The sequence below is a fragment of the Bifidobacterium merycicum DSM 6492 genome, assembly GCF_900129045.1.
GTDB lineage: Bacteria > Actinomycetota > Actinomycetes > Actinomycetales > Bifidobacteriaceae > Bifidobacterium > Bifidobacterium merycicum.
In genome coordinates, this window is sequence record NZ_FQTX01000003.1 from 115,344 (window position 1) to 230,686 (window position 115,343).

Annotated in this window: 108 protein-coding genes, 4 tRNA genes and 4 pseudogenes (2 of these 116 cut by a window edge); 26 read left to right on the top strand and 90 right to left on the bottom strand. The window is 60.7% G+C overall.

All coding sequences use genetic code 11. The features are described 5' to 3' along the window. Positions 1-215 carry the 3' portion of an oleate hydratase gene (locus tag BUB29_RS05670; protein ID WP_033522328.1) on the top strand. Its footprint begins 1,663 nt before the window's first position, so only the last 215 of its 1,878 coding nucleotides appear in the window; its start codon lies beyond the left edge, outside the window; it ends in the stop codon at positions 213-215. Positions 216-617: 402 nt separating this feature from the next. Here the strand turns inward: BUB29_RS05670 and BUB29_RS05675 are convergent, their stop codons facing one another. The 4 genes from BUB29_RS05675 to BUB29_RS10335 form a co-directional block, all read right to left on the bottom strand. Next, complete coding sequence (locus BUB29_RS05675; protein WP_033522737.1) at positions 618-1,172, bottom strand: TetR-like C-terminal domain-containing protein; 555 nt, start codon at positions 1,170-1,172, stop codon at positions 618-620. A 153-nt stretch (positions 1,173-1,325) separates the two neighbouring features. Further along, positions 1,326-2,066: a phosphoglyceromutase gene (locus BUB29_RS05680; RefSeq protein WP_033522736.1), complete on the bottom strand. Its 741-nt coding sequence runs from the start codon at positions 2,064-2,066 to the stop codon at positions 1,326-1,328. Positions 2,067-2,173: 107 nt separating this feature from the next. Further along, positions 2,174-3,265, bottom strand: coding sequence for a 1,4-dihydroxy-2-naphthoate octaprenyltransferase (gene menA / locus BUB29_RS05685; protein WP_407640915.1), 1,092 nt, complete (start codon positions 3,263-3,265; stop codon positions 2,174-2,176). Positions 3,266-3,286: 21 nt separating this feature from the next. Then, complete coding sequence (locus BUB29_RS10335; RefSeq protein ID WP_081888397.1) at positions 3,287-3,553, bottom strand: LuxR C-terminal-related transcriptional regulator; 267 nt, start codon at positions 3,551-3,553, stop codon at positions 3,287-3,289. Between BUB29_RS10335 and BUB29_RS05695 the strand changes: the two genes are divergently transcribed. Next, a complete protein-coding gene (locus BUB29_RS05695; protein WP_033522734.1) occupies positions 3,504-3,911 on the top strand; it encodes an RDD family protein in 408 nt (135 codons plus the stop codon). The genes BUB29_RS10335 and BUB29_RS05695 overlap by 50 nt on opposite strands. A gap of 159 nt (positions 3,912-4,070) precedes the next feature. Here BUB29_RS05695 and lysS read toward each other — a convergent pair whose 3' ends face one another. Then, positions 4,071-5,744, bottom strand: coding sequence for a lysine--tRNA ligase (gene lysS / locus BUB29_RS05700; protein ID WP_033522733.1), 1,674 nt, complete (start codon positions 5,742-5,744; stop codon positions 4,071-4,073). A gap of 191 nt (positions 5,745-5,935) precedes the next feature. Here lysS and BUB29_RS05705 point away from each other — a divergent pair. From BUB29_RS05705 to BUB29_RS05725, 5 genes are all read left to right on the top strand, one after another. After that, positions 5,936-6,009 (top strand) — tRNA-Pro (locus BUB29_RS05705). A gap of 203 nt (positions 6,010-6,212) precedes the next feature. Beyond that, the gene (locus tag BUB29_RS05710; RefSeq protein WP_033522732.1) at positions 6,213-7,400 is read left to right on the top strand and encodes an MFS transporter; all 1,188 of its coding nucleotides are present in this window, start codon (positions 6,213-6,215) and stop codon (positions 7,398-7,400) included. 236 nt (positions 7,401-7,636) lie between these two features. Beyond that, entirely contained in the window at positions 7,637-9,691 is a 2,055-nt protein-coding gene (locus BUB29_RS05715; RefSeq protein WP_033522731.1) for a DUF4037 domain-containing protein, read from the top strand. Between the two features lie 8 nt (positions 9,692-9,699). Further along, positions 9,700-10,374 (top strand): DUF4125 family protein, encoded by a 675-nt coding sequence (locus BUB29_RS05720; protein ID WP_081888396.1) that lies wholly within the window; start codon positions 9,700-9,702, stop codon positions 10,372-10,374. Positions 10,375-10,518: 144 nt separating this feature from the next. Continuing rightward, on the top strand, positions 10,519-12,201 hold the full coding sequence (locus tag BUB29_RS05725; RefSeq protein WP_033522730.1) for an alpha/beta hydrolase family protein: 1,683 nt from the start codon (positions 10,519-10,521) through the stop codon (positions 12,199-12,201). Here the strand turns inward: BUB29_RS05725 and BUB29_RS05730 are convergent. Both BUB29_RS05730 and BUB29_RS05735 read right to left on the bottom strand, forming a co-directional pair. After that, positions 12,172-12,639 (bottom strand): hypothetical protein, encoded by a 468-nt coding sequence (locus tag BUB29_RS05730; RefSeq protein WP_051914956.1) that lies wholly within the window; start codon positions 12,637-12,639, stop codon positions 12,172-12,174. The two genes, BUB29_RS05725 and BUB29_RS05730, sit on opposite strands and share 30 nt — an antisense overlap. After that, entirely contained in the window at positions 12,636-14,486 is a 1,851-nt protein-coding gene (locus tag BUB29_RS05735) for a PspC domain-containing protein (RefSeq protein ID WP_081888385.1), read from the bottom strand. The genes BUB29_RS05730 and BUB29_RS05735 overlap by 4 nt, the downstream gene beginning before the upstream one ends. Positions 14,487-14,599: 113 nt before the next feature. On the opposite strand from BUB29_RS05735, the gene BUB29_RS05740 reads away from it, so the two are divergent. Together BUB29_RS05740 and BUB29_RS05745 are read left to right on the top strand one after the other, a co-directional pair. After that, the gene (locus tag BUB29_RS05740) at positions 14,600-16,216 is read left to right on the top strand and encodes an ATP-binding protein (RefSeq protein WP_081888384.1); all 1,617 of its coding nucleotides are present in this window, start codon (positions 14,600-14,602) and stop codon (positions 16,214-16,216) included. After that, positions 16,213-16,896, top strand: coding sequence for a LuxR C-terminal-related transcriptional regulator (locus tag BUB29_RS05745; RefSeq protein WP_033522729.1), 684 nt, complete (start codon positions 16,213-16,215; stop codon positions 16,894-16,896). The genes BUB29_RS05740 and BUB29_RS05745 overlap by 4 nt, the downstream gene beginning before the upstream one ends. A gap of 59 nt (positions 16,897-16,955) precedes the next feature. Here the strand turns inward: BUB29_RS05745 and BUB29_RS05750 are convergent, their stop codons facing one another. From BUB29_RS05750 to serS, 10 genes are all read right to left on the bottom strand, one after another. Continuing rightward, positions 16,956-17,759, bottom strand: a complete 804-nt coding sequence (locus BUB29_RS05750) for a GntR family transcriptional regulator (RefSeq protein WP_033522728.1) — start codon at positions 17,757-17,759, stop codon at positions 16,956-16,958. 33 nt (positions 17,760-17,792) lie between these two features. Next, positions 17,793-19,157, bottom strand: a complete 1,365-nt coding sequence (locus BUB29_RS05755) for an aspartate aminotransferase family protein (RefSeq protein WP_033522727.1) — start codon at positions 19,155-19,157, stop codon at positions 17,793-17,795. A gap of 319 nt (positions 19,158-19,476) precedes the next feature. Continuing rightward, complete coding sequence (locus BUB29_RS05760) at positions 19,477-20,970, bottom strand: amino acid permease (protein WP_033522726.1); 1,494 nt, start codon at positions 20,968-20,970, stop codon at positions 19,477-19,479. Positions 20,971-21,108: 138 nt separating this feature from the next. Further along, positions 21,109-22,179 (bottom strand): phosphotransferase enzyme family protein, encoded by a 1,071-nt coding sequence (locus tag BUB29_RS05765; protein WP_033522725.1) that lies wholly within the window; start codon positions 22,177-22,179, stop codon positions 21,109-21,111. 295 nt (positions 22,180-22,474) lie between these two features. Then, positions 22,475-23,050: a cysteine hydrolase family protein gene (locus tag BUB29_RS05770; protein WP_033522724.1), complete on the bottom strand. Its 576-nt coding sequence runs from the start codon at positions 23,048-23,050 to the stop codon at positions 22,475-22,477. Between the two features lie 33 nt (positions 23,051-23,083). After that, a complete protein-coding gene (locus BUB29_RS05775) occupies positions 23,084-24,493 on the bottom strand; it encodes a purine-cytosine permease family protein (RefSeq protein ID WP_327020859.1) in 1,410 nt (469 codons plus the stop codon). Positions 24,494-24,657: 164 nt separating this feature from the next. Continuing rightward, on the bottom strand, positions 24,658-25,677 hold the full coding sequence (locus tag BUB29_RS05780; RefSeq protein ID WP_033522723.1) for a PfkB family carbohydrate kinase: 1,020 nt from the start codon (positions 25,675-25,677) through the stop codon (positions 24,658-24,660). A 37-nt stretch (positions 25,678-25,714) separates the two neighbouring features. Then, complete coding sequence (locus tag BUB29_RS05785; protein WP_081888382.1) at positions 25,715-26,707, bottom strand: ADP-ribosylglycohydrolase family protein; 993 nt, start codon at positions 26,705-26,707, stop codon at positions 25,715-25,717. Positions 26,708-26,888: 181 nt separating this feature from the next. Next, positions 26,889-26,976: transfer RNA gene (locus BUB29_RS05790), tRNA-Ser, on the bottom strand. Positions 26,977-27,093: 117 nt separating this feature from the next. Beyond that, a complete protein-coding gene (gene serS / locus BUB29_RS05795; RefSeq protein WP_033522721.1) occupies positions 27,094-28,380 on the bottom strand; it encodes a serine--tRNA ligase in 1,287 nt (428 codons plus the stop codon). Between the two features lie 112 nt (positions 28,381-28,492). On the opposite strand from serS, the gene BUB29_RS05800 reads away from it, so the two are divergent. Further along, complete coding sequence (locus tag BUB29_RS05800) at positions 28,493-29,602, top strand: diacylglycerol/lipid kinase family protein (protein WP_033522720.1); 1,110 nt, start codon at positions 28,493-28,495, stop codon at positions 29,600-29,602. 156 nt (positions 29,603-29,758) lie between these two features. Here the strand turns inward: BUB29_RS05800 and BUB29_RS05805 are convergent. After that, positions 29,759-30,656 (bottom strand): annotated as a pseudogene (locus tag BUB29_RS05805) (PRD domain-containing protein). Between the two features lie 41 nt (positions 30,657-30,697). Continuing rightward, on the bottom strand, positions 30,698-32,788 hold the full coding sequence (locus tag BUB29_RS05810) for a glucose PTS transporter subunit IIA (protein WP_033522719.1): 2,091 nt from the start codon (positions 32,786-32,788) through the stop codon (positions 30,698-30,700). 329 nt (positions 32,789-33,117) lie between these two features. On the opposite strand from BUB29_RS05810, the gene pgm reads away from it, so the two are divergent. The 3 genes from pgm to rpiA all read left to right on the top strand — a co-directional run bounded on the left by pgm (position 33,118) and on the right by rpiA (position 36,866). Then, the gene (pgm, locus tag BUB29_RS05815; protein WP_033522718.1) at positions 33,118-34,794 is read left to right on the top strand and encodes a phosphoglucomutase (alpha-D-glucose-1,6-bisphosphate-dependent); all 1,677 of its coding nucleotides are present in this window, start codon (positions 33,118-33,120) and stop codon (positions 34,792-34,794) included. 245 nt (positions 34,795-35,039) lie between these two features. Continuing rightward, positions 35,040-36,059, top strand: a complete 1,020-nt coding sequence (locus tag BUB29_RS05820; RefSeq protein ID WP_033522811.1) for a ribonuclease H family protein — start codon at positions 35,040-35,042, stop codon at positions 36,057-36,059. Positions 36,060-36,167: 108 nt separating this feature from the next. Further along, complete coding sequence (gene rpiA, locus BUB29_RS05825; RefSeq protein WP_033522717.1) at positions 36,168-36,866, top strand: ribose-5-phosphate isomerase RpiA; 699 nt, start codon at positions 36,168-36,170, stop codon at positions 36,864-36,866. A gap of 79 nt (positions 36,867-36,945) precedes the next feature. Here the strand turns inward: rpiA and BUB29_RS05830 are convergent, their stop codons facing one another. The 4 genes from BUB29_RS05830 to BUB29_RS05845 form a co-directional block, all read right to left on the bottom strand. Next, positions 36,946-37,500 (bottom strand): hypothetical protein, encoded by a 555-nt coding sequence (locus BUB29_RS05830; protein ID WP_033522716.1) that lies wholly within the window; start codon positions 37,498-37,500, stop codon positions 36,946-36,948. After that, positions 37,497-38,735, bottom strand: a complete 1,239-nt coding sequence (locus tag BUB29_RS05835) for an AAA family ATPase (protein ID WP_033522715.1) — start codon at positions 38,733-38,735, stop codon at positions 37,497-37,499. Before BUB29_RS05835 ends, BUB29_RS05830 begins: the two co-directional genes overlap by 4 nt. Positions 38,736-38,921: 186 nt before the next feature. After that, positions 38,922-39,011: a 30S ribosomal protein bS22 gene (locus BUB29_RS05840; protein ID WP_004268639.1), complete on the bottom strand. Its 90-nt coding sequence runs from the start codon at positions 39,009-39,011 to the stop codon at positions 38,922-38,924. Between the two features lie 82 nt (positions 39,012-39,093). After that, a complete protein-coding gene (locus BUB29_RS05845; protein WP_033522714.1) occupies positions 39,094-39,696 on the bottom strand; it encodes an SH2 domain-containing protein in 603 nt (200 codons plus the stop codon). Between the two features lie 79 nt (positions 39,697-39,775). Here BUB29_RS05845 and radA point away from each other — a divergent pair, with 79 nt between their 5' ends. Continuing rightward, a complete protein-coding gene (gene radA, locus BUB29_RS05850) occupies positions 39,776-41,191 on the top strand; it encodes a DNA repair protein RadA (RefSeq protein ID WP_033522713.1) in 1,416 nt (471 codons plus the stop codon). Positions 41,192-41,248: 57 nt separating this feature from the next. Further along, positions 41,249-41,712: pseudogene (locus BUB29_RS05855) on the top strand (cupin domain-containing protein). Positions 41,713-41,748: 36 nt separating this feature from the next. On the opposite strand, the gene ribF reads toward BUB29_RS05855, so the two are convergent. The 5 genes from ribF to nusA all read right to left on the bottom strand — a co-directional run bounded on the left by ribF (position 41,749) and on the right by nusA (position 48,892). Next, positions 41,749-42,915 carry a bifunctional riboflavin kinase/FMN adenylyltransferase gene (gene ribF, locus BUB29_RS05860; RefSeq protein WP_033522712.1) on the bottom strand — a complete coding sequence of 389 codons (1,167 nt, stop codon included), beginning with the start codon at positions 42,913-42,915 and terminating at the stop codon, positions 41,749-41,751. Positions 42,916-43,018: 103 nt separating this feature from the next. Continuing rightward, positions 43,019-44,152, bottom strand: a complete 1,134-nt coding sequence (gene truB / locus BUB29_RS05865; RefSeq protein WP_033522711.1) for a tRNA pseudouridine(55) synthase TruB — start codon at positions 44,150-44,152, stop codon at positions 43,019-43,021. Then, positions 44,139-44,651, bottom strand: coding sequence for a 30S ribosome-binding factor RbfA (gene rbfA / locus BUB29_RS05870; protein WP_033522710.1), 513 nt, complete (start codon positions 44,649-44,651; stop codon positions 44,139-44,141). The genes truB and rbfA overlap by 14 nt, the downstream gene beginning before the upstream one ends. 236 nt (positions 44,652-44,887) lie before the next feature. Further along, positions 44,888-47,689 (bottom strand): translation initiation factor IF-2, encoded by a 2,802-nt coding sequence (gene infB, locus BUB29_RS05875; RefSeq protein WP_033522709.1) that lies wholly within the window; start codon positions 47,687-47,689, stop codon positions 44,888-44,890. Between the two features lie 159 nt (positions 47,690-47,848). Continuing rightward, entirely contained in the window at positions 47,849-48,892 is a 1,044-nt protein-coding gene (gene nusA, locus BUB29_RS05880) for a transcription termination factor NusA (RefSeq protein WP_033522708.1), read from the bottom strand. A 74-nt stretch (positions 48,893-48,966) separates the two neighbouring features. Here nusA and BUB29_RS05885 point away from each other — a divergent pair, with 74 nt between their 5' ends. After that, entirely contained in the window at positions 48,967-49,797 is an 831-nt protein-coding gene (locus BUB29_RS05885; RefSeq protein ID WP_143155162.1) for a hypothetical protein, read from the top strand. Positions 49,798-49,928: 131 nt separating this feature from the next. Here the strand turns inward: BUB29_RS05885 and BUB29_RS05890 are convergent. The 42 genes and pseudogenes from BUB29_RS05890 to BUB29_RS06095 form a co-directional block, all read right to left on the bottom strand. Then, a tRNA-Ser gene (locus BUB29_RS05890) sits at positions 49,929-50,017 on the bottom strand. 152 nt (positions 50,018-50,169) lie between these two features. Then, a complete protein-coding gene (locus tag BUB29_RS05895; RefSeq protein WP_033522707.1) occupies positions 50,170-50,970 on the bottom strand; it encodes a transglutaminase-like domain-containing protein in 801 nt (266 codons plus the stop codon). A 58-nt stretch (positions 50,971-51,028) separates the two neighbouring features. Then, positions 51,029-53,209: a circularly permuted type 2 ATP-grasp protein gene (locus tag BUB29_RS05900; RefSeq protein ID WP_033522706.1), complete on the bottom strand. Its 2,181-nt coding sequence runs from the start codon at positions 53,207-53,209 to the stop codon at positions 51,029-51,031. A gap of 266 nt (positions 53,210-53,475) precedes the next feature. After that, complete coding sequence (locus BUB29_RS05905) at positions 53,476-55,203, bottom strand: ABC transporter family substrate-binding protein (protein ID WP_033522705.1); 1,728 nt, start codon at positions 55,201-55,203, stop codon at positions 53,476-53,478. A gap of 59 nt (positions 55,204-55,262) precedes the next feature. Further along, positions 55,263-57,359, bottom strand: coding sequence for an ABC transporter ATP-binding protein (locus tag BUB29_RS05910; RefSeq protein ID WP_033522704.1), 2,097 nt, complete (start codon positions 57,357-57,359; stop codon positions 55,263-55,265). Between the two features lie 7 nt (positions 57,360-57,366). After that, positions 57,367-58,341, bottom strand: coding sequence for an ABC transporter permease (locus BUB29_RS05915; protein ID WP_051915284.1), 975 nt, complete (start codon positions 58,339-58,341; stop codon positions 57,367-57,369). A 34-nt stretch (positions 58,342-58,375) separates the two neighbouring features. Beyond that, a complete protein-coding gene (locus BUB29_RS05920) occupies positions 58,376-59,359 on the bottom strand; it encodes an ABC transporter permease (RefSeq protein ID WP_033522703.1) in 984 nt (327 codons plus the stop codon). Positions 59,360-59,606: 247 nt separating this feature from the next. Beyond that, positions 59,607-60,539: a tRNA pseudouridine synthase A gene (locus BUB29_RS05925; protein ID WP_033522702.1), complete on the bottom strand. Its 933-nt coding sequence runs from the start codon at positions 60,537-60,539 to the stop codon at positions 59,607-59,609. A gap of 213 nt (positions 60,540-60,752) precedes the next feature. Then, positions 60,753-61,220 (bottom strand): 50S ribosomal protein L17, encoded by a 468-nt coding sequence (gene rplQ, locus BUB29_RS05930; RefSeq protein WP_033522701.1) that lies wholly within the window; start codon positions 61,218-61,220, stop codon positions 60,753-60,755. An 84-nt stretch (positions 61,221-61,304) separates the two neighbouring features. Beyond that, complete coding sequence (locus BUB29_RS05935) at positions 61,305-62,303, bottom strand: DNA-directed RNA polymerase subunit alpha (RefSeq protein WP_033522699.1); 999 nt, start codon at positions 62,301-62,303, stop codon at positions 61,305-61,307. 78 nt (positions 62,304-62,381) lie between these two features. Then, positions 62,382-62,780 carry a 30S ribosomal protein S11 gene (gene rpsK / locus BUB29_RS05940; RefSeq protein ID WP_003827267.1) on the bottom strand — a complete coding sequence of 133 codons (399 nt, stop codon included), beginning with the start codon at positions 62,778-62,780 and terminating at the stop codon, positions 62,382-62,384. An 82-nt stretch (positions 62,781-62,862) separates the two neighbouring features. Continuing rightward, positions 62,863-63,240 carry a 30S ribosomal protein S13 gene (gene rpsM / locus BUB29_RS05945; protein ID WP_003827268.1) on the bottom strand — a complete coding sequence of 126 codons (378 nt, stop codon included), beginning with the start codon at positions 63,238-63,240 and terminating at the stop codon, positions 62,863-62,865. A 143-nt stretch (positions 63,241-63,383) separates the two neighbouring features. After that, on the bottom strand, positions 63,384-63,497 hold the full coding sequence (rpmJ, locus tag BUB29_RS05950) for a 50S ribosomal protein L36 (RefSeq protein WP_003808136.1): 114 nt from the start codon (positions 63,495-63,497) through the stop codon (positions 63,384-63,386). A 21-nt stretch (positions 63,498-63,518) separates the two neighbouring features. Next, positions 63,519-63,737 carry a translation initiation factor IF-1 gene (infA, locus tag BUB29_RS05955; RefSeq protein ID WP_003827269.1) on the bottom strand — a complete coding sequence of 73 codons (219 nt, stop codon included), beginning with the start codon at positions 63,735-63,737 and terminating at the stop codon, positions 63,519-63,521. Between the two features lie 178 nt (positions 63,738-63,915). Next, positions 63,916-64,482: an adenylate kinase gene (locus tag BUB29_RS05960; RefSeq protein WP_033522698.1), complete on the bottom strand. Its 567-nt coding sequence runs from the start codon at positions 64,480-64,482 to the stop codon at positions 63,916-63,918. A 111-nt stretch (positions 64,483-64,593) separates the two neighbouring features. Then, entirely contained in the window at positions 64,594-65,931 is a 1,338-nt protein-coding gene (secY, locus tag BUB29_RS05965; RefSeq protein WP_033522695.1) for a preprotein translocase subunit SecY, read from the bottom strand. Between the two features lie 171 nt (positions 65,932-66,102). Further along, positions 66,103-66,555 carry a 50S ribosomal protein L15 gene (gene rplO, locus BUB29_RS05970; RefSeq protein ID WP_033522693.1) on the bottom strand — a complete coding sequence of 151 codons (453 nt, stop codon included), beginning with the start codon at positions 66,553-66,555 and terminating at the stop codon, positions 66,103-66,105. A 2-nt stretch (positions 66,556-66,557) separates the two neighbouring features. Continuing rightward, a complete protein-coding gene (rpmD, locus tag BUB29_RS05975; RefSeq protein WP_033522691.1) occupies positions 66,558-66,740 on the bottom strand; it encodes a 50S ribosomal protein L30 in 183 nt (60 codons plus the stop codon). 5 nt (positions 66,741-66,745) lie between these two features. Then, positions 66,746-67,471: a 30S ribosomal protein S5 gene (gene rpsE, locus BUB29_RS05980; RefSeq protein WP_033522690.1), complete on the bottom strand. Its 726-nt coding sequence runs from the start codon at positions 67,469-67,471 to the stop codon at positions 66,746-66,748. Then, positions 67,468-67,839 (bottom strand): 50S ribosomal protein L18, encoded by a 372-nt coding sequence (rplR, locus tag BUB29_RS05985; RefSeq protein ID WP_033522689.1) that lies wholly within the window; start codon positions 67,837-67,839, stop codon positions 67,468-67,470. The genes rpsE and rplR overlap by 4 nt, the downstream gene beginning before the upstream one ends. A 1-nt stretch (position 67,840) precedes the next feature. After that, on the bottom strand, positions 67,841-68,380 hold the full coding sequence (rplF, locus tag BUB29_RS05990) for a 50S ribosomal protein L6 (RefSeq protein WP_033522688.1): 540 nt from the start codon (positions 68,378-68,380) through the stop codon (positions 67,841-67,843). A gap of 17 nt (positions 68,381-68,397) precedes the next feature. Next, a complete protein-coding gene (rpsH, locus tag BUB29_RS05995; RefSeq protein WP_033522686.1) occupies positions 68,398-68,796 on the bottom strand; it encodes a 30S ribosomal protein S8 in 399 nt (132 codons plus the stop codon). 83 nt (positions 68,797-68,879) lie between these two features. Next, entirely contained in the window at positions 68,880-69,065 is a 186-nt protein-coding gene (locus BUB29_RS06000; RefSeq protein ID WP_003808046.1) for a type Z 30S ribosomal protein S14, read from the bottom strand. A gap of 1 nt (position 69,066) precedes the next feature. After that, positions 69,067-69,642 carry a 50S ribosomal protein L5 gene (gene rplE, locus BUB29_RS06005; protein ID WP_033522685.1) on the bottom strand — a complete coding sequence of 192 codons (576 nt, stop codon included), beginning with the start codon at positions 69,640-69,642 and terminating at the stop codon, positions 69,067-69,069. Next, a complete protein-coding gene (gene rplX / locus BUB29_RS06010) occupies positions 69,639-69,974 on the bottom strand; it encodes a 50S ribosomal protein L24 (protein ID WP_033522684.1) in 336 nt (111 codons plus the stop codon). The genes rplE and rplX overlap by 4 nt, the downstream gene beginning before the upstream one ends. A gap of 1 nt (position 69,975) precedes the next feature. Continuing rightward, complete coding sequence (gene rplN / locus BUB29_RS06015) at positions 69,976-70,344, bottom strand: 50S ribosomal protein L14 (protein WP_033522682.1); 369 nt, start codon at positions 70,342-70,344, stop codon at positions 69,976-69,978. 139 nt (positions 70,345-70,483) lie between these two features. Next, positions 70,484-70,744: a 30S ribosomal protein S17 gene (gene rpsQ, locus BUB29_RS06020; protein ID WP_033522681.1), complete on the bottom strand. Its 261-nt coding sequence runs from the start codon at positions 70,742-70,744 to the stop codon at positions 70,484-70,486. A gap of 2 nt (positions 70,745-70,746) precedes the next feature. After that, positions 70,747-70,998 (bottom strand): 50S ribosomal protein L29, encoded by a 252-nt coding sequence (rpmC, locus tag BUB29_RS06025; protein ID WP_033522679.1) that lies wholly within the window; start codon positions 70,996-70,998, stop codon positions 70,747-70,749. Position 70,999: 1 nt separating this feature from the next. Next, positions 71,000-71,419 (bottom strand): 50S ribosomal protein L16, encoded by a 420-nt coding sequence (gene rplP, locus BUB29_RS06030; protein ID WP_003827283.1) that lies wholly within the window; start codon positions 71,417-71,419, stop codon positions 71,000-71,002. A 6-nt stretch (positions 71,420-71,425) separates the two neighbouring features. Continuing rightward, positions 71,426-72,229: a 30S ribosomal protein S3 gene (gene rpsC / locus BUB29_RS06035; protein WP_033522678.1), complete on the bottom strand. Its 804-nt coding sequence runs from the start codon at positions 72,227-72,229 to the stop codon at positions 71,426-71,428. Between the two features lie 2 nt (positions 72,230-72,231). Then, on the bottom strand, positions 72,232-72,591 hold the full coding sequence (rplV, locus tag BUB29_RS06040) for a 50S ribosomal protein L22 (protein ID WP_033522676.1): 360 nt from the start codon (positions 72,589-72,591) through the stop codon (positions 72,232-72,234). A gap of 15 nt (positions 72,592-72,606) precedes the next feature. Further along, positions 72,607-72,885, bottom strand: a complete 279-nt coding sequence (gene rpsS / locus BUB29_RS06045) for a 30S ribosomal protein S19 (protein ID WP_003808025.1) — start codon at positions 72,883-72,885, stop codon at positions 72,607-72,609. Between the two features lie 14 nt (positions 72,886-72,899). Beyond that, positions 72,900-73,730 (bottom strand): 50S ribosomal protein L2, encoded by an 831-nt coding sequence (gene rplB, locus BUB29_RS06050; RefSeq protein WP_003827286.1) that lies wholly within the window; start codon positions 73,728-73,730, stop codon positions 72,900-72,902. Positions 73,731-73,766: 36 nt separating this feature from the next. Beyond that, positions 73,767-74,063, bottom strand: coding sequence for a 50S ribosomal protein L23 (gene rplW / locus BUB29_RS06055; RefSeq protein ID WP_033522674.1), 297 nt, complete (start codon positions 74,061-74,063; stop codon positions 73,767-73,769). A gap of 5 nt (positions 74,064-74,068) precedes the next feature. After that, complete coding sequence (rplD, locus tag BUB29_RS06060) at positions 74,069-74,728, bottom strand: 50S ribosomal protein L4 (RefSeq protein WP_033522673.1); 660 nt, start codon at positions 74,726-74,728, stop codon at positions 74,069-74,071. Positions 74,729-74,734: 6 nt separating this feature from the next. Beyond that, the gene (rplC, locus tag BUB29_RS06065; RefSeq protein ID WP_033522672.1) at positions 74,735-75,385 is read right to left on the bottom strand and encodes a 50S ribosomal protein L3; all 651 of its coding nucleotides are present in this window, start codon (positions 75,383-75,385) and stop codon (positions 74,735-74,737) included. Between the two features lie 16 nt (positions 75,386-75,401). After that, positions 75,402-75,710, bottom strand: coding sequence for a 30S ribosomal protein S10 (rpsJ, locus tag BUB29_RS06070; protein ID WP_003827292.1), 309 nt, complete (start codon positions 75,708-75,710; stop codon positions 75,402-75,404). Positions 75,711-75,984: 274 nt separating this feature from the next. Beyond that, a complete protein-coding gene (locus BUB29_RS06075; protein WP_073117602.1) occupies positions 75,985-76,851 on the bottom strand; it encodes a YwiC-like family protein in 867 nt (288 codons plus the stop codon). A 231-nt stretch (positions 76,852-77,082) separates the two neighbouring features. Further along, entirely contained in the window at positions 77,083-79,809 is a 2,727-nt protein-coding gene (adhE, locus tag BUB29_RS06080; RefSeq protein ID WP_033522670.1) for a bifunctional acetaldehyde-CoA/alcohol dehydrogenase, read from the bottom strand. A 408-nt stretch (positions 79,810-80,217) separates the two neighbouring features. Beyond that, a complete protein-coding gene (locus tag BUB29_RS06085) occupies positions 80,218-81,165 on the bottom strand; it encodes a helix-turn-helix domain-containing protein (protein WP_033522669.1) in 948 nt (315 codons plus the stop codon). Between the two features lie 80 nt (positions 81,166-81,245). Beyond that, positions 81,246-82,286 (bottom strand): NAD(P)-dependent alcohol dehydrogenase, encoded by a 1,041-nt coding sequence (locus BUB29_RS06090; RefSeq protein ID WP_033522667.1) that lies wholly within the window; start codon positions 82,284-82,286, stop codon positions 81,246-81,248. 127 nt (positions 82,287-82,413) lie between these two features. Further along, positions 82,414-83,757: pseudogene (locus BUB29_RS06095) on the bottom strand (MFS transporter). 220 nt (positions 83,758-83,977) lie between these two features. On the opposite strand from BUB29_RS06095, the gene BUB29_RS06100 reads away from it, so the two are divergent. Next, positions 83,978-85,108: an ROK family transcriptional regulator gene (locus BUB29_RS06100; protein WP_033522666.1), complete on the top strand. Its 1,131-nt coding sequence runs from the start codon at positions 83,978-83,980 to the stop codon at positions 85,106-85,108. 99 nt (positions 85,109-85,207) lie between these two features. Here the strand turns inward: BUB29_RS06100 and BUB29_RS06105 are convergent, their stop codons facing one another. From BUB29_RS06105 to BUB29_RS06115, 3 genes are all read right to left on the bottom strand, one after another. Further along, positions 85,208-85,606, bottom strand: coding sequence for a VOC family protein (locus BUB29_RS06105; protein ID WP_033522665.1), 399 nt, complete (start codon positions 85,604-85,606; stop codon positions 85,208-85,210). Between the two features lie 73 nt (positions 85,607-85,679). Beyond that, positions 85,680-86,507 (bottom strand): MFS transporter, encoded by an 828-nt coding sequence (locus BUB29_RS06110; RefSeq protein ID WP_033522663.1) that lies wholly within the window; start codon positions 86,505-86,507, stop codon positions 85,680-85,682. Positions 86,508-86,691: 184 nt separating this feature from the next. Further along, positions 86,692-87,696: a zinc-dependent alcohol dehydrogenase family protein gene (locus BUB29_RS06115; protein ID WP_033522807.1), complete on the bottom strand. Its 1,005-nt coding sequence runs from the start codon at positions 87,694-87,696 to the stop codon at positions 86,692-86,694. Between the two features lie 225 nt (positions 87,697-87,921). Between BUB29_RS06115 and glgX the strand changes: the two genes are divergently transcribed. Then, the gene (gene glgX, locus BUB29_RS06120; protein ID WP_033522662.1) at positions 87,922-90,576 is read left to right on the top strand and encodes a glycogen debranching protein GlgX; all 2,655 of its coding nucleotides are present in this window, start codon (positions 87,922-87,924) and stop codon (positions 90,574-90,576) included. Positions 90,577-90,755: 179 nt separating this feature from the next. Here glgX and rpsI read toward each other — a convergent pair whose 3' ends face one another. From rpsI to BUB29_RS06155, 7 genes are all read right to left on the bottom strand, one after another. Continuing rightward, positions 90,756-91,247: a 30S ribosomal protein S9 gene (gene rpsI / locus BUB29_RS06125; RefSeq protein ID WP_033522661.1), complete on the bottom strand. Its 492-nt coding sequence runs from the start codon at positions 91,245-91,247 to the stop codon at positions 90,756-90,758. A gap of 20 nt (positions 91,248-91,267) precedes the next feature. Then, positions 91,268-91,717 carry a 50S ribosomal protein L13 gene (gene rplM / locus BUB29_RS06130; RefSeq protein WP_033522659.1) on the bottom strand — a complete coding sequence of 150 codons (450 nt, stop codon included), beginning with the start codon at positions 91,715-91,717 and terminating at the stop codon, positions 91,268-91,270. Positions 91,718-92,043: 326 nt separating this feature from the next. Beyond that, positions 92,044-94,215, bottom strand: a complete 2,172-nt coding sequence (gene malQ, locus BUB29_RS06135; protein ID WP_033522658.1) for a 4-alpha-glucanotransferase — start codon at positions 94,213-94,215, stop codon at positions 92,044-92,046. Positions 94,216-94,253: 38 nt separating this feature from the next. Next, positions 94,254-94,940: a hypothetical protein gene (locus tag BUB29_RS06140; RefSeq protein WP_033522657.1), complete on the bottom strand. Its 687-nt coding sequence runs from the start codon at positions 94,938-94,940 to the stop codon at positions 94,254-94,256. A gap of 32 nt (positions 94,941-94,972) precedes the next feature. After that, complete coding sequence (locus BUB29_RS06145) at positions 94,973-95,614, bottom strand: IMPACT family protein (protein WP_033522655.1); 642 nt, start codon at positions 95,612-95,614, stop codon at positions 94,973-94,975. A gap of 112 nt (positions 95,615-95,726) precedes the next feature. Then, complete coding sequence (locus BUB29_RS06150; RefSeq protein WP_033522654.1) at positions 95,727-96,764, bottom strand: D-2-hydroxyacid dehydrogenase family protein; 1,038 nt, start codon at positions 96,762-96,764, stop codon at positions 95,727-95,729. Positions 96,765-96,790: 26 nt separating this feature from the next. Then, entirely contained in the window at positions 96,791-98,203 is a 1,413-nt protein-coding gene (locus BUB29_RS06155; RefSeq protein WP_051915282.1) for a CapA family protein, read from the bottom strand. Between the two features lie 185 nt (positions 98,204-98,388). On the opposite strand from BUB29_RS06155, the gene BUB29_RS06160 reads away from it, so the two are divergent. The 4 genes from BUB29_RS06160 (at position 98,389) to BUB29_RS06175 (ending at position 103,714) form a co-directional block, all read left to right on the top strand. Beyond that, positions 98,389-98,475, top strand: a tRNA-Ser gene (locus BUB29_RS06160). 132 nt (positions 98,476-98,607) lie between these two features. Further along, on the top strand, positions 98,608-99,879 hold the full coding sequence (gene dinB, locus BUB29_RS06165) for a DNA polymerase IV (RefSeq protein ID WP_033522652.1): 1,272 nt from the start codon (positions 98,608-98,610) through the stop codon (positions 99,877-99,879). A gap of 117 nt (positions 99,880-99,996) precedes the next feature. Next, the gene (gene glf / locus BUB29_RS06170; protein ID WP_033522651.1) at positions 99,997-101,172 is read left to right on the top strand and encodes a UDP-galactopyranose mutase; all 1,176 of its coding nucleotides are present in this window, start codon (positions 99,997-99,999) and stop codon (positions 101,170-101,172) included. A gap of 118 nt (positions 101,173-101,290) precedes the next feature. Continuing rightward, positions 101,291-103,714: a transglycosylase domain-containing protein gene (locus BUB29_RS06175; protein WP_033522649.1), complete on the top strand. Its 2,424-nt coding sequence runs from the start codon at positions 101,291-101,293 to the stop codon at positions 103,712-103,714. A gap of 291 nt (positions 103,715-104,005) precedes the next feature. On the opposite strand, the gene leuA is transcribed toward BUB29_RS06175, so the two are convergent. Further along, positions 104,006-105,913, bottom strand: coding sequence for a 2-isopropylmalate synthase (gene leuA, locus BUB29_RS06180; RefSeq protein WP_033522648.1), 1,908 nt, complete (start codon positions 105,911-105,913; stop codon positions 104,006-104,008). 228 nt (positions 105,914-106,141) lie between these two features. Here leuA and BUB29_RS06185 point away from each other — a divergent pair, with 228 nt between their 5' ends. Both BUB29_RS06185 and BUB29_RS06190 read left to right on the top strand, forming a co-directional pair. Further along, complete coding sequence (locus BUB29_RS06185) at positions 106,142-107,611, top strand: metallophosphoesterase family protein (protein ID WP_051915299.1); 1,470 nt, start codon at positions 106,142-106,144, stop codon at positions 107,609-107,611. A gap of 284 nt (positions 107,612-107,895) precedes the next feature. After that, positions 107,896-109,137: an MFS transporter gene (locus tag BUB29_RS06190; protein WP_033522804.1), complete on the top strand. Its 1,242-nt coding sequence runs from the start codon at positions 107,896-107,898 to the stop codon at positions 109,135-109,137. On the opposite strand, the gene BUB29_RS09540 is transcribed toward BUB29_RS06190, so the two are convergent. The 9 genes and pseudogenes from BUB29_RS09540 to BUB29_RS10350 all read right to left on the bottom strand — a co-directional run bounded on the left by BUB29_RS09540 (position 109,134) and on the right by BUB29_RS10350 (position 113,662). Next, entirely contained in the window at positions 109,134-109,940 is an 807-nt protein-coding gene (locus BUB29_RS09540; protein ID WP_156098218.1) for a hypothetical protein, read from the bottom strand. The genes BUB29_RS06190 and BUB29_RS09540 overlap by 4 nt on opposite strands. Before the next feature lie 108 nt (positions 109,941-110,048). Then, positions 110,049-110,642, bottom strand: a complete 594-nt coding sequence (locus tag BUB29_RS09545) for a PASTA domain-containing protein (RefSeq protein WP_051915278.1) — start codon at positions 110,640-110,642, stop codon at positions 110,049-110,051. A 30-nt stretch (positions 110,643-110,672) separates the two neighbouring features. Next, positions 110,673-110,885, bottom strand: a complete 213-nt coding sequence (locus BUB29_RS10110) for a hypothetical protein (protein ID WP_051915276.1) — start codon at positions 110,883-110,885, stop codon at positions 110,673-110,675. 66 nt (positions 110,886-110,951) lie between these two features. Beyond that, a pseudogene (locus BUB29_RS10340) lies at positions 110,952-111,041 on the bottom strand (zinc-ribbon domain-containing protein); the annotation flags it as partial. A gap of 119 nt (positions 111,042-111,160) precedes the next feature. Then, complete coding sequence (locus BUB29_RS06200) at positions 111,161-111,781, bottom strand: DUF5701 family protein (RefSeq protein WP_033522803.1); 621 nt, start codon at positions 111,779-111,781, stop codon at positions 111,161-111,163. A gap of 98 nt (positions 111,782-111,879) precedes the next feature. Continuing rightward, complete coding sequence (locus BUB29_RS06205; protein ID WP_143155163.1) at positions 111,880-112,353, bottom strand: sensor histidine kinase; 474 nt, start codon at positions 112,351-112,353, stop codon at positions 111,880-111,882. A 5-nt stretch (positions 112,354-112,358) separates the two neighbouring features. Further along, positions 112,359-112,823 carry a hypothetical protein gene (locus BUB29_RS06210; RefSeq protein WP_143155164.1) on the bottom strand — a complete coding sequence of 155 codons (465 nt, stop codon included), beginning with the start codon at positions 112,821-112,823 and terminating at the stop codon, positions 112,359-112,361. Between the two features lie 334 nt (positions 112,824-113,157). Beyond that, positions 113,158-113,451, bottom strand: a complete 294-nt coding sequence (locus tag BUB29_RS10345) for a response regulator transcription factor (protein ID WP_073117603.1) — start codon at positions 113,449-113,451, stop codon at positions 113,158-113,160. 58 nt (positions 113,452-113,509) lie between these two features. Next, positions 113,510-113,662 carry a response regulator gene (locus tag BUB29_RS10350; RefSeq protein ID WP_407640919.1) on the bottom strand — a complete coding sequence of 51 codons (153 nt, stop codon included), beginning with the start codon at positions 113,660-113,662 and terminating at the stop codon, positions 113,510-113,512. A gap of 510 nt (positions 113,663-114,172) precedes the next feature. On the opposite strand from BUB29_RS10350, the gene BUB29_RS09705 reads away from it, so the two are divergent. Both BUB29_RS09705 and asd read left to right on the top strand, forming a co-directional pair. Beyond that, complete coding sequence (locus tag BUB29_RS09705) at positions 114,173-114,442, top strand: hypothetical protein (protein ID WP_143155165.1); 270 nt, start codon at positions 114,173-114,175, stop codon at positions 114,440-114,442. A gap of 662 nt (positions 114,443-115,104) precedes the next feature. Next, positions 115,105-115,343 carry the start of an aspartate-semialdehyde dehydrogenase gene (asd, locus tag BUB29_RS06235; protein WP_033522640.1) on the top strand. It continues 856 nt past the right edge of the window, so only the first 239 of its 1,095 coding nucleotides appear in the window; the start codon lies at positions 115,105-115,107; its stop codon lies off the right edge, out of view.

Consider the following 115,343-nt stretch of genomic DNA (forward strand, 5'->3'; position numbering starts at 1 on the left):
TGTACACCCTGTGCGATGTGGATCGCGGCGTCCCCGAGGTGTGGGGCTCGGTGTACGACGTGCGCAACCTGCTCAACGCGGTGGTGAAGCTGCGTGACGGCAAGCCGTTGGAGGATGACCTGAACGTTGCGGAACGGCTTGCATTGAAGGTGGCCGGTCGCAAGCTGCAGGACACCGACATTCCGAAGCTGCTTCGGGAGACCGGCGTCATCTGACATGCCACGGCGTGTGCCGGGCGGTCGCAAAGGCGGGACCGCCCGGCACACGCCGTTCCTTGAGGGCGATCCCGGCATGACTCGCACGCTATATCGCTTATGTATGGCAGATTCCGGGATTTGCATGTTGCCAAGTGGCTTATATATGGCACTCAAAGGACGATATGCCGAGTATGGCCGTTGGAATTCCAATGCCTATACTTGCAATAACGCCTGATGGGTGCCATATATAAGCCACTTCGCTGTTCCCAAAGGCCGGAATCCGCCATATATAAGCGAAGTAGTGGTCAATAGCGCGCTCGACGGCCGGCACTTCGCCTCATAAAGCCACGTGGACGGAAAACAGGCGGCAACCGGACGGCAACCACCTGTCTTTCCCGCACGTCTCCCCTCTGCCAGCCGCTACAGCGAGAACCGTTCCAACGCGCTACGGAAATCCCCCTGGATCATCGTGCTGATCTTATCGACGATTTTCTCCGGATCGCCCTTCATATCCCCGGCGACCCATTCGAGCATCACGCCCACGAACGCGTAACGGAAGAACCCCGCCACGAAACGCTTGTCCTCTTCCTGCACCTGCAACCCCTTGGCTTCCTCGTCCACCACGGCAAGCAGCAGGTCATAGGTGATGTCGTACAAGTACCGTTCCACGCGCTCACGGCTGACGCAATGGTAGACGTTCATGACGAACGGCTTATTCTCCCGCACCACCCGGAAGATGCTCAGCAGCCCCTTCTGCCACGTGTCAGCGGTGCGGTTGCCCGCCAACGCCTTGCCCGCATCCTCCTGGCAGGACCATTCCACCAGATCGTAGATGTCCTGGAAATGGTAGTAGAACGTCATGCGGCTGATGCCGCAATCCTCACAGATGTCGGTGACGGTGATCTTGTTCAGAGGCTTCTCCAGCAGCAGTTTCTTCAGCGATGCTTCCAATGCGCGCTTGGTGGTCGATGCCATGCGTCCCCTTCCTTCCCAACGGTTTCCTCATCTCGCTGGCTTCCTTGCCTCGCGGCTCTCCGCTTCGCACGCCCTTCCGTGCGACGGTATGCAAAAGCGGGAACCCATACGGATTCCCGCTTATCGAATGCGTCCGCGTTTACGCGGAATGCATCACTTCTGGCCCTGAGCGGCGACGGCGGCGGCACCGGCGGCGGCAGCCTCCGGATCCAGGTACTCGCCACGCGGCTTGATCGGCTTGAAGTTCTCGTCCAGCTCGTACAGCAGCGGCATTGCGGTCGGGATGTTGACCTTGGCAATCTCCTCTTCGGAGAGGTTGTCAAGCATCTTCACGATAGCGCGGAGGCTGTTGCCGTGAGCGGCGATCAGCACGGTCTTGCCGGCCTTGAGCTGCGGCTCGATATCGGACTTGAAGTACGGCTCGACGCGCTTGACCACATCGGCCAGGCATTCGGCTTCCGGAACCGGATCGCCGGTGTAGCGCGGATCGTTGTTCTGCGCGTACTCGTCGTTCGGATCGATCTCGGGCGGCGGGGTCGCGTAGGAGCGACGCCACAGCATGAACTTCTCGTCGCCGTACTCTTCGCGGATCTCGGTCTTGTTCTTGCCCTGCAGAGCGCCGTAGTGACGCTCGTTCAGACGCCAGCTGCGCTGGACGGGGATCCACAGGCGATCGGCCTCATCCAGAGCCACGTTGGCGGTGTTGATGGCGCGACGCAGCATTGAGGTGAAGACGATATCCGGGAGGACGTTCTTCTCCTTGAGCAGGCGGCCGCCGTTCTTGGCTTCCTCGACACCCTGCTCGGTCAGCGGGACGTCGACCCAGCCGGTGAACTGATTGGTTTTGTTCCATGCGCTCTGTCCGTGACGGAGCAGTACTAGTTTGTAGCTCATGCTTGCCAGTCTACCGCCTTGTGCGGCCAACACAACCGATGATGACGATTATTTGGTTACGGCCATGCAACAATTGTCATTCTGTTGCATGGCCGTTGCATCCAGCTTCAAGCGAATGCCGCTGTTACCACGAATACTGCGGCGAGCGCCAGCGAAGCGAGCGTGCAGAGCAGCAACGCTTTGCCGTAGTGCTTTCCTATGATCGCGATGGCAGCTGCAGCGCACGTCACACCGGTAACCGTCAGCATGGCGATTACCGGAATCGTGCATGACGATTGCAGCCGGGCATACGCGACGGCCAGCAGCACAGCAGCTGCCAGCAAAACGATTGTGAAAACGGTGCCGTTGTGCCGGCCCAAAGCGGTCATCCACGTGTGCTTGCCATGGGCGCGGTCGGATTCGATGTCACGCAGGTTGTTGACGCACAGGACCGCGACAGCGATCAAACCGACGTTGGCGCCGCCGAGAACACCGCTTAGGGAGACCATGCCGGTCAGGGCGAACATCGTACCGCAGGTGGCGACGAGACCGAAGAAGACGAAGACGAATATCTCACCCAGATAGTGGTAGCCATAGGGGTGTTTGCCGCCGACATAGCACCACCCGGCCGCCAGGCAGGCGATGCCGACCAGGATGAACCACCAATAGCCGGTCAACGCAATGACGAGCAGACCGCACAGGCAGGCAATCAGCGCGTTGATTCCGGCCGCGGCCAGTACCTTCTTGGGATTCACACCGGATGCGACGAGGCGGGCGGGACCGAGCTGAGGCTGCGATGCTGGCAACGAAGCTGATACCACAAGCGACGCCGATGCCAAATCCGGTTCCGCGGACGGCATCTTCGCAAGCGGTCGCGCCGAATCGACGGCACGCCCCTCATCGGTTCCTCGCACGCCGTCGGAGTAATCGTTCGCAAAGTTCGCGGCGATTTGAAGAAACAACGCCACACAGCCGCACAGCACCGCCACCAGCACGAACCAGCCTGCGGAGCGTTGGCATTCGCCGATCAGCGAGCCGAATCGCATCTTCCCCAGATCGTGCTGCCTGCCAAAGAACGGGCACGAATCGTGCAATACATCGCCGCCCTGCAAATACAGGAACACGGTCTGCCACGACAGCGCGGCACCGATGATTACCGGAGCGATCGCCAGCGGCAGCGTCTTCAGGCGAGCGCCGCGAATCCAAGTCGATAACTGCATGAACGCCATTCTATATGCGGCTCAGTTTTCCTGACGACTCCACTTTTCGGTGAGCCATGTGGCGATCACCTGACTGCGCGTTCTGGCATTGAGTTTCGTCATGGCACGCCTGGCGTAGGTTTTGACCGTGTTCTCGGATATACCATGTCCGCGCAGGCGCGGCCATGTATGCTGATTGGCACTACGACTCTCCAACTGCCCGACATACGGAAAGACCATTGACGAAGGGAGACACGCCATGTTGGCCTCATGGTGGCGCAGAGCCGCGGCATACGTCCTTCGCATCATACTGCCGGCGTCGTTGCTGTCGCAGCTGATGGGAAGCGTCCTGTTCAGCAGATCCTCACCGGATGGAGCAACCGGGTTCTGGCTATTCGCCGTGTCCGCCGTCGCTGCAGGCGCGTTCTCCGCCTGGTCCACGCGCGACGGCCAGTCCTGGGCGCATCGCCTGCTCAGAATCCAAGTGTGCAATCAGGATTCCGGAACCCCCGTAACCGGTTTGGGAATGGGACTGCGCGAGATGACACACATCGTCGATTGGGCACCGCCATGCATTGGCTTCTTCTGGCCGCTATGGGACAGGAACAACCAGACCTTCGCCGACAAACTCGTCGGCACGATAGTAGTGACGATGAATGAGCGATGATGATGGATACAACTAGTTTGAAGCGGCATGCACGGCACGAATATCGGTCAAACGCCGGAGAATATCGTGTGTATGGAACTGTTGTGCCGTGGACACGATATTCTCCAGCGGACTGTCAGCTTTTCCGCCTCACGTCAAACCGCTGAATCGAGCTTCGCCTCAGTTCAGCGGCTTCACCAGCGGGAAGGTGATGGTTTCGCGGATGGTGGCGCCGGTGAGGGCGATGAGCAGTCGGTCGATGCCCATACCCATGCCGCCTGCCGGAGGCATGCCCACGCCGAGGGCCTCGAGGAAGTCCTCATCAATATCGCAGGCTTCCTCATCGCCGGCGAGCGCATCCTTGGCCTGAGCCACGAAGCGTTCACGCTGCACAACCGGGTCGTTGAGCTCGGAGTAGCCGGTGGCCAGCTCGAAGCCGCGCACGTACAGATCCCACTTCTCGACCACGCCCGGCTTGGAACGGTGGCCCTTGACCAGCGGGGAGGTTTCGACCGGGAAATCACGCACGAAGGTCGGCTCATACAGCTTGTCCTCGTAGAAGTGCTCCCACAGGTGTTCGACGAGCTTGCCGTGGTTCTCCACATCGTCGCGTTCCACGCCGAGCTTGTCGGCGATCTCGCCCAAGTGCTCCACGGAAGTGCCCGGATTATCCGGACCGCCGTTCGGCACAATCTCCTCGCCGAGCGCTTCGGAAAGGGAATCGTACATGCTGATGGTCTTCCATTCGCCGCCGAAATCATATTCGGTACCGTCCAGCAGGGTCACCTTGTGGCTGCCGAACACGTCCATGGCGGTGTCCTGCACGAGCTGCTTGACGAGTGCGCCGATGGTGTCGTAGTTGCCGTAGGCCTGATAGGCCTCAACCATGGTGAATTCCGGGGCGTGGGTGGCGTCGACGCCTTCGTTGCGGAAGTCGCGGTTGATTTCGAACACGCGGTCGATGCCGCCGACGAGGCAGCGCTTGAGGAACAGTTCCGGCGCGATGCGCAGGTACAGGTCAAGGTCGAAGGCGTTCATGTGCGTGGTGAACGGGCGGGCAGCGGCACCGCCGTGCACGGTTTGCAGCATCGGGGTTTCGACCTCGAGGAAGTCATGATCGGCGAAGGTCTTGCGCAGGGAGGCGACGGCCTTGGAACGGTTGCGCACCATGTTGCGGATCTTCTCGTCGGCGATCATGCCGATGTACGGCTTGCGGGTACGGGTGTCTTCGTTCAGGTCCTTGTGCAGCGCGGGCAGCGGCTGCAGCGCCTTGGCGGCGATGGCCCATTCGGTGGCGAACACGGACAGTTCGCCGGTCTTGGAGGCGATCACACGACCCTTGATGAACAGGTGGTCACCCAGGTCGACCAGCTGCTTGAACTGCTTGAGGGAGTCGGCGCCGATCTCCTTCTTGGAGATCATGCCCTGGATCTTGGTGCCGTCGCCGGCGGACAGCTGCACGAAGCACAGGCCGCCCGCGTTGCGCAGGAACAGCACGCGGCCGGCGATGCCGACCACATCCTTGGTTTCGTCGCCGGCTTCGAGCTTGCCGTCGTACTTGGCACGCACCTCTTCGATGGTGGCGGTGACGTCCAGGGTCACCGGGTAGGGCTGAATGCCGTCCTTGAGCATCATGGCACGCTTGGCGACACGCATCTGCACCTGCTCGGAGTGGGCCAGCGGGCCGAATTCCTTATTGGACGGGTCGACGGCCTCATCCAGCGTGGCGCCAGCGTTGATGCGTTCGGCGATGGTGCCATCCTGCGCGAGCAGCATCTCGGCGCGTTCGACAGTGGTCATGTGCGGGGCGCGTTCGCCCTCTTCGTTTTCAGTGTTCTCAACTACTTCAGACATGGTTGCCAAGTGTACGCAACACGGGGGAATTTGACACGGGTTGCGCAAAGCGGATTGCGCTCGGCCCATGATGCCTTATGGAAGGCGGATTATCGCGCGTCTCACGCACCGCTTATCGTGTACACCCCGGACACCGACACGCCGATTTGGCAATATCCGTCAAGTGACGTAAACTAGCGGATGTTGCCAAACGGGCTGTAGCGCAGCTTGGTAGCGCGCTTCGTTCGGGACGAAGAGGCCGCGGGTTCAAATCCCGCCAGCCCGACAACTGAAAGGCGGAACTTCGGTTCCGCCTTTTTTCGTATCTCCAGCATCCATTCCCACTCATCCGATGGTCTGCGCTCACGTCCAGCAGTCCGTTTCCGACATCCGGACTTTTACCTTCTTTACCAATCCCCCAAGGTATTTCCGTTTTACAATATCCCGTTGGTTACAACGTTTGACGCCACTTGTTACAGAGAGAACCCCATGAAAAGAAGCATCCTCGCGCTGGCATCCGGCGCGTTCATCCTCGGCGCCGCCGAATTCGTGATGATGGGCATCCTGCCCCAAACCGCCGCCGCCATGCACGTCAGCATCCCCGCCGCAGGCCACTACATCTCCGCCTACGCGATCGGCGTGTGCTTCGGCACGCTGATTCTGGTGTTCGGCCGCAAGGTGCCGCCGAAGAACCTCATCATACTGTTCATGGTGATCGCATTGGCGGGCAATACGCTCAGCGCGATCTCCGTGAACTCCCCCATGCTGTTGGTCGCCCGTTTCATTTCCGGACTGCCGCACGGCGCGTTCTTCGGCACGGCGACGCTGATCGCGAAAACGTTGGCCGATAAGGGCAAGGAAGCGCAATCCGTTTCGATGATGGTCACGGGCCAGACCGTGGCCAATATGCTGGGCGTTCCCGCCGGCACCCTGCTGGCCGAAACGATGTCGTGGCGTTTGGCGTTCGCGATCCTCGCCGCATGGGCGTTGATGACGATGGTGCTCGTCCTTGCTTGGGTGCCGTTCGTCGCGCCGATCAAGGACGCTGGCATCAAGGGCCAGTTCCGCTTCCTCACCCACGCCGGCCCGTGGCTGATTCTTCTGGCCGTGTTCTGCGGCAATACCGGCATTTTCTGCTGGTGGAGCTATATCTCGCCGTGGTTGCAGAAGACCGGCGGATGGCAGTCCGCGATCGTACCGCTGCTGATGGTGCTCGCCGGCTTCGGCATGGTGACCGGCGGCATCGCAGGCGGTCGACTGGCCGACTTGTGGAAGCCCGGCGCGACGGCGGCGCTGTCGCAGGGCATCGCCACGGTCGGCCTGCTGCTGGTGTTCCTTACCCCCGGCAATCACGTCACCACTGCGGTACTCACGTTCACGCTTGGTTTTGCCTTGTTCTTCAACGCCTCGCCGCAGCAGCTGCTGATGGTGCAGGCCGGTGAGGGCGGCGGCGAACTCATCGCCGGCGCGGCCGTGCAGATCGCCTTCAATTTCGGCAATGCTGTCGGTTCGATCATCGGCGGTGCAGCGCTGACGGTCACCGCCATGAACTACCACTACACGGGGCTCGCCGGTGCGCCGATCGCCCTGATCGCCGTGCTGATGCTCGTCACCTACTCGCGCCGATACGAAACCCGTACCGGTGCGCTGGAGCGTATGCGCGAAGTGCGGGTGTGAGCCGACCGGCACTTAGCAGACCCGTCCGCGACATCGTGGACGGGTTTTTCGTTCGGCGCCGATTCGAGTACTTGTTCAGGTGGGTACTCGTTTTAGGTGAGCACTCGTTCAGGTGGGCAATCATTCAGTCGGGCAATCGTCCGAAACGACAAACCGAACGAATCGTCCGATACCACCAAACCGAATCGGCCATACACTGAAAGAAGCATGCGGCGGATGCGCGATAAGGAGGACCCATGGTTGACGAGGAAGCATTGCTGGCGCAGTTCACGGCACGATTCGATCAGGATGCGGAACATGCCGTTACGGCGCAAACAGACGAAACGGCATCCGATGAAACACAGTCCGATGCTGAGGCGACTTTCGACACCGACCGTTTCCTGCAAGGATTGGATGCGATATTCGCCCGCCATACCGCGGCAAGCGAGGCGGCACCCTACCTCGAACAGGCCATGATCGACGCGGAGAACGCCGGCGACGAGGCCGGACTGCTCACCGTTCTCAACGAAACCATGGGATTCTACCGTTCCCAAGGCTGGCATGAAAAGAACCAGTGGATCGTGCAACGTGCCATCGAACTGGCCTTGCGCATGGGCTTGGAAGGAACCGAAATCTGGGCCACGACACTGATCAACTGCGCCACCGCGATGCGCGCCGCGCAACATTACGATCAAGCCGAGGACCTGTATACGCAGGCCCTGCAATGCGCCGAAAACGTCTACCCGCCGAAGGATCGCCGCATCGCCGCACTGCACAACAATCTTTCCATGCTCTACCAGGAGACCGGCAGGCCCGAGGCGGCCGAACGCGAGCTGCGTGAGACGATGCGGGTACTGCGTGAGGCGAGCGACGACCCGTCGACGGATATCGATCTGGCGAGCTCATGCACGAATCTCGCCCTGACGCTGCTGGACGAAGGCAAAACCGACGACGCCCGCGACTATGCGGACAAGGCGCTCGCCATCCATACCGCCGCACGGGCGCAAGGCGTGGATTCGGCGCATTATGCCGCCGCCTTGGCGGGTGCGGCACAGGTGCGTTTCGCGCAACGACAGTACGGTGAGGCCGCCGGATACTACCGTGAGGCACTGAACCTGATTGAGGATCGTTACGGCAAGGATACGGACTATTGGCGTACCACCGAGGAGAATCTGCGCAAGGCCTTGGATGCCGCAAAGACCGCGGGTCAGAGCATCGATGAGCCGACGCACAGGACTGCCGACAATCCGATGCCCAACGGCATGGAACTGGCACGCGACTTCTGGAAGCAGGCCGGCAAACCGATGCTGTTGGAACGCTACCCCAGGTATGCGGGTCGTATCGCCGCCGGACTGGTCGGATACGGTTCGGAATGTTTCGGATTCGATGATGCGTATTCGCGCGATCATGATTTCGGACCGCGCTTCTGCCTGTGGCTCACGGATGAGGATTACGCCGCCATCGGCGAATCGCTGCAACGGGATTACGAGCGCATCGCCGCCGCATGGCGAGCGGAACATACGGCACCGGGCGCACCCCACTCCCCCACCACTCCGCGAGCGCAGGGGGCCACACGCAGGGACGGCGTGTTCCGTATTGGCGATTTCTTCGAAGGCATCACCGGTTACCGCAAGGCTCCCGCGCAGGATGCGCCGCATGAATGGCTTATGCTGTCTGAATCCACGCTGGCCACTGCAACCAACGGCCGTGTGTTCGCCGACGCGCTCGGCGCGTTCTCTTCAACCCGTCAGGGATTCACGTTCATGCCGGAGGATGTTCGTCTTTCCCTGATTTCCCGCCGTCTCGGCATGATCGCGCAGGCGGGTCAATACAATCTGCCCCGCATGTTGAAGCGAGGCGATGGACCTGCCGCCATGGCCAGCATCCATGAGTTCGCACAGGCCACCGTATCGTTGGTGTTCCTGATCAACAACCCGGCTTCCGTGGGCTATGCGCCGTACTACAAGTGGCGGTTCGCGGCGCTACGCAGGTTGAGTGCACGCATGGTGACGCGTCTCGCCGACGTGTGCGGACAGTTGGAGGAGGTGCTGGAACTTGCATCGGCGGCATGTTTCGCCGATGCCGACTCGGTCACTCATGCTGGTTCCACTGGTCCCGCTGATTCCGTTGATTCCGCGCAGGTGTCGCCCGCCGATCGCGTTCATGCGATCATCGAGCATATCTGCGCCGAAATCGTAGGCGAACTGCGGCGCGAGGGCTTGACCGAATCGGATGAAACCTTCCTGGAATGGCAGCGCCCGTACGTCGAGGAGCATATCGTCTCCGACGCACCGTGCCTGCATAGTCTGTGAGCGCGGCCATGCGTACGAGCAACGATACGGCCAGCAGCACGAACAGCGGTACAACCGATGGCACGGCCAGCAGCACGCGCAACGATCTGGTCGAAACCATCGTGCGATTGGAATGGGATACGTTCCAGCGCACGACCAATACGGGCGGACGCGCCGCCTGCCAAGGCAACTGGCCTGTGTTCCATCAGATGCGCGCCAGCCAGTTCCTCACTTGGCCGGAGAATCTGCTTGCCAGTTACCGAGACGATCTCAAGGATGCCGAATATGTCGGCCGTAATCTCGTCACCGAGAAATACGCACGCATGATGCGCTCCACCCATCCCGAGGAGTATGCGGCGACCATCGAACCGTACATTCCGGCGCTTTCCGCCGCCCGTGAAACCGAACAGGAGACGATTATCGCCACGCAGGTGGCGTGGGCACGCGAGTTCCGCGAGCGCTACCCGAAACTGGGAGCGTCCATGCGCGTGCTCACCACCGCGGAGGATACGCCTGATGCCACGTCGTTCGAAACGTATCTTCGTGGCGAATTGGGCACTTATTCGGAGCGTACGCTCGATCTGTATGGGGATTTCGTGGCACGATTGGCTACCGAGCATCGCAATCTCACGGAGGAGACGATCGGGAACACGGTCCGGATCGCGGGATTCGCGGGGCTGGACGAGGCGGAACTCGCGCAATAGTCGCGGGAATCCGACGAAACGCCGAACATGACGGTTCCACTGCCGCCGGAACGTCCTACAGTGGCAACTGTGCGAGCAGAATCGAGAGGAACGAATACGCCGAAGGAACCGGCAACAACGGGGAGCACGGCGAAAAGAATAGGCATGACCGTCGCGCTGACGGCGCTGATCACTGTACTGCTGGTCGCGCTGTTGGGCGTGCTGGGGGTTGTGTGTACGCCACGCTGGCGGGTTGAACCGTTCACGAACCATATCACCGTGAAGTCGTCCAGCACCGCCATCCGCGCCAAGAACATCACCACTCCGCAGGAAGGCCGCTACCGTACCAAGGAGACGCATATCGCCGTCAACCTTGGCGGCGGCAAGTCGGTTAACGCGATTGTACGCGAGCCGGTCGGCGCTCCGGATGGTCATGCCGCTTGCCTGTTCCTGCATGGGTCGGGAACCGGTAAATCATCGGAAGCCTATGGCGATATCGCCTATGCGATGGCTTCGACCGGCATCACCACACTGGTGCCGGACAAGCGTCTCGACAACTATTCCATGTTGAGTCGCGATTACGAATCCAGTGCGAACGATTACGCGCAATCGTTGAAGATCCTGCGTGCATGGCCGGGCGTGGATGCTTCGAAGACGGGAATCTACGCCGAATCCGAAGGCACGTGGATCGCCACGGTGCTGACGGATGAACACCCCGATCTGGCTTTCGCCATTCTCGCATCCTCACCGGTGGTTTCCGGACGGCAGTTGATGGCGATGAGCGCCACCAACTATCTTGAGGCCGTGGGTGCTCCGAAGGCCGTCACCCGCATCATTCCGAAGCTGACGAGCCTGAGCGTGCAGGCTGTCGGCCCGAATTACGCCGATTTCGATGCGGCACGTTATCGCAAGTCGATGACCATGCCTCTGCTCATCGATTACGGAACACGTGATACGGCGATGCCGGTCGAGCAGGGTGCACGGTTGCTGACCCGTGCCGCCAATGCGGCAGGTAACCGCAATGTGACGGTGCGGTATTACTACGCGAACCATCAGATACGCACCGGTTCGGCCCAACCAGCTCCCGGATTGCCGTTGGAATCGCATTACACGCATGATCTGGAGGATTGGGTGAACGCCGTCGCCGCAGGTACGGATGCGTCTGGTTGGGCCACGCCGATGGTGGCCGGGGCGCAGCCCAACCAGACGCTTACGGCACCGACCGACACGTCGCCGGCGTTGGTGACTTCCGTGGGCGTGATCGCCGGGGCGATTGCACTGTGCCTGTTGTGCGCCCTGCTCGCCGCCATCGGCGCTCTCATATTGCTTGCCACGGGTCTGATCCGCGGTCACAGGGCGAAGCATGATTCGCGATCCGACCCGCAATCCGATTCAAGTCAAAGCCGAACCGCAGGCTCCGCCCGCATCCCGCAGCTGATGTTCCCACGTTTCACCGGTTCGCTGCGTATCGCGCTGATCGTCAATACCGTTCTTGCCGCGGGCGTGACATGCGTGTTCCTCGCTTATCTGGTCACCGTCATCGTTGATGCGATCTCGTTGACGAGTAATTCCACAATGTTGGCGAGGAACTGGCATATCGTCACGGCGCTCGCCTGGATGGCCGTCGTGGCCTTCGCCTGGTTGTTGGCCGAGCTGATCGTTGAGGCGTTCCAGCACCGCACCGGTGTGAATGCCGCGGCGCGGAACGCCTCCCATGCAAAGCCCGGAATCCAGGGCTCCTATGGCACTGCGAGCATCGGATTCGGTCATGCCATGCTGACCGTCTGCGTTGTGCTGTCGGCGGCGGTGTCGTTGGCGCTACTGGCGTTCTGGGGATTGTTCGGCTGAGCCGTTGTTCGTGCTGGCATCGGCACCGGTTCCCCCGTCAATGCCGGCATCGTTGGTTTTGCGCGCACGCACGGCACCGACGATTGCCCATACCGCGGCGACGGCGATGAACAATACACCGATTCCCCCGAATACGTATATGAGGAATCGTTGCGCTTCGACGCCGCTCCACCACATCTCCCTCGGCAAGCTCAAACCGCACAGTATGCTCACGAGGCCGATGATGCCCACGAACACGCCGAACACGACGGTCGCTTTGCTTACGCCGGAAGGCCTGATGATCTCACCGCCATAATACGCGTTCCCGTAACCTGCGTTCCCGTACGGTTCGCCTCCGTATGCCGGTTGCGATTGCGGCAACGCCTCGGTCGGCAAGTCCATATCCGGTTCCCGTACCGTTTCGTCAACAGGTATCCGTTGGGTTTCGTCGTCGCTCATTTCGTTCCTTTCCTTACCGCAGCGTTTCCCATCGTGTTGTCGGATGCATATTGCACCGCGACGCTGCCGCCGACGGTCGCGCTGACATTGGCCTGCAATTCCGGAAGCGCCGGCGCCTTGTTGTCATCAACGAAACAGGGCCAGTACTGCCGATTGTTGGTGATCTCGCGATACCCTTTGTCGATATCGGAAGACTTGAACGGCGTCGACCGGCCCGAATCATCACCGGCATCACCGTCCATGCCCGCACCCGTGTCAGCAGTGTCAGTGGGGCAGGTTTTGAACCCGGACGAGGACAACGCCCGCCTGCCAACGACCGAATCGGCTTCGGTTCCCCCGAACAGCGAAACCATGCCCCCGCCATTGTGGAGGGAAATCTGGTTCGGGCCTCCCACGAAGTCACTGATGGTGTAGCTGCCATCGACCGCCGTGTCCCCGAACGACCACCAGCAACCGTCAGGCAACGTGAGCACCACTTGCGCGTTCACGACGACCAGATTCAGTGTTCCTGCGGGGCAGGAACTCGTACCGTATGTACCGTCATTGAGTTTGACCTTATGCGAACCGTTGTTTTTGGCGTACTGGCTCAGGTCGATATGCAGCACGTCGGTGGCGTAACTGTTGCCGTATACGGCCATGCCACGCTCGTACTTCCTCATCTCGTCAGAAGTGGACCCCATGGTGACGGTTCCGTCGACCTTAACACGACTGTACGATTGCTCGATTTGAATCATTCGGTAGTCGAAAACCGAATACCCCACCATGCCAACGGCAATGACGCAGACCATGAACATCGATAGCCATGCCAGCGGATGCAAACCACCGGTCCTGCGACCAAGGCATCCGAGCACGACGATCACCAGACCGGTCACCAGGCAGACCGCACCCAGACAGACCGCGCTCGCACGCAGTATGTATTCAGGCTGCAGACCGTCATGTATCCCGTGTGTCATGACGCACCATGCACACACCGCGCATGCGATCAAGGCCAGACCGAACATCACTAGGACGAGCAGTGGCCCTGCAGACTTGCGGCGTTCCTTCCTGGGCGGGAGCGGCTGTTGAGGCCGTGCAGCAGCCGGAGCGGTGAACGTCGGTGGAACGTTGGTCGTGGAGAAGGCTCCGGGACGAGCCGCGGACTGCCGGTATGCCTGATACTGATGTTGCGATTGATATGGCGACTGGTACTGCGACTGCGGAGGCACGCCATGTGGGACGTTCTCACCAGCAGCACCGAATTGCGCCTGTTGAGCGGGGTTGACCGATATGGGCTGATTCGGCATGAATTGCTCCTGCACAGGTCGCCCTGGCATCGTCTGCCGACTCACTCCCGGCTGCGTCTGCCAGTTATTCGCCACACTCGACTGCCGGTTGATCACAAGCCACAACACCAAGGCGGCCAAGACGAACGTGAACCAACCGGCACCGGGGATACAGAGCGCCATAACGCAGAAAATCAACGCACCAACGCAATTCCAATCCCACACGCCATTGATCAGATCCTCGAAGAGAATCCGGTTACCGTTTTCATCCGGCAACAGAAGCCACGCCAAACCGTAGAACGCGGCACCCGCACCGAAGAACAATGCGGCGACCAGCATCAATGCGCGCACCAGCGCGACATTCCAACCGAGACGTTGCGCCAATCCGTCACACACGCCGCCGACCCAACGGTCACGCCCGCGCACAATCCGACTGGAACGGATCCAGGCAAAGAAGCGGCCGCCGCGCGAAGGACGGGGCTGACCATACGCAGGCTGTTGGTAATACGACTGTTCGGCGGCGTTGACCGATTCCGGTTCCGTCCCACTGCGGCCATTCAGCGAATCATCATGTGTTTCATTCATGCTTCCATTACACCAATCCGCATGCGATCCGCTTATCAGGGAACACCCTGAATCTGCCCTGAACACGGGTTGAACACCCTGAATATGCACTCCCGACGAAGCACAATGGAATCATGAGGTCTTTGGGAAAACCGCGATACACGCAGCAGCAGTACGATCAGGCGAGCGCCGTCTACATGGGTTATCGCTACGATCAGACATTGCGTGAAAACCGACCGCTGCCCACTCATCAAGCCCGACTACCACTGCTCAGGCCCCCATACGGACGCATGGGTGCCGGCATATGCAAAGCCATCAGCATGCATCTCGGGGTCTCCGTCACATGGATCCGATTGCTTTTCCTCATCGCCACAACATGGTTCGGAGCGGGCGTCATCGCCTACGTTTTCCTATGGATGGCCATCCCCGCCGGTGATCCCATCCAGCATGCCTATGCGCTTACCGCCAATCGCCCGCTTAGGCAATCACCACTTGCCAAAGGCAACAAACCCTACGAAACACATGCGGATTCCGCCAATCGAACGGCCTTCATGGAACTCCGGCAGAACAAGACGCAGGCTTATTCGCAGCATCAATCCCCAGGCCTCGCCGGCACCGACTTCACAGATTCCGATAATACGCAGGTTTACAGCGAAAGCCTTGAACAGACCCTCAGCAGAACGCCGAAACCCGTCCTGCTCGCCTTGGGTGGATTGATTGCGCTTTCCCTCTGCCCCGTTCTGCTAATGAGCGGCATCGAATCGTCCCTGATCGTCCCGCTGCTGCTGGGACTGACCGGAATCGGCGTCTCCTGGCTTCGGTTCAATGCCGAGAAAGGCCAGTTGTGGACTATGCTGGGTGGCATCGTCATCATTTTCGCGGCTTACGCGATGTATACGGGTTCGCGTGTACGAGCGCAATCGATGTCCATGACCACTACGCTGCTGTCCGGTTTGGCGCTGATTGTCGGCGTGCTGCTGGCAATCGTGCCGTGGATCATGGCGTTGATCCGCGATCTGGGCATGGAACGCGCGTTGAAGGAACGCGAGGAGGAGCGCGCCGACATGACCGCTCATCTGCATGATGGCGTACTGCAGACGCTGGCCTTGATCCAATTGCATGCCGACGACCATCAGGCCGTGTTCTCATTGGCACGCTCGCAGGAACGCGAACTACGTGAATGGCTGTATCAGGAACGTACCACGTCGGATCGTTCCGTCAACGCCGGTTTGAAGGAGATTGCAGCCATGGTGGAAGATGCCCATGGCAAGCCGATTGAGGTGGTGACCGTCGGAGACGCACGTCCGAGCGCGCAGACCGATGCCTTACTCGAAGCGACGCAACAGGCGCTGATCAATGCGGTGACGCACGGCGGCGAACCGGTTTCCGTCTATTGCGAGGCAACCGACACGCTGATCGAAGTGTTCGTACGCGATCATGGCGACGGATTCGATATGCACACGGTGCCGGTGAACCGTCTCGGCATCCGCGAATCGATCATCGGCCGTATCAAACGCCGCGGCGGTACAGTGGAGATAGTGTCACGTCCGCAGTGGGGTACCGAAGTGCGCATGCACATGCCGATCGCGGCAACACCGCCGCGTACACAACCGGCGGCAGGCGACACAGCGCAACAACAACAGCAACAACAGTCGCAACATCAGGCTGCTGTGCAAGGCTCGCAACGACGGCGTACACCATGGGAGACGTACGGCGGCCGAGCCGGCGACCGCGATAAGGAGCAGCAATGAATGATCAGGAACGGCAGATTCGAATCGCCATCGTCGATGATCATGAGATGTTCCGCGCCGGGGTGATTGCCACGTTGCAACCGTATTTCGACATCATCGGCCAAGCGGCGGATGTCGAGGGATCGGTGGCGATGATCGCCCAGACGCAACCGGATGTGGTATTGCTTGACGTGCACGTTCCCGGCGGTGAAGACGGAGGCGGTGCCGAAATCCTCGTCAAATCACGCATCTACTCCCCCAAAACCGTGTTTCTCGCGCTGTCGGTTTCCGACTCACCGCAGGATGTCGGCTCAGTGATCCGCGCCGGTGCGCAAGGATATGTGACGAAGACGATTTCCGGTGATGATCTGATTTCCTCCATCAAGCAGGTGCACGAAGGGTACGCCGTATTCTCGCCGAAACTGGCTGGATTCGTGCTGTCCGCCTTCCAGAACGGCTCGGCGACGGGCATGGGCACACAAGGCGGCACAATCCATGACGATGAGTTGGACCGCCTGTCGAACCGCGAGCAGGAGGTCATGCGGCTCATCGCACGTGGCTACACGTACAAGGAAGTGGCCGCGGAACTGTTCATCTCCATCAAAACCGTGGAGACGCACGTCAGCTCCGTACTGCGCAAACTACAACTGTCGAATCGCACCGAACTCACCCGCTGGGCCGTGAACCGCCGCATCGTGTGACGCCGGAGGAAACGGCCTCTTGCAAACCCCTCAAACCCCGCAAACGGGAATCGTCCAACCTATTTCACGGTATTCGCCGAGTCTGCGTCTTTCCCCATATTCTGCGTTGCAGATAGGCGAACATAGCCGGAATGGTGCATGGTGAACCGCATCCGATCGGCTATATACACATCGGTGGCCCGCTCGAACGGGCGACCATCCGACGCATAGGCAATCCGGTGAATGCGCATCAGCGGGGTTTCCGCATCAATCTGCAGCAATTCATTCTCACGTTCATCGCCGATCACCGATTCCAATGTTTCGTCCACATCGCACGGGTACACGCCATAGTCACGCTCAAACATGGTGTAGAACGGCATCGTCAGATCCCGCGTCAAAAACTGCGGGAACACATACGCCGGCAACCGCGATCGTTCCAATGAAAGCGGCTGGTCTTCGATGTACCGCAGCCGCATGATGTCGTAGATCATCGGATGTTCGCCTGGCAACCGCAATAATCGCACGTCGGAAACGGAAGCCGGGGCAATCACCGCCCGCAATACCTTCGACGAAACGCGCATGCCTTGCCTACGCGCGATCGTCGGCAACGATTCCACGGTATTGATATTGCGCTCCAGACGCCCGTCCGATACGATGACACCGCCGGCCCGCCCGATTTTCCTGATAATCTCATGATTGGATTCCAGCACGGTCAACGCGTTGCGCAAATCGGAACGGCTGATGCCGAAACTTTCGGCAAGAGCCCGTTCCGATCCAAGCTTTTCTCCGGGGAGGAGCTCCCGTTCGCGTATGCGAGCACGGATACGCTGGACCAGTTCGCTCGTAGCGCTTCGCTCGCGCCCGACGCCGGCATGATCTTCCATATCCGCGCCCTTTCCTCATAGCTATCTGCCGTTTTACAACTTCAATGTTTCCAAGGTTTTAGTGAATCCATCCATGAACCAGTCCACGTCGGATTCGCTGAATACCAGCGGCGGACGCAGTTTGAGGATGTTTCCATAGCGCCCGCACACGGAAGTGAGGATGTGGTTGTCGCGCAGGGTTTCGAGGATGTCCAACGCAGCTTTCTGATCCGGGTTCTTGGTACCGGGCTTGACGATTTCGCAGCCGATGTACAGACCCGCGCCACGCACGTCGCCGATGCAAGGGTGCTCCGGCATAAGCGAGGTGACGGCGTCTTTGAACACCTTGCCGACCTTCTTGGCGTTGCCCATGGTATCTTCATCGCGCATCACGTCGAGTACGGCCTGGGCGGCGGCCATGCATACGGGGTTGCCTCCGAACGTGTTGAAATACGGGATGGATCCGGCGAACGGTTCGAGCACTTCATGCTTGACAGCCATAAGGGAGGTGGGCAGGCCGTTGGCCATGGGCTTGCCGGAAGTGACGAGATCCGGCACGATGCTTTGGCGTTCGAATCCCCAGAACGCATCGCCGGTGCGGGTGAAGCCAGGCTGCACTTCGTCGGCAATCCATACGCCTCCCAGCTCGTGGACGGCGTCGATGACCGGCTTCAGATAGCCGACCAGATCGGGGTACACGCCATCGGACGAGAAGATGGAGTCTGCGAGCAGCGCTGCGAACTTGATGCCGTGACGTTCCATATCAGCCACGGCCTTGCGCACTTCACCGGCCATCCAGTTGCCGAATTCCTCCGCAGTGCATTCCGAGGCAGGCTTGCCGTCGATAACCAAACGATAGGTATCCGGGGTCGGGATCATGCGCATGGTCAGTCCCAGCGTCTGCGCGGTTCCCAGGGCCGGGGAAAGTTTGGATGTCAGTGCGGAATTGCCATGATAGGCCTCATGCGTCACGATCACACCTTCGCCACCGGTATAGACCTGAGCCACTCGTACAGCCAGATCGTTGGCTTCAGAACCGGTGCATTGGAACATGATACGGTCGAGCTCGTCGGGCATGGTCGAAAGGATATCTTCCGCATAGTGCAGGATGTTTTCGTGCAGATAGCGCGTGTGCGTGTTGAGCATCGACGCCTGCTTGGACAAGGCTTCGACCACACGCGGATGGCAGTGCCCGACCGATGCGACGTTGTTGTACACGTCCAGATATTCCTCACCGTCGGCATCCCACAGGTGCGATCCACGACCTTTCACCAGATGCACCGGATTGCGGTAAAACAAACGATAGGCGGGGCCGAGCACGTCGCGTTCCTCGGTGAGCTTGCGTGTTTCCGGATCGAGGGCGGCCGCCATTTCCGGGCGAAAGCTGTTGGTGTCCATAATGGTTGATCGGGTTGCCATGATTCCTTCTTTCGTTGGCTTCCTGTGGCGTTACCCACACGGTAATGCAACTATGTTGAGCGGCTGATACAGCGCAGAAACAAACCATTTCCGCCGTTTTCCGCCTATTTGGTCGACCTTTTGGGGCTGCAGCGATCATGATTCCTGCAGCCGCGCAGGTTGGTTTTCCATACGTTTCGCGTTTTATGATTCCGGTTTTCATGAATCGGATTTCGCACGTTTGCAAAAGCCGCACCCTCGGCGGATGCGGCTTTCACATGTGGTCACATGCCACGCCCGGAAATGGCGATATGGCAGTGATCGATAACCGATTAGTCGATCAGTTTCCCGTCTTGTACTCGGCCTTGCCTCCAGAGGCGGCGAATTCCTCTTCCGGAGAAAGCACCAGGTGCTTGCGCCCATAGACCGCGAAGAACACAGTCGCCAGAAGGTAGATGATCACCATGGCGTATACGGCCAAACGATAATCCGGGTTCAGCAGCACAGCCACGAAAATGCAGAACGCGAGCAGACCAGCGATAACCGCACCCGGCAGACCGAATGGGCTGGTGAACGGACGTTTGATATCGGGCATCTTCTTTCTGAGAATCACATAGGAAACCATTTGCAGCAGGTACGCCAGCACAGCACCCCAAACGGCGATGTTCAGCACCACCGAACCAGCTCCATCACCGCCGTATGCAATGATGAACAGGGCCGCGAAGCCGATGATCGCGCCGACGATCAAACCCCAATACGGCGTCTTCTTCTTGCCTGTCAACGACAGGAATGCGGGATAATAGCCAGCGCGAGACAGCGAATACAGGTTGCGTCCGTAAGCAAACATGATGCCCTGAATGGATGCCAGCAGGCCGATTAGAGCGAAGGCGGACAGCACCGCGGCGAGATTGCCTGGCAGAATCGCACGGTATCCATCAAGCAACGGCTCATCGGAACCGGCGAGCGCTTCGGAACCGACCACAGCCGGGTTCAGGAACACAATGATCAACGCGGACAGTCCCAGCGTGAAAATGCACAGGCGGGACGACTTCGGAATGTTCTTTTCCGGCTCACGTACTTCCTCGGCGGCCAGCGGTAGCTGTTCGATGCCGAGGAACAGCCACATCGCGAACGGCATGGCATAGAAGATGGCACCCGGCCCGAACGGCAGGAATGCGGAATTTTCGCCGGTCGGCTTGATGTTGGGCAGTGTGGTGAAATCGGCTTTACCGGTCATGAAAGCGCCGATACCGAATAGGGCGACGATGGCAAGCGCGGCGATGGATACGACTTCGGCGAAACGGAACGACGTTTCGGCACCCATCCAATTCACCACTACGAAAATCGCGTACAAGGCAAGCCACCAGACCCAAGCCAAGCCATGCTCATCCAGCGAATAACCGGTCAGGTTGGACAGAATGGCGTCGGCGTATGCCGATGAGAAGTACACGATGGTGGCCGCGGTCATTACGTATTCGATGGTTTCCGCAAGTCCGGTGAAGAAACCGCCCCACGGCCCCATGGCCGCTCGCGCGAAGGAATATGCGCCGCCTGTATGAGGCATGGCCGATGCCATTTCGCTGATGGAGTTCAGCATAAGCACATACATGAGGTACACGACGATGGCGGCCATCAGCATGCCGCCCCATCCGGCTTGGGCGATGCCTCCGTTCCAACCGGAGAAATCACCGGAAATCACCGCCGAAATGCCGATGGCCCACAGGCCGAATGCTCCTGCGGTTCGTTTAAGCTGGCGTTTTTTGAAGTAGTCCTTGTCGGTTTCGACGTAGGTCACGCTGCCTATGGATCGTCCTGAAACGGTTGACGCAGTCATTGCAATCGCCTTCCTCTCTTATTTCGGCGAGTTATGCCATTGATTCCTCATTTGGTTGTATGTGGTCGGATGTTGTTCAGTTATAAAAATGGATGTCGCGATCTCGCGATGTTGCATTCGATCCCGTCTGCCGCCGCGTCAATGCAACAGCCAGAGCGGGTCCTCAAGATAGTTCTTCGCGCACATCACGCTGCCCGGAGCCTGCTGCGCGGACAACCCGTCGGGTAGGGCATCCTCGCGATGGCTGGTAGTCCAGCCGAGCATCTGCATGCGTCGGATCATCGACAGCGCGGACATGATGTGCAGTTCCTCATCCGTGAACGAGCCGGCGACGCGCTGGTACCCCTTGACCCATGCCTTGGCAAGATCGGGAGCGTACGATTCGTGCTCGATGAAGCTCAGCGAGGAGGCATAATCGTAGAGATACCAGCTATATCCGGCATCATCGAAATCGATGACGGTCAATTTTCCGTCATCGCCGCGGATCACATTCGACGGGCGCAGGTCGGCGTGGATGAGTCCCCAGGTGTCATTGGTCCTCGGCACTTTCATCACCACGTCCATGGCCTTCCACAACGCGGTATCGCACAGTTGTTTCTCATCGTCGGTAAGATCGGCGTTTTCCCAACGTCCCCAGCGGGGCGCGGGGCCGACCATATTCGACAGATCCCAGTTGAACCGCGTGAAACCATACGGTTTGCTCCACGTACGCGACTGCTTATGGAATTTCGCGGCCCATTCGCCAATAGTCTCGTAATAGGGTGCGGGATTGTCGAGATCCTCCAGCACGATTCCTTCCACGTATTTGGTGGAGATGACCGTCCAGCCCACACCATTCAGATCGGTAATCTTCGTTACGAACGTGCCACGGATGGTGGGAACCGGATTGATCAGGCTGATGCCGTCGATATTATGCAAAGCGTTCAGCCAACTGATTTCCGAGGCCACAGCCTCCGGGCCGCCAACATAACCGGGCTGCGAGACACGCACCACGCCTTGCGGATCGCCATCGAGCAGCAGCAGGAACGTTGCGTTCTCCGACACGGTGATGAGGTTGAGCCGGGCACGATGGTGGTCGATGCCCCAAGCCGCACACACACCTTGGAACAGCCAAAATGGTGCCGGGCATCCTTTGGTGAGTCCGCTGAACGTATCCAGACTGACCGCTTGCGTGGGATCGTCAAGCAGGCTGGTGATCTGCTGTGCCATGGTGGCCTCGATTCAAACATGGGATTTTCGGGTGAGAGGAACGGCTATGCGTGAGTCCTCTTTGCGAAACTGGTGATACCCATGATTGTGCCGGAATCGCCCCTTACAATCGCCACCGCACTGTTACGCCGCAGTTACAAAAGCACGCCGCCAGATTAATGGCGTATTACCAAGGCCGGTCCAGGTGTCTTCCCCACCACCGAGTTTCCTTTCCGAGCTTCAACCTCTTCCCGATACAGCGAAACGGGGTCTGCCGGGTTCGCCCGGCAGACCCCGCAAAGCAACGGGTTATTGTTCACTCCACCGTAGAATCACCCACGATGGAATCGGTATCGGCAACCGTGACCAGCGGCGTGAACAACGCCATGGTATCCAATGCCATCCGGTGGTTTTCGGGCGAGCTGCCGGCGCAGGCGTCGGCGGCCACGCGCACGGCCACGCCGCTATCGGCGGCGGCGAGCACGGTGGTAAGCACACAACAGTCGGTGGCGACCCCGCACACGGTGATCTTCTTGGCGCCTGAAATGGCTTCGCTCAGCGCGTCACCCCATTTGCCGAACGTGTCGCAACTGACCACGGCATGGCCTTTCGCCAACGCCGCGGTGTCGTCGGTGAGATCGTACATCGGATCATCGGGAGCGACCAGAAACTGCGGCCAGCCTTTGAAATAGTCGATCCAGGCGTTGTGCGGCGGCTGCGGCGCAATGTAGCACGTGTAGACCACGCGGTCGCCGAACGCTGCGGCCAATCGCGCAAACGCCTCATCAGTGTTGTGATAGGAGCCGTCCGGGCATGCCCACGTGGACCACTCGCTTTCCGCGAAAACACGCTGCCGGTCAATGACGACAAGCCATTCATCCTCTGCGATCATGACTCTTCCTTTCCTTTCGTCACTCGCATCCGCTCAGACTTCCGAAGCCGGCAGATCGGCTTCCTGCTTGGCGATGTCGCCGCGCTGGAACAGCAACGCTCCGACGAGACCGACGATCAGCGCGACGATCACACCAAGGTTGGCCGCGGCCCAACTGCCGCCCTTACCGCCGATGAGGAACAGCAGATAGCCCTGCCAGTTCAGCCAATTGGCGGCGGTGTTGATCACCAAACCCCAGCCGAGCACGGTACCGACGATGAGAATGGCGAAGGATTTGCCGTTCCAAACACCGTAGCGTCCCTTCGCATCGTAGAGGTCGGTGGTGCTGTAGTCCTTTTTGCGAATGATCACATCGGCCACGAACATGCCGGCCCAGACGGCCATCGGCACGCCAAGCGTGGTCAGGACGCCTTGGAACGGGCCGATGAACGTGTCGGAGAAGAAGGTCACATAGACCACGCCGAGCACGGTCAGGGCCGCGGTGAGCGCAGCGGCCACGGTGCGCGGCAGCTTGACGCCGAAGGAGAGCAGTGCGAGTCCGTTGGAATAGTTGTCCATGATGGCACCGGACATCAGGCCGAGCACGACCATGATGGTGTATGGGATCAGGTACCAGGTCGGCAGAATGGACGCTATGGCGCCAATCGGATCATTACCGACGTTTTCGGCCATGTCGGCATTGGAGACGGCCAGCAGCAGACCATAGAAGATGAGGAACACGTTGGCGATGGACGCGCCGAACGTCGTCCAGAACACGATGCCGCCGTTGGAGGATTTGCGCGGCAGATACCGCGAGTAATCGGCCGCGACATTCACCCAGCCCAAGCCGAAGCCGGTCATCACAAAGAAGCAGCAGCCAAGCATGGCGGGCAATGAACCGGATGGCACGGAATTGATGGCGGAGAAGTCGATGTGTCCCCAGCCGAGAATGAAGAAGCCGACGGTGATCACACCTGTCACGATGGTGATGATCTGCTGGCAACGCATGATCAGGTCGTAGCCGAAGATGCCCGCGACCACTACAAGACCGACCACCACGATGGTGGAGATGATCTTGGGCATGACACCGGAACCCCAGCCGAGTTTTTCGATGGCGCTCGACATGGCGAGCACGGCGGTGGTGGTCAACGAGATCTCCCAGCCCAGCGTGGCGATCCAGCTGAGCGCCGCCGGCACTTTGGCGCCTTCAACGCCGAAGGTGGCGCGGGTGAGCACCATGGTAGGCGCATTGCCCCGCTTGCCTGCGATGGAGACGACACCGACCAGCAGGAACGACATGACCACACCGATGACGATCATGGCGGTGGCCTGCCAGAACGAGATGCCAAAACCGAGCGCCCATGCGCCATATGACATGGCGAACATGGAGATATTGGCCGCGAACCACGGCCAGAACAGGCTGGCCGGTGTGCCCTTGCGCTCTTCCTCGGAAATAATGTCAATACCCTACTCCTCGATGGAGAGGGCTCCCTTTTCATTGCTCATATAGGAACTCCTTGAGTCTGCTTCGCGACGGTGCGAGCAGATCATTCACGCACGCCGCGTCACCGCGTTGCGCACATGATATAACCAACTTATAGTCATTTATACTATAAGTCTCACCATGGTTATTCCAAAAGCCTTTCGACTTCATCCCGACCAGGGCATGTGGCCGGGCCGTGTTTCGTCACCGCCAACGCCGCGGCGGCATTGGCATAGCGTACGGCATCATCCAACCGTGCGCCTTCGCACAGTCGCGCGCACAGCACGCCGGCATGGCAGTCCCCGGCACCATTGGTGTCCACCGCCTTCACCGGGAAACCGGCAATATGCTGCGGCTCACAGCCGGGAATCGCCAGCCATGCGCCGTCCTTGCCCGTACGCACGATCACCGTGGCGCGCAATCGATCGCGCAACCACGCGACCAGCGATGCGTCAACCTCAGCATCCCGCATATCCACAGCAGGCGCACACTCTTCCGCAATCCTGCGGCCACAGGCACCGCAGGCATCGCCATCAACGCCATCACCCTGCAATCGCATCAATCGTTGCGCGATCAGCATCGCTTCACGCTCGTTGCATGACCATATCGGACGATAGTCGAGCATTGCGCGGAACATACGGTCATCCACCTGCGCAATCACCGGAGAAGCGTCGAATACCACAGTGAACTCACGACGTTCGGCTGTTCTTCGCATGAAAGCAAGCAATGCCGCCGCCGTGCGATGTACCAAGGTGTATCCGCTGATATGCACCACGTCTTGGGCGGAAGGATCGACGGCATCGAACGCGTCGGCCTCTCCATACGCCTCGGCGCCACGTGTCGAGATGAAGGTTCGTTCGGCGTTCGCATCGGTCAAGGCCATGCAGAATCCCGAATCACGGGAGCCATCACGCCTGCCGATATGACGGATGCCGTGCAGTTTCAACGCTTGCATGATCTGCGATGCCCACGGCCCCGTACCGATGATGCCGGCATGCGATGCTGCGACACCCATACGGCGCACGGCGTACAACGTGTTGAAACTGGCACCGACCTGCGTTTGCACACCGTCGACGAACACGTCTTCGCCCGCATGGGGCACGGCGGTCACGTTCATGGTCAAATCGACGATGACTTGCCCAAGTGAAATAACCTGCCCCACCATGTCAGCGCCTTCCGTGTCGTTGCCACATTTCCATTGTCTAACACATATCACCGGCATCACGCAACGCGCACAACGCGGAGACGGTAGCCTTCAAGTCAAGGTGGTTATCCTCCGCAAGCTGCGACAGCACCTGATCGAGCATGGCGGCGTCAAAGCCTTGCACGCCATGCCAAGCGCCCAGCATCGCGCCGGTAATGGCGGCGATGGTATCGGTGTCGCCGCCTATGGAAGCCGCGAAACACAAGGCTCGCGTCGGATCGTCGAAAAAACGCGTGGCGATGGCGAACGCCGCAGCCACCGATTCATTCGATTCCACGCTCGTACCGCAATCACGTTGGAGCGTCAGCGCGAATTCGTCGTCACCCACCTTGCGACCGTCTTGTTCGACCCAATCCATGAAGTGCCGCACACGTGCCAGCACCGAGGCTTTTGGCGACCAGTTGCCGCGCTGAGGGAGCGCCTGCACGAAGTTCACCGCCCGATGCAGGAAATCACGTTCACCCTCGATGGCGAAACTCACCGCGGAAGCCACCAATGTGGTCGATTCAATGCCCTGCACCGTGTTATGCGTCACCACACAGGAGCGCCAGGCGGCATCCGCGAGCGCTTCGCCCGGGCGGAACGCGATACCCACCGGGGTGGCGCGCATGGCCCCGCCATTGGTGGTGCCGAACCGGCCGGTTTTCTCCAAGCTGACGCCTTCGGTGAGTTTTCGCAACGCCGCTTTGGTGGACGGCCCCAGCAGATCAAGCGATCCCTTGGCCTTCATATCGGCTTCCCACTGCAACAGATCACGAGCGTACCGGGCGTTGTCAAGGTGTCCGCCATCTTCGATAAGCCGCTGCGCGAGCACGAACGCCTGTTCCGTGTCGTCGGTGACCGCGCCAGCCTTCATATTCGGCGCGATGGGCTGCTGCGGCACTGCGTTCACGAGCCGAGTGATCGAACCGCCGTAATACCGGCGTATGTCGGCCGCCGACATGCTCTGCGTAGGCATGCCCAGCGCGTCGCCCAACGCGAGTCCGGCCATGGCTCCGTAAGCACGATCCCTTACCTGCAGCGTTCCCGAACGTTCAGTCACCACCAACCCCTTTCTCAAGACCCGGCCGTCGCATGAAATCCAACCGTCTCAAGACCCAGCCGTCGCACAACCCAAAATATCAGGATTTGGGCAACAAAAAGGCTTACTGGGGGAATCCCAGTAAGCCTTATGGCGGGCAGAGCGAGATTCGAACTCGCGGAGGCTTGCACCTCAACGGTTTTCAAGACCGTCTCTTTAGACCGCTCAGACATCTACCCGTGCACTTATCACACAAAACGTCAATATAGCACAACCCGACGAAACAAGCCGAAGCACGCGAAAAGGGACCTGCGTGAACGCGGGTCCCTTCGAAAACTAGGCAGAAACCGAAAGAATCAGGCTTCCCACTTGGTCGGCTCGATGACTTCCTTGCCGCCCATGTACGCACGCATGGCCTTCGGAATCTCGATGGAGCCATCCTTCTGCTGGTGGTTCTCCATGATGGCGACCAGCCAGCGGGTGGTGGCCAGAGTGCCGTTCAGCGTGGCCACGGCGCGGGTGGAGCCATCCTCGGTGCGCTCGCGGATGTTGAGACGACGCGCCTGATATTCGGTGCAGTTGGAGGTGGAGGTGAGCTCGCGGTAGCGGCCCTGGGTCGGAACCCAGGCCTCGCAGTCGAACTTGCGGGCCGCGGAGGAACCCAGATCGCCGGCGGCGGTATCGATGATGCGGTACGGCACCTCGACCTTGCCGAGCATCTCCTGCTCCATGGCCAGCAGGTGCTCATGCTCCTTGTAGGAGTCCTCCTGCTTGGCGTAGACGAACATTTCGACCTTGTCGAACTGGTGCACGCGGATGATACCGGAGGTGTCCTTGCCTGCGGCGCCGGCCTCACGGCGGTAGCAGGAGCTCCAGCCGCAGTAGCGCAGCGGGCCGTTCTCCAGGTTCAGGATCTCGTTCTCGTGCATGCCGGCGAGCGCCACTTCGGAGGTGCCGACCAAGTACTGCTCGTCAGGTTCGCGCAGACGGTAGATCTCGTCCGCATGGGAGTTCAGGAAGCCGGTGCCGCGCATCACTTCGGGGCGCACCAGCGTCGGGGTGATGGCGAGGGTGAAGCCGTGCTCCTCGGCCTGATCGACGGCCATGGTGAGCATGGCGATCTGCATGCGGGCGACCGCGCCGCGCAGGAAGTAGAATCTGGAGCCGCCGACCTTCACGCCGCGTTCCATATCGATGCCGGCCACGCCACGGCCCAGGGTGAGGTGGTCCTTCGGCTCGAAGCCTTCGGCCGCGAAGTCGCGGATGTCGCCGACCTTCTTGACGACGACGTAATCGTCCTCGCCGCCTTCCGGAGCTTCCGGCTCGACCACGTTGGACAGCTTCCACATGGCGGTGGTGTATTCGCCGGTGGCGGCATCGGCGGCGGCCTTGTATTCGGAGACCTTCTTGGAGAGTTCCTTGGTCTCGGCGATGAGCTTGGCCTTGTCGTCGCCGGACGCTGCGGCGACCTTCTTACCGATTTCCTTCTGCTGGGCGCGGGCGGCTTCAAAATCCTTCAGCGCCGCACGACGCGCCTCGTCGGAGGACAGCACCTCGTCGACGAGCTCGACGGACTCCCCGCGCTTGCGCTGGGATTCCTTGACGATATCAGCGTGTTCTCGAATGAATTGAATATCAAGCATGGCCTTAAGCCTAGTGCCGTGTAGCGACGCACCGGATATGTTCGTGCAGGATTAGGGCGGATTCTTTCAAAAGGCACGCCCGTCTGTCCTGTTCTTCGCAAAAATAGGGGGCATGTCGAAAACTGCACTCATCACCATCACGGTCATCGTCGCCGTCATCGCCGCGATCTCAGCGATCGTGCTGTTCGTGCGTTCCCGCAAACGCCGCAAACTGGCCAACGTGCTTGACCGTCGCGACAATGATTCCGTGCATTACGCGTTCATCATCAACCCTTCGAAGCCGCAGGCCGCCGAACATAGACGTTTCATCGCCTCGTACTGCGCGAATCACGGGTTCAATGACATCGAGTTCATCGAAACGCAGCTCGACAAGGACGGCAGGGTCTGCGCGCAGGAGGCGTTGGCCCATGGGGCGGATGTGGTGGTCGCCGTGGGTGGCGATGGCACGGTGCGCACCGTCGCCAGCGCCGTGGCCGGCACCGGTCACGCCTTGGGCATCATTCCCATCGGCACCGGCAACCTGTTCGCCCGCAATATGGGCATTCCCGTGGGGGATATCGAGGCCGCGCTCACCGTGGCGACATCGCATGGCTCGCGCAACGTGGATATGGGCCGTATGGCGATTCTCGACAATGAGAACGAGGATCACGGCCATGCGTTCCTTATCATCGCGGGCATCGGTTTCGACGCCGCGATGATCGACGACACCGATCCGGAATTGAAGAAGAACATCAGCTGGCTGGCGTATTTCGTCGGCGGCGTGAAGAACCTTTTCGCCCCCAAATACCATGGCACCGTCACCATCACCAGCGCGGACGGCAGCACGCATTCGCGCAGCGGCCTCACCTTCCGCACGTTCATGGCGGGTAATTGCGGTGAGATCCCGATGTTCTCGCTTATGCCCAGCGCATCGGTCGACGATGGCATCCTCGATTTCGAGATCATCGATACGACCGGCGGCATAATCGGCTGGACGAATCTGTTCGGCGACATCGTCTACCAGACCGTCACCCGCAAGCCCGAGCAGAACCCCATCTCCATCAATTCGAAGGTGGACCAGATTCAGGGTATCAGCGCGGAACTCACGTTGGAGAAGCCCGCTTTGGCCGAAGTGGACGGCGATATCCTCGGCGAATCGCAGCATATCCGCATCAGTGTGGAGAGGCATGCGCTGATTGTGCGCGTACCGGAGGTTCCCGGAACCGCGGGCATGACCGCCTGACCGTTTCGGCAAGATCATATTCGGCGGGGCGTCATAGTGGCGTCCCGTTCCGCTTTTTCGCATGCCTTCATGACAGGAAAGGCACACCACCCGCAACCATAACCTGCACTACTGCGGCACTACCACGGCACTACCTCACCGCCGGCGACCATCCGCTCACCGGACGTTCGTTCCACCCGCTTCGGCTCGGTTCGCGTCTGATTTCTTGTGTTCCTCATCCATCACATCCGTGGTGACACGGGAGATGTGCAGGGCGAGATAGGCGATTTCGTCCTCGGTCAGATGCGCGTCCAGACGCAGGGCCGCCACGGCGGCGATCTTGTCGGCGCAACGCATGGCATCGGAATAGGTCTGCTTGATCGAATCGATGATCGGCTGCGGTTCACGGTCGAGCTGCTTGTTCTGGCTGATGCGGACGAACAGATACCGCAGATGGGTGATGAACCTGCCGACGTTGATGCTGTGCTGGTCGAGTTTCACGCCGTAGGACTGTTCGATCACGGCAAGCATCTGTTGGATGACGCCCGTGATCTTATACGTGCGTGACAGGTCTCCCGTGGTGAATCCTGCATTGACCAGATGCATCGCGAAGGCGACCACCTCCCCCCTCGGGAAGGATGCCCCCGAGATACGAGTTGAGCACGTCCACAAGCTTCTTCGCCTGATCGTATTCGCGCGCATACAATGATTGGACTTCTGCCTGCAAGGGGTATTCGACGCTGATGCCCTTGTTGATGCGCCTGATGGCGCCGGTCAGGTGGTCGGCCAAGGCCATGACGAGAGCGGGACGACGCTCGACTTGAGCGGCCATACCGATTTTCGTCATGGCCTCGGTAATCAGCCTGATGATCTCGGGCGGAATGCCCGCGAGCAATTCCGCCATATGATCGGGGTCACGCCCGTCGGAGGGAACGAAACGCTTGACGACTTTCCTTTCGTCGATGCGCTGGCCGGGCTTGGCTTGGAATCCCAATCCGCGCCCGGTCAGTATCACTTCGCTATTCCCATCCTTCGCCAGGACGACATTGTTGTTGAATACGCGAAGTACTTCCACCGTTTCGTTCCTTCCCCAGACGTCGACGTCTTGAGACGTCGTCAGTGCTGGATATCGATTACCGCATCACCGGCCTTCACATCGATATCCGTCTTCGGCGTGACCGAGGCAAGGGCCATGGTGTTGGTCACCGTCATCAGCGTCGTGGTGCTGTACCCGGCCTGCTTGACCTTATCGAAGTCGACAGTCACCAGAGTATCACCAGCGTTCACTCGCTGATCGGTCTTTACGGCGACGGCGAAGCCTTCGCCGTTCATCTTCACGGTGTCGATGCCGACATGCACGAGCACTTCCACGCCGTCATCGGTCTTGATGCCGAAGGCATGGCCGGTTTCGGCGACGGTGGACAGCACACCGGAGACCGGGGCGACCACGGTGGAGTCGGACGGCTGGATGGCGACGCCCTCACCCAGTGCGCGGGAGGCGAACACCGGGTCGCCGGACTCGTCGAGGGAGATGACGTGGCCGGACAGCGGGGAGGCGACGGTGGTGGTCGCCACTGCGGTGGCGGTGGCGGTCGCGGCGGGAGCAGCGGCAACGGCGGGAGCGTTGCCGTTGGAGACCTTCTTGGCTTCCTGCTCGGCGATGTAGTCGGCGGCACGCTGCTTGGCTTCGGCCTTCTGCTCCGGGGTGCGGTAGTCGAAGGTCGCGACCATGAGGAAGGACACGATGAACGCAGCCGCAATGGACACGCCGTAGACCCACATCTGGTTGAAGACCGGGATGGTGAGCAGCGAGGTGAAGGCGAAGGCCGTGGTGGTCACGCCGTGCACGACGGCGCCGGATGCGACGGTGGACGGGAAGAGCCAGCCGAGGATGGCGATGGTGACACCACCGACGGCGCAGCCGACCAGCATGCGCTTGTAGACCATCTTGTAACGCAGGTGGATGCCGTACAGGGACGGTTCGGAAACACCACCGAGCAGGCCTGCGGCGAGGGCGCCGAGGGAGGTCTGGCGCATGACCGGGTCCTTATCGCGCACGGCGAGGAACAGCACACCAGCGGTGGCGCCGAAGCAGGCGAAGTTCCAAGTACCCATCGGGCCCTGGATGAAGTCGTAGCCCAGCGTCTGGATGTTCATGAGCATAAGGGCGTTGAGCGGCCAGTGCAGACCCAGCGGCACTAGGAACGGGTACAGCAGCGGGATGACGATGGCGAAGATGAAGGGCGCATGTGCGTTCATCCAGGCGAGGCCGACACCAATCTCGTTGCCAGCCCACACACCCAGCGGGCCGATGAGGAAGGCGGTCAGCGCACCGACGATGATCAGCGAGAAGAACGGCACGAAGACAAGCTGGACGCTTTCGGGGATGATCTTCTTCAGCCCGTGGTAGACGAGGGCCAGCACGGCGGCCATCAGCAACGGTACGAACACGTTGCCGGAGTAATCGCTCAGCAGCATCGGCAGACCGAAGATCTTGGCGGTGCAAGAGGTGGTGCCCAGAGCCTCATTGGTGGTGCAGACGGTGTCGGTGAAGGTCTTGGTGTCTATCAGGCTGGTGAACTGCGGAGTCATGAGCATGGCCATGATCGCGCCGCCCAGCCACGGGTCGACCTTCAGCTTCTTGGATGCGTTGTACGCGATCATGATCGGCAGGAAGTAGAACACGCCCTTCCAGATGGCCTTCACGAACACCCAGCCGGCGGAGGCCTCGTCGTTCGGGATCACGTTCAGCGAGATCAGCAGGTTGACCAGCGCGATGATGATGGATGCGCCGAGCAGCACGCCCAGGATCGGGCGGAACGAATCGGACAGATACTCGAAGAACGCATCGAGCCAGGCGAACTTGCCGCGCGCCTTGGCGCGTTCCGCGGCCTTGACCTCGGCATCGGTCATCTGGCCACCGGACTTGCCGCCCTTGCCCGCGGCAGCACCGGCGTTGGCCATCTCCGGCAGATGCATGATGTCCTCGTAGACGTTGGCGACGCCGCCGCCGATAACGACCTGGTAACGGTTGTCGCCCTGCGGCACGGTGCCAAGCACACCCTTGGCACCGTCCAGACGAGCCTGATCGACCTTGCCCGCATCCACCAGCTCGAAGCGTAGACGCGTGGCGCAATGGGTGAGGCTGCGAACGTTCTCAGCACCACCAATCGCAGAAATGATCTGCGACGCGGTTGACTCAGCCATTTTCCCTTCCTTCCTTGTTTCATTTCCATTCTTCGCCCCGCAGGCCGTCCGCACCAAACAAAAAAGACCTGAGACCCGGCATTTGAATATGCCAAGTCTCAAGTCTTGCGTCTGTTATGGACTAGCAACCCTGCGAGTAGTCGAATGGAATACAGTTTACACTACGTTTACATGATTGGCAAAATTCTTTGTTGTTAACGTAAAGGTTTGCCGTCGCTCCGCTGTTATGATTTCCGACACGCCGCACGGTGAGTTCGTGCCAACGTTTTCACCGAACAAAATATGACATTACCGCACATTAGCCCATGCCCCGTGGCACAATAAGTCTCATGGTTGCAAATAATGCGGGCAAACCCGCCACCCCAGCAGATCTGATCAATGTCGACGAGGTCATTGGCAAGTACTACGACGTCGTCCCCGACCCGTCCGTTCCGGAACAGCGCGTCTCCTTCGGCACCTCCGGTCACCGCGGATCGTCCCTGAAGACCTCCTTCAACGAGGCCCACATCGTCGCCATCACCCAGGCCATCGCGGAATACCGCAAGAAGGCCGGCGTGAACGGCCCGCTGTACATCGGCCGCGACACCCACGCCCTGTCCGAGCCGGCATGGAAGACCGCCATCGAGGTCCTGGTCGCCAACGGCGTGCGCGTGCGCATCGATTCCCGCGACGACTTCACCCCGACCCCGGTCGTCTCCCAGGCCATCCTGACCCATAACCGCGCCGCGGACGGCACCCAGCGCTTCACCGGCGACGGCCTCGCCGACGGTATCGTCGTCACCCCGTCCCACAACCCGCCCACCGACGGCGGCTTCAAGTACGACCCGGTCACCGGCGGCCCGGCACCGGCCGACGTGACCAACGCCATCGCCGACCGCGCCAACGAGCTGCTCGGCGACTTCAAGAACGTCAAGCGCGTCCCGTTCGAGCAGGCCATCAAGTCCGACCTGGTCGAGCGTTTCGACTACCGCGACCACTACGTCTCCGATCTGGAGAACGTCATCGACTTCGACGTCATCCGTTCCTCCGGCGTGCGTCTGGGCATCGATCCGCTCGGCGGCGCTTCGGTCAACTACTGGCCGCTGATGAACGAGAAGTTCAACCTGGCCATCGACGTCGTGCGCCCGCAGGTCGACCCGACCTGGAGCTTCATGACCATCGACCATGACGGCAAGATCCGTATGGACCCGTCCTCCCCGTACGCGATGAAGGGCCTTGTGGACTCCCTCAACAACGGCGCCTGGGACAAGTACGATCTGGTCGGCGGCACCGATCCCGATGCCGATCGTCACGGCATCGTCTGCCCGAACTGGGGCGTGATGAACCCGAACCACTACATCGCCGTGTGCGTGGAGTACCTGTTCGGCGGCAACCGCCCGGGTTGGCCGGAGAACGCCGGCATCGGCAAGACCCTGGTCTCCTCCTCCCTGATCGACCGTGTGGCCGCTTCCATCAACGCCAAGCTCGTCGAGGTGCCGGTCGGCTTCAAGTGGTTCGTCGATCCGCTGTTCAAGGGCGAAGTCGCCTTCGGCGGCGAGGAAAGCTCCGGCATGAGCTTCCTGCGCAAGGACGGCCGCGTCTGGACCACCGATAAGGACGGCCTGATCCCCGACCTGCTGGCCGCCGAGATCACCGCGAAGACCGGCAAGAACCCGGCTCAGCTGCATCAGGAGCAGGTCGAGCGCTTCGGCGAAAGCTGGTACAAGCGCGTCGACACCCCGACCACGCTCGAGCAGAAGCAGAAGTTCGCCAAGCTCACCGGCGACGACGTCGCAGCCACCCAGCTGGCCGGCGAGGACATCACCGCCAAGCTCACCGAAGCCCCGGGCAACCACGCCAAGATCGGCGGCCTGAAGGTCACCACCAAGAACAACTGGTTCGCGGCCCGTCCTTCCGGCACCGAGAACATCTACAAGGTGTACGCCGAGTCCTTCGAGTCTCCCGAGGCTCTGGACAAGGTGCTCGCCGAGGCCACCGAGGTCGTCGACAAAGCTCTGGCCGACTGATTTCGGCCGGGCTCTTAGCCTGAACGCCTGTCTTTGGGGCGGATCCGCAAGGTATCGCGGGTCCGCCCCTTTTGTTTGCCGTCCATGCCACCCGCTCCCCCACGCTTCGGCGGCTTCGCAGACCGGGCATGGCGTAGGCTGTCTACAAGACATCGTCCCCGCATCTGGGGCGCATGAGGAAAGGATCTCGTATGACCATCACCGTTTCCACGGACGGATCGGCATTGGGCAATCCCAACGGCCCCATGGGATGGGCTTGGGCGGATCACGCCAGGAACGCCGGAGGCACGGCCGGGCACAGGCACGATGACCGTGGCTACGATCACGGCGGGGCGACCAACGGCACCAATCAGATCGGCGAACTGTGCGCCGTGCTGGAGGCGTTGCGCGCGCATCCCGGCGCGGAGCCGCTGCTCATCGAATCGGATTCGCAATACGCCATCAACTGCTCCACCAAGTGGGTGAAGGGCTGGAAGAAGAACGGCTGGAAGAACTCGCAGAAGAAACCGGTGAAGAACGCCGAACTCATCAAGGCCATCGATGCCGAAATCGCCAAGCGCGAAGGTCCCGTCGATTTCCGTTGGGTGAAGGGGCATGCGGGCAATGCGGGCAACGAGCTGGTCGACGAGCTGGCACGCGGCTACGCCACGGACTGCCGTTCCGGGGCCAAGGACGGCTATCTGCCCATCGAAGGATGGCAGTCCCTGCTGCATTCCGAGTATTCGGCCGGCACCGACGTGCCGCCTGACGTCCAGCTGGTTCTCGACGGCAAGGCGAGCGCCGATTCGCTCAGACCGATGTTCGAAATGGCGGGCGATGATGGGAACGGCATCGATTCCGAAGGGACTGGTGGAGAGAACAGCACGGAACACCAGGCGGAGCACACCGTGAAACAATCCGTGAAACGTTCATTCGGCGGTGATCACACGGCCTCACACATGGCGCGAAGCGAGCACGCCGATTCAGCCGAAACTTCGCGCACGGTATCACAGCCGACGGCACAGGCCGCACCACAGCGACATACGCAACCCGTGAGCCCCGCGCAACCTGTGCAATCTGTACGCCCCACGCAACCCGCACAACCCCATTCCGGCAGACCATCCGGATTAAGCGCCTCAGGCGACCTGACGTTCTTCCCCGCCCCGAAAACCAGCCCCCGTTTCACCGGCGAACCGATGCCCGTGCACGGCTACCTCGAAATCGACGGTTATGTGGACGGCGAGGGCAACCTGCACATCACCAACGCGCCGTTCATGCTGCGGTAAAACCCCGAATTACAATGGACACGACGTTCCATCACCGCCGTGACACGGTAGGATGGAAACGACTTATGGCAATGACGCTGCCATATCGCCCACAAGCAAGGAGAAGGCATGGATAAAGCACAACAGGACGCCATGAAGAAAGCCGCCGGCATCGAAGCCGCCAAGCTCATCCAGGACGGCATGATCGCCGGCCTGGGAACCGGTTCCACCGTGAAGTTCCTCGTGGACGAGCTCGGTCGCCGCGTGCAGGAGGAAGGCCTGCAGTTCACCGGCGTCACCACCTCCCGCCGCACGCAGGAACAGGCCGAAAGCTTCGGTATCAAGATCGTGGACATCGATGACGTCGATCACATCGACGTGACCATCGACGGCGCCGACGAGGTCGACAAAAACTTCAACGGCATCAAGGGCGGCGGCGCCGCGCTGCTGTGGGAGAAGATCGTGGCCACCAACTCCAACAAGATCGTCTGGATCGTCGACGAATCCAAGGTCGTCGACACCATCGGCAAGTTCCCGCTGCCGGTCGAGGTGATTCCGTTCGGTGCCGGCCAGGTCGTCAAGAAGTTCGAGGCCAAGGGCTATAAGCCGGTGCTGCGTCTCGACGCCGACGGCAAGGAGGTCCGCACCGACGAGAACAACTTCGTGGTCGACCTGCACCTTGAGCGCATCGAACGCCCCGCCGAACTGGCCGAGGATCTCATCAACACCGTCGGTGTCGTCGAGCATGGCCTGTTCCTCAACATGGTCGACACCGTGATCGTCGGCAACCCCGACGGCCCGCGCATTCTGACCAATTCCAACAGGTGATGTCCAATATCATCGCGAACTGACCGAGGCTCCGGACGAATCCGTCCGGAGCCTCGTCGTTTTCATCCACATTCCGCATTCATTCCGAACGCAGCAAATCGGCCAGGGACAGTTCACCCTTACTTGCCTTCTTATGTACGCGGCGGTATTCCAAAATCGCATCCCGCAGGCTTTCCCCATCCCAGTACCCGCGGAGGAACTTTTCCTTCTTGATATCCGACAGCCCCAGTTCCTTCTGACAGTATCGCGCCGCATCCCTCCCGGCATGATTCATGAAATCGGCGTACCGACCTTCCCTGATAATGGTGAGAATTTCGATTTCAGGCCTCGTATGGAAGTAGTACACGTCCGTATCCGACGCATATCTCGGCAGTTTCAGTTGTTCCTTAAGCGAGTCGAGTATATACAGGATCACGATTGGATTCTCGTAGGACATCTGAAGATACTGGGATGCAAGGTTGTCCGGTTTACCTCGCTGGATGGTTGGACGGCCTGTCATGCGATCGCAGACCACGTCGTCCGAACCGAATCTCAACAATCCGGCATCCAGCAGAATCTCCATGGCAACGCGCTCCGCAGACCCCTCGCAGTACAGCAGATAGGTGGCGGGCTCCGGCAATTGGAACCCGCTCACCGGGGATCCCCCTTATCCGCCACGTATTGGGTGACATAGCGGAACATGCTCTCAATGGCGCGTCCGCTCGGCGCCGTGCCACGGCATTTGCCGGACAGGAACACGTCGGCGCGACTGAGATCAGGCCGAGCCTCGATATCGCTGTATTTTGTGACCAGCACCCCGTTCCCCGGCCCTTGCCTGGTCGTGAAATAGATACCGTCAATGCGCTCGAGGCTGTTCAGCAGCTCCGGGTAGTGCGTGGAGAAAACCAAAACCGCACCATGGGGATTGGTACGCGGCGCTTTGAACAGATCCACTATCGCCTCGACGAGTTTCTTGTTCAGACTGTTCTCAAGCTCGTCCACGATCATGATTCCACCGCCCACCAGCGCGTCCAGCGCGGTGCGGATAATACGTGCGCCTCGGGTGGTACCGACCGATAGCATGAGCGAAGCCTGTGCCTGCGGCAGCACATGCTCCTCGGATTCCCCGACGAACTTGAGATGCGCCTGACCATCGGTATCCACGTCCAACCGCTCGACGCTGGAATCGAATACGCCCATGACGCTTGGATCGACGTCAGGGATGAGGTAACGATTACGTAGCATGTCCAGATACGCAAGAATCGGCAGCGGGCCAAAGTCGAACCCGAAGGTGAGGCTCCGGTCACGGGAAAGGAACTTCTTCACCCTGTCGTCCAGTTCACGATCCCCGCCGACATTGCGCGTTGCATATATATCGCTATGCCTCTTGAACACCTTGGGATCGGCCAGTTCATTCTTGACGAGATGCCGATCCCTATGCCGATGGAGTTGCTCCCGAGTGAAATCCACAGCCACGGTTTCGTCACCTTCGCCTGTGCCATCCATGCCAGCCCCGCGATGGATAATGTCCAGATGGCTTTCCAGCAACCACCATTCACCTTGGTCTTCGAATATCGCCTGGAAGTCAAGACCACTGTCGTCCACAAGCGGTATGAGCGGCATATACAACGGACTGTTGAGGACGATGTCATTACCTCTGATGATGTCGCCGGCCAATGCGGTCGCACGAAGAACCGTGGTCTTGCCTGTGGCGTTCAATCCGGCGATTGCCACCACCGTCTGGGAGCATACGGCGGAGCCGATACCCGTCATGCGGCGCGTGGCGTGGGAGACCTCATCCACAACGCGAGAGGACGCATAGAGATCAAGACTCAGCGCATGATCTTTGAACAAAGAAAAACCTTTGAAGGTGTATTTGATGAGCCTCATACCCCTCCTTTTGTAACATTTGCCCGTTTTCTTCGTTTAAATATTACAGCTTTATCGGGACGGAAGCACGCCTTCCAACCCGGAACCGGCATAAAACTACACATCGACCCCACGGGATGGAATAAAAAACGAACCCCGCGGGCGTTATGTCTCGCGGGGTCATTAATGCCTTAAAGCCTTGTAAGACTACTTGCGCTGGTGGCGGGTCTTACGCAGCAGTTTGCGGTGCTTCTTCTTGCTCATCCGCTTGCGGCGCTTCTTGATGACGGAACCCATCTGAAGCCTCCATTCCGATTAATCGTAAAGTTGCAACTTTCCAAACTATACACGTTCTTACGGACTATGCCACTGGCGTGTATCACAGGGGGAACTTCTGCACGAAACGCCCCACGCCGGCCGCGGAACCGGTGGCCTGGAACACGACCGTATCGTTGTACCACACCGCGGTCGCGAACTTGGCGTTCTCCTTATTCTCCCGAACCACGTACTCGCCTGTCTCGTTGCCGTGCACCTTCACCGCACCGGAATACAGCGTCTTGCCGGTCAGCTTCTCGGTCAGGGAGCCGTACTGCGTCTTCGCGGAATCCGAAGCGCTCCACTGGCCGACGATCAGTGTGATATCATCGCTCTTCTTACCTGTGCTGTAGGTCAGCGTGTACTCCTCCAACGGCGACGTGGACTTCCAGGTTTCCGAACTATCGGCCTTGGTACGCGCGAAATTCAGCACGCTGTCCGGCATGGCCTTGAGCAGCTCGGTGGCATCCTTCGGCAACGCCACCGCATCGATGGCGGGCGTGGTGGGCTCCTTCACCTGCTCCTGCTGCTGTTGCCGGTCGACCTGCTTATTCAACGCCCAACCGGGCCACACGAACGCCGACACCATGGACAACGCGATGATCACCACGGCGACGATGATGACGATGAACAGTTTGCGGTGCGATGAGCTGCGTGTATTCGGCATATTTCGATTGTGACACAGCCGTCTGACGCTCCGGCGATAGCGAACCACCTTGTCGCTTCGCCTCGGTAGCGTCGGTTCCATGGCAAAGACGTCCGTACAGTATCTCTGTTCCGAATGCGGTTGGAGTGGCCCGAAATGGGTGGGAAGATGCCCAGAATGCAGCCAATGGGGAACGGTCGAGGAGTTCCGTGAGGCGCGTCCGTCCGCACGCTCGCGTACCGCCGCGCCCGGGCACGACCGTCGCGCCATCGCCACCGATGCCGTCAGCGCGGTTTCAGCCACGGCAATCACCGAAATCGGAACCGACACCGTGGCACGTGTTCCAACGGGTTTCTCCGAATTCGACCGCGTGCTCGGCGGCGGCATCGTTCCCGGCTCGGTGGTGCTCATCGCGGGCGAACCCGGCATCGGCAAATCCACGCTGCTGCTGGAAACCGCCGGCAATATCGCCAGAACGCACCGCGACGGCACCGTACTGTACATCTCAGGCGAGGAATCCCAAGCCCAGGTATGTCTGCGAGCCACGCGCATCAACGCGGTGGAGCCGAATCTGCTGCTCGCCGCCACCACTGATCTCGGCACGGCGCTCGGCCTCATCGAACATCACAGGCCATCGCTTGCCATCGTCGATTCGGCGCAGACCATCGTCTCCCAGGATGTAGACGGTATTTCGGGCGGTTCCACGCAAGTACGCGAGGTGGCGAGCGCACTCATCGACACCGCGAAGACATTGGATGTGCCGGTGCTGCTGGTGGGGCATGTGACCAAGGACGGTTCGATCGCCGGTCCACGCACGTTGGAGCATCTGGTGGATGTGGTGTGCCAGTTCGAGGGCGATAGTGAGACCGCGCTGCGTCTTTTGCGTGCGGTGAAGAACCGTTTCGGACCGACGGATGAGGTCGGTTGTTTCGATATGAGCGGCGAGGGCATCGAGGAGGTGACGGACCCGTCCGGTCTTTTCCTCTCGTCGAACGGCGACACCACCAGTGCGCCCGTTGAGGGCACATGCGTCACGTTCACGTTGGATGGGCATCGTTCATTGCCGATCGAGGTGCAGGCGTTGGTCACCGATTCGGTGCTGCCCACGCCGCGCAGGGCGGTGAACGGGGTGGATGGCAGCCGCATCGCCATGTTGACCGCCGTACTGTACCGTCACGGCAAGCTGAATCTGCTGGGCAATGATCTGTATGTCTCCACGATTGCCGGTGGCATCGCCAAGGAGCCCGGGTGTGATTTGGCTATCGTCGCCGCGTTGGCGAGCGCCGCGAAGCACTCCCCCATTCCCCGTACCACCTGCGCACTCGGCGAGATTTCGCTCACCGGGCAGGTCCGTCCCGTTCCGCGCCTGGAATACCGCCTCCGTGAGGCGGCCCGATTGGGGTTCACCACGGCGGTCGTGCCCATATTGCGCAAGCCGATCACGGTTCCCGGATTGCGTATCGTGCAGGTGGATACGTTGCAGGATGCGTTGGCGTCACTGCGCACACAATCGTGATGGCGGGTCGATGCACCGAATGGAGACAGCAAGGCACTGGATGACAAGGAGGATGTAATGAGCATCGCAATCGAAGATATGAGCGACTACGCGCGTTCCGTGGTGAATGCGCTCGGCATGGAGGCACATCCGGAAAGCGGTTGGTATGTGCGTGACTGGCAGTCGCCTAACACCGATGCCGATTCGGCACGCCCGTTGAGCTCGCTGATTTATTTTCTGCTGCCTGAAGGCGATGCCAGTGCATGGCATAAGGTGGATGCCGATGAAATCTGGCTGTGGCATGGTCCCGCCCCGGTAACCCTTCAGCTGGGCGGCAACGGCCCGGCCCCGGCCAGCGACGACCCTCTGGACACCATCACGTTGAAGTCCGGTATGCCGCCGAGGCTTCCGCTGATGCAGTGTGCGGCCATGCGGTGGTTCCCGCCGGCGTATGGCAGCGCACGGTGCCCGGTTCCGGCGATGCGCTGGTGTCTTGCGTGGTAAGTCCCGGATTCGTCTTCGAGGGTTTCACTCTCGAATAGTTCCCGAGTAGGCAACGCCGGAAGCGACGTTCCGGTTTATGCCGTAATCGCCTTGGTTTCCTCGACGTTGCGCTTCAGTTCGTCGGCCAGATCCTGCGCGGAATCGAATTTGACCTGCGGGCGGAGGAATCCGGCGAATTCCACACGGACGGTGTGGCCGTACAGTTCCAGCCAATCCTCGCTCAGGCAGTAGGCTTCCACCACACGCTCATGCCTGCCAGTGGCTTCGCTGAACGTAGGCTTGGTACCGATGGAGATGGCGGCCGGCCAGCGGGGCGCGTCCTTCGCGTCGCGTACACGCGCCGCACGAGTCTCAAGATCGGCGTTCCCGGAGGATTCGCCCAAATCGACGAGCCAGCCCGCGTACACGCCGTCCACCGGCAGATACCCGGTGACGTCGGCGCCGAGATTGGCCGTGGGGAATCCGATGGAACGTCCACGCTCCTCGCCATGCACCACGTCGCCGGTCACCGCATGGGCATGGCCGAGAATCGCATCGGCGTCCTTGATGCGACCGTTGCCCAGCAGATAGCGCACGTTGCTTGAACTCCACGTGCGCACCGGCCTGGCCTGATGCTTCTTGCTCCATGCGCGGCGTTCGGCCTTGTTGGCATTCGCCAGCGGGTCGGCGGGCTCACCCCATTCGGTGGGCATCTGCGGCTTCCAGTCGCGCGGGATGCGCACTTCGCCGGGACCGCGATCATCCACCACGTCGAGTTCGAACACGCCGGTCGCCGCGGCGAGATTCGCGATCGCGTGCACATCGCCCTTGCGCCCGGCTCCCAATGCGGCGTCGGCGCCGAGCACCAGCGTGCGCATGCCGAGTTTGCCGGTCAGCTGGCCAAGGAAGAAAATATAGGATTTTTCGGCGAATGCCAGCGAATAACGCACCACGTACACCTGTTCGATGCCGGCCTGTTCCATGGCGACCAACCGCTCGTCCACACCGGTGAGCGCATCAGCGTCCACCGCGGGCGCGTTCCCACCGTGCGCGTGCACGAATGCGGGACGGGGGTCGAACAGCATGACCGCCGAAGCCGCGTCATGCCGCTTCGCGAGTTCCACGACGCGACCGATCACCGCCTGATGCCCGAGGTGCATGCCGTCGAAGGAGCCGAGCGTGAGCACCATGCGACGGTCCTTGTCCACGTCGGGCCATTCGATATCGCCGTGCTCGTCGGGAATCAAAGTCGTGATGTTCATGCGTGATGTCCTTCGCGTTGTACTGATGATGTACGTTTATGTGCGTTCTAACGTTTGCGCCGCGTCCACTGTAGCAGGCGCGCCAGCCCGCGTTCCCGGCGTCTCAGTCGGCCGGGAACACGGTGAGCGGCTTGGCCATATGGGCGTTGGCCCTGCCGATGATGGCCACGACGTCCGCGTTCGCGTCCGTATTGTTTTCCGCCGCCGGCACGTAGGCTACGGTGTCACAGCTCACGACCCGCGCGATCCGCCTGCCGAACCGCAGTTCCGCCGCTTCGCTTGCATCGATGGCGATGACCGGCATGGCGCCCTTGGCGGCATCCAACATGCCGAGCGCATGACGCAGTACCCATGCGGTGCGTTCGTCGCCGCGTTCGAACGGCGTATCGAGTACGGCCCGATTGCGGGTGATGGTTTCGCCTTCACGGTTCGTGAAGGTCTTCGGTTCCGCATGGGCGGTGATGATGCGTTCCGTGTTCGTCTGCGGGTCGGCGAGACCGCTGGCGTCGTCGGGCAGGGCGAAACGCCCTACGCGCGTGCGACGCAGACGGGTGAGATAACCGCCGACGCCGAGCGCGGCCCCCAAATCGCGCGCCAGGGCGCGGATATACGTGCCGGATGAACAGCTGACGCGCACATCCACGTCCAGCACGGGTTCCGCATGACCGTCATCAGGCGTGGCGTACAGCGGGCATGCGGCATCCTCAAGTCCCGCATACCCCTGTCTGGCATCAAGTACGGCGAATTCGCCGATGGTGACCTTGCGGGCCTTAAGCTCCACATCCTTGCCTTCACGGGCGAGATCGTAGGCGCGTATGCCGTTGATCTTGATCGCGGAGAAGGTATTGGGCACCTGATCGATGCCGCCGAGGAACCGTGAACGGATCATGCCCTCCACCAGTCGCACGGCTTCCTCCGGATCGGCGGGCGGAAGAACCGCCGCCGTCTCACCGCCGTGGAACCGGCATACCTCGCCTTCCGCATCGTCGGTGGTAGTGCACAGACCAAGCCGGATGGTCGCCTCATACGTCTTGTCGTGTTCGACGATGGCACTCAGCAGTCGCGTGGCGCGGCCGAACGCGAGCACCAGCAATCCCGTGGCCATGGGATCCAACGTGCCCGCATGACCGACCTTCTTGATATGCAACGCCCCGCGTGCGGCGGCGACCACATCGAAGCTGGTGACGCCCTGCGGCTTGTCGACCAGCAGCAGACCGGACGGTTCAGGCTTGCTCATCGTCCCAATCTTCATCGTCGTCATCCCAATCGTCCGAATCCGTCTGATCGGCTTCGCCTTCGTTCTCCTCGGGATGCTTATACGGATCGGCTTCGCCCGCATACTGCGCGGTTTCGCGGGCCTTGGCGAGTTCCTCGTCACGCTTGCGCGCGATGGCGAGGATGTCTTCGATCTCATGCGCCTCGCCGGGCACCTCGTCGAACACGAACTGCAGCTGCGGGGTCAGGCGCAGGCCGGCCTTGGTGCCCACCAGGGAGCGCAGACGTCCCTTGGCCTGGTTCAGCGCCTGCTGGGCGCGCTTGCGTTCGCCATCCTCATGGCCTTCATGGCCGAGCTGGGTCCAATAGACTTTGGCGAGCTGCAGATCGTTGGTCACGCGGACTTCGGTGATGGTGATGTTCGCCAGTCGCTTGTCGTGCAGCTGGGCCTCCATCGAGGAGGCGATCACACGCTGGATCAGGGCCGCGATACGCGCGGCGCGCGGGTTGGTTCCTGCCATGGGTTTTCCTTTACGTATTTCGATGGTGTTGCGCTCCCTCACGTTTCCTGTGGTGCGGGGAGCGATCGGCCGGTCTTCGCGTTCCGGCCTGATATGCGCCGTCGGGCGTGGGAGCGGGACGGCCGCTCAATGATATGCCCGTTAAAACGAATCAGTGCACGCCTCTGCCGTGGCCTCGCCATCGGCGGAAACGTACACTGATCGTTCATATGACCGTCGTCGTTCGCTTGCGACGACTACTTGCGTTCGATTTCGCGCATCTCGAAGGTCTCGATGATGTCGCCGATCTCGATGTCGTTGAAGGTGCCGAGGTTGATACCAGCCTCGTAGCCTTCCTTGACGGACTGCACGTCGTCTTTGAAACGACGCAGCGAGGAGATTTCCAGATCGTTGACAGTGGCCACGCCGTTGCGCAGAATACGGCACTTCGTACCACGCTTGACCTCGCCGTCCTGCACCATGACGCCGGCGATGTTGCCGAACTTGGAGGAACGGAAGATCTCGCGGATCTCGGAGTGGGAGGTGGTGACCTCCTCGTATTCCGGCTTCAGCATGCCCTTCAACGATGCCTCGATATCCTCGATGGCCTTGTAGATGATCGAGTAGTACTTGATCTCCACGCCTTCGCGCTCGGCCAGATCCGCCACCTGACGGTTCGGACGCACGTTGAAGCCGATGATGACGGCCTTGTCGACGGTCGCGAGGTTGACGTCGTTCTGCGTGATGGCGCCGACGCCGCGGTGGATGACCTGGATGCCGACCTCGTCGGACACCTCGATCTTCATCAGGGAGTCTTCCAGCGCCTCGACGGAACCGGAGGAATCGCCCTTGATGACGATGTTGAGCATATCCACCTCGGACTTGGCGAACTGCTCCTTAAGGCTTTCGAGGGAGACGATCTTGCGACGCTTGGCCAGCTGGGCGGCACGCTCGGTGGCCTGACGCTTCTCGGCGATCTGACGGGCCGCACGGTCGTCGCCCGCCACGAGGAACAGGTCGCCAGCGGTGGGCACGGAGGTGAGGCCGAGCACCTGCACCGGGCAGGAGGGGCCAGCGGTCTTCATCTGCTTGCCGTTCTCGTCGAGCATGGCGCGGACGCGGCCGTACGAGGTGCCGGCGACGATCGAATCGCCCACGTGGAGCGTACCGGACTGCACCAGCACGGTGGCCACCGCACCGCGACCCTTATCGAGTCGGGCTTCGATGGTGGCGCCACGGGCGTCCATATCCGGGTTGGCGCGCAGGTCGAGTTCCGCGTCGGCCGTGAGCAGCACGGCTTCGAGCAGCTTGTCGACGTTCGTGCCCTGCTTGGCGGAGATGTCGACGAACATGGTGTCGCCGCCGTACTCCTCCGGCACGAGGCCGAACTCGGTGAGCTGACCGCGGACCTTCTCCGGATTCGCGCCCGGCTTATCGATCTTGTTCACGGCGACCACGATCGGCACGTGAGCGGCCTGGGCGTGGTTGATGGCCTCAACGGTCTGGGGCATCACACCATCATCCGCGGCGACCACGAGGATCGCGACGTCGGTGAGTTCGGCGCCACGCGCACGCATGGCGGTGAAGGCCTCGTGGCCAGGGGTATCGAGGAAGGTGATCTTGCGCTGCTCGCCCTCAAGGGTGACGGACACCTGGTAGGCGCCGATGCGCTGGGTGATGCCGCCGGCTTCGCCTTCGATGACGTTGCTGCGACGGATGGTATCCAGCAGTCGGGTCTTACCGTGGTCGACGTGGCCCATGACGGTGACGACCGGCGGACGGGGCTTGAGGTCCTTATCGTCCTGCAGCTCTTCCTCATCAAGGTCGATGTCGAACTGCTGCAGCAGCTCCTTGTCTTCCTCTTCGGCGGAAACCAGCTTGATGTTCCAGCCGATCTCCTCGCCGAGGATCTGGAAGGTGGCTTCGTCGAGGGACTGCGTGGCCGTGGCCATTTCGCCGAGGTGGAACATCACGGTGACGAGGGCCGCCGGATTGACGTTGATCTTCTCGGCCAGATCGGCAAGGCTCGCGCCCTGACGCAGACGAATCACCTGACCGTCGCCGCGCGGAATACGCACGCCGCCGATGGTCGGTGCTTTGATCTCCTCGTATTCGCGACGCTTCGCCAGCCTGTTCTTACGGGCCTTCGACGACTTGCCGCCCTGACGTCCGAATGCGCCTGCAGCGCCGCCGCGACCGCGACTGCCGCCGCGTGCGGGACCGTTGCTCGGACCGCTGCTCGGGAAGTTGTTCTGCTGGCCGGTGCCGCTACGGAAACCGCCGCGTGCGCCGCCGCCCTGCTGACCGCCGCGCTGCGCGCCGCCATTGCGGTTCTGGCCCCACTGGCCGGGACGTGCGCCCTGCGCTCCCTGACCCGGACGACCGCCACGGAAACCGCCACGGCCACCACGACCGCCACGGCCACCACGCCTGTCCTCGTTGTTGTTCACAGTCGGACGAGCCATCGGATGCGGACGGGGGATGTCACCCGGGGTGGGCGTGTGCATGCCCTGCTTGCGGCTGAACGGATTGTTGCCCGGACGCGGACCGGGGGTATGCGGACGCTGCTGCGAGGACGCGTTGCCCTGCGCGGCGTGCGGTGCGGGAACCGGGGCCTTCGGACCCGGCTTGGCCGGACGTGCGCCCGGCTTGGGCTGCTGTGCGTGCGGCGCGGACGGCTTTTCGCCGCGCTGCTGCAGGGCGTTGCCGTTACGGTCGTTACGGTGCGGCTTGGGGCCGGGCACCGCGGGACGCTGATGCCTTGCCGCTCCCGCTCCCGGCTTGGCCGCCGGAGACGGCTTGGCGGGGCCGGGCTTCGCACCGGGCTTGGCGATCGGCTTCGGGGTTGCCTTGGGGGCGGCGGCCTTCGGCTGCTCCTTGCCCTTGGCTGCGCCGTCGCCCTTCGGAGCCAACGCGGCCTTGAGCTTGCGCTCGACCGGGGGCTCAACGGTGGAGGATGCCGACTTGACGAATTCCCCCATATCCTTCAGCTTCTCCAGCACGGTCTTGCTGTCGAGGCCAAGGTCCTTGGCGATTTCATATACGCGTGGTTTTGCCACTACTTGTTCTCCTATCTGTGACCACGCGCCCGCGCAGTCAATGCTCGATGACGGTGAGCCTGTTCATCGTGCAACCATGATCGTGTGTATCCTCGTCGTTCGACTCAGAGCCTACTTATGCCTGATAAATTCCGGCATAAGCATACCCAGAGCGCTGGATTATTCGTCCGCCTGCTTGTCCGCCTGCTCAGCCATCTTCTTGGCATGGCTTTCGGCGGATTCGATGCCGATCTTCCAACCGGTGAGCTTGGCGGCCAGACGAGCGTTCTGCCCTTCCTTGCCGATGGCCAGCGACAGCTGGTCGTCGTGGATGAAGGCGATGGCGGTCTTGTTCTTCTCGCTGATGACCTGCACGCCGGTGGCGACGGCCGGAGACAGAGCCGACGCGACGAATTTCGCCGGATCCGCGGAGTAATCGACGATATCGATCTTCTCCTGGCCGAGGTTCTCCATCACCGCACGGACACGGGCACCGCCGGGGCCGATCAGAGCACCCTTCGGGTTCACACTTTCCGTGTTGGCCTTGACCGCGATCTTGGTGCGGGCACCGGCCTCACGGGCGATGGCCATGATCGACACCGCACCGGAAACCAGTTCCGGCACTTCGCGTTCGAACAGGCAACGCACCAGCTCCGGGTGGGAACGGGAGACGATGATCTCCGGCCCCTTGATGCCACGACCGACGTTCACCACATACACGCGCAGACGCTCGCCGTGACGGTAACGCTCACCCGGCACCTGCTCGCGGCGCGGCAGCAGCGCTTCGACATCGCCGACGGCGATATGCACGTTGGAGGGATCCTTGACGTCCTGCTGGACGATGCCGGTGATCAGCTTGCCCTTCTGGCCGCTGAACGCGCCGAAGATCTTCTCATCCTCCGCGCGACGGAACAGCAGGGTGATGACCTGGCGTGCCGTGGCGGCGGCGAGACGACCGAAATCCTTGGGGGTGTCGTCGTACTCTTCACCCAGCGTGGGCGCGGGATGCGGGTTCTCCTCGGTGGGGGTTCCCGGAATCTCATCGGCCGCCCACACGGTGAACGTGCCGGCACGGTCGTCGAGTTCGATGCGCGCATGCTTGGCGGCGTGCGGCGTCTTCAGATATGCGAGGCGCAGCGCCTCGGAAAGAGCGTCATCAAGTGTTTCAGCGTCAATACCCTGCTCCGCTGCGAGCTTATGAATTCCTGCCAGGTCCAGTTCCATGTTCCGCAAGACCTCCCTTAAATTATTGCGTACTAGGCTCATATGGTCATAGTCAAAGCTTATTCTACTGTTTTATGCAGACACTTCGAGACGCCTTCCCCTTGGGCGCACGGCCGTTGACGATAGCGGCCGTATGCGCCATGCTCATGCCGCTCGCGGGATGCTCGGCACCGAATCTCGAAGCGCAGGTCAACGAGGCCGCCAAACCCGACACCTGCGAAAGCTCGTATGAGTCCGCTGTGGCGGGGTCGGGCGATATGGCCGCCGGCCATTCCCTGATGATGCGTTATCTCGGCGCGACCGCCGCCGCATCGGCTTGGTCCACCGTCGCCTCGTCCTGCCCGGCGCGCGCCGTCGAAGGCGTCGTGCATTCCGCGCAATCCTTGTACACCGCCCAAGTGCTCGCCTCGCGTTTGGGGATCGCCGCCGCTTCCGCACCCACCATGGATTATGGCTCGCTGGTGAAGCTGAGCATGGACACCGATGCGCTGTCGAAAATCGTATTGGAGGAGGATCGCGCCGGTTTCTCGCTGGGCGTACTGGCGGCTCGCGGCGTCGCCAACGCCACCCTTGCCAACAGCGACGCGCACAAGACCGCCGCGCAACGACTGTTCTCGCTGTCCGAAGCCGGCACGGACCCGCGTCAGAAGGTGTATGCGGTCGATCATCTGATAGCGAATCCGCAAACCATCGACGATCCCGCCAACAAGATCGAGGCATCCACCGTCGCCGCCATCGAGATGAATTGCGCGCGCGCCTACCTTGAGGCGTTGTCCGGGTCGAAGCACATTTCACGCGCCACGCTCGCCTGGCTTGCCGATGCCGCCACGGCCCGCGTCTGGCATGCTTTCGAACTCGGATACCCGGTGTTCGACGCCGCATTGCTCGAACAGGATGAGGGCTGAGGGCCGATCACGTTCCGCACGGCTCGGCGAATGCCGGGATCCGGCGACCGACGGCAAGCGGCGGAAACGAAACGGACGGCGGAAACGAAACGGATATGACAAAGCCCACCGGGAATCCCGATGGGCTTTTATGGCGGATAAGGCGAGATTCGAACTCGCGGAGGGGTTCGCCCTCACACGCTTTCGAGGCGTGCTCCTTAGACCGCTCGGACACTTATCCATATGTTGCAAGCAACTTGTCCATTATGCCACAAAAAACCGATACGGCAAATCGTGTCGCACATGTCGCGTCGTGCAACGGCCTGCAGCGCGACGGTTGCACGACGGTTGCGCGACGGCCATATACCCAGCCATGCAACGGCCGCACGGGCATCACAGCAGCTGCTCATGCACCGATGCATTCACCCACTGGTCCTGCTTGACGTCATCACCGAAGAACGTGCCGATATCAAGCATGCAATCACGGTAATCACGCCCATGCGCGATGGTGATGTAGTTATCGTCCACCATACGATTGTGCGTCGGGTCGAATCCAATCCACCGCCCGTAGTGGTAGATCTCCACCCAGGCGTGCGTCGCGCCTTCGCCACCGAGCAGACCGGCGATATACCGCGCGGCGAGCCCGCAATGGCGGCATACCGCCAGCATCACGTGCGCGTAATCCTGGCACACGCCGCTGCGTTGCGCAAGCGCCTGCTCGGCGGTGGTGCGGATCGTGGTGGAACCCGGCGTGTAGACGAAGGCCTTGAACACCTCATCCATGATCGCCCCGGCCTTATCGAGCGCCGTGGCATCGTCCGCCAGCCGCTCCAATCGGGTGCGGCAGATCGCGATCAACGCCTCGACGGCCGGCCCGGGAACGGTGAGCGCCGAATCGAAACGGTACAGGGGCCGGTAACGTTCCGCCTTGATATGCGCGTTGTCCACGAATGCGATGCCGGTGACCCGGTAATTGAACATCGTGTGCGGTTCCGGGATGAACCCGGTGCTCACCACGGAGTCGAAGGCATCGATGGTCGTTTCGAGTTCGGTATGCGGCTCCACCATGACATCGACGTCCACAACCTGCTGGCGTGGTCCGGTCACGGGGATGCAACGCAACTGGAAACGATGGTTCGTGACCGGCGAGCTGAAGCTCAGCTTCATCTCGTAATCAAACACCAATTTCTTCATGGCTCATGTCCCAAGTCCGATCGGGCAATACGGTTCTCACGATACCCACCACCCGCGTTCACGGGCGATGGGCGTCCATATTCATGGCGCTCAGCGTCCCCTTTTCCGCGGAATCATGCATGATGGAACGCTTGCGGAAATCGTCGAGGAACGCCCGGAGCTTGGCGGTCAGCCTGTCGTAGCCACGTTGGGGCAGTTGCGCGAGCAGCCAGTTCAGCCCGTCGGCGAAGCATTGCGGCAACGGCAATCCGTCGAGAAGATGCGCGTACGCCTCGAGGTTGCGCAGCGATACGTCCAGTTCATCATCCGGCATATGGAAGCGCGTGTACAGGTCGATGCGCTCAAGGTACTTGCCGACGAAGATGAACGCCTTGAGCTCCTTATCGGCCGAGGAGTTCTCGATGCCGCCCCAGAACGCGAGCATGTTATCCGCCACATCGCGTTGCGCGTAGATGTCGCCGTCGTTGGCGCTGCGTTCGGCGGCGTCGGTGATGTTCGTCAGGGCAAGCTCGATGTACTGCAGCAGACGCGACGAAAGCTCGGGCCGCAAAATCACCGCGTTGTTGAACGCGCACACGATGGCGCTGCGCACCGAATCCGGATTGTTCCCGTCATACAGGAACGATTCGATGAATGCGTCGAAATCCTCGAAGTCCTCGGGCAGGTCGAGTGCGTGGGCGAATGGGCGGAACGCGTCGGCGTCCTCGTCCATCACACGGTCGTAGAAGGGATAGAACTGCACCAGCGTGGTGAACGCCCGCTCGGTGTACCGGCCGAGCCAATACAGGTTGTCTGCCTTGGACGCGGTGACCAGCTGCAGCGCATGCTTGCGCACATGCGGGATAAGATTCACCGACGTGATCTCCTCCCCGGCTCTCATACCGTCCTTCGTATCGGGGGCGAGCACCCAAGTGTCCTTGAAGCCGCCGCCCTGCGAGGAGTTGACGATCATCTGACCGGGAACGGACGAATAGCGCGTCAAGCCCGAATACCATACGTGCATGTTCTGACCGGTGAGGACGAAGGCGCGCAGATCGGCCTTGCGTGGCACGGTGTCGCCGGTCGCCGTATCGACGACCTCAAGATCACGGAATTGGATGACTTCCTGCGCGATGAACCGCCTGGGCTCGGCTTTGATGCGGTCGGCCAGATCCTCGCGCTCGGATTTGTCCAGATCACTGCCGAACACCACGCCGTAACCACCGGCTTCGGCCACATCCTTGATCACCAGTTCGCCGAGCCTGTCGAGCACTTCGGCGCGATCCTTGCCGAACATGGGCATGTAGGTGGGCGCATTGTTCAGGATCGGCTCCTCGCCCAGATAGTATCTGATCATCTGCGGCACGAAATAGTAGATGGCCTTGTCGTCGGCCGCGCCGTTGCCCGGCGCGTTGACGATGGAGACGTTGCCCGCACGGTAGGCGGAGAGCAGGCCGGGCACGCCGATCACCGAATCGGGGTTGAAGGCGAAGGGATCGAGGTAATCGTCGGAAAGACGCCGGTAGACCACGCCCACACGATGCCGGTTGCCCGCATAGTCGAGGAAGAACAGACGGTTGTCCACGACTTCGAGATCCTCCGGGAACGCGAGCGTGGCACCGGTCTGTTCCGCCAGATACGCGTGCTCGAAGAACGCGGAATTGTATCGTCCCGGCGACAGCACCACCGCGATGCCGCCCGTGGATACGAAGTCCATCGCCTTGCGCAGTAGACGGGAGTAGTCGCGGTTGTCGCGCACATGCACGTCGCGGAACAGACGCGGGTTGATGCGACGTTCGATGTCGCGCGCGAACAGCGGGTAGCTTGCGCCCGAGGGAATACGCAGATTATCCTCCAACACCCACCATCGGCCATCCTCGCCTTGCACGAGATCCTCCCCCGCGATGTGCGCGAACACGCCGCCTGGAGGGGTGACGCCGTTCACCTGCGGATAGTAGCCCGCCGACGTGTAGACGAACTCCTCGGGCACCACGCCGTCGTGGATGATCTGCTTATCGGAGTAGATATCGCGCAGATACGCGTTCAGCGCCTGGACGCGCTGCTTGAGACCGGCTTCAAGCCGGTCGAACTCGTCGGATTCGATGATGCGCGGCACCGGATCGTAGGGGAACAGACGATCATGGTATTCGCCGTCCTTGTATACGCCGAAGCGCACGCCGTTGCGGCTGAGTTCCCTATTGATCTCCTCACGCCGTGATACCAGTTCCTTGGCCAGTTTCCGTGCCGCCGATTCGATCATCGTTCCACGCTCCTTCCGTCCCTCGCGACGGATGCCAATATGGGGTACCGCGCATGGTCAGCCTTGATAGAAGCGAACGTAACGGCGTTCGGTTACCGGATGGTGCCGCGGATTGTTACGGTATTGTCATCGGTGACGCGCACCGCAACATGCCGTACACATGGCCGTGACATGACGATCCCCGTGCGGGTCGCCATGGATGGTCCATGGTGGCCAGCACGGGGATCGACGTGGCCTATCGGCGGCTGTCCGCTAGCGGAAGCGACTCACTTCTGCCAACCGATATCCTGCGGCAGAGAACCCGCGAAGCCGGCCGAACCATAGTTGGCCAGACCGGTCTTCGTGGCGTAATAGGACGGCGGTGTGGACACCGGAATGGTGCCGTACAGCGCCAGCGCGGCCTTTTCCGCCTTGTTGGTGGCCTTGGCCTGGGCATCATAATCAGACAGCGCGCCGGCCTTCTTCACCAGCTCGTCGACTTCCTTGCTGCCCACATAGGTGAAGTTCGACGGACCGTCGGAGGTATACAGCTGCGGCGCGGAGGTCACGAAACTGAGCGCGGCGCTCGCCTGCCAGGCCATCGGCAGCACCTGGTATTCGCCGCTGGTCACGGTGGACGAGAACTTGCTTTCGGTCTTGTTGACGACCTTGACCTTGACACCGGCCTTCTTCATCATGGCCTGATATGCGGTGGCCAGAGCCTGCTGGGTGGCGTCGTCACCGAAGTAGGTGAACGTGACCTGCAGCGTCTTGCCGCCCTTGGCGTAGTAGCCGTCATCGCCCATCTTGTAACCGTCGGACTCGAGGGTCTTCTTGGCGTTGTCGACGTTGTACTTCGCGTCGGCCGGCATGTTGTTCTCATAGCCCTTCTGGTACGGCATCAGCAGCTCGGAGCCCGGCTGGGTGGCATCCCACTTCATGCCTTGGTACTGCACGCTGTTGTAGGTATTGACATCGAACGCCTGGGTCAGCGCCTTACGCACCTTGATGTCGTCCAGCGGCTTGGACTTGCCGTTGTATTCGAACACACGGGTCTTGGTGCTGTAGCCGTAGCGGAGCTGCGTGTCCTTCACGCCGCGCACCTGCTTGATATCGTCCTTGGTGCTGGCGATGGCAGCATCGATTTCGCCGTTCTGGAAGGCGTTGAGCTCGGCGCTGCTCTCCATCTGCTTGTAGATCACCTTGCTCAGCTTCGGCTTGTCGCCCCACCACTCCTCATTCGGGACGAAAGTGACCTGGGAATCGCTGAAGGACTGGACCTTGAACGGACCGGCGGCCCATTCGTTGTGCGGGTTCTTCACCCATCCCTGGGTGAAGGTCTTCGGATCGGCGGCCTTCGGGTTCACCAGTCCGGAGAACACCAACTGCCACGGATAATACGGGGTCTTGTACTTGACGATGACCTGCTTGGCATTGGAGCCCTGCTCGACGCTGGCGATCTGGTCGAAACCATCGGTGCTCGGCGGGTTGTAGTCCGGGTTGGAACCGTTGTTGGCCTCCCAGGTCGCTTTGAATGCGGTCCAGTCGATTTCGCTGCCGTCGTTCCATTTGGCCTTCGGATTGATGTCGTACTGCACGACCATTGGGTTCTCGCTGACCAGCCTCATATCGGTCAGGAAGTCCTTGTTCACCTTGATCGGGGAGCCGGAAACCTGATCGGAAAGCAGCAGGCTCGGCTGATACCAGCTCCACAATTCGGACATGTACCCGGTGTTGCCGTCGGTGCTCAGATAGTTCCAGTTCGGACCGATTTCGACAATACCCAGTGTCAGCGTGCCGCCGTCCTTGATGTTGTCGCGAGACTGGTGGTTGTCGTAACGCTGCTTGACGTTCGGCATCGGCAGATCACCGGTGTAGGACGATGGAACGCCGTCTGCCGGCTCCTCCTTCAACGCGCTCGATGAAGAACCGCCATTCGCGCCGCAGCCTGCGAACAGCATCGAGAACGACGCCGCCACGGCAGCAAGCGACATAAGCTTGTTTTTCCTGTTCATTTTCCTCTCCAATATATTCAAGGATTCGTGGGATGCGAATCCATCACCCGCGCTTGGAATCAAGCGAAATGGCAGGCGACCGTATGGCCGTCGCCGCGGGAAGCTTCGTTCGAGACGCGCATGCTCGGGCGTTCGCCCATGCAACGCGCCTGTTGTTCCTTCGTCAGCGTCGGCATCAGTGGGCATCGGCCCACGAACGGGCAGCCGGCGAAGGTTTCCGTCGCGCTGGGCAGTTCGCCTTGCAGCACGACACGTTGACGGGACCGTTCCCTTTGCGGGTCGGGAACCGGAACCGCGCTCATCAGGGCCTTGGTGTACGGGTGCAGCGGATGGTCGAACACGTCATCCGTGTCGCCGACCTCCACGAGCCGCCCCAGGTACATCACCGCGATGCGGCTGGAAATGTGGCGGACCACCGACAGGTTGTGCGCCACGAACAGATAGGCGACGCCAAGCTTGTTCTGCAGGTCCTCCAGCAGGTTGATCACACCGGCCTGGATGGAAACATCCAACGCGGAGACCGGTTCATCGAGCAAAACCAGCTTCGGATTCACGGCCAGGGCGCGTGCGATGGCGATGCGCTGACGTTGGCCTCCGGAGAACTGCGTCGGGAAGCGATCCACCTGATCCGGGTTGAGTTCCACGAGCCGCATCAGTTCGCCGATGCGCTGGCGAATCTCCTCACGGCTCTTATGCTGCGCCTTCAGCGGCTCGGCAAGCACGTCGTAGATCGGCAGACGGGGGTCGAGCGAGCTCATCGGATCCTGGAACACGTATTGCACCTGCGCACGCAGTTCACGGCGCTTCTCGCGGGACATGTGCTTCTTGCTCAACGTCGTGCCGAGGACGGTGATGGAACCGGATTCCGGCTCGGTGAAGTTCATGACCTGCGTCAGCGTGGTGGATTTTCCGGAACCGGATTCACCCACCAGCGCCACGGTCTCGCCTTCGCACACATCGAAGCTCACGCCGTCCACCGCATGCACTTTGCCCACATTGCGGCGGAAGAACCCACCGGAGGTGACCGGGAAGGTCTTGCATACGTCCTTCAGTTCAAGCACCTTCCTGCGCTGGCTGCGGGGAATGTGCGCGAACTTGGACGGCGTTCGGTCATCCACCTGGTACACGTCATGGAAGGTGAGTCCCTTACTCGCGATCTCGTCGGCGCGCAGGCATGCCGCCAACTGCCCTTCGAGCCCTGAAATGGGTTTGAGCTCCGGCTCCTCATGGCGGCATGCGTCGGTGGCCATCGGGCAACGGGGCGCGAACGGGCATCCCTGCGGCAAGTCGGCCAGATTGACCGGGGAACCGGGAATGGGCACGAGCCGCTTGTCGCTGCCGCGATCGGAACGCGGCACCGCACCCAGCAATCCCATGGTGTACGGCATGGCGGGATGCGCGAAAATGCTGTCGACGTCCGCGTATTCCACCGGGCGCCCCGCGTACATGACGATGATGTCGTCCGCCATGCCCGCGATGACACCCAGATCATGGGTGATGAAGATGACCGCGGCACCCGTTTCGCGCTGCGCTTTCTTCAACACTTCGAGGATCTGCGCCTGGATCGTCACATCCAATGCGGTGGTCGGCTCGTCGGCGATGATGACGTCCGGGTCGTTGGCGATGGCCATGGCGATCATCACACGCTGGCGCATGCCGCCGGAGAACTGGTGGGGAAACGCGGTCAGGCGCTTCTCCGGCTCGGGGATGCCCACCAGATTCATCAGTTCGATGGAACGGTCGTGGATCTGTTCGGCGCTCATGCCGGGATTATGTATGGTCAGCGCCTCCTTGATCTGATCACCGATGGAGAACACCGGGGTCAGCGCGGAAAGCGGGTCCTGGAAGACCATGGCGATGCCCTTGCCGCGGATCTTGCTCATGGCGAGGTCATCCTTGTCGAGCAGTTCCTCGCCACGGTAGCGGACGGATCCCTTGACGCTCGCATTCTTGTCGAGCAATCCCATGATCGCCATGGATGTCACCGATTTGCCCGAACCGGACTCGCCGACGATGCCGAGCGTCTTGCCGCGGTAGAGGTCGAAATTGACGCCGCGCACGGCACGCACCACGCCCGCTTCGGAAGCGAAGCTCACATGCAGGTCGCGGACTCGGAGAACCGGCTTCTTCTCTTGCGTTTCCTTCTGATTGGTCATTTCGGGCTCACTCAGCCTTTCCAGCGGAACGGGAATACGGGTCGATGGCGTCACGCAATCCATCGCCGATCAGCTGCACGGAGAAGGTCAGCACGATCAGCACGATGGAGGGGAACAGCAGGATCCATGGGGAGGTCATCACCACGGTCTGGCCCGCGTTGAGCAGGGTGCCGAGCGAGGTGTCGGGAGCTTTGATGCCCAAGCCCAGGAAGCTCAGCGCGGTTTCGCTGTTGACCGCGCCGATGACGCCGAGCACGGTGTTGATGATCAGCACCGAGCCCAGATTCGGCACCAGATGACGCACGATGATGTGGAACGACGAAACGCCCATGTATTTCGCGGCGTGGACGTACTCACGCTCGCGCAGGCTCAACGTCAACGTGCGCAGGGTACGCGCGTAGCCGATCCAGCCGAAGGCCGTCAAACCGAAGACGAGCCACAGCCAGTCGCTGCCGCCGGTCGCGGAGCTCACGATGAGCGCGATGAGGAGGAACGACGGCACCACGAGCAGCATGTCAAGCACCCACATGCCGACTTTTTCGAACCAGCCGCCGAAATAGGCGACCGCGGTGCCGACGATCGCGGCGATCACCGTGGTGCCGATGGAGCTCAGCAGACCGATGGAGAGGGAACGTCCCAGACCACGGACCACCATGGCGTACAGATCGGAACCGCCGACGGTCGTGCCAAACCAGTGGTCGGCGGTCGGACCGGAGCCGAGTGCCGTGAAATCAGGCTCGTCATAGCTCCATTTGGAGAGTTTGGAACCGAAGATCGCGAAGAATATCAGCACGACCAGCATCACCAAGCCGACAACGGCTGACTTGCGACGCATGAAACGCCTGACATACAGGGTCAGACGGCCTGTGCGTTTGAACGAATCATTCGCGGCCGGCGCATCATCGGAACCGAGATCCTCGCGTTCCGGTCCTTTCTGCGCTTCACATTCAACGGTTTCGTCATATTCGAGTGCGCTACTCATGGGGAATCACCTAATATTCAGTTCTTGTGGCTATTCAGCTCAAACGAATGCGTGGATCGAGCCATGCGGAGAAGATGTCGGCAAGCAGGGCGCCGGTAAGCGTGCAGACGCCGCCGAACGCGGTGACCGCCACCGAGCCGTTGATGTCGTTCTGGCTGATGGCCTGCACGAAGTAGGATCCGACGCCATTGATGGCGAACACGGTTTCCGTGATCACGGCGCCGGTGAACACGCTGGCGATGGAGAACGCCACATCGACGGCCGTCGGAATCAGCGACGTGCGCAACGCATGACGGCGGATGGCGACGTTGAGCGGCAGGCCTTTGGCACGTGCAGTGCGCACATAATCGGCGTTCATCGTATCGAGCAGATACGTGCGCTGCGTCAGATGGTAGCTGACCATGCCGGGGATGGTCAGCACGATGGTCGGCAGTATCAGATGCTGCGCGAAATCAAGGAACCACAGGAACGGATTCGATCCGGTGTAGGAATGCAATCCCGTCACGTAGAAGATCCTGCTGCCGGTGGACTTGTTGAAGCTGATGGCAAGCAGCACGACCAGCAGGCCGAGCACGGCGGTGGGGATGACCAGGAAGAAGGTGGCGACTGTGTTCAATGCGCGATCCTGCCACTTGTATTGGCGAATCGCCGTGTAGACGCCGATGCTGACGCCGAAGACCACGCCAAGGACGGTGGCCAGCGTCACCAGCTGGACGGACGCGCCGATACGGGCCGCGATCGCTGGACCGACCGGCGACTGGTCCGGGCTCAATCCCCAATCCCAACGGGTCACGATGTTCTTCAGCCACCGTCCGTACCGGATGATGACGGGGGTCTGATCGTTGATGTTAGCGAGGGTCAGCGAACGGTTGATTGAGGCGATCGGCGGATGCGGATGGCGGGACATGTAGTTCGAGCGTGGGTCCATGAACGCGCTTGCCAGGAAGTACGTCAGCGACACTGCGATGAACAGCATCACCACGTAATTGGCGATGCGCTTGACGATGTATTTGATCATGCGACCCCCTTCAGGCCAACCCCTTGCGCCTTATGTATTGGTCTGTAATAGGTCGCATATTTTTCCGGGGCAACCCTGTTTCACATTGTGGAACGGGTCCGTCTCATGACCGAAACACGCGAATTCCGCGGCAAACCGCATGCTGGCAACGTTTCTCCCACATGGAATGCCGTTCACAAATTGCGGCCGTTACAACACTCGTCGCAGCGTTTGTCACATCGCTCGCCGCAGCGTCCGTCGCAATGGATTACGGCAGCGTCCGCTTCGCACGAATCGCCTGGGCGCGAACCGCCAGCTGATCGTCGGAAGGGTAGGCGACGTGTTCCAACGTTAATCCCTGCGGCGCGATCGGGCCGGTGCTGCCTTCACGCTTGGGAACGGCCATCTTGCCCGCGAACCAATCGAGATCGCGCTTGCCGAGGCCGACCTGCACGCAGCCGTTGACCAGGGAACGCACCATATTGCGGGCGAAGGCGTCGGCGACGATGGTGAAGCAGACCAAGCCGGATTCGAAGGTCGGCACGATATACCCTTGCTCCAAGCCGCTCTCCCGGCCGCTCTCCCGGCCGCTCGGCGGGACGAGCGGCGAAGTCCCGATACGTGTCCACTGCGCCCGTTTGACCTCACGGATGGTGGTGCCTCCCGGATTCGGAGTGGCGAAGGAGCCGAAATCATGCAGGCCGATGGTCATGGCCGCTGCACGGTTCATCGCATCGATATCAAGATCGTCATCGATATGGAGCACGCAGCCACGCAATCGCGGATCGACCTCTCCCCCACGATCGACGATGCGATACACGTATGTGCGTTCCAGCGCGGAGAACCGGGCATCGAAACCTTCCGGCGCCACACTGATGCGATGGATGGCGATATCGCCGGGCAACAGCCGCTGCAGGCGATGTTCCAGAGCCGTCACCGCGGCAACCTTCATATGCCCGACGGCGCGTTGCAGGACATCCTCACTGATGTCGATATGGCAGACCTGATGGCTGGCGTGCACGCCCGTATCGGTACGCCCCGCCACCACCAAGCGCAACGGCTCGTCGGCATCGTCGGCGGCGACGCGCAGAATGCGGCGCAGCGCGCTCTCCACTTCCCCCTGCACCGTGCGAATGTCGGGCTGCACGGCCCATCCGTAGAACGCCCCACCGTCATATGCCAAATCGATTCGAAGTCTCATAACCACCCATAGTACGGGTTCCCTCAACCTTCATGCGGCAGAAGCCGGTTCGTCCGCTGCCTCGCGCAGGCCGTCTGGTACGGCATAATCCAGTACGGCCCGGCAGACATATACGGTTCCGCCTCCCGAGGCGCATAACCCGCCGAATATACGAAAAGGGCCGGGAACCACATGGATTCCCGGCCCTTCAATCAATCAGTCGGACTGATCGACTCACTCAGCCTTCTCGGCCTCGTCCTTGGCTTCCTCAGCGGGAGCTTCGGCTTCGGCGGCGACCTTGGTCGCGGCTTCGGCTTCCTTGACGACGGCCTTCTTCGGGCTCACCGGCTCGGTGACGAGCTCGATGATGGCTGCAGGCGCATTGTCGCCGGTACGAGAGGCGATCTTCACGATGCGGGTGTAGCCGCCCTCGCGCTGCTCCATCTGCTCGGCGATCTCGGTGAACAGCTTATGCACGACGGACTTGTTGCGGATGACGCGCATCACGCGACGACGGGAGTGCAGATCACCGCGCTTGGCGAAGGTGATCAGTCGCTCGGCCAGCGGACGAAGGCGCTTGGCCTTCGGCAGCGTGGTCGTGATGCGGCCGTTCTGGAACAGGCTGGTAGCCATGTTCGCGAGCATAAGGCGCTCGTGTGCCGGGCTGGACGCCAGACGCGGGCCCTTCTTGGGTGTAGGCATTGTTACTCCTTTTGCCGGGCCGGTTCAGGTGGGCAAGAGCCCGAACATCCGAACCGGTCAAGCGGTTGGTCGAAGATTATGCGATCACTCGTCTTCCGGGGAGAAGAAAGTGCCGCCTTCGAGATTATTGGGGTCGAAGTCGCCGAGCGGCGAAGCCTTCAGGGAAAGACCCAGGGACTGGAGCTTCTCCTTGACCTCGTCGATGGACTTCATACCGAAATTGCGGATGTCGAGCAGATCCTGCTCGGTGTGGGAGACAAGCTCACCGATGGTGTGGATGCCCTCACGCTTCAGGCAGTTGTAGCTGCGCTGAGTGAGGTTCAGATCCTCAATCGGCACGGCATGCTCAGGGTTGGTTTCCTCCACCACGGGAGCGGAACCAACCTCAACGCCCTCAGCCTGAACGTTGAGCTCACGGCACAGACCGAAGAGCTCCACCAGGGTGGAACCGGCGGATGCCACCGCATCGCGCGGGGAAATGGCCGGCTTGGTCTCCACGTCCAGAATGAGCTTGTCGAAGTCCGTGCGCTGTTCCACACGGGTGGCCTCGACCTTGTAGCTCACCTTGAGCACCGGGGAGTAGATGGAATCGACCGGGATACGGCCGATTTCGTCAGCATCCTGCTTGTTCATCGACGCCGGCACATAGCCGCGGCCACGCTCGACGGTGAACTCGATTTCGAGTTCGCCATCTTCGGCCAGGGTGGCGATATGCTTGTCCGGGTTGGCGATGGTGACGCCGGCGGGCGGGGTGATATCGCCTGCGGTGGCTTCACCCTTGCCACTCTTGCGCAGGTACATCACGACGGGCTCATCATATTCGCTGGTGAGCACGATGCCCTTGATGTTCAGCAGGATCTCGGTGACGTCTTCCTGCACACCCGGCAGAGTGGTGAACTCATGCAGGGCACCGGAGATACGTACCGAAGTAACAGCGGCACCCGGAATCGAGCTCAACAGGGTACGGCGCAGCGAGTTGCCAAGCGTGTAGCCGAAGCCCGGTTCAAGCGGTTCGATAGTAAAACGGGAGCGCTGAGGATTCAGCGATTCCTCGGTAAGAGTCGGACGCTGTGCAATAAGCACTGTGGTATCCTTTCAGCTTCTGAACGGCGGTGCACTCGCCGAACATAAGCACGTTGGATGAATATTGTCTAGTAGTGCTCAGACGCGACGGCGTTTCGGGGGACGAACGCCGTTGTGTGCTTGCGGGGTGACGTCGGTGATGGAGCCGACTTCAAGACCTGCAGACTGCAGGGAGCGGATAGCGGTTTCACGACCGGAACCCGGGCCCTTCACGAATACGTCGACCTTCTTGACGCCGTGTTCCATCGCCTTGCGGGCGGCGGACTCGGCAGCCATGCCGGCAGCGTACGGCGTGGACTTACGGGAGCCCTTGAAGCCGACGTCGCCACCGGAGGCCCAGGACACCACAGCGCCGGACGGATCGGTGATCGAGATGATCGTGTTGTTGAAAGTGGACTTGATGTGCGCCTGCCCGACCGGGACCGACTTGCGGTCGCGGCGACGAGGCTTGCGCGCGGCTTGCTTCTGAGCTGCCATTGATCCTCGTTTCCTAATAACGAATGTCTTGCTGGCCTACGCGATGAGGATGCGCACCTCGTGGCGTATGCTTCGCCACCTATTACTTGGTGGCCTTCTTCTTTCCGGCGACCGTGCGCTTCGGGCCCTTGCGGGTGCGAGCATTGGTCTTGGTGCGCTGACCACGCACGGGAAGACCCTTACGGTGACGCTGGCCTTGATAGCAGTTGATCTGAATCTTACGACGGATATCGGCGTCGATTTCACGACGCAGATCGCCCTCGATCTTGAAGTTGGCTTCGAGGTAGTCACGCAGCGTAATCAGCTGCTCGTCGGTAAGATCCTTGACGCGAATATCCGGATTGATACCGGTCGCAGCAAGCGTTTGCTTCGCACGGGTACGACCAACACCGAAAATGTAGGTGAGGGCGATCTCGATGCGCTTCTCGTTAGGGATGTCGACTCCGGCAAGACGTGCCATTGCGATTCCTTCTATGTTCCGTAGGTCTTGCACCCTCTCGCCCGGTTATCCGGCACGGGCCTACGTACCCGTGGTTCAACGTCGCTTCCAAAGGAAGGCGTTGTGAGAAAGTGCCTTATTACTTGTGCCGCAGGGAAATCTGCTCAGCCCTGGCGCTGCTTGTGGCGCGGGTTGACGCAGATCACCATGACGCGGCCGTGACGACGGATCACGCGGCAGTTTTCGCAGATCCTCTTCACACTAGGGCTGACCTTCATGGTTTTCCTTTACTTGTACCTTTACTTATAACGGTACGTAATGCGTCCGCGAGTCAGATCGTACGGGCTCATTTCGAGCACCACGCGATCCTGCGGGAGAATACGGATGTAGTTCTTCCGCATCTTTCCGGAGATGGTGGCCAGCACGATGTGCTTGTTCTCAAGTTCAACACGAAACATCGCGTTTGGCAGCGCTTCGACTACCTGACCTTCGACTTCAATCACACCGTCTTTAGCCATGAGCTCCAGTCCATCCTTGTGGGTGCATTACACAGCGCTTCCGAAGAAACACCAACTTGCAAGAATACACAGTAGGGCCCCCAAGATCGCGGACGGCGTGTCACGTGATCTTGGGGGCCCTATCGGCCGGCGGGTTCTTCCCGCCTTCCCACCGTATTTACAGCGTGTGGATGTCCGCTCAGCGGGCGTCGAGAGCTGCGACGATGTTCTTCTGGATGGCGTCGATCTCGCCGACACCATCGATGGCGACCAGCTGGCCACGGCTCTTGTAGGTGTCCAGCAGCGGCGCGGTCTCCTTGGCGTAGGTGGCGAGGCGCTTGGCGATGGCTTCCGGCGTGTCGTCGGTGCGGCCCTGCTCCTCGGCGCGCTTGGCGATGCGGGCCATCAGCACGTCATGATCGGCGTCGAGGGCGACCACGGCGTCGAGCGGGGTGCCGAGCTCTTCGAGCATGGCGTCGAGGGCTTCGACCTGGGCGGCGTTGCGCGGGTAACCGTCGAGGATCCAACCGTTCGCGGTGTCGTCCTGGGCCAGACGGTCCTTGACGATGGAGTTGGTGAGCTCGTCGGGGACCAGTTCGCCCTTGTCGGTGTATTCGATGACCTTGAGACCGAGTTCGGTCTTGCCCTTGATGTTGGCACGGAAGATGTCACCGGTGGAGATGGCGGGGATGCCGTAGTGCTCGGCGAGCAGCGCGGCCTGGGTGCCCTTACCGACGCCCTGGGGGCCCATGATCAGCAGACGCATGAGGGTTCTCTTTCTATTCTGTTGGATTCTGTTGTGTGGGTTATACGTGACGGAGCGCTACCGAAGTCTAGTTCCGTAGCGCTCCGTAAGCATGGCCGGGTCAGCGACCCGTCACTTGCCTTCCTGATGGTCGGTGTTCTCGAACAGGAAGCCAGCGTACTGGAACTGTTCGGTCTGCGCCTTCGCCTGACGCAGGGTGTCGAGGCCGACGCCCGCGATAATCAGGATCGTGGTGCCGCCGAACGGCAGCTTGGTGTTAAGGTTCAGCGCCATGATCAGCACGGTCGGGATCAGGGCCACGAACAGCAGGTAGACGGCACCGACGGTGTTCAGGCGGTTCATCACGTAGGTCAGGTAGCGGCTGGTGGCGCTGCCCGCACGGATGCCGGGGATGAAGCCGCCGTACTGCTTCATGTTGTCGGCGGTCTCGTCCGGATTGAACGTGATCGACGTGTAGAAGAAGCAGAAGAAGACGATCATCAGCGCATACAGGGCGATGTACCACACGGAGGTGGTGTTGCCCAGGTTGGCGTTGATCCACTTGACCCAGGACTGGTCGGAGTTGCCGAACTGGGCGACCAGGGTCGGGATGGCCAGAATGGAGGATGCGAAGATCGGCGGGATGACGCCGGACATGTTGATCTTCAACGGCAGGTAGGTGGAGGAGCCGCCGTACATCTTGCGGCCGATCATGCGGCGGGTGTACTGCACCGGGATACGACGCTGGCACAGTTCGACGAAGTCGACGAAGATGAGGATGACGACCAGCACGGAGACCACGATGGCGAACTTGCCCCAGTCGCCGTCCGTGCCGTTGGTGCCATAGCCGATCTCCCACAGCTGCGGCAGGAAGCCGGAGCAGATGGACATGAAGATGAGGACGGACATACCCTGACCGATGCCCTTATCGGTGATGAGTTCGGCCATCCACATGATCAGACCGGTACCACCGGTCATGATGAGGACCATGACCATGAGGTTCCACACGGAGCCGTCGGGGATGACCTGGGAGCACTGGTAGTTGAACAGGGCGCCGGAACGCGCGGTGACCAGAATGGTGGTGGACTGCAGCACCGCAAGTCCGATGGTCAGGTAACGCGTGTACTGGGTCAGCTTGGTCTCGCCGGACTGGCCTTCCTTATGCAGGGCTTCGAAGCGCGGAATCACGACGCGCAGCAGCTGGATGACGATGGACGCGGTGATGTACGGCATGACACCCAGCGCGAAGATCGACAGCTGCAGCATGGCGCCGCCGGAGAACAGATTGACAAGTCCGATGAAGTTCTCCTGGTTGCCGGACAGCGTGGTCATGCACTTCTGCACGACCTTGTAGTCCACACCCGGGGTAGGAATGAACGAGCCAATGCGATAGATAATGATGATGAAAAGAACGAAGAGGATCTTCTTCCTGAGTTCTTTCGTCTTCAAGGCCTGGATTAACGTCCTCACCTAGATTCCTCCCTTATGGTGTTAGGCGCACAATTGACACACCACAATACGAATAAATTCACGCTAACGCACGAGCATAGTCGACAGTGTCTACTTCGTGCGTACACATCTCATAAAAATAGGCCCCCTTGCAAGCAAGGGGGCCATTTCAAATCACCTTCCGGAGACGAATCAGTCTTCGGAGATGGAGCCGCCAGCGGCCTCGATCTTGGCCTTGGCGGAGGCGGAAGCCTTCACGCCCTTCAGCGTGTACTTGACGGTGGTCTCGCCATCGCCCAGGACCTTCACCGGGTAACCGTTGCGGACGGCGCCCTTGGCGACCAGATCGGCCACGGTCAGTTCGCCACCCTCCGGGAAGAACTCGGTGAGCTTGGTGATGTTGATGACCTGGAACTCCGTCTTGAACGGGCTCTTGAAGCCACGCAGCTTCGGCAGGCGCATGTACAGCGGCAGCTGGCCGCCTTCAAAGCCAGGACGCACGTGCGTACGCTTGGTCTGGCCCTTGGCGCCGCGACCGGAAGTCTTACCCTTGGAGCCTTCACCACGACCGACACGAATGCGGTCCTTCTTGGCGCCCGGGGCGGGCTTCAGATCGTGCATCTGCAGAATTTCGTTATCTGCCATAATCAGTCAGCCTCCTCAACGGTGACCAGGTGACGCAGCACGTTGACCATACCGCGCACAGCCGGGGTGTCCTCACGGACGACGGTCTGGCCGATCTTGCGCAGACCGAGGCTCTGGGCAGTCGCGCGCTGCTTCGCATTACGGTTCACGAGACCGTGGTGCAGCGTAATCTTCAGGTTAGCCATGTGAATCACTCACCATCCTTCGCTTCAGCGGCAGCCTCTTCGCGAGCCTTGCGGGCTTCGGCGATGCCGGCGGCGCGGGCGCGCAGCAGGGCATCCGGAGCGACTTCCTCGAGGGAAAGGCCACGGCGGGCGGCGATCTCCTCCGGCTCCTCAAGCTGCTTGAGGGCGTCGACGACGGCGCGCACCATGTTGATCGCGGTGGGCGAACCCATGGACTTGGTCAGGACGTCGGAGATACCGGCGCACTCCATGACGGCACGCACCGGACCACCGGCGATAACACCGGTACCGGGAGCAGCCGGACGCAGCAGGACAGTGCCCGCGGCATCGTGGCCGATCACCGGGTGGGTGATGGTGCCACGCACGCGCGGCACGTTGAACATGTGCTTCTTAGCATCCAGCTGGCCCTTGGCGATAGCGGCCGGGACCTCACGGGACTTGCCGTAGCCGACACCCACGGTGCCGTTGCCGTCGCCGACCACCACGAGTGCGGCGAAGCTGAACGTACGACCACCCTTGTGGGTCTTGGACACGCGGTTGATGGTCACGACGCGATCGAGGAGCTCATCGCCCTTGTTCTCTTCGCGACGGTTGCGACGCTCACCGCGACGGCCTTCGCCGCGCTGGCCACGACGGCCACCACGACGATCGTCGTTGGACTTCTCTTCAGCCGGAGCGGCCTGAGTGTTCTGATCTTCAGCCACTTGAGTTTCCTTCACTTCTTCGCTCACAGTGCCAGACCTCCCTCACGGGCGCCCTCAGCGACAGCTGCGACACGACCGGTGTACTTGTTGCCACCACGATCGAACACGACAGCGTCGATGCCAGCGGCCTTGGCCTTCTCGGCAACCAGCTGGCCGACCTTCTTGGCGGCCTCGACCTTGGTGCCTTCGAAACCGGCGAACTCAGCGGTCAGAGTGGAAGCGGACACCAGGGTAATGCCCTTGGTGTCGTCCACGATCTGAGCGACCATGTGACGGTTGGAGCGGGTGACCACCAGGCGCGGACGCTCGGGGGTACCGGAGATGCGCTTGCGGATGCGTGCGTGACGGCGCTTGAGAGCGACCTTCTTGCCTTTTCCGAGAATAGCTACGCTCATATCACTTACCAGCCTTTCCAGCCTTGCGCAGAATACGCTCGTCGGTGTACTTGACACCCTTGCCCTTGTAGGGTTCCGGAGCGCGCAGCTTGCGGATATTCGCAGCAACCTGACCCACAACCTGCTTGTCGGTGCCCTTGACGATCACCTGGTTGGGGTTCGGCAGTTCGAACTCGATGCCTTCCGGCGGGTTCACGGTAATGGTGTGGGAGTAGCCGAGGAAGAACTCGATGCCCTTGCCCTTGGCGACGGCGCGGTAACCGGTGCCGACGATATCCAGGGTCTTGGTGTAGCCTTCGTGCACACCCTTCACCATGCCGGCGATGATGGAACGGCTCAGACCGTGCATTGCACGGGTCGTGCGCTGATCATCAACCGGGGTCAGGACGATCTCGTTGCCTTCGACGGCAGCGGTGATGCCCTCGGGGATCACGTAGGAATCGGAGCCCTTGGTGCCCTTGACCGAGAAGTTCTGACCGTCAATCTTGACTTCCACGCCAGCCGGAATGGTGACGGGGAGCTTACCAATATGCGATGCCATGTTTCAGCTCTCCTTTCTCACCAAACGTAAGCGACGATTTCGCCGCCGATGCCTCGATCGAGGCATTCCTTCTGGGTCAGCAGTCCCGACGAGGTCGAGATGATTGCAATACCAAGGCCACCGAGCGGCATCGGCAGGGAGTCGGACTTCGCGTAGCGACGCAGGCCCGGCTTGGAGATGCGCTTGATGCCCTGGATGGAACGCTCGCCGTTGGGGCCGTACTTGAGGGTGACCTCAAGAGCCTGGCCGACCTTGGCTTCCTTGGCGGTGAAGTCCTTGATAAAGCCTTCGCGCTTCAGAATCTCGGCAATGTTCGCCTTGAACTTGGAGTACGGCATATCCACGGTCTCGTGCTTTGCCGCGCTCGCATTACGCAGACGCGTAAGCATGTCTGCGATCGGATCTGTCATTGTCATTGTGGGCTAGTGCCCTTTCTCGCCGTGGTTTCCGCCGCCTATCCCCTACCGGGGAATCAGCCGCGGACCTTCAGCGTCGATGTTTACCAACTGGACTTCGTAACGCCGGGCAGCTCGCCGCGGTGGGCCTTCTCACGAAGGCAGATGCGGCACAGGCCGAACTTACGATACACGGAATGAGGACGACCGCAGACCTGGCAGCGCGTGTAAGCGCGCACCTTGAACTTCGGCTTAGCGGCCGCCTTGTTCTTCAGAGCGGTTTTTGCCATATCAGTTCTCCTTGAAAGGGAAGCCAAGGTGCTTAAGCAGAACGTAAGCTTCCTTGTCGTCCTTGGTGCTGGTCACCACGGTGACGTCCATACCGCGCTGGTGATCGATCTCGTCCGGGATGATCTCGTGGAACATGGACTGTTCGGTGAGACCGAAGTTGTAGTTGCCCTGTCCATCGAACTGGTGGCCGTTGATGCCGCGGAAATCGCGGATACGCGGCAGAGCCAGCGTCAGGAGACGGTCCAGGAACTCCCACATACGATCGCCGCGGAGGGTCACGTACGCACCGATGGCCTGGCCTTCACGCAGGTGGAACTGCGCGACGGACTTCTTGGCCTTGGTGATCTTCGGCTTCTGGCCGGTGATGGCGGTGAGGTCCTTGACGGCGCCTTCGATGAGCTTGGAGTCGCGAGCCGCGGCGCCGACACCCATGGAGACGACGACCTTCTGCACACGCGCGACCTGCATGGGGTTGGAGTACTTGAACTCCTTCTCCAGCTCAGGCACGATCTGCTCGTTGTACTGCACCTTCAAGCGCGGAGTTGCCGGCGCTTCGACGGTAGTGGTGTCGGTCATGCCAGCTCCTTTCCGGACTTCTTGGCAACGCGCACACGCACGGTCTTGACCTTGCCGTCGCGAGCCTCTTCCTTGACGTTCACGCCAACGCGAGTGGGCTTCTTGGTCTCCGGGTCGATCAGCATCACGTTGGAGCGATGGATCGGAGCCTCGACGGAGACGATGCCCGACTGCTGACCCTGCTGGGTGGCGCGCACGTGCTTCTTGACGATCTGGACACCTTCGACGATCAGTCGATCGTTGGAGAGCACGCGGGTAACGGTGCCTTCCTTACCACGGTCCTTGCCGCGGATGACCTTGACCAGGTCGCCGCTCTTGATCTTGGCTACCATGTCAGATCACCTCCGGGGCGAGGGACACGATGCGCATGAAGCGCTTGTCGCGCAGCTCACGAGCAATCGGTCCGAAGATACGAGTGCCCTTCGGTTCACGGCCGGAGCCGAGAATAACCGCTGCGTTCTCGTCAAACTTGATGTAGGAGCCGTCCGCACGACGGTGCTCCTTGACGGTACGAACGACGACTGCCTTGACAACGTCGCCCTTCTTGACCGATCCGCCAGGGATCGCGTCCTTGACCGAGGCGACGATGACGTCGCCCAGGCCGGCATAGCGTCGCTTCGATCCACCGAGCACGCGGATGGCAAGGATTTCCTTAGCACCCGTGTTGTCGGCGACATGAAGCCGCGTTTCCTGCTGAATCATTGATTCTCCTTAGCCGAGCTGGTTCTCCCCGCACACTGGGCGCAGCAAAGTGACCATCTTTCCAGATGGCCACAATAGCAACACCCCTAGAGGTGCGCTTGCTGCGCCCAGTGTACGGCGAGCCTTGCCGAACTTTTGTTTACTTGGCGCGTTCGATAATGCTATCGAGACGCCAACGCTTGGTCTTGCTCAGAGGCCGAGTCTCCATAATACTCACGAGGTCGCCAACATGGGCTTCGTTGTGTTCATCATGGGCCTTGACCGTCTTGGTGGAACGAACGACCTTGCCGTACAGCGGGTGGGTCGAACGCTTCTCAAGCTCCACGGAAATGGTCTTGTCCATAGCGTCGGACACGACGTAACCGCGGCGAACCTTGCGGAAGTTGCGCTCTTCAGCCATGTTCACTTCTCCTTAACGGTTTCAGCGGCCGGCTCAGCGGTGATGCCAAGCTCACGCTCACGCAGCACAGTGTACATGCGGGCGATGTCATGCTTGACGGCCTTGAGACGAGCCGTGTTGTCGAGCTGACCGGTTGCAGACTGGAAGCGCAGGTTGAACAGCTCTTCCTTGGACTTCTTCAGGAAGCCCTCGATCTCCTCATTGGTCTTCTCGTTGAGATTCTTGATGGAGTACTCTTCGGTTCCGACTGCCATATCAGATGTCACCGCCTTCACGTGCAATCACACGGCACTTCATGGGGAGCTTGTCGATTGCGCGGCGCAGAGCCTCGCGAGCGACGTCTTCGGACACGCCACCGATTTCGAACATCACACGACCGGGGTGGATGTTGGCGACCCAGAACTCCGGGGCACCCTTACCGGAACCCATTCGAGCACCGAGAGCGTGCTTGGTGAGCGGACGATCCGGGAAGATGGTGATCCACACGCGGCCGCCACGCTTGATGTAACGAGTCATGGCGATACGAGCGGCTTCGATCTGGCGGTTGGTCACGTAGGCCGGTGCCAGAGCCTGGATGCCGAAATCACCGAAGTTGATCTCGTTGCCGCCCTTGGACATGCCAGTACGAACCGGGCGGTGCTGCTTGCGGTACTTAGTCCTCTTTGGGATAAGCATTCTTGCTCACTCCTTCGTTTCCGTGGCAGCGGGAGCCTCGGCAGCGGCTTCGGCCTTGGGGGCCTCGGCGGTCTGCGGCTTGGCTGCGGAACGGTTGCCACGACGCGGGCGGCGATCGCCACGACGGCCGGAGCGGTTGTTCTGCTGTGCCTGCTGCTCTTCGAACTCACGTTCGGTCATGTCGCCCTTGTAGATCCACACCTTGACGCCGATACGGCCGTAGGTGGTCTTGGCCTCGAAGAAGCCGTAATCGATCAGGGCGCGCAGGGTCTGCAGCGGAACGCGACCCTCGCGGTAGAACTCGGAACGGCTCATTTCCGCACCGCCGAGGCGGCCGGAGAGCTTGATGCGGATGCCCTTGGCACCGGCGCGCATGGCGTCCTGCTGGGCCTTACGCATCGCGCGACGGAAGGTCACGCGGTTGGTCAGCTGCTCAGCGATGCCCTGGGCGACGAGCTGGGCGTCCAGCGCGGCGTTCTTGACTTCGAAGATGTTGAGCTGAACCTGCTTGCCGGTGATCTTCTCCAGCTTGGCGCGAACGCGCTCGGCTTCGGCGCCACGGCGGCCGATCACGATGCCCGGACGAGCGGTGTGGATGTCCACGCGGACGCGATCACGGGTGCGCTCGATCACGATCTTGCTCACGCCGGCGCGCTCGAGGTCCTTGCTCATTTCCTTGCGGATCTTGTCGTCCTCAAGCACGAAGTCGCGGTAACGTTCGCCGACCTTGTTGGAATCGGAGAACCACTTGGAACGATGGTTCTCAGTAATACCCAGGCGATAGCCAAAGGGATTGATCTTCTGACCCATCTTTAGCGGTCTCCTTCCTTGTTGGCAACGACGACCGTGATGTGGCTGGTGCGCTTGTTGATACGAGCGGCACGACCCTGGGCACGGGCGCGGAAACGCTTGAGCGTCACGCCTTCGTCCACGTAGGTCTCCTTCACGACCAGATCGTTCTCGCGGAACGGCTCGCCAGCCCTCTCGGCCTTGACGCGAGCGTTGGCGATGGCGCTCTCCAGGACCTTGCGAACCGGAAGGGACGCAGCCTGCGGAGCAAACTTCAGAATGGTAACGGCTTCAGTCGCCTGCTTGCCTCGGATGAGGTCGACCATGCGGCGAGCCTTGCGCGGCGTCACGCGGACGTGACGAGCGATTGCTTTAGCTTCCATAAGTCATTCTCTCCTTTAGCGGCGGGCCTTCTTGTCGTCCTTCACGTGACCCTTGAAGGTCTTCGTGGGGGCGAACTCACCGAGCTTGTGGCCAACCATGGATTCGGTGACGAACACCGGCACGTGCTTGCGACCGTCGTGGACGGCGAAGGTGTGACCGATGAAGTCAGGGGTGATCATAGAACGGCGGGACCACGTCTTGATGACGTTGTGGGTGCCCTTCTCGTTCTGCTCGTCGACCTTCTTCTGCAAGTGGGCGTCGACGAAGGGGCCCTTCTTGATGCTACGAGTCATCTTCTCGACCTTCCTTACTTGCGGTTCTTACCGTTCGGACGACGACGAACAATCATCTTGTTCGAGGCCTTCTTCGGACGGCGAGTACGAACTTCACCCTTGCCCCACGGGGAAACCGGCGGCTTGCCACCACGGGTACGACCGCCGTGCGGGTGGTCGACCGGGTTCATGGATTCACCACGGGTGATCGGGCGCTTGCCCATCCAACGGGCGCGACCGGCCTTGCCGAGCTGCACGTTGGCGTGCTCTTCGTTACCGACCTCGCCGACGGTGGCGCGGCAGCGCGCGTCGACGTTGCGGATTTCGCCGGACGGCATACGCAGCTGGGCGTAGGCGCCGTCCTTGGCCACGAGCTGGACGGAAGTGCCGGCGGAGCGGGCGATCTTCGCGCCGCCCAGCGGGCGGAGCTCGATGGCGTGGACGATCGTACCGGTCGGGATGTTCTTCAGCGGCAGGTTGTTGCCCGGCTTGATATCAGCCTGAGCACCGGTCTCGATGACGTCGCCCTGCTTGATGCCCTTCGGCGCGATGATGTAACGCTTCTCGCCGTCTGCGTAGTGCAGCAGGGCGATGTTGGCGGTACGGTTCGGATCGTATTCGATGTGTGCAACCTTGGCGGGCACGCCATCCTTGTCCCAACGACGGAAGTCGATGAGACGGTACTGGCGCTTGTGGCCGCCGCCGCGATGGCGGGAGGTCATGCGGCCATAGGAGTTGCGACCACCGGTCTTGGACAGTTTGCGAACCAGCGACTTCTCAGGCGTGGAGCGCGTGATCTCGGAGAAGTCCGAGACGGACGCGTTGCGGCGGCCTGCAGTCGTCGGCTTATATACGCGGATAGCCATAATGTAGTTCTTCCTTTAACTTTTCTCGGCTAGCCTTCAGTTACCGAAGATGTCGATCGTCTGGCCCTCGGCGACGGTCACGATCGCACGCTTCTGGGAAGCGCGCTGGCCGAAACCGGTGCGGGTGCGCTGACGCTTGCCGGCGCGGTTGAGGGTGTTGACGTTCGTCACCTTGACGTTGAAGATCTCTTCGATAGCCTGCTTGATCTGCACCTTGTTCGCGCTCGGGGCCACCACGAAGGTGTACTGGCCACGGTCGGAAGCGGCGTAGCTCTTCTCGGAAACGACGGGCTTGATAATCACGTCGTGTGCCGGCTTGTGAATAGCGACCATCTAAATCAGGCCTCCTTCGGCTCGGTCTTCGCAGCAACGAAAGCCTCGAAGGCTTCCTTGGAGAAGACGACGTACTGCGCGGTAACCACGTCGTACGTGTTGAGCTGATCGACGAAAATCGGGTGAACGGTCGGGATGTTGCGCACGGAGAGCCACTCGTTCACGTTGTCGCGGGTGAGCACGACGGTGGTGAAACGGTTCTCGGTGATCGGGGTCAGTGCGGCAACGGCGGCCTTGGTGGAAGGAGCATCGGCGACAGCGAAGTCGACGACTGCGATACGACCGGCGTTAGCGCGATCGGACAGCACGTACTTCAGAGCTGCGGCCTTCATCTTCTTCGGGGTGCGCTGGTCGTACTTGCGCGGCTGCGGGCCGAACACGACACCACCGTGGTACCACTGCGGAGCGCGGGTCGAGCCCTGACGAGCGCGGCCGGTGCCCTTCTGCTTCCACGGCTTCTTGCCGCCGCCGGAAACGTTGGCGCGGGTCTTGGTGGCGTGGGTGCCCTGACGAGCAGCGGCAAGCTGGGCCACGACGACCTGGTGGATCAGCGGCACGTGGGCCTGCACTTCTTCGGCGGAGAAGCCGAACAGCTCGGCAGGAGCCTCAACGGTACCGGTCTTGGCGCCCTTGGCGTCAGTGACGTTCAGAGTAATGTTTGCCATGGTTTATCAGGCTCCCTTCACTGCCGAACGGACGAGAACGATGCCGCCCTTGGGGCCGGGGATGGCGCCCTTGATGGCGAGGATACCGTTCTCAACATCCGCGGAAACGATGGTGAGGTTCTGCACGGTGGAGGTCACATGACCCATGCGGCCAGCCATGCGCTTGCCCTTGAGGATACGGCTCGGGGTTGCGCAAGCGCCGACCGAACCCGGACGACGTTCGTTCTTGTGGGAGCCGTGGGTACGACGGTAGGACTTGAAGCCCCAGCGCTTGATGGTACCAGCGAAGCCCTTGCCCTTGGTGGTGCCGGTCACGTCGACCTCAGCGCCCTCTTCGAACACTTCGGCGGTGAGTTCCTGGCCCAGCTCGTACTCGGTGGCGTTGTCCTCGCGCACCTCAACGAGGTGACGACGCGGGGTGACGCCGGCCTTGGCGAAGTGGCCAGCCAGCGGCTTGGTGACCTTGGTCGGGTCGATCTGGCCGTAACCGATCTGGACCGCGGTGTAGCCGTCGGTTTCCTCGGTCTTGATGGCGGTCACCACGTTGGTGGAGACGTCGACCAGAGTGACGGGAACGAAGAGACCGTTCTCATCCCACACCTGGGTCATGCCGAGCTTCTTGCCCAGCAGGGCCTTGCGATCTGCTCTTTGCGACATATCGGTTCCTCCTCCCTTACAGCTTGATCTCGATGTTGACATCTGCGGGCAGGTCGATGTGCATCAGGGAATCCACGGCCTTGGGGGTCGGGTCCACGATGTCGATAAGACGCTTGTGCGTGCGCATCTCGAAGTGCTCGCGAGAATCCTTGTACTTGTGAGGAGAACGAATAACACAGAAAACGTTCTTCTCGGTCGGCAGCGGAACGGGGCCAACAACAGTTGCGCCCGCGTTCGTCACCGTTTCGACGATCTTCTTCGCCGATTGGTCGATGACCTCGTGGTCATAGGACTTAAGCCTGATGCGGATTTTCTGTCCCGCCATTGCCGTCCGCCCTTTCTAGCGATTCGTGTACTGTTTACCAGCCTGTTTCGTGTTAAGGGCACCGGCGCGCATGGCCTCCATTGGACATACGTCCTCTAGGCGGTCATCCGTCATCAGTGCGCGGCCCATCGAATCCACGGTTGTGGTTCCGATCCCGCGCTCGCTTTTTTGCTTCCAATTTGCGAGCCCAAAACAGGCAACTTGTTTATTAAAGCACCGAGCCCTGACTAAGCAGGGCTCTGCTGTGCTCGGCGTGTCGCCGTCTTTCGGGCGGTCAGACCGCAGTGGCCACGATAAGGGCGCAGGAGGCGATGCTGGATGCGAATTCGACGAGTCCCGTGTGCAGCGGGCGTATCGTCCTATGCTTGGCGAGCAGCGGCATGACCACGGCGCGGATGAGCAGCAAGGCGCTGAGGACGGTGAGCATCGGCATATGCACGGCGGAGGCGATGGCCACCGCAGCGGCATGCCACACCCATGACGCGGCGAGATATTTCGCGCTCCCCCGCTCGCGAATCATGGTTTTGACGAAGAGCACGGATCCGAATTGTGCGACGGCGAACGCGCATGCCAGCAGGGCGCCCATTCCGCCGATGCCGGGAATGGTCAGATCACGGATGCCCAGATCGGGGATGGTAATGCCGGTTCCACCGAGATTGCGGACGATATCCAGATCGCAGCCGTAGCGGAAGGTGAGCAGGGACATCAGGCAGGCGGCCGCAACCGCCACCGCGTTCGACCACAGTGACCGTTCCCTACGCAACCACGATGCGGCGAACGATATCACGGCGAGCACCACCATGGTCGGCGCCCACGCGAGGATGTCGGGATGCGTGGCGACGAAGGGCACGCCGACCGCGCACAGGATCGCGCAGTAGACGAGCGGCTGGCGCAGCCACCGCCTGGAGCCGCGTGATTTGAACCATCGCGCGGCGGAGAACTGCACGCAGTAGCACAGCAGCCAGCATGCCGTCAGCCACCATGGCGCCGCGGAGAACCCGTCGTATGCGACCGACGCGATGTCGCCGCCCAATGCCGGCGTCATCGCCATCATCACCGCACCGGGCTGATTGGGAAGCCAGGTGCGCAGTCGCTTTCGTATGCTGTTGTTGCCGGTACGTCGTTTCGAGGATGCTGTCATGCCACCTACGCTACGGGAGGCATGGACCGAAATCCATCATCGGCAGGTCAAAAGCCTAGTAAAACGTGTAAGGAGCCCGACGGGATCGTTCCCGTCGGGCTCCTTGCTCGTTATCGCGTTGCCTTGGTACGAGGCCTGCCGTCATATGCGCCTTGCAGCCACATACTTATATATAAGGAACCGTACGACTCCTATATATAGGTATAGAGGTATGGCCCGGCGCAATCAGACTCAGATACGCTCGGAGGCTTCCTCAGTGGCCGCCTCGCCTTCGCGTTCCACGCGGATCTTGTGACCTTCGGCCTGGGAGACGCCGTAGTACGCGGCCACGGCGATGTCCTTCATGTCGTTGATCAGCGGAATGCGCGGGTTGGCCGGGGTGCACTGATCCTCGTAGGCGCGCATGCCGGCCTGATCGAGGATGGACCAGAAGAAGTCCTCGTCCACACCGCAATCCTGGAAGCTCTTGTTCATGCCGAGCTTGTTGTCGCGGTAGTCCTCGACGGCCTTCGCCAGGCTCTCCACGCCTTCGGCCGGGGTCCTGCCCGGGTCGACGCCGAGGTTCTTGGCGAGCTCCTGGTAGCGTTCCGGGGCGATGTACTTGTTGTACTTCGGCCAGGAGGTGGGCTCCTCCGGAATCTGGCCGTTGTAGCGGATCACGTACGGCAGCAGGATGGAGTTGGTGCGGCCGTGGGCGATGTGCAGCAGGGCGCCCAAGGTGTGGGCCATGCCGTGGCACATGCCGAGGAACGCGGAACCGAATGCCATGCCGGCCATGGTGGCGGCGTTGTGCATCTTCTCCTGGGCGTTGGTCTTGGCCAGGCCGGGCTCGCCGTTGACCGATTCCGCCAGGTTGTCCCACACGAGCTTGGCCGCATGCAGGGCCATGGCGTCGGTGAAATCGTTGGCGTACACGGACACGTAGGCTTCGAAGGCGTGGGTCAGGGCGTCGAAGCCGGCGTCGGAGGCCAGCTTGCGCGGCTGGGTACGTGCCAGCACCGGATCGACGATGGCGACGGACGGGGTCAGTGCATAATCGGTGATCGGGTACTTGTAGCCGGTCTTGTGATCGGTGATCACGGCGAACGGGGTGACTTCGGAACCGGTGCCGGAGGAGGTCGGGATGCACACGAGCTTGGCCTTCTTGCCCAGCGGCGGGATCTTGAAGGCGCGCTTGCGGATATCGAAGAACTTCTCACGCACGTCGGAGAAGGCGATTTCCGGGTGCTCGTACAGCAGCCACATGATCTTGGCCGCATCCATCGGGGAGCCGCCGCCGACCGCGATGATGGTGTCGGGCTCGAACTCCTCGCGCATCATGGCCGCACCCTTTTCGACGGTGTCGACGGAGGGCTCCGGCTCGACGTAGTCGATGATGCGGAAGGTGACGCGGTTGGAGCGCGCGCGCAGCTGGTCGATGATCTTATCGACGATGCCGAGCTGTTCCATCACCTTGTCGCACACGATGACGGCCTTCTCGATGCCGTACATGTCGCGCAGGTACTTGATGGCATTCGGCTCGAAGTAGGTCTTGGCCGGAATCTTGAACCACTGCATGTTGTTGTTCCTCCGAGCGATACGCTTGATATTGATGAGGTTGACGGCCTGCACGTTGCCGGAGACCGAGTTGCCGCCGTAGGAGCCGCAGCCTAGGGTGAGCGACGGGGCGATGGCGTTGTAGATATCGCCGATGCCGCCGAGGGAGCTCGGCTGGTTCCAGATGATGCGGCATGCGTGCATGCGCAGGCCGTATTCGCGGACCAGATCCTCGTTGTTGGTGTGGATGGCGGCGGTGTGGCCGGCGCCGAGCTTCAGCATGGCCTCGCACATCTCGAAGGCCTGCTCCTTGTTGTCGGCCTTGAGCACGGCCTGCACCGGGGCGAGCTTCTCGTGGGTCAGCGGTTCGTCGTCGGAGACTTCCTTGCATTCCGCGGCGAGGATGGTGGCGTCGGCCGGGATTTCGAAGCCGGCGGCCTTGGCGATGAACTGCGGGGACTTGCCCGGCACCACGGAGTTCAGCTTCGGGGTCTCGCCACTGCCTGCCACGCAACCGAACATGTACTGTTCGAGCTTGGCCTTCTCCTCCTTGTTGACGAAGTAGGCCTTGCGGAGCTTGAGCTCGCGGATGAGATCCTTGTAGACGTCCTTGTGGGCGATGATGGCCTGCTCGGTGGCGCAGATCATACCGTAATCGAAGTGCTTGGAGAGAACCAGGTCGTTGGCGGCACGCACGATGTCCACGTCCTTGTCGACGTAGGCCGGCGCGTTGCCGGCGCCCACGCCCAGGGCGGGCTTGCCGGAGGAGTATGCGGCCTTGACCATGCCCGGACCGCCGGTCGCGAGGATGGTGGCGATGCCGTCGTGCTTCATCAGGGCGCCGGTCGCCTCGATGGAGGGGTGCTCGATCCACTGGATGCAGTTCTCGGGGGCGCCCGCCTCGATGGCGGCGTCGCGCACGATCTTGGCGGCGGCGACGGAACAGTTCTGGGCGCCGGGATGGAAGCCGAAGATGATCGGGCAGCGGGTCTTCAGTGCGATCAGGGACTTGAAGATGGCGGTGGAGGTCGGGTTGGTGACCGGGGTGACGCCGGCGACCACGCCGACCGGTTCGGCGACTTCGTCGATGCCGAGCACGTTGTCTTCGCGGATGATGCCGACGGTCCTCTGACCAGCCAGGTAGTTGGTGATGTGCTCGCAGGCGAAGATGTTCTTGGTCGCCTTGTCTTCCACCAGGCCACGGTGCGTTTCGTCGACGGCCATCTTGGCGAGCACGAGATGCTTGTTCAGCGCCGCCACGGAGGCCTTGGCGACGATGTGGTCGACCTGCTTCTGGTCGAGCTTTTCGAATTCGACGAGAGCCTGCTGGCCCTTGGCTACGAGTGCGTCCACTTCAGCTTCGGCTGCGGCGAGCTTTTCTTCCGGAGTCGGCTTCGTTGCGCTGTTCTTAGTTTCTGCCACTGTAGGATCCTCCTCTAATAGAGATCTGGAACGTGGTGCGTTATTCCTTATTGCTGATTGCCGTTGTGCAGCAGTCATGTCACGACGCTTCATGACACCGAATCGCCTGTGACCTGCATCACAATATACATGACCCACTGCATCTTTTCATCCCTTAAGCGGGTTGTGCGTTTCGTGTTATATTCCGTGTGTTTAATGTTCAAACAAGGGTTATTTTTGCACGAAACTCTGTTCACTCTCTTCTAATTGTAACCTTTTGTTCATTTTATATGTTAAATGAACATTGCATCACCCCTATTTCTAAAAAACGTTTTTTAAAACTCACGTATTCAAGTCTACCTTGTTAGACAACTTCTACAAAATCGTTTTATTTTAGTGGGATCGTCGCCTAACCACCCATCGGCGAGATCACCGATCGGCGTTATCACTGGGTTTCCGCCCCGCCTTCCGATGAGCCTTTCGATACGCCGACGGCGTCGTTCCCGTCTCGTCCAGAAAGCGCCGGTTGAAATTCGACGCATTGTCATACCCGCATTCCTCCCGGATCCTGGCCACCGCGCGATCCGTTGTGGCCAGCATGCGTTTGGCCCTGCCGATGCGCAGCCGTCGCACGAAATCCGAGAATCCGATACCGGCCGCCCGCTTGAAGAAACGGGAAAACGCCGAAGGGCTCATCGACACCAGACGAGCAGCCTCCTCCAGCGATATCTCCCCGGCCAGATTCTCCGTGACGTAGGCAATGGCCTCGTTCACCGTGCGTTCGGTGTCGGAATTGAGCTCGAGATCGTACCCCGGCGTCACCACCGTGGATGCCTCGGTCTCGGGGGCATCGGCGAATACGCCGAACAGCTCGATCAGATCGGCCACACGTCGCGCGGGATCATGGTCGCCCATCCCCTCCAGCAACGCTCCGGCAGCCTGTGCCGACTCCCCGGACAGCACCATCGCACGCGCGGCACGGCGCAGTACCAGATTGAATCGGGCGGTTTCCGGAAAACACGCCATCAACGCCTTCATGGTCTGGGGACGCACATGGCACAGCACGTCACGTCGGGCCAACCGCTCCCCCGGCTTCACATCGGAAACCCAGTTACGCGGAAGATTCGAACCGATCAGGGCGACATGCCCGGCACGGAAAGGGACCACGCAATCTCCCGCCATCATCAGCCCCGAACCCTCGCGGATGAGATGGAATTCGATCTGCGGATGATGATGCCATTTGGCCAGTGAATTCGGATACTCGTGGCTTGCCCATCGCACCGCTGCATCGGCATCGGGAACGATGACCTCCAACGCCCCGGAACCCGATTCCACGACGGTCCGACGACGGTCGGCGAGCATGATATCGGCATTCATCGAAGCCCCCTTCGCTTGCCCTGACATCACCGGCGGAACGGCCCGGCCCATCCCACCGGATGGGCCGAACCATACCCGGCTCAGTCGCGATCCACGGTAATCTGCAGCTTGATATCGCCGGGACGTCCCTCATCCATACGGTCGAAGGCGGCCTTGGCATCGGCCATCACATAGGTGTCGGTGATGAACGGCTTGAGGTTCAGTTTACCGCTGGCGACCAGGTCAATGGCCTTCTGATAGACGTTCGCGTAACGGAACACATTCTCGATGCGTACCTCGGTCGCCTGCAGCTCGGTGATGTCGATGCTCACGGGATTGACCGGGATGCCGACGAGGACGGCGGTACCGCCCGGCGCGACGAGCTTGAAGAAGGTCTCGTAGGCCTTGGGGGCACCCGAGCATTCGAAAATCACGTCGGCTCCCCAGCCTCCGGTTTCCTCACGCACGCGTTCGACGAGATCCTCCTTGGTGAGATCCACCGGCACGATTCCCGGAATCTTGCCGATGATGTCGAGTTTGATGCTGGAAACGTCGGAGACGATCACCTTGGATGCGCCACCGGCAAGCGCGCAGGAGGCGGTGAGCATGCCCACCGTGCCGGAACCGGTCACCACGCACACATCACCGGGTTTGATGCCGGCCTTGGTGGCGGCCCACATGCCGACGGCGGTGGGTTCGAGCAGCGCTCCCTCGCCATAGCTCACATTGTCCGGAAGCTTGTAGGTGAACGCCGCGGGATGGTTGACCGTCTCGCACAGGCAGCCGTCCACCGGCGGGGTGGCAAAGAAACGCACGGCCGGATCGACGTTGTACATGCCGAGTTTGCTGGCACGGGAATTCATGTCCGGGATGCCGGGTTCCATGGCCACGCGATCGCCGACTTCGAAGCCTTCGACGCCTGGGCCGACCGCGACGACGGTACCGGAAGCCTCATGCCCCAGGATCATCGGCTGTTCGACCACGTATTTGCCCACACGCCCATGCGTGTAATAGTGCAGATCGGATCCGCACACCCCCACGGTATGCGGGGCGATGGTGAGCTCCCCCGCCGCCGGAGCCGGGGTGTCCGGCACCTCACGCACGTTGATGACGCCTTTCCTCTCAAGAACGACTGCCTTCATGATGTACTCCTTCTGTGTGTGTTTGTTAGGTTGTTCGGTTGTTTGTTTGGTTGGTTGTTTGGTTGGTTACGCATTCGATTGCCGGCGGGTCACGGCACTATGGCCGATGACACCGACGAGTGGGCTCTCACCGTCGAGCGACGACCTGCCCCCGACATTCCGGCTCGGACTGCGCCGATTCGCCGCTCGGCTCCAGAGACTCCTGTGATTCCAGGGCCGTGGCACCTTTGCCCTTCAGTCACCGCCCGCGTTCATCGAACCCGGGCTGCTTCGGCCGGATGAACACCGTGATCAGCGAGCCGACCGCATAGAACCCGGCATAGGCCCAGCACACGCCGCCATAGCCGACGGTGGAGATGAGGCGGGCCGAAGAACGTGGTCAAGCCGGAGGCGAGATTGTGTGCGGAAATCGCCGCGCCCTTATGCTCCGGGGCGTGGGCCGGGAAGACGGCCCCCCATCGGCACGAAGGCGGAGATACCCAGACCGAGCACAATCGCGTCGGCGCACATCAGCGCCATATTGCCGCCGAAGAAGCGGGGAATGTAATACATGCCCAGCGTGCCGAGCACGCACCCCCAGCACCCGAACCAACGCATCTGCCGCATCCAGCCGTAACGGTCGCCCATACGCCCCCCAGAACACGTTGCCGAACACGGTGACGACGAACTGGAATCCCCAGATCTGGCTCCATTGCGAGACTTCGAACCATGCGCCGCCGCCATTGGTATGGGTGGCGAGATACAGCGGCATAATGACCGGGAATCCGTACAGCGTGAGATTGCAGATTACACGGACCACCGCCGCGAGGGCGATCTGCCGGTTCTCCACGAGGATGGTGGCACCGCGGCTCAGCTCATGGAACTTCTCCGTGGCGCTCATCCCTTCCGTCTTCTCGTTGCGGGTCGACGGCACCAAGGCAAGGCAGATCAGCAGACCGGCAACCGCGAACGGCAGGGACAGCCACAAGCTACCGTATTCCCCGACCCATCCGATGGTGAAGCTCGGCAGGTATGCGCCGAATACGCCGATGCCGAAGGAATAGGACGTCCAGAACCAGCCCATCGCCGTGGCAAGCTTGCCCGGATCGACGGTCTGCGAAATCAGGACCACGAAGCTGTAGATGAACAACGGATATCCCACGCCTCGCATCGCGTACACCGCGAGCATCAACGCATAGGAACCGGACGGCAATGCCATGGTCAGGAACACCAGGTGCAGGCAGATCCACGAGATCGCGCCGATGAGCATGATGCGCTTGGCGCCGAACATCTCGGCGAGCACGCCAGACGCCCAGCCTGCGACCGCGGCCATGAGCCCGTACATGGTGAACATCAGCGAGGCCTGAGATGAGCTGAATCCCTGATCGACGATGTATTTGGGCAGGAAGGTGAGTCCAAAGCCATCACCGGTCATGAACACGGCGATGGCAATGAATCCCGCCAGCAGTTTCCTTGGCAATCCTATGGACATGTTTCCTCGTTTCCCAGCACTTCGTTGTCTGTTGTGTCTGTCCGCTCCTCCTTGGGCGTAATACCATTCTCATGCTGGAAAACCGGGTGTTTTGGTGTCCAACCACCTCGTTGTGATACTTTTTTGACACGCGAGACAGGGCAACATTTCAAAAAGTCTTTTGCTAAAGTAATGAGGGGCCCTACATAGGCAACGACGCGCGAAACAGAAAGGATACGTCATGAAGCCCATGCCATCCACAGCGGTCAAACAGGCCAACCGTCAGGCGATGATCGACTATCTGTACCGGCATGGCCCGTCCACCAAGCAGCATCTGCAGATGACCCTCGGGCTGAGCCTGCCCACCATCACCGCCAATCTGCGTGACCTCGAGGATGAGGGACTGGTCGGACGAGGCGAGCCGACGGAATCGACCGGCGGACGTAAGGCGCAAACCTACGTGTTCGCCGCGAAATCGCATGCGGCGATCGGCGTGAGGATGCGCGCGGACGGCGTCACGCTGGTGGCGGTGGACCTGTACGGCGAGGTGATCGCCCGCAAACGCAAGCGCGTCTCCTACCGCAACACCAGCGACTACTACGATATGGTCGGCGATTTCGTCACCGAATTCACGGGGCGTGTGGTGCGTTCGGGAAGCCAGGTGCTCGGCGTCGCCTTCTCCATCCAAGGCATAGTCTCCCCGGACGGCAGCGCGATCACCTTCGGGCAGATCGTCGGCAATACCGGTCTGACGCTGGAGAAACTCACCCGGCACATCGAATTCCCGGCGCTCATGATCCACGACTCGGACGCTTCGGCCATGGCCGAGCTCTGGTTCGACCCCAGCATCAGCGACGCCGTCTGCATCTATCTGGAACGGCGTCCGGGCGGTGCGGTGATCGCCCATGGAACACTCTACCAGGGGCCGAACCTGTCCAATGGCACCGTGGAGCACATGTGCCTGGTGCCCGGCGGGAAACCCTGCTATTGCGGGCAGCGTGGATGCATGGATCCGTACTGCTCGCCGGAAGCCCTGCTGGAGGACGGCGAAGGCATGCCCGGCTTCTTCTCGGTGCTGAGCCAAGGCGAACGCGGGCATCGCAAGCGTTTCGACGAATGGATGGGATACGTGGCGCAGGCGATCGTCAATATCCGTTCGGTGATCGCAGGCGACGTGATCATCGGCGGAGAAGCCGCGCAATATCTGGACGATGACATGCTGACCGAGCTCAAGCATCGCGCGGAGTCGCTCAGCCCGTTCACGACCGACTTCACACTGAAGAAAAGCATCTGCATCGAGGACCAGAACACCATCGGCGCCGCGCTGCGTTTCGTGCGCGACTACATGGACGGCATCTGCGGACGCGTATGAGGCCACTGCCCCGAAGGTGAACACGATACGGGAAGGGCCACTGCCCCGCCTTGGAATCAGGTGGGGCAGCGGCCCTTCCCGCCATTACGGATCCGGTTATCACACGATCTGGCAGAATTCGATGGTCTCGTCATTGGGACCGTACACGTTGAAGTAGCGGATGCCATGCTCCCAGAAGCTGTCGATGTGCTGGATCTCGGTGTCCTTGAACTCCAGACCGAGCTTCTTGGCGTTGGCGAACGCGGCCTCGATATCCGGGGTGTCGAACGCCCAGTGGTTGATGGCACCGGTGACGCCGGGTGCCGGCTCGCCCTCCCAGGTTTCAATGGTCAGATGCCCGTAGCGCAGGAACGCGCAACGGTTGTCGCCGTTATGGAACAGTCCGGCGAGTTCGAATCCGAGCTTTTCCGTGTAGAACGCGATGGTTTCGTCCAGATCCCTGGCGATCATGCCGGAATGCTGCAGATCGGTGGTGAAGGCGGACATGGGTTCGGTCATGATGGTCTCCTTTGCATTGGTTGATGGATGACGGTTCATATCGACGTCGTTGACGATTGGACTGCGATTAAGTCTAGACGGCTTCGGCTGCGGCAACGCCGACGCCGATGCTTTCCTCTGATACTGTGTTGACCGCCGGCACCGCATCGTCTTGCGGCGCCGTTCCGTTCTTCGCCTTAGCGATCCGATGGCCATGCTCGTCGAATCCGGGCTGCCGTGGCCGGATGAACAACGTCAGCACGAATGCCAGCACATACAGCGCCGCATACGTCCAGCACACGCCGCCATACCCGATGACCGGCAGAAGAATCGTGGCGATGCCGGGACCGGCGAACGTGGTGAGGCCCGCCGCGAGATTGTAGGCGGACAATGCGGCGCCTTGCTTGCCTTCGCCGGCGTACAACGTCATGATGGTCGGCAGCGACGAGAAGGCGCAGGTGCCGATGCCCAGGGAGAAGCAGGTCCAGAAGAATCCAGTGGCCGAGGCGAGTCTGGACGGGGAGATGTACTGCGCCATCAGCACCACGAAGCTGTAGATGAACAGCGGGTAGCCGATGCCGCGCAGGGCGCACAGGCCGAGGATCAGCGGATAGATGCGGCTGGGGATGGCCACGCCGAGGAACAGCAGATGGATGCCGATCCACCAGTATGCGCCGAACATCATGACGCGTCTGGCACCGAACATCTCGGCGAGCACGCCGGCGGACCATCCGCCCGCCGCGGCGAACAGACCGTACACGGTGACCAGCAGCGAAGCCTGGGATGAGGTGAATCCCTGATCCACCATGAATTTGGAGAGGAAGGTGAGTTCGAAGCCGTCACCGGTCATGAAGATCGCGACGGCCAGGAAGCCGAGCATCAGCACCCGGGGAACGCCGAGGCGCTCAAGCAGCCTAATCATGAGCAATAAACCCTTGCCCGACCTTCACCGACGTTGGGAAGATCGTTTCACAGTCATATGAATGTTCGCACACAGCGGTTCCGGCCCCTTTGCCGGCGCCCCGCACCGCGGGAGGCATGGCCGCCGCCCGTGTGCGCGTGGCGACGGCCATGATTTCATACGTGTGGGCGGATGGCCCGTGGCGTCACTTGCCGATCTTGACGACGGCCTTGGAAACGCCCGTGATCTTGCCGTCGAGGAAGTCCTGCACCTCGTCGAGCCCCAGTTCGTGGCTGATCAGGCCGCCGATGTTCATCTTGCCGGCGGAAACCAGCGAAATGGCGTCGCGGAAGGTGAGCGGGTTGATGAACGACCCTTGGATGGTGAGCTGCTTCTTGTAGATGTCGTAGGTGTTCATCTCGAAATGGGCTTCCTGTGGGCCGACGCCGAACATCAGCACCTGGGCGCCCTTCTTGGCCGCGGCGACCTCCTGGGCCTGGGTGGCGGGCAGGCCGACCGCTTCCACGATCACGTCGTAGGCGTCCGTGGGAATCTGCTCGCGGGTGGTGTTGTACGTCTCGGTGACGCCGAAAAGCTCCTTGTTGCGCTGCAGCTTCTCGTCGAAGATGCCGGCGAGATCGACCTGATGCACACCGTACGATTGCAGCAGCTGGGCGAAGATCTGGCCCATGAAGCCGTCGCCGATGACCAGAGCCTTCTGGTACGGACGCAGCTTGAGCAGGTCGAGGCCGTGCACGGCGCAGGACACCGGCTCGATGGCGGAGGCGTCGCGCAGGGAGACGTTGTCCGGCAGCTTGTAGACCACGGTGGCCGGAGCGGTGAACTGCTCGGCCAGACCGCCGTTACGGGTGACGCCGACGGCGCTCAGGTGATCGCACAGCTCCGGACGCTGGGTCAGGCAGAATTCGCACTGGCCGCAGTAGATGTTCGGGTCGACGGCCACGCGATCGCCGACCTTGACGTTGGTGACATCGGCACCGACCGCGGCGACGACGCCGGAATTCTCATGGCCGAGCACGATCGGCGGAACGGCGGCGGCGGAGCCCGGACGGCCCGCGTACAGGTCATGGTCCGTGCCGCACACGCCCGCGTATGCGGTGTTGATGAGCACCTCGTTCGGCAGGATCTCGGGGGTGGGAAGATCCTGGATTTCGAATTCCTTCACACCGGTAAGCACCAAAGCCTTCATGATCGTTCCTTTCATCGGCGAAAGCGGTTCCGCAACATGCGGATCGACGGTTGTTCCGTTCGGCAGTTCGTTCTGCCCGACGACCTCAGCATACATTCTTTCATTTTGTTTTGCAAATCAGTTTTCTTAAAGTACTTGTCATAAAGGATTCTTCGGCGCGTCGCGCGGAACATGCCAATACACGACGGTCATCAAGCCGGAGCCGCGACACCTACAATGAGAGATATGCAAAATCCACCGCTACACCGTTACGCCACGAGACCAGGCCTGTACTTCACCGATGACGGTGGCGCCGACGCCATCGTCCGCTCCGAAACCGCCGATCAGGTATGGTTCTGCGTGCTGGAACCCGTCGATCAGCCCAGCGCCTTCTACAGCGAGGCGATCAGACTGTTCCCGAACACCTCCATCCCCCTCATCAAACAGATCAGCGAATTCAAGGTCTGCACCCGCATCATCGAATCGACCTACGTGCGCGAGACCCTGTTCAAAATGGAAGGCCCGAACTATGGCCTCTGGTCCGTGCACATCCCCAAGGCGTGGGACGGCATGCGCTACGGTTACCGCGTGGACGGCGCATGGGACCCCTCGCGCGGCGTTCGATTCAACCCCTACAAACTGCTGCTGGACCCGTACGGGAAAGGCATCGACGGCACCATGCAACTCGATCCGGCCGCATTCGCCTACGAATGCAAGCTGGAGGACGGCAAAATCGTCGGCGACCCGTTCGGCAGAATGAGCACCATCGACTCGCTGGGCAGAATGCCCATCTCCGTGGCCATCGACGACCGCGCCACCACCAAGCTCGACAGCGAAAGCGTGCACCCCCACGTCCCGTGGAGCAAAACCGTCATCTACGAGCTGCACGTCAAAGGCTTCACCGCCAACGCACCATGGCTGCCCGAGGAGCTGCGCGGCACCTACGCGGGCCTCGCGCACCCCACCACGCTGGCATACCTGCAAGGGCTCGGCGTGACCTCCATCGAACTGCTGCCCATCCAGGCGAGCCAACCGGAAGTATTCCTGCAGGAACGCGGCAAACGCAACTATTGGGGCTACTCCACGCTCAGCTACTTCTCCCCCGAAGCCTCGTACGCCACCAAGGCCGCGCAGGAAGCCGGCGCCAACGCCGTACGCCAGGAGGTCATCGACATGGTGCAGGCCCTGCACGACGCGGGCTTCGAAGTGCTGATGGACGTGGTGTACAACCACACCTGCGAAGGCGGATCGGCAGGCCCCAGCATCTGCTGGCGTGGCCTCGACAACCTCTCGTACTACCGCAGGCAGAAGAACAACATCGCCTATCTGGAAGACACCACCGGCTGCGGCAACACCCTGGACTTCACCAACACGCATGTGACGACCTTCGCTGTCGATTCCTTGCGATACTGGGCCAAGCGCATCGGCATCGACGGCTTCCGCTTCGACCTCGCGCCGAGCATCGCGCGTCTGGACGGCGAATTCACGCGATACCATCCGTTCCTGTACGCCCTGCGCTCCGACCTGCTGCTCGGCAACCTCAAGATCATCATGGAACCGTGGGATCTGGACAACCAAGGGTGGCGCACCGGCCAGTTCGGCATCCCGTTCGCGGAATGGAACGACCGCTTCCGCGACACCTCACGCACCTTCTGGCTTTCCGAAGCCGACCAGCAGCAGGGCAACACCATCGGCATGCAGGAAATGGCCACAAGATTGTGCGGATCGGCGGACCTGTTCGCCACCGATCCGGGCCGAGGCGCGACCGCCTCCGTGAACTTCGTCGCATGCCATGACGGTTTCACGCTCAACGATCTGACCATGTACTCGCACAAGCACAACGAGGCCAACGGCGAGAACAACCACGACGGCTCGAATGCGAACCGGTCGAACAACTTCGGCGTCGAAGGACCGAGCGATGATCCCGTTATCACGGCGAAACGCGAACGCGCCGCACAGAACCTGCTCGGCATGGTGCTGCTGTCGCTGGGCACGCCGATGATCCTCGCCGGCGACGAATTCGGCAACAGCCAGAATGGCAACAACAACGCCTACTGCCAGGACAACGACATCACCTGGCTGAAGTGGGATTGGATGTATCACAGCACCAAAACGCCGGAGATGCTCCGCCTGGAATCCGTATCCAGACTGATTTCCATCCGCAAATCGCTTGACCTCTACCACCACGAGGATTTCTTCACCAGGCTCAGCCAGATCGGCCTGCTGAAGCCGTCCAGCCGCGTGCAATGGTTCCTTACGGACGGCACGACACCCATGGAGCAGGACTGGTTCGACAAGAGCATCCGAAGCTTCGCCATGCGGCTGCTCTCCCTCAACGAGCTCGACGTGATCCTGCTGGTGAACGGGGAATGCCGCGACAAGCAGTTCCGCCTGCCTTCCGACACCGAATGGCAACCGCTCTGGTGCTCGGCGGAGACCACGGGCGCATGCCCCGCCAAGGGAACGGAAGTGGAGAAGCTGGATCTGAGCAACGAGGACTCCATTTGGACCCATTTCGTACCGAAGGATACCCGCATCGGTCAGGTCATCCAGGAAGTGCAGTCCACGCAGGACGATCCCGAGGAACGTCCCTCGGTCAAACCTTGGCCGCAGGGCAATAACGACGTCGAAACCGTCACGTTGCCTGGACTCACTGCCAAGACGCGCATCTACCGCGTGCTGGCCCACAGCGAAGCGCAGCAGCGCGTCGCCCAAGACCGCCAACGCATGTTGAAGGGACTTCACCGCCCCCAGCAGCATGCGGGCGACCAACAGCATAAACAGGATGGCAATAGCCCCGTCGAGGCAAGCACGCAGCAAAGCGTGTCGGGCGCACATTCGAATCTGTGGACGGTGCCTTCCATGAGCATCACCATCATGCGTCAGACCACGCTCGACTGAACGACACTTGGCCGATCATGGCGGCAGCGATGCGCAAACAATGCGTATAGGGGCATATAGGGTCTGTGCGGGAGCGAATCATCCCGCACAGGCCCTATATGCTTATGCGAAATCGCCGCGAAAACGAGGAAACCCCTCGAAGGCATGTCCTTCGAGGGGTTTCCAGCAGTAAGCGAAAATCAACGCTTGGAGAACTGCGGTGCACGACGTGCCTTGTGCAGACCGGCCTTCTTGCGCTCCACGACGCGGGCGTCGCGGGTCAGGAAGCCAGCCTTCTTCAGGGTGGCGCGGTTGGCATCGCGGTCGATGGCGTTCAGAGCGCGGGCCACGCCGAGACGGATGGCGCCGGCCTGGCCGGTGGTGCCGCCGCCGTCAACGAGGACGATCGCGTCGAACTTGCCTTCGAGCTTGAGCAGGACGATCGGGGAGTTCACCTCACGCTGCAGCAGCTTGGAAGGGAAGTACTCCTCCAGGGTGCGGCCGTTGATGGTCCACTTGCCGGAACCCGGCACGAGGCGCACGCGAGCGACGGCTTCCTTGCGACGGCCGGTGCCGTAGCCCGGTTCAATCGCGGAAGTACCGGTGCCGGCACCTGCGTTGGTTTCGGTGGTGTAGCTGGTGAGCTCCTCTTCGGTTTCCTGAACCGCGGAGTTGTTGGTGTTTTCAGCCATGTTCTCTATCTCCCTTCGGTTCACTTAGCCTGCTGAGAAACCTGAGCGATCTCAAAGACCTGCGGCTTCTGCGGGGTGTGCGGGTGCTCTTCGCCGGCGAAGACGTGCAGACGACCAAGCTGCACCTTGGCGAGCTTGTTCTTCGGCAGCATGCCCTTGACGGCGCTGGTGATGATGCGCTCCGGGTTGTTGGCGAGCAGCTGCGCGTAGGTGTCACGACGCAGACCACCCGGACGACCGGAGTGCTTGTACAGTTCCTTGCCCAGCTTGTTGCCGGTCAGCGCCACCTTGGCGGCGTTGATCACGATCACGTGATTGCCGGAATCAGCGTGCGGAGCGTAAGTCGGCTTGTTCTTGCCGCGCAGAAGGGTTGCAACCTGAGTCGAAAGACGGCCCAGCACCACGTCGGTGGCGTCAACGATGTACCACTCATGGCTCAGATCGGCGGGCTTCGGAGTGAAAGTCTTCACTGTTCTACCTTTTCTAGTATTGTGTTCCGGGTTTCGGCGTTCCTCGCACGCTTGGTTAGGGCGTGACTTCGGAAACCTCCACCTCATTATCCGTGGGCTCCCTGAAAGTCCTCGATTGCGAGTGGGAATGCGCTTTGAAGGACCCCTTAGGGAAACACAACAGCTCACAAGTGTATCGGCGAGGCTTGACATATGGCCGACACACTGCGATACGAAAAAATCGCGCGTGCGACCGGCCCGAAACGGGCTTTCGGCCGCACGCGCGATTCCTTACGGGAAACGCCTTGCAGGCGGTTGCGCGGATCGTCGTTCCGCGCTATTCGACGCTACCGTTCATTGCGCATGATGGCCGCGAGATGCTGCACATCGCTGCGATCGAACATGTCGTCCAGCTTCACCACATTGCCATTGCCGTCGGCGAGCGGGATACGCCAGTTCGGATACTCGTTGTTGGTACCCGGCTGGTTCTGCGTACGCTTCTCCCCGACCGCGTCGGTGATCGATGCGGCGAGCAGCTTGCACGGCGAATCGTTGAGCGCACGGTACTGGGCGTCGATGATGTCGGCTTCGTGGGTCTTGCGATCGACAGCCTCATCCTTGTTGATGTAGCCGTTGTCGAGCAGCATCGAGATCATGGCGTCCTGCTCGGCCATGGCGGAACGTTCGAAGTCCTCCGCCGGGCCTTCCAGCAGGCCGAGACGCTCGCGCAGCTTGACGTGTTCCAGCTCGAGGTAGCCGGCTGCCGGCGGCAGATCATGCGTGTTGACCGAGGCCAGCGCGTATTCACGCCAGTCGGTCGGAGAGCGGAACTTGCCGTCGAACTGCTCGAACCATTCCACCGCGCAGCCCAGCAGGCCGTGGGAGGACAGGGAGCTGGCCACGTATTCGGGGACCACGCCGAGATCCTCGCCGACCACCACGCCATCCGCACGGGACGCCTCAAGCGCGAGGATGCCCAGCATCACGTCGGAATCGTAGTGCACGTAGGCGCCGTCGTTGGCCTTGTGGCCGGACGGGATCCACCACAGGCGGAACAGGCCGAGGATATGGTCGATGCGCACGGCGCCGGCATGGGTGAACATGTTGTGCACCATGTCGCGGTACGCCTTGTAGCCAGTGCGGTTCAAGGCGATCGGGTTCAGCGGGGGCTGGCTCCAGTCCTGACCCTGCTGGTTGAACATGTCCGGCGGCGCACCGACGGTCGCGCCCTTGGCGAAACGTTCAGGGTACCACCATGCCTCGGAACCGAGCGGGTGGACGCCGACGGCCATATCGGCCATCACACCGATGCGCATACCGGCTTCGCGTGCGCTCTTCTGGGCACGGTCGAGCTGCTCGGTGGCGATCCATTCCAGCCAACGGTAGAAGTTCAGCGTGTCGGGGAACTGCTCGCGCAGGGCGTTCACTTCGGGGGAATCCTTGGTGAAGCGATGCGTCCAGTTGTCGGGCGTGCCTTCCGCGGCACCCCACTTGTCGTAGCACAGGCACCAGGTGGCGTAGGCTTCGAGATCCTCACCGGTCTTCTCGCAGAAATCGGCGAAGGCGCGCTGGCGTTCGGCGGTACGGCCGGCCTTGAAGATGATCCACAGCGCCTGCATCTTCGCATGCCACATGGCGTCACGGTCGACGATTTCAGTCTGGTCGTTGAGCGGTTCGACGGATGTGAACAGTTCGCGGATCTCGGAAAGGCTTTCCGCGCCAAGCAGCTTGTATTCCTCAATCGCTTCCGGACGGATGTAGGTGAAGTTCACTAGGCTGCGGGAAATCGGCAGGTACGGGGACGGGGTCAGCGGGGACACCGGTTCGGCCGCGTGCACCGGGTTGATCAGCGTGAAGTCGGCACCGGTCTTGCGCTTGGCGTCCTTGAGCAGGTTGGCGAGGTCGACGAAATCACCCACACCCCAGGACTTGGCGGAACGCAGCGAATACAGCTGGGCCATCCAGCCCCACAGATGCCCCTGCTTCATTTCGTCGAGCAGTTCCACCTTGGCGGGGGCGCTGATCAGCGTGGCATCCTCAGTGCGGTCGCCGACGGTGACGTGCAGCGTGTGGTAGCCTTCGGGCAGATCGGCCGGAATGGCAACGGATGCAGTGACGACGAACTGGCCGTCCACCAGATAGGCGGCGGAACCGTCGCCCGCATCGGGAAGGATCTCGCCCTGGTACTCCTGGCCGTTCTCCAACGTGATGGTGGCGCTGGGGACATCGGTCATGCCGACGTTGACCAGCACACGGCTTTCGGAGCCGACGTTGTGCAGGACGGTGTACGGCACCAAGCGGCCGTGACGCTCGTCCAGAATCTGCCTGATCGACTGCTTGATAGCGGCGTCATTCGAGGCATCGATGCCCAACGCCCCCAACACCGCAACCAGGACATCGTCTTCGATCTCGTGGTAGTCATGGCTCATGCCAACATAGCTGGTGGCAATCCCCGTCAACTTTGCCAATTGAATCAGCGGCCGCGCAAGGCGTTCTTCGCTTTCGGTTCTCTCGCTCATAGTCCCTTAGTGTAACGGCTTAGCTGAGACATATCGAACTATTTTTCACGTTCCCTGCGGCGTTTTTCCACCGCATGGCGCACTTCCAGCGACGGATCGCCCTCCAATTTCGCTAACGTTTGCATAGAAACGTTGGGATTCAGCGCCACAGCGCGACGCACCATCGATGACAGCACTTTCGGCGCGTCGGGCTCAAGTTCGGTGCCCAATGTCGCAAGGAAGTCCAGAATCTGAGCATCACTATCCGGACTCTGCGCCCCTTCGAGCCTCATCTTCCATGATGTTCGCTTGTTGCGCAGCGCCGCGTCACGCACTTCGGGCACCGGATCCTTGGTCAACCGGCCCACCAGCCAGTTCTTGTCGTCCGTGTTGCCCGCCACCGCCTTACGCACCGACGCTTCCGGATCCTTGGCGAGTTTGACCAGCACATTCGGGAACGGCATCGTCTCAGCCAGGAACACGCGATCCTCCAAAGGCGTGTTCGGATTGCCGCCCACCGCCTCAAGCAATGCCGTGGCACGGGAGAAGGCCGCCTGATCGTCGCGGTCGGGCAACTGGCGGCGCGCGAACTCGGACAGTTCGGCGGCGTCGGTGCTATGACGCAGGCGTTCATAGGTGACGGTCAACGGTTCGAAATCCTTGGCGCTCTCACTGCTTTCAGCGCTCTTGACGCTCTTGGCGCCCTCAGCGCCCTCAGTGCTTGTGGTGCTCTCTTCGTCGGTCATGGTTCACCAGTGTAGCCCAGAGGCACCGGCGTTCAGCGGGAGGCGATGGCCCTGTTCACCGTGTCGATGGGTTCGGGGGCGATGGTGGCGTTGAAGGTTTCACGCACACGCTCCTCGAAAACGGCCGTATTATCCAGCGGCAATGTGGCCGTCAGCGTGACGTCGGCGGCGTAGGTCTCGTCCGACTGCACGCCGTCGACGGAGGCGAGCAACTGTTGGAAACGCGCCAGCTGCGGGTAGTCCAAGGTGACAAGATAGCGACGGCATGGCACGATATCCGCGCCTTTCGCGGCCTTGACGGCGATGGACGCGCCGGTGGAGTAGGCACGGATCAGGCCGCCGGAGCCCAGCAGAATACCGCCGAAATATCTAGTGACGGCGACCACGCAATCCGTCAGATCATTCGCACGCAGCACGTCAAGGATCGGCTTGCCCGCCGTGCCGGACGGCTCGCCGTCATCGCTCATACGCTCCGACACGCGACCGTCCGAACCGCCCACCACGGCCGCATACGCCACGTGACGGGCCTTCGGATGCTGGTTACGGATCGTGGCGACGAAGGCGAGCGCCTCGTCCAGACTGTCGATATGCGCCACATCGCCGATGAATTCGGATTTCTTCTCCACGAAGGCGTCGTGCGCCGGCTCACTGACCGGGTCGAGAATGGTACGCATACGGTTCGTGTTCCTTCCGTCTATCGGATCTGACTATCTGGGCTGGCCATCCGGACTGTTCCCGGCTTGGCGAACGGTTCCGTTCACGTACACCGGTAGGTCGTGCACGGTGTCACTCATGCACGACGACGTTGAACTCGCCGCCCGTGAGGAAGGCATGCACGCATTCGACCATCTGACGGGTGAGTTCCTTGAACGCGCCGTCGGTACGCCAACCGACGTGCGGGGTGAGCACGATGCCGGGGATTTGGCAGATCGCGTCATCGGATTTCAGCGGCTCGTGGTCGAACACGTCGAGGCCCGCGGGAATGTCGCCGCGCTGCAGCCGCGCGAGGAGCGCCCCGGATTCGATGACCTCGCTGCGCGCCGTGTTGATGAACAGCGTGCCCGGCCGCAGATGCTCGAGGTTCGCCACGGTGATGATGCCACGCGTCGCGCCGTCGATGAGCGGAAGATGCACGGAGACGACGTCGCTGGATTCGATGAGCTCGTCCATACTCGCCACAGGCGTGGCACCGCAGCGTTCGAACAGTTCGTCGGGTACATGCGAGCTCCAGGCGCTGACTTCCATGCCGAACGCCTTGCCGATCGAGGCGACGGTCGAACCGATGCCGCCCAATCCGATGATGCCGAGCCGACGGCCTGCCAGTTGCAGTCCATCGCCGCCCTTCCACGCCCAGTTGCCCGCCTTGACATCCTTGTCAAGCTCGCCTACGCGGCGGATCAGCTCGAACATGAGCGCGAAGGCGTGTTCGGCGACGGCGTGATCGCCGTAATGCTCGGCGTTGCACACACGCACGCCGAATTCGCGGGCCAGATCGAGATCCACGTAGCTTGCCACGCCGGTACCGCAGAACACGATGCATTTGACATGGCCTTCCGCTTCGCCCTGCGGACCATGCCCGGTGATGCGACGCAGCAGATCGTCGCTGATATGGTAGCCGCCGACCAGCAGCACGTCCGCATCGTGCAGACGTTCCGCAATCGAATCCTCGTCGGAGGTGAACTCCTCATACATGCGCACACGGGCCACGTCCCGCAACCGCGGGAATTGGGAGCGGATAGGCTCGACCATGGAGTCGAGCACGGACGGCATTACCACCAATGGCAGGTCGGTGCGCTCGGCCTGCGTCTCATATACTTGCGTCATACCCGACAGATTAGGAGCATCGGACGTCATTCGCCCGTCTGAGCCGACTGCTGGTCGCCCTGTTGCGCGGCCTGCTGCTTGGCCTGCTGTTCGGCGGTGAGATTCCATTCACGCACCACATTGGTGTCGGCGCCCATGCTGTAGATCACGTCCGAGATGCGTTGCCGCTGGGTTGCGTCCTCGCTTTCGCTCCAACACGTCCCATCCGGATGGTCGGAGGAAATCGGGCACCACCGGTACTCCCCCTGCCTCATATTCGCGGTCGGCAGCCAGTCGATGCGGTTCACACGCCACGATCCTGCCACGCCCTTCTTGCCGGCGAACTGGATGCGGGCCGTCACGCCCTGGTTGTTCGTCTCGTTGCCGGGAATGTACGACGTGACCGTCACCGCATTGCCCACGCCGTAGACGATCCACGTGTTGTTGTACTTCTCGATCGGCTGGGCGCAATGGCATCCGGCACCGTAAATCACGTCGAACGCGCCGGTATCCGCCAGCTCGTGCGCTTCGGAAACCTGCCACGAATCGGCGTAATCGAGGTATTCCTGCACGGAATGCATGGCGATGGCCACCACGTCGGCACCCTGCTCACGCGCCTTCTTCGCCTTGGTCACGGCCTTCTGGATGTCGCTCTCATGGTTCGGGTCGCTGCTTTCACGCAGACGATCGACCTGCCAATCCTGATCGGCGGTCATGCCGTTGAGCGACACGGTTCCGGTAATCAGGCCGAGCTTGCCGCCGCCAGTCGGCGAATCGATGACCAACGGTTTGAGCGAATCGGCTTCGGTCTTATACGAACCGGTCTGCGCGATGTCATCCGCCTCCAACGTGTCCCACAGACGGGCGATGCCGTCCGCGCCCTGATCCCACGAATGATTGGTAGCATGCGTGCACGCCTGATAGCCGACGTTCCTGGCCGCATCCGCGACTTCGGGAGGGATGTTGAAAATCGGGTACGCGCTGTACGGGCCGCCACGCTGGGCGATGGGCGTTTCGAACTCGCATACGGCGATATCGGATGCCTGAATGTACTTCTTCATCGGTTCGAACAACGGGTCGAAGTTGAACGCGGTGCCATCGGTGGCGGAAATGTTCGCCCCGGCGAAATGCTCCCACAGTCCCTCATGGAACAGCAGATCGCCGTTGACCAGCATGGAAATGCAATCCGCATCCGGGCAGTCAGGCGAATTACCGTGATGCTCCTTGACGGTTTCAACGGTCTTTCCGTCGGATTCGGGCGACTTGGTCGATGTCGACTTAGATGCGCTCGCGGAACCCGTAGGCCGCGCGGATTCGCCGCCGGACTTCAGCACGTTCCACACGCCGACGGCGAGCGCCACTATCAGTCCCAACGCCACGACCGCCGCGACGATCATCGGTATCGGCGAGCGCTTCGCCGCATGTTGGCCGTGGTAATGTTCCCCGCTGTTCTGGTTCATCGTGTCTCTTCTCTCGTTCTCTGCTTCTCCTATGGAACAGGGTATCCGAGTTCAATGGACAACGCACCTTCAATCCATGCGCCGCCGTCGCGCCTTGTCAAAAAATTTCACTTTTTCCTCGTTTCGGCGGGTTGACATCGCAGCATGGTGTAAAGTACTGTGATGTTGCGTCATATTGGCGCAGTGGAGTGATGCCTGAGTGGCCGAAAGGGGCACCCTGCTAAGGTGTTAGCTGCGTAAGCGGCTCGGGGGTTCGAATCCCCCTCACTCCGCGGATTGGGCTTCCGAAGCGATTCGGAAGCCTTTTTTCGTATTCGGATCACCATTGTTCTCTCTTCTCAACTCATCCGACATATTTCGAACATCTGTTCGACAAACCGCCGTAACGCTCGTACCATGGGTGTATGAGTACTGCACCGAGACTGGCGGCGGCCAAACGCGATTGGGGGCATGACGAGACCGGATGCACCGTGCTGCATATCGACATGGATGCCTTCTACGCGTCGCTTGAAGTGGCACGGCACCCCGAATTGCGAGGCAAGCCCGTGGTGATCGGCACCGGGCCGCGATCGGTGGTATCGGCGGCGAGCTATGAGGCACGCCGTTACGGCATCAATTCGGCCATGCCTTCGGCTCGGGCGAGACAGCTGTGCCCCACGGCCGTGTTCCTGCCGGTGGATATGGCGTATTACTGCGGAGTATCGCGAGCGATCATGCATGACGTGTTCCATGCCGTCACCGACCGGGTGGAACAGGTTTCGGTGGATGAGGGGTATATGGATGTTTCCGGCGCATTGCTGCGTTGGGGCAGTCCGAGCGCGATAGGCGCATGGATCAGACGCGAGGTGGAAAGCCGGTTCCACGTGACCTGCTCAGTGGGCATCGCGGCCAACAAACTGGTGGCGAAAATCGCGTCCACGAACGCCAAACCCAACGGCATGCTGCTCATTCCGAAGGCACGTTCGGCGGAATTCGTGCAGATGATGCCGTTGCGTAGCATTCCCGGCATCGGTCCAAGCCTCGAACGGCATCTAACGGCGTGGGGCGTCACATCGGTGGCCGATCTGGCGCGGCTCGACGAAGCACAGCTCACGCAGGCCACCGGATCACCCGCCGGCGCACACCACCTGTGGATGGCGTCGCATGGCCTGGACGACCGCACAGTCACACCCACGCATGTGGAGAAATCCATCGGTTCCGAGGAAACACTGCTGCAGGACACCACAAGCGACAAGATCGCCTGCCGGCAGCTGCGCCTGTCCTGCGACGACGTCGCATGCTCGCTGCGCGCCCGCGGTTTTCTGGCACGCACGGTGACCGTGAAACTACGGTTCACCGATCTGAGCTATCGCACCAGATCCCGCACCCTCGACCGTCCGGTGGATGCGGCAAGCGCGCTCTACCCGGTTTGCGTCGAACTGTTGCACGCCATGCTTGGCATGCCCACCGATGCCGGCACGACCGCCCTCCCCCGCCCGGTCCGACTGGTGGGCGTAAGCGTCAGCAGTCTGAGCGACACGGCATCCACCGCCGTGCAACCTTCCTTGGACGATGTGCTGGAGGAGACCGACAGCGCCGACGAAAGCACCACATCGCACAGGCTACGCACCGCGGAGGCCGCATTGGACGCGGTACGCAGCAAATACGGCGACAAGGCCGCGAGCTTCGGCATCTGACCTGCGCCATGCCCGCACCCGATCGCACCGCGCACCGACATGCAGATGAGGAACATCCGGCTGAACGGTACACTGTAACGCAGGAAAAGCGCACATCTACGATGGAAGGTTTTTGCTATGGCGCATGAGGAATATCCTGATCTGGTGATCGTGGGGGCTGGCCTGTTCGGCCTGACCGTGGCCCAGCAGGCCGTGGAGCACCTGGGCGCGAGGGTCGAGATCATCGACGTGCGCGACCACATCGGCGGCAACGCGTACAGCTACATGGACGAGGAGACCGGCGCCGAGATCCACAAGTACGGCGCGCACCTGTTCCACACGTCCAACAAACGCGTGTGGAACTACGTCAACCGGTTCACCTCCTTCACCTCCTATGTGCACCGCGTGTACGCCACGCACGACGGCGAGGTGTACCCCCTGCCGATCAACCTCGGCACCATCAACCAGTTCTTCCACGCGCGCTACACGCCCGCCGAGGCCAGGGCGCTCGTCGAGGAGCAGGCCGGCGAGCTGGCCGGCACCGACCCGCAGAACCTCAACGACAAGGGCATCTCGCTGATCGGCCGCCCGCTGTACGAGGCGTTCATCAAGAACTACACGGGCAAGCAGTGGCAGACCGACCCGAAGGACCTGCCCGCGGGCATCATCAACCGCCTGCCTGTGCGCTTCAACTACGACAACCGCTATTTCAGGGACACGTGGGAGGGCCTGCCCGCGGACGGGTACACCGCGTGGATGGAGCGCATGATCGACGACCCGCGCATCCACGTGACCCTCGACACCGATTTCTTCGACGAATCCCAGCCGTTCAACAAGGCGGCGCTGGCCGCGGCGGGCGTGCCCGTCGTGTACACCGGACCGGTGGACCGCTACTTCGGCTACTCGCTCGGCGAGCTCAAGTGGCGCACCGTGGACTTCAGGGAGGTCCGCTACGACGAGGGCGACCACTTCGGCTGCCCGGTGATGAACTTCTCCGACGCGGACGTGCCGTACACGCGCGCCATCGAGTTCAAGAACTTCAACCCGGAGCGCAGGGCCTCGCAGAACCCGGGCAGGACCGTGGTGTGGGAGGAGTACAGCCGTTTCGCCGAGCGCGGCGACGAGCCGTACTACCCGATCAACACCGAGGCCGACAAGGCGTTGTACGCGAGGTACGAGGAGCTCGCGAAGGCCGAGCCGAACACCGTGTTCGGCGGGCGTCTGGGCACGTACAAGTACTACGACATGCACAACGTGATCGACACCGCGCTGACCGCGTACGAGGAGCAGGTCGCGCCCCTTCTCAAGAAGTGATATAGCACGTCCCGTGGGCGCGGGAATTTGTGAGGATTCGACGGAAACTCCCGTTTTTTCGCCCTCTCCGGACGGAAAAACGGGAGTTTTCTCATGCCTTGTGGTTACGGTAGAACATATGTCACAATCTCGCAGCGCAAGCAGTGGTCGCAGCACCCGCTCATCGGGACGAAGCGCCGGTTTCACGAGAACGAACGGAGCCCGTCGTTCGAACAACGGCACCAGACCACAGAAGAACGCGACAACCAATTCGCCCGCCGCACGCCATTATCGCGGCGGTAACCATCGCACCAACGGCAAAGGCCCGAAGTTGAAAGGCCGCCGCAAGCATCTCATCCTCAAGTGGGTGCTCGGCCTGATCGGAGCCTGCCTTCTCGCTGGCATCGGCCTGTTCGCCTACCTGTACATCACCACGGAGATCCCGCAGCCCGAAAAGATCGCCATGGCGGAAAACACCACCGTGTACTACAACGACGGCGTCACGGAACTGGGTACCTTCTCCCAGCAGAATCGCACCATCATCCAATGCAATGCCCTGCCGAAATACGTGGGCAACGCCATCGTCGCCTCCGAGAACCGCACCTTCTACCAGGACAACGGCATCGACATCAGGGGCATCGCCCGTGCGCTCGTCAACAATCTGACCAAAGGCACGCGCCAAGGCGGTTCCACCATCACCCAGCAGTATGCGGAACGGTATTATCTGGGCGAAACCACCAGTTACAAGGGCAAGATCCGGGAGGCCATCCTCGCACTGAAAATCGCGCAGACGCAGGACAAGGATGAGGTGTTGTGCAATTACATGAACACCATTTACCTGGGCCGCGGCGCATACGGCATCCAGGCGGCGGCTAAGGCTTACTTCAATAAGAACGCCCAGGATCTGACGCTTAACGAAGCCGCGATGCTGGCCGGCATCATCCCCTCCCCTTCCAACTGGGATCCGGCGGTGAATCAGAAGAAGGCCGAATCGCGTTTCAAGCGCGTCATCAACATCATGCATGAGGATGGCTATATCACCAGCAAGGAGGCGAAGGAGGCCCAGCTTCCCGCCACCGTGCAGAACACACAATTGCAGGACGTCTACAAGGGGCCGAACGGTTACCTGCTGCAAATGGTGCGCAGCGAACTGGTGGATGCCAAGGCGTTCACCACGGACGATCTGGACACCGGCGGTTACAAGATCATTACCACCATCGACAAGAACAAGCAGGATCTGATGCAGCAGGTCGTCAGCCCGGCCAATAACGGTATGACCGGCGTGGTACCGGACGGCATGCAGTTCGGTGCGATGAGCGCCAACCCGAAGGACGGGTCGATCCTTTCCGTATACGCCGGCGATGATTATCTGGCCAAGCAGTACAACAACGCCACGCAGGCGCAGTATGAGGTCGGTTCCACGATGAAGCCGTTCGCATTGCTTGCGGCGGCGCAGGAGGGCGTAAGCCTCAACACCGTGTTCAACGGCAACTCGTATCGCACTTTCCCCGGCATCACCAGCACCGTGAGCAACTTCGGCAATGAGAACTACGGTTACATCAACCTGTACCGTGCGACGGCCATGTCGTCGAACACCGTGTTCATGGATCTGCAAACCAAGCTCGGCGCGAAGAAGATCGCGGAAACCGCCCGCACCGCAGGCGTGGAAAGCACATCGCTCGACGGTTCCGAACCGTTCACCGTGCTCGGTAACAACGCGCTCACGGTGAAAGATATGACCGGCGCATATGCCACGCTCGCCAACCAGGGAGAAAAGCCGACCCTGCACATCGTGGCCAGTGTGAAAAGCTCCGCGGGCAAGGACCTGTATCTGGCTCCTTCCACCACCGAACGCGTGTTCCAAGCCAACGACGTGAATCTGGTGACCAAGGCTCTGACCGGCGTCGTGCAGTCCGGCACCGCCACCGAAGCGCTCAATACCGGTCATACCATCGCCGGCAAATCCGGTACGTCGAACAACTCGTACGCGGCGAGCTTCTGCGGTTACACGCCTTCCGTGGTGTCCGTGTTCTCCATGTGGTACCCGGACGCGAACGGCAATCCGCAGGTGATTCCGGCATTCGGCAGCTGGACGGGCGGTTCCGATTACCCGGTTCACCTGTTCACCCAGTACATGAAGCAGGCGTTGGACGGCACACCGAACGAGACGTTCCCCACCGCCAAGGACAACGGTAAGGTCGGCGGCCCCGACGGCACGTGGGGAACCGGTTATTCGAAGTCGTATTCGAACAACTACTACGGATACAGCAGGCAAAACTACAACAATAGCGGTAGCAACGGCACGACCGGCAGCACCACGAACGGTACGACCGGTGGCACCAATCCGAACGCAGGCTCCCAGACCACTCCCGGCACCACGAACAGTGGCGGAACAGGCGACTCCGGAAACACGAGTGGCGGCGGTACCAACAGCGGTGGTACCGGTGGTACCGGTGGTACCGGTGGTTCCGGCGGCACCGGCGGTACCGGCGACTCCGGAAACGGCGCGGCCAATTCCGGTGGCACCGGCGGCACGAGTGGCGGCGGCACCGGAACCGAATAGTCCAAGTCCATATCGGCTCGGCCAACAAACGGGATACCGGGCCGGGTATGGGAAAGCTCGAACGCGTTTCATGCGTTCGAGCTTTCCTGTATTCACATGTTCATATGCCGCCGCGACCAGCGTCCATAGCGTGCCATCGGCATGTTCCACGGCCCTCGTCACAGGCTTCCTGCGCCCTCCTCAACGCCGCAAGCCGACCATACAGTAAGATCCCGTATCCGAGGAAAGAACGGATACGGGATCTTCTGCGTTCACAACGGTGACGGTCGGATTGACCGACCGGGGTCGGAATCAGCGCTCGGAACGATTGATGGCGGAGATGATGGCCTTCAGCGCGCTGGTGGTGATGGAGGAATCGATGCCGACGCCCCAGATGATCTGGGATTCTGCGTCCTCACCGACCTGGCATTCCACGTAGGATGCGGCCATGGCGTCGGTGCCGACGGACATGGTGTGTTCCGCGTAATCCATCACGGACGCTTCGATGCCGAAGTTCGACAGCGCGTTGAGGAATGCGGCGATCGGACCGTTGCCGATGTCGGAAACCTCACGCTCACGCGGTTCGTCACCCGGCTCGATGCCACGGTCAAGCACCTTGGCCTTGAGCACGGTATCAGAGCCGTCCTCGCCGGAGGAGACCGCGACCTTGAGGAGCTTGAGACGACCCCACTGCTTCAGGGTCTCGTCACTACTGTCACCGACCACCACGCCAGCGGCAGTGGCACCAGACTCCTCGACCGGCAGATACTCGTCCTTGAAGAGGCGCCAGATATCCTCGTCCTTGACTTCCTTCTTGGTTTCATCGGCGAAGTTCTGCACGACCTTGTCGAATTCGACCTGCAGGCGCTTCGGCAGATCAAGATTATGGTTCGTCTTGAGCAGATACGCCATGCCACCCTTGCCGGACTGGGAGTTCACACGGATGATCGCCTCGTAGGAGCGTCCAATATCCTTCGGATCGATCGGCAGATACGGCACCAGCCATACGAACTTGTCCAGATCGGCACCAGCACGATCGGCGGCCACCTGACGAGCCTCAAGGCCCTTCTTAATGGCGTCCTGATGGGAACCGGAGAACGCGGTGAACACGAAGTTGCCCGCATAGGGGTGACGCTCGGAGATCTTGATCTGATTGCAGTATTCGACGGTCTTGCGAATCTCCGGAACATTCGAGTAGTCGATCTGCGGATCGATGCCCTGGGTCAGGAAATTCAGGCCAAGCGTGACCAGATCGACGTTGCCGGTGCGCTCGCCATTGCCCAGCAGGCAGCCCTCCACACGGTCGGCGCCGGCCAGCACCGCAAGCTCGGTTGCGGCGACGCCCATACCTTCGTCGTTATGCGGGTGCAGGGACAGCACGATGGCGTCGCGGTCGTTCAAATTATTGGACACGTATTCCACTTCGTCCGCGAACACGTTCGGAGTGGTCATCTCCACCGTTGCCGGCAGGTTGATGATCATCGGATGCTCAGGGGTCGGCTTGATCACGCCGGTCACGGCGTTGCAGACCTCGACGGCGTATTCCGGTTCGGTGCCGGTGAAGGATTCCGGGGAATACTCGTAGTACAGGTCGATGCCTTCGGCTTCGCTCTCCAGGCTCTTGCACAGTTCGGCGGCGCCGATGGCCAGCTTCTTGATCTCTTCCTTGTTCTTGCGGAAGACGACCTCGCGCTGCAGTACGGAAACGGAATTGTAGAAGTGCACGATCGCACGCTTGGCACCCTTCAGGGCCTCGTAGGTGCGGCGAATCAGATGCTCACGGCACTGGGTGAGCACGACGATGGTGACATCGTCCGGAATGAGCTCGCGCTCGATCAGCATACGAATGAAATCGAAATCAGTTTCGGAAGCCGACGGGAAGCCGACCTCGATCTCCTTGAAACCCATCGACACGAGCAGATTCCAGAAGCGCAGCTTGCGTTCGGAATCCATCGGGTTGACGAGAGCCTGGTTACCGTCACGAAGATCGACGGAGCACCAACGCGGTGCACGCTGCAGTCGCTTGCCCGGCCACGTACGCTCCGGGTAATCAAACGGCACCTGCTTATCGTATGCGACGTACTTGGTGTACGGCATCTTGCTGGGCTTTTGCGGAGCTCCAATGAAACGCGCCGGAGGCAGCAGCGGGTCGTTGTTACCTCCGTTGGACGCCGCAGCCACAGCCGCGAGATCAAACACAGACGATTGATCCTGACCCATCACTCCTCCTTATCCTGGTTTTGCCGGATTGTCCGGCCATCACTTTGTTACACGCATGTTACTTATGCGCTGCGGCCAATCTTAGCGGTTCCTCATCCCAATACTTACCCGTATTTCGTGATATGGCGGAATATCTTCATCAAGATAAGGAAAGGTGTGGAGACCGCCGCCGATTCCCGCACCGAATCGCCGCATATACACGCCCGCGAACCCCTACAGTTGGTGGATATGAATCTGCGTTTCCGCAACGACGGCAGCTTCCGCGTGCTGCAATTGGCCGACATCCAGGACGGCCCGAAAGTCAGGCCCGATACGATCCGGCTAATCGAAGCCGCTATCCGTGAAGCCGACCCCGATCTGATCGTACTTACCGGCGACCAAATCCGCGGTTACGACCCCGCCTATATCAACACATTCCTGCGCCGCCGCGGCGAACGCCCCGGTGCCAGGCTGCGCGCGGTGACGAAACTCGAAGCGCGGTTACAGGGCATCAAGCAGCGTCTGCTCCGCGGAACCGATGATGGTTCCGCAACTGACAAGCTTCTGGAAGAGACTCGCGGCAAAGTGCGCGGCACCTTCAGTTCTTTTCTGAAACCAGTGACGGATGCGGGCGTGCCCTTCGCCGCGACATACGGCAACCATGATTTCCAATGCGGCATCCTCGCCGATGAACAGGATGACATCTACCGCGAATTCCCCGGATGCCTGAACCCCTCCCCCGGTTCGTCGCAGTTCGCGCCGGAACCGGGCACGTTCGCACTGCCGATCGAAGCCTCGGACGGATCAGGGCGCATCGCCATGAGCGTGATGCTGCTGAATTCCGGCGATTATGAGAATGACGGCAATGACGGTACCGATAACGTCAGCAATCCCGCGAATGCCAGTAATGCCGCGAATACAGACAACGCCGTAAACGCCAACGGTTCCATGGCGTCCTACATCGACTACACAGCCAACCCGCATGCCTGGGATCTGGCCGATTCGAACGGGTACGGCACGCCGACACAGCAGGCCATCGACTGGCTGGGAACCGTACAACGCGAACTCGGCGCACGCAATGGCGACGGCGAACCCGTGCCGGCGATCGTGTTCCAACACATTCCCCCGCAGGAATTCTACGATTGCCTCAAGGAAGTACCCATGTGGACGCCGAACGCGGTGGAGGGAACGCGCAGGTATGCAGGGCGATGCTACATGCTGCGCACGGATATCTGCCGACCCGGTTCGCATTTGGGCGAAGGCATCGGCTGCCCGGATACGAACGCCGACGAAGTGCATGCGATGAACGATGCCGGCGGATATTTCGCGCTGTATTGCGGGCACGATCATAAGAATTCCTTCGTCGCGCACGTGCATGATCTCGACCTAGGCTATTCACCGACCTGCGGATTCGGCTGTTACGGCCCGAAATCAAGGCTGCGCGGCATACGGTTCTTCGAATTCAACGAACGCAATCCGCGCGGATATGTCACGCGCGTACTGACCTGGGGCGAGCTGATCGGCCGCTATTCCAGCAACGAGATGAGCGTGTTCTTCGGCGACCATTGCGCCACGGACCTCACCGGCATCCGCAACGAGCTGCGCAGACCCCAAGTGTTCGCGCTGCTGACCGGCCTATTGGGCTTCAGCGCCTTCACCATCATCCGCACGCTGTTCGGCGGCGGAAGGCACGGCGAGAACCACGGCAGGAAACACTAATAACTAACATCCACAATGAATGACACAGCTGTCGCGGTACGACGAATCATGCGAGCGTTCACCCGCCGTTTACCGGTGCACGCGCACGCTCCCAGTTTGGTGAGGGACAATGGTGCCCAGCACCGACGAATCGCCCCGGAAGGACATGCATGCCGAACAGCGCACCAATCCACAGCATTACGGCCAGTACGTCTGGCACGGCCGGCAACGTCGGCAATACCGGCAACGCGCCGGGCGGCGGGAGCGCTGGCGACTCGACGCCTTCGAACGCAACCGCACCGCGCATGAGGTTCACCGCGCAGGAGAAGAAGTGGATCGTCTACGACGTAGGCAATTCGGCGTTCGTGCTGCTTTCGACCGCAGTGGTGCCGATTTACGCGAATTCACTGCTGGAGGCCGCCGGGCAATCCAATATCGTGTCCACTTGGGGCTACGCGCAAACAATCGCCTCACTGGTCATCGCCGTACTCACGCCGCTGCTGGGGTCCATCGCCGACGTGCAGGGCATGAAGATCCGGTTCTTCACCGGTTTCCTCCTCACCGGCGTGGTGATGTGCTGTGCGATGGCGCTGCCACTCGGATGGCTCGCGTTCCTTATCGTCTGTGTGCTGGCGACCATCGGTTTGAACGGCTCACTCACCTTCTACGATTCGATGCTGGTCGACGTGACCACCGATGAGCGCATGGATCGCGTGTCCTCGCACGGCTACGCGTGGGGGTATATCGGTTCGACGGTTCCGTTCATCGCATGCATCGCACTGATTTTCGGCGGCCCGGCGCTGCTTGGCCTGCCGACGGTGCTGTGCACGCGCATCTCGTTCGTGATCACGGCGATATGGTGGATCGCGTTCACCATCCCGCTGCTCACCAGCTACCGCCAAACGCATTACCGTGCCACGCGGGACAAGACCGGCGAGGCGATCCGCGGCACATTCGACGAACTGCGTTCCACATTCCGCGCGATTCACGCGAACAAGCCGCTGTGGATGTTCATGATTGCGTTCTTCTTCTATATCGACGCGGTGAACACGGTGATTTCGATGAGCACTTCGTATGGCACGCAGCTGGGCATCGATCCGACACAGCTGGTCGCCGCACTACTGGTCACGCAGTTCGTCGCGTTCCCGTGCGCGATCATCTATGGCAGGCTCGCCGATCGGTTCGGCGGCAAAACCATGATCGTCGCCGCGGTGATCGTCTACCTGTGCATCGTGTTCTTCGCGGCGTTCTTCCTGCGTACCGCCACGGAATTCTGGATTCTCGCAATTCTCGTAGGCATGTTCCAAGGAGGCATCCAAGCCCTGTCACGCTCGTATTACGGCAAGCTCATTCCCAAGCAGCATGCCGACGAATACTACGGATTCTATGATGTGTTCGGCAAGACGGCTTCCGTGCTTGGCACGTTCCTGGTGGCGACTACCACGTCGATCACCGGCAATGCGTCGCTCGGCGTGCTGTCGATTACGATTCTGCTGGCGTTGGCGCTGGTGTTTCTGCTGGCGCAGAAGGATCCGACGCGGGGCTAATGCGAAGAGGTGCTGGCCGCTCCCTTGACCTTGGCATCATCGAGGGTACTCCAGTCGGGTTGGGTGTTCTCAACGAGATAATAGACGGTGTCGTCACTCGGCGCGGGCTTCATTTTGATGACAGCGTCCCTTGAACCGGTATAACCGTTGTACGGCAGGAAGGGGTTGAACCACTCCGACTTCTTATCCGCCACTGTTTCGCTTTTCTTATACAGATTCACATCACGGTAGATCAGGAACGGCCTGTCAGTGTCCACAGCCTTCTGCTTCTTGGCATCCGCGAGCGCGGCGGCATCGAAATAACCGTTGGATTCCAACGCATCCAAATCGGTACCCACCGGTGCAACCATGAACATGTCGGGCATACGGAAGACAGCGCCTGAATCCTCAATATCCGTATGCTCGTTATTCTCATCGGTTGCCACAACCTTGCCAGCAGAACAGTACGCAAGTCGAACCGACCCATCAGCCTCAAGTTGAGTATCACCACACCAATAAGCGTAGAACGCGTTATACGGCATCAATTCGAATGCGCCAGTATTGCCTTTCAGCAGGTAATCGCCGCCCTGATCATTATCCCCGCATAACGCCTGTTGTGCTGCACCACAGGCAATAAGTTTTTCACCTGTCATGCTGTATTTCGTGTTCGCACCACCTGCAGTGACTTTCAACCAGCCACTGCTGCCGTAGTTTTCCGTCTCACCCAACGTGATGCAATCACCGGCATTGGTGCACCATTGCCCGGCTTCGACAGTGGAAAGCGGGGTCAGGAAGGTTTTGCCAACGTCCTCATATTTCTGCATGAACGTCTGCTTGGCACCCTTAGCATCCACGCCCTCATACAGGGTCACGGTCTGGCCATCGCTCAGCTTGCTGCCCGGACCGGGAAGGGATCCGGAGATCTTACCGACCTATTGCTTGGAGGAGAGTCGCTTCTCCGTTTTCACGGTATAGCCCTTGTCTTCCAGCTCGGTTTTCACCGTATTCACATCCTGGCCGACGATATCGGCCGGCAGACCGTCGCCCTTGGCCGCGACACCGATGTAAATGCCGATTTTCTCGTCGCTCACGCCCTGCCCCGGCTGCGGGTAGGTGCTAACCACCGAACCGGGCTTGACCTTGCTGGAATCGGACACCACAACCTGCTTGTAGTGCACCGGCACGCCCATGTTCTTGAACGTGGACGTCACCGTTGTCGCCTGCTTGCCGACGGTATCGCTCGGCACGCCCGGACCCGCCGATTCACGCACCACCACATGCTGGCCGGAACGGATGCGCTCGCCGTCTTGCGCATTCGCGTATCCAAGGAACGCACCTTTCTTCTCACCGGAGAATTCCTTGCGCGCCGAAGCGTCCAAGCCCTTGTTCTTCAGCTGCTTCACCACGTTGCTCGCAGTGGGGGCCTTGTCGGATGTTGCCGTGCTTTTGCTTGCGACCGGCAGGGTTTTACCGCCCCACAGCTCCATGTAGTAGGTCACTGCGGCCACGGTCCCAGCGAGCAGCATACCGCTACGATCGCGGCGATCAGGATGGCCCTACGTTTGGAGGATGGGCGTGGCGGCGACGGCGGTACCCACAGATGCGACGGGCACTGCGGGTGCTGCGGGAATGTCCGGCTCAGCGAATGCCGCAAAACTCACCGGCCTGATGACTTCGGTCGGTTCGGCAGGTTCGATGGGCGCTGCGGGTTCCGCAGTCTCCGCAACCTCCGCGATTTCCAACGCACCGGCTTGCGACTGACCCTTCACCGGCGATTCCGCCGGCGGCTCCGCCGGTTTCTCATCATGCCGTGCAAGCGACGGCCGCTTCAGCGCGGCACCGCAGCTAGTACAAAAACGATCATATTCACCGTTTTTGCTTCCGCATTGCGTACAGAATATACAGTTCCCCTCTTTCCGACCCACGCAAATCGATGCCTTCCCTTACCGCCCAGTATATTGGCTGTCCTGTCACGAAACCACGTAAATCCCAAGAATCTCGCGAACCCGTAAGAGAAGAGGGGAGAAAGATCAATCAGACAACGTCAGCGGAACAAGCTGACGCCGCGACGGGCGACGCAATACGCATTACCCAGCCACGTGTGACGGGAATTCGGCCACACCGCGCCCAACCGTGGTGCGTTCTGACTCATCCAGATGCTCGGCACGCGCCCATCCGTGGAACGTGACCCAAGCAGATTGAACCCGTTCTTGACCTCCAGCCAATCAGGATGCTGCGTGGCGATGGCAAGCCCCTCCTCAAGCGTAAGCGGGAGACGATCATCAGCGTCGATGAGCTTACGGGCCACATCGGGTTCACGGTTGATATAGCAGGTGCCCGTATGCGGTTCGACGACGAGATAGAACGGGCCCTCCGGCGGTTCGAAACCATCCTGCGGTAGGAAGCTGGCGATATCGCGCGGCGGCATGGTGGTGAATCCGGCCATACGGTTGATGGAAGTGCGGGCGATCAAGGATTCGGGAGACACCAGTTCACGTGTGGGCACCAGCAGAATATCCTTGCCCAAATCACAATGCTCCAACGCATTGATGAGCGGATTGGCCAATGCCCGAAAATCATCGGCCGACATATCGGCCACATCCGGATACCCCAAGGCGACGATGCGATCAAGCTGTTTACGCGCTTCTGCTGATGCGATTGACATGGTTCCAGTGTACGCGAGCGCTTCACCCAAAGCGCGAAGCCACGTCGGCTACGCGTTTGCGACGGGAATCCCACACATGCACAGCCAGTTGCCCGATATTACGAATCCATATTGGATTCGCGCGGAATGCACGCCTCCATGCTCCACCAACGAATTCCGTTCTCCTCGCGGACAACGATCTGTAATTCTCCCCCACGTTCCGCAAGCTGCGCTCGAAACCGTGAAAGACCCGTACCTCCTGAAGCCGTATCAGCATTGACTGCATCGGCATCCCGCAATCTCACCACATATTTGTTAAGGAGCGCTTCGACCGTAAGCACATATCCGAACCGGGCATCGGCATGCTTAGATATATTCGCGCAGAGCTCTCTCACTAATCCGATTAACAGCCGAACGATATCCGCATCGTCGTTCCCCGGAATCATCTCGGGAATCAGAATCGCACCTTCGTGTCCAGACAATTCCAAACGCGATTGCTGCGTACGTTCAATCTGATGAAGTTGCTTCAGAATCTCATCTCCCGCGATTCGGTCATCCGCTCTCCTCGATCCTCCCACGCTGACAATCGGCATATCCATTATCCCGTCAAGACAACTCGCATCATCAAGCCGATCAATAAGGGCACGTGAATGATGCGCAGCATCATCAAGACAACCAATCGCCTCGGATATGCACGTGGAATCACCGCACTGCGACCGCTGAAGTAGCAGCAAAGCATCCGTAACATCATTGGCGATATAGTCATGCGCATATGAGCGATCTCAAGATTCATAGTGCGGCGTTGCACCATGTCGATGAGTTCCGTTTGACGTCGTCCCTGACGAACGAAACCTCCCACTACAGCAGACAGGACAAGCAACGCAAGCAAAACGAACAAGCTCTGAGAGAAACCAGCACTCGCCGAAAAGGATTCCCCTCCGATTGCCGGCAGTAGCCAACTCATTCCCGCCACTACAACCGAAGACGTCACTCCATACTCCAAATGGGAATGACCCAATATTCCGACCGCCATCATGCATGACACCAAGAATTCATCAGGCAAAGCACCCCCATAACCCACATGGGAAAAGCGAAATACACCAAATGGCAAGAATCGCCCAACTGCCAGCCTTGGGAAGAAGCACAACCGTTCCCAGCGACACCAGCGACGCACCAACCAGCAGTGCGTCGCCTAAGTTTCCTCTGGTATTTGGCTGCAGCATAATATCGGCGAGTGCGCAACAATGAATCAGCAAGCATACTGTAACCAAAGGCAATACACCTTTTCGGCCGTGAAGAGCCGTGCTGATGCTACTGCTTCCGGAACACCGCCGTTTGCTACGCAACACAGTTCATCCCTCTTGCTGGCATAATCATTTCATTATTCCGCATCGGATTCAACGATGAATAAGATGCCGTTGCAAACAAATTCGAATGGCATCCACACGTCTGCTTACGCCAAGTTTCCGAGAAGCGTGATTAACATGTGACAGCACTATCCCGCATGAAATATGCAACTTACCACTAATCTCCTTGGTAGTAAGGCCACGCGCATACAAGCCGAGTATCTCCAGTTCCCGTCCGGAAAAACCCCGCGGTATCATCCGGTACAGTATGCAGACGCGCATACGCTTCCTTCGCAGAAGGAAAATCACCAGGGCATTCCGCATGATTTCCGGACGCAACCGCATGTATCGCCTTCATGAAGGCAGGGGAGAAAACATCCTGCTTGGAGAATAGCCCCTGGGCTCACGCTGCGGCAAGCTGCTGCTGATATTCGTTCAATGAGTATGAGCTCACCCCGATGATACCAATCGATGAATCATGACGCCTGATTTGACGGCAAACATCGACGCCTGAAATACCGTTCAGCGCAAGATCCAAAATAAGGACATCAGGCACGCGATGACGAAGAGATATTTCGTTCAAGCAACACCCGTTCCAGGGTTCGTTGCGCAGTCAGATCAGTCCAAGCGATTCGTATCGAGCCGTCCTCATGCTGCAACATCAACGACATCATTTCCAACGCACATGCGTCGTTATCGAGAATCCCCACGTTGATATGCCACTCACCCCGACCCTCATTCATGCTCCATATCATAACGCCCATAGCGCTCTCAGAGGAGCTGCATGCCATCTCCATTTTTTCTGTAATAACGCTTGCGATTTCAAGGAGAAAATCTCAAACTTGCATCATGCCCCAATGAAGCGAGCACAATAAAGCACTGACAAATGGAAACGAGATGATGGTGAGAGGCAATGATTCGGAAAACCATTTGGTGGATTACGTATTTTTGCACCGTAGCGGCAATTATATGCGGACTTGAGATCCTAACCGGACTTCCTGCGCAAGTGCAGGTATCCCTGCCTTTGGGAACGCACCTATGGACTGCATTATGGTGCGCTTTGGGAATGATGATCATCGTTTTCGTGCGCCTGTCAAGGGGGTATCCGCTGCTATTCGTCGTGTGCTCCACGGCTATCTGCACTTTGGACTGGCTTGTCCTTGGACTGAAATATTCGCACATCGCCGTGGCCGGCCTGCTCTCGACTCCCAATGTTGAAATCATCAGCAATGTTCTCAATCTCATTGCGATTATTGTGCTTACCGTCTCATGGCCTCGCTCGGACAGCGGAAAAGACGGGAATCGATACGGTGAAGAAGATCCCGGAGTCGTGTGATTCTGTTTCCATATGATGCGCAGACCGGCAGGTTACGCAACGTTCCGATGAAGTCAAAGGCGTCCTGCGCTCAAACCAATCTGACGAACATGCTGTCGGAACCGGGAACGTCGCGGAAGCCAAAATGCTGGTAAAAGCCGCGCGAGACATCATCATAAGGATTAACGACTAGCGCATGAAAAACCTTCAAGCGCCTCGTCAGAATTCAGCCTCCGCAGTTCAAGAAATCCCGCTTCGGCTACGCCCATTGAGGTTCTCTCCGCATAAGATCTTTCATCTCAGCCGGAACAGACTCGTCGAGTGCGCGAAGAAACGCCTCGAACGACTCGTTCTCAAGCTTGGGGGCGGAGCTCCCCTCTACGGCAGTAGTCTCCACATTGATATGCCGCTCACCCGTACTCATATTCATGCCCCATATCATAACGCATAACGCTCACGAAGGTATTGCATGCACTGTCTCCAACGAGGCAACCATCCAAGTTGTCTGGACTTTATCGCCAGCCCACACGCAGACCAGCATGCGGATAGGCTTACCGGCTTGTTCCGCGGGTTTCGTAAGATTGAACAACGCGTGTGGCCGCCCGCGGAGTCGTTTTGGACCGGCTGGTCGACCTCAAGCGTGAAATCATACGAAACCGTTCCAGCACAAGCGAGAGGTTGTTATGTCCGAAAAGATTAAGGTCGGCATTCTCGGAGCTACGGGCATGGTCGGGCAGCGCTTCGTCACGCTGCTTGAGAACCATCCGTGGTTCGAATTGGTCACCCTTGCCGCGTCCGCGCACAGCGCCGGCAAGACTTATGAAGAGGCCATCGGCGGTCGCTGGAAGATGGAAACGCCGATGCCCGAGTTCGTCAAGAACATGGTCGTCAAGAATGTGGCCGACGTGGAGGACGTGGTCAA

What these genes read in the sequence shown, in the direction of transcription:
- pgm (WP_033522718.1), top strand. Translation starts at nt 33,118, where the DNA reads ATGGTTGCAAATAATGCGGGCAAACCCGCCACCCCAGCAGATCTGATC.
- BUB29_RS05765 (WP_033522725.1), bottom strand. Translation starts at nt 22,179, where the DNA reads ATGGCACAGCAGATCACCAGCCTGCTTGACGATCCCACGCAAGCGGTC.
- ribF (WP_033522712.1), bottom strand. Translation starts at nt 42,915, where the DNA reads ATGAACATCACGACTTTGATTCCCGACGAGCACGGCGATATCGAATGG.
- BUB29_RS05925 (WP_033522702.1), bottom strand. Translation starts at nt 60,539, where the DNA reads ATGAGACTTCGAATCGATTTGGCATATGACGGTGGGGCGTTCTACGGA.
- BUB29_RS06155 (WP_051915282.1), bottom strand. Translation starts at nt 98,203, where the DNA reads ATGAACCAGAACAGCGGGGAACATTACCACGGCCAACATGCGGCGAAG.
- BUB29_RS05920 (WP_033522703.1), bottom strand. Translation starts at nt 59,359, where the DNA reads ATGATCAAATACATCGTCAAGCGCATCGCCAATTACGTGGTGATGCTG.
- BUB29_RS09540 (WP_156098218.1), bottom strand. Translation starts at nt 109,940, where the DNA reads ATGCAGAAATATGAGGACGTTGGCAAAACCTTCCTGACCCCGCTTTCC.
- BUB29_RS06085 (WP_033522669.1), bottom strand. Translation starts at nt 81,165, where the DNA reads ATGAATGCCGATATCATGCTCGCCGACCGTCGTCGGACCGTCGTGGAA.
- BUB29_RS06200 (WP_033522803.1), bottom strand. Translation starts at nt 111,781, where the DNA reads ATGTCAATCGCATCAGCAGAAGCGCGTAAACAGCTTGATCGCATCGTC.
- BUB29_RS06175 (WP_033522649.1), top strand. Translation starts at nt 101,291, where the DNA reads ATGTCACAATCTCGCAGCGCAAGCAGTGGTCGCAGCACCCGCTCATCG.
- BUB29_RS05840 (WP_004268639.1), bottom strand. Translation starts at nt 39,011, where the DNA reads ATGGGTTCCGTCATCAAGAAGCGCCGCAAGCGGATGAGCAAGAAGAAG.
- BUB29_RS05835 (WP_033522715.1), bottom strand. Translation starts at nt 38,735, where the DNA reads ATGAGGCTCATCAAATACACCTTCAAAGGTTTTTCTTTGTTCAAAGAT.
- rpsM (WP_003827268.1), bottom strand. Translation starts at nt 63,240, where the DNA reads ATGGCACGTCTTGCCGGAGTCGACATCCCTAACGAGAAGCGCATCGAG.
- glgX (WP_033522662.1), top strand. Translation starts at nt 87,922, where the DNA reads ATGCAAAATCCACCGCTACACCGTTACGCCACGAGACCAGGCCTGTAC.
- BUB29_RS06150 (WP_033522654.1), bottom strand. Translation starts at nt 96,764, where the DNA reads ATGACGCAAGTATATGAGACGCAGGCCGAGCGCACCGACCTGCCATTG.
- rplW (WP_033522674.1), bottom strand. Translation starts at nt 74,063, where the DNA reads ATGGTCGCTATTCACAAGCCGGCACACGACGTGATTATCAAGCCCGTC.
- BUB29_RS06000 (WP_003808046.1), bottom strand. Translation starts at nt 69,065, where the DNA reads ATGGCAAAAACCGCTCTGAAGAACAAGGCGGCCGCTAAGCCGAAGTTC.
- rplO (WP_033522693.1), bottom strand. Translation starts at nt 66,555, where the DNA reads ATGGCAGATAACGAAATTCTGCAGATGCACGATCTGAAGCCCGCCCCG.
- BUB29_RS05885 (WP_143155162.1), top strand. Translation starts at nt 48,967, where the DNA reads ATGCAGACACTTCGAGACGCCTTCCCCTTGGGCGCACGGCCGTTGACG.
- BUB29_RS09705 (WP_143155165.1), top strand. Translation starts at nt 114,173, where the DNA reads ATGATGATCATCGTTTTCGTGCGCCTGTCAAGGGGGTATCCGCTGCTA.
- BUB29_RS06075 (WP_073117602.1), bottom strand. Translation starts at nt 76,851, where the DNA reads ATGACAGCATCCTCGAAACGACGTACCGGCAACAACAGCATACGAAAG.
- BUB29_RS05960 (WP_033522698.1), bottom strand. Translation starts at nt 64,482, where the DNA reads ATGCGTCTGCTGATCATGGGCCCCCAGGGCGTCGGTAAGGGCACCCAG.
- rpsH (WP_033522686.1), bottom strand. Translation starts at nt 68,796, where the DNA reads ATGACAATGACAGATCCGATCGCAGACATGCTTACGCGTCTGCGTAAT.
- malQ (WP_033522658.1), bottom strand. Translation starts at nt 94,215, where the DNA reads ATGAGCGAGAGAACCGAAAGCGAAGAACGCCTTGCGCGGCCGCTGATT.
- rplN (WP_033522682.1), bottom strand. Translation starts at nt 70,344, where the DNA reads ATGATTCAGCAGGAAACGCGGCTTCATGTCGCCGACAACACGGGTGCT.
- lysS (WP_033522733.1), bottom strand. Translation starts at nt 5,744, where the DNA reads ATGTCTGAAGTAGTTGAGAACACTGAAAACGAAGAGGGCGAACGCGCC.
- rplX (WP_033522684.1), bottom strand. Translation starts at nt 69,974, where the DNA reads ATGGTAGCCAAGATCAAGAGCGGCGACCTGGTCAAGGTCATCCGCGGC.
- BUB29_RS05740 (WP_081888384.1), top strand. Translation starts at nt 14,600, where the DNA reads ATGAGGTCTTTGGGAAAACCGCGATACACGCAGCAGCAGTACGATCAG.
- BUB29_RS05915 (WP_051915284.1), bottom strand. Translation starts at nt 58,341, where the DNA reads ATGAGTAGCGCACTCGAATATGACGAAACCGTTGAATGTGAAGCGCAG.
- BUB29_RS06100 (WP_033522666.1), top strand. Translation starts at nt 83,978, where the DNA reads ATGAAGCCCATGCCATCCACAGCGGTCAAACAGGCCAACCGTCAGGCG.
- BUB29_RS06205 (WP_143155163.1), bottom strand. Translation starts at nt 112,353, where the DNA reads ATGCCGATTGTCAGCGTGGGAGGATCGAGGAGAGCGGATGACCGAATC.
- rplD (WP_033522673.1), bottom strand. Translation starts at nt 74,728, where the DNA reads ATGGCAAACATTACTCTGAACGTCACTGACGCCAAGGGCGCCAAGACC.
- rpmD (WP_033522691.1), bottom strand. Translation starts at nt 66,740, where the DNA reads ATGGCTAACCTGAAGATTACGCTGCACCACGGTCTCGTGAACCGTAAT.
- BUB29_RS05760 (WP_033522726.1), bottom strand. Translation starts at nt 20,970, where the DNA reads ATGACTGCGTCAACCGTTTCAGGACGATCCATAGGCAGCGTGACCTAC.
- BUB29_RS05710 (WP_033522732.1), top strand. Translation starts at nt 6,213, where the DNA reads ATGAAAAGAAGCATCCTCGCGCTGGCATCCGGCGCGTTCATCCTCGGC.
- BUB29_RS05720 (WP_081888396.1), top strand. Translation starts at nt 9,700, where the DNA reads ATGCGTACGAGCAACGATACGGCCAGCAGCACGAACAGCGGTACAACC.
- BUB29_RS06115 (WP_033522807.1), bottom strand. Translation starts at nt 87,696, where the DNA reads ATGAAGGCTTTGGTGCTTACCGGTGTGAAGGAATTCGAAATCCAGGAT.
- rplB (WP_003827286.1), bottom strand. Translation starts at nt 73,730, where the DNA reads ATGGCTATCCGCGTATATAAGCCGACGACTGCAGGCCGCCGCAACGCG.
- BUB29_RS05675 (WP_033522737.1), bottom strand. Translation starts at nt 1,172, where the DNA reads ATGGCATCGACCACCAAGCGCGCATTGGAAGCATCGCTGAAGAAACTG.
- truB (WP_033522711.1), bottom strand. Translation starts at nt 44,152, where the DNA reads ATGAGCAAGCCTGAACCGTCCGGTCTGCTGCTGGTCGACAAGCCGCAG.
- BUB29_RS05905 (WP_033522705.1), bottom strand. Translation starts at nt 55,203, where the DNA reads ATGAACAGGAAAAACAAGCTTATGTCGCTTGCTGCCGTGGCGGCGTCG.
- BUB29_RS05895 (WP_033522707.1), bottom strand. Translation starts at nt 50,970, where the DNA reads ATGAAGAAATTGGTGTTTGATTACGAGATGAAGCTGAGCTTCAGCTCG.
- rpiA (WP_033522717.1), top strand. Translation starts at nt 36,168, where the DNA reads ATGGATAAAGCACAACAGGACGCCATGAAGAAAGCCGCCGGCATCGAA.
- rpsI (WP_033522661.1), bottom strand. Translation starts at nt 91,247, where the DNA reads ATGGCTGAAAACACCAACAACTCCGCGGTTCAGGAAACCGAAGAGGAG.
- BUB29_RS06110 (WP_033522663.1), bottom strand. Translation starts at nt 86,507, where the DNA reads ATGATTAGGCTGCTTGAGCGCCTCGGCGTTCCCCGGGTGCTGATGCTC.
- BUB29_RS05695 (WP_033522734.1), top strand. Translation starts at nt 3,504, where the DNA reads ATGTTGGCCTCATGGTGGCGCAGAGCCGCGGCATACGTCCTTCGCATC.
- menA (WP_407640915.1), bottom strand. Translation starts at nt 3,265, where the DNA reads ATGCAGTTATCGACTTGGATTCGCGGCGCTCGCCTGAAGACGCTGCCG.
- BUB29_RS05770 (WP_033522724.1), bottom strand. Translation starts at nt 23,050, where the DNA reads ATGATCGCAGAGGATGAATGGCTTGTCGTCATTGACCGGCAGCGTGTT.
- BUB29_RS05780 (WP_033522723.1), bottom strand. Translation starts at nt 25,677, where the DNA reads ATGGTGGGGCAGGTTATTTCACTTGGGCAAGTCATCGTCGATTTGACC.
- BUB29_RS06145 (WP_033522655.1), bottom strand. Translation starts at nt 95,614, where the DNA reads ATGCGTACCATTCTCGACCCGGTCAGTGAGCCGGCGCACGACGCCTTC.
- BUB29_RS05680 (WP_033522736.1), bottom strand. Translation starts at nt 2,066, where the DNA reads ATGAGCTACAAACTAGTACTGCTCCGTCACGGACAGAGCGCATGGAAC.
- BUB29_RS05800 (WP_033522720.1), top strand. Translation starts at nt 28,493, where the DNA reads ATGTCGAAAACTGCACTCATCACCATCACGGTCATCGTCGCCGTCATC.
- BUB29_RS05725 (WP_033522730.1), top strand. Translation starts at nt 10,519, where the DNA reads ATGACCGTCGCGCTGACGGCGCTGATCACTGTACTGCTGGTCGCGCTG.
- BUB29_RS06185 (WP_051915299.1), top strand. Translation starts at nt 106,142, where the DNA reads ATGAATCTGCGTTTCCGCAACGACGGCAGCTTCCGCGTGCTGCAATTG.
- BUB29_RS05730 (WP_051914956.1), bottom strand. Translation starts at nt 12,639, where the DNA reads ATGAGCGACGACGAAACCCAACGGATACCTGTTGACGAAACGGTACGG.
- radA (WP_033522713.1), top strand. Translation starts at nt 39,776, where the DNA reads ATGGCAAAGACGTCCGTACAGTATCTCTGTTCCGAATGCGGTTGGAGT.
- BUB29_RS06090 (WP_033522667.1), bottom strand. Translation starts at nt 82,286, where the DNA reads ATGAAGGCAGTCGTTCTTGAGAGGAAAGGCGTCATCAACGTGCGTGAG.
- nusA (WP_033522708.1), bottom strand. Translation starts at nt 48,892, where the DNA reads ATGGAACTGGACCTGGCAGGAATTCATAAGCTCGCAGCGGAGCAGGGT.
- BUB29_RS05810 (WP_033522719.1), bottom strand. Translation starts at nt 32,788, where the DNA reads ATGGCTGAGTCAACCGCGTCGCAGATCATTTCTGCGATTGGTGGTGCT.
- rplV (WP_033522676.1), bottom strand. Translation starts at nt 72,591, where the DNA reads ATGGAAGCTAAAGCAATCGCTCGTCACGTCCGCGTGACGCCGCGCAAG.
- serS (WP_033522721.1), bottom strand. Translation starts at nt 28,380, where the DNA reads ATGCTTGATATTCAATTCATTCGAGAACACGCTGATATCGTCAAGGAA.
- rplQ (WP_033522701.1), bottom strand. Translation starts at nt 61,220, where the DNA reads ATGCCTACACCCAAGAAGGGCCCGCGTCTGGCGTCCAGCCCGGCACAC.
- rplF (WP_033522688.1), bottom strand. Translation starts at nt 68,380, where the DNA reads ATGGCATCGCATATTGGTAAGCTCCCCGTCACCATTCCGGCTGGCGTG.
- rpsK (WP_003827267.1), bottom strand. Translation starts at nt 62,780, where the DNA reads ATGGCAGCTCAGAAGCAAGCCGCGCGCAAGCCTCGTCGCCGCGACCGC.
- BUB29_RS06190 (WP_033522804.1), top strand. Translation starts at nt 107,896, where the DNA reads ATGAGGTTCACCGCGCAGGAGAAGAAGTGGATCGTCTACGACGTAGGC.
- rpmJ (WP_003808136.1), bottom strand. Translation starts at nt 63,497, where the DNA reads ATGAAGGTCAGCCCTAGTGTGAAGAGGATCTGCGAAAACTGCCGCGTG.
- BUB29_RS05820 (WP_033522811.1), top strand. Translation starts at nt 35,040, where the DNA reads ATGGGATGGGCTTGGGCGGATCACGCCAGGAACGCCGGAGGCACGGCC.
- rpsC (WP_033522678.1), bottom strand. Translation starts at nt 72,229, where the DNA reads ATGGGTCAGAAGATCAATCCCTTTGGCTATCGCCTGGGTATTACTGAG.
- BUB29_RS10345 (WP_073117603.1), bottom strand. Translation starts at nt 113,451, where the DNA reads ATGCGGTTGCGTCCGGAAATCATGCGGAATGCCCTGGTGATTTTCCTT.
- dinB (WP_033522652.1), top strand. Translation starts at nt 98,608, where the DNA reads ATGAGTACTGCACCGAGACTGGCGGCGGCCAAACGCGATTGGGGGCAT.
- BUB29_RS06105 (WP_033522665.1), bottom strand. Translation starts at nt 85,606, where the DNA reads ATGACCGAACCCATGTCCGCCTTCACCACCGATCTGCAGCATTCCGGC.
- BUB29_RS05910 (WP_033522704.1), bottom strand. Translation starts at nt 57,359, where the DNA reads ATGACCAATCAGAAGGAAACGCAAGAGAAGAAGCCGGTTCTCCGAGTC.
- rplR (WP_033522689.1), bottom strand. Translation starts at nt 67,839, where the DNA reads ATGAGCGTAGCTATTCTCGGAAAAGGCAAGAAGGTCGCTCTCAAGCGC.
- glf (WP_033522651.1), top strand. Translation starts at nt 99,997, where the DNA reads ATGGCGCATGAGGAATATCCTGATCTGGTGATCGTGGGGGCTGGCCTG.
- rplC (WP_033522672.1), bottom strand. Translation starts at nt 75,385, where the DNA reads ATGTCGCAAAGAGCAGATCGCAAGGCCCTGCTGGGCAAGAAGCTCGGC.
- BUB29_RS10335 (WP_081888397.1), bottom strand. Translation starts at nt 3,553, where the DNA reads ATGATGCGAAGGACGTATGCCGCGGCTCTGCGCCACCATGAGGCCAAC.
- leuA (WP_033522648.1), bottom strand. Translation starts at nt 105,913, where the DNA reads ATGGGTCAGGATCAATCGTCTGTGTTTGATCTCGCGGCTGTGGCTGCG.
- rpsJ (WP_003827292.1), bottom strand. Translation starts at nt 75,710, where the DNA reads ATGGCGGGACAGAAAATCCGCATCAGGCTTAAGTCCTATGACCACGAG.
- rplP (WP_003827283.1), bottom strand. Translation starts at nt 71,419, where the DNA reads ATGCTTATCCCAAAGAGGACTAAGTACCGCAAGCAGCACCGCCCGGTT.
- BUB29_RS05745 (WP_033522729.1), top strand. Translation starts at nt 16,213, where the DNA reads ATGAATGATCAGGAACGGCAGATTCGAATCGCCATCGTCGATGATCAT.
- rpsS (WP_003808025.1), bottom strand. Translation starts at nt 72,885, where the DNA reads ATGACTCGTAGCATCAAGAAGGGCCCCTTCGTCGACGCCCACTTGCAG.
- BUB29_RS05785 (WP_081888382.1), bottom strand. Translation starts at nt 26,707, where the DNA reads ATGGCCGGACTCGCGTTGGGCGACGCGCTGGGCATGCCTACGCAGAGC.
- rplE (WP_033522685.1), bottom strand. Translation starts at nt 69,642, where the DNA reads ATGACCGACACCACTACCGTCGAAGCGCCGGCAACTCCGCGCTTGAAG.
- rpsQ (WP_033522681.1), bottom strand. Translation starts at nt 70,744, where the DNA reads ATGGCTGAAGAGCGCAACTTCCGCAAGGTTCGCCGCGGTTACGTCGTG.
- BUB29_RS05715 (WP_033522731.1), top strand. Translation starts at nt 7,637, where the DNA reads ATGGTTGACGAGGAAGCATTGCTGGCGCAGTTCACGGCACGATTCGAT.
- BUB29_RS06140 (WP_033522657.1), bottom strand. Translation starts at nt 94,940, where the DNA reads ATGACCGACGAAGAGAGCACCACAAGCACTGAGGGCGCTGAGGGCGCC.
- rpmC (WP_033522679.1), bottom strand. Translation starts at nt 70,998, where the DNA reads ATGGCAGTCGGAACCGAAGAGTACTCCATCAAGAATCTCAACGAGAAG.
- BUB29_RS05845 (WP_033522714.1), bottom strand. Translation starts at nt 39,696, where the DNA reads ATGCCGAATACACGCAGCTCATCGCACCGCAAACTGTTCATCGTCATC.
- BUB29_RS09545 (WP_051915278.1), bottom strand. Translation starts at nt 110,642, where the DNA reads ATGCTGCTCGCTGGGACCGTGGCCGCAGTGACCTACTACATGGAGCTG.
- BUB29_RS05900 (WP_033522706.1), bottom strand. Translation starts at nt 53,209, where the DNA reads ATGATCGAATCGGCGGCACGGAAACTGGCCAAGGAACTGGTATCACGG.
- rbfA (WP_033522710.1), bottom strand. Translation starts at nt 44,651, where the DNA reads ATGGCAGGAACCAACCCGCGCGCCGCGCGTATCGCGGCCCTGATCCAG.
- BUB29_RS05755 (WP_033522727.1), bottom strand. Translation starts at nt 19,157, where the DNA reads ATGGCAACCCGATCAACCATTATGGACACCAACAGCTTTCGCCCGGAA.
- BUB29_RS05735 (WP_081888385.1), bottom strand. Translation starts at nt 14,486, where the DNA reads ATGAATGAAACACATGATGATTCGCTGAATGGCCGCAGTGGGACGGAA.
- infA (WP_003827269.1), bottom strand. Translation starts at nt 63,737, where the DNA reads ATGGCTAAAGACGGTGTGATTGAAGTCGAAGGTCAGGTAGTCGAAGCG.
- BUB29_RS05750 (WP_033522728.1), bottom strand. Translation starts at nt 17,759, where the DNA reads ATGGAAGATCATGCCGGCGTCGGGCGCGAGCGAAGCGCTACGAGCGAA.